This window comes from Pseudomonas sp. BN414 (genome assembly GCF_029871275.1).
GTDB lineage: Bacteria > Pseudomonadota > Gammaproteobacteria > Pseudomonadales > Pseudomonadaceae > Metapseudomonas > Metapseudomonas resinovorans_C.
Genome location: NZ_SSOL01000079.1, coordinates 54,707 through 166,302, shown reverse-complemented (window position 1 = coordinate 166,302; position 111,596 = coordinate 54,707). Strand labels below are relative to the sequence as shown.

109 protein-coding genes (2 of these 109 running past the window's edge) are annotated in these 111,596 nt (G+C 64.9%); 50 read left to right on the top strand and 59 right to left on the bottom strand.

Annotated features, from left to right (window positions below):
- The 3 genes from radA to E8E95_RS28600 all read right to left on the bottom strand — a co-directional run.
- Window positions 1–1,143, bottom strand: partial view of a DNA repair protein RadA gene (gene radA, locus E8E95_RS28610; RefSeq protein WP_280355694.1) — the 5' portion only. 222 nt of this gene lie to the left of the window's left edge; only the first 1,143 of its 1,365 coding nucleotides appear in the window; the start codon lies at window positions 1,141–1,143; its stop codon lies beyond the left edge, outside the window.
- 43 nt (window positions 1,144–1,186) lie between these two features.
- A complete protein-coding gene (locus tag E8E95_RS28605; protein WP_280355693.1) occupies window positions 1,187–1,465 on the bottom strand; it encodes a hypothetical protein in 279 nt (92 codons plus the stop codon).
- An 83-nt stretch (window positions 1,466–1,548) separates the two neighbouring features.
- Window positions 1,549–1,794 (bottom strand): YdcH family protein, encoded by a 246-nt coding sequence (locus E8E95_RS28600; protein ID WP_077525124.1) that lies wholly within the window; start codon window positions 1,792–1,794, stop codon window positions 1,549–1,551.
- 207 nt (window positions 1,795–2,001) lie between these two features.
- Here E8E95_RS28600 and mscL point away from each other — a divergent pair, with 207 nt between their 5' ends.
- Window positions 2,002–2,418 (top strand): large-conductance mechanosensitive channel protein MscL, encoded by a 417-nt coding sequence (gene mscL / locus E8E95_RS28595; protein ID WP_280355692.1) that lies wholly within the window; start codon window positions 2,002–2,004, stop codon window positions 2,416–2,418.
- 158 nt (window positions 2,419–2,576) lie between these two features.
- On the opposite strand, the gene E8E95_RS28590 is transcribed toward mscL, so the two are convergent.
- From E8E95_RS28590 to E8E95_RS28580, 3 genes are all read right to left on the bottom strand, one after another.
- Complete coding sequence (locus tag E8E95_RS28590) at window positions 2,577–4,130, bottom strand: TerC family protein (RefSeq protein ID WP_280355691.1); 1,554 nt, start codon at window positions 4,128–4,130, stop codon at window positions 2,577–2,579.
- 278 nt (window positions 4,131–4,408) lie between these two features.
- Complete coding sequence (locus E8E95_RS28585) at window positions 4,409–4,891, bottom strand: DUF934 domain-containing protein (protein ID WP_280355689.1); 483 nt, start codon at window positions 4,889–4,891, stop codon at window positions 4,409–4,411.
- Window positions 4,888–6,558 (bottom strand): nitrite/sulfite reductase, encoded by a 1,671-nt coding sequence (locus tag E8E95_RS28580; protein WP_280355687.1) that lies wholly within the window; start codon window positions 6,556–6,558, stop codon window positions 4,888–4,890. Before E8E95_RS28580 ends, E8E95_RS28585 begins: the two co-directional genes overlap by 4 nt.
- A gap of 268 nt (window positions 6,559–6,826) precedes the next feature.
- On the opposite strand from E8E95_RS28580, the gene ccoN reads away from it, so the two are divergent.
- Together ccoN and E8E95_RS28570 are read left to right on the top strand one after the other, a co-directional pair.
- Window positions 6,827–8,263, top strand: coding sequence for a cytochrome-c oxidase, cbb3-type subunit I (gene ccoN, locus E8E95_RS28575; RefSeq protein WP_280355685.1), 1,437 nt, complete (start codon window positions 6,827–6,829; stop codon window positions 8,261–8,263).
- Entirely contained in the window at window positions 8,256–8,501 is a 246-nt protein-coding gene (locus tag E8E95_RS28570) for a cbb3-type cytochrome c oxidase subunit 3 (protein WP_280355682.1), read from the top strand. Before ccoN ends, E8E95_RS28570 begins: the two co-directional genes overlap by 8 nt.
- A 111-nt stretch (window positions 8,502–8,612) precedes the next feature.
- Here the strand turns inward: E8E95_RS28570 and E8E95_RS28565 are convergent, their stop codons facing one another.
- Window positions 8,613–9,389, bottom strand: coding sequence for a ferredoxin--NADP reductase (locus tag E8E95_RS28565; RefSeq protein WP_280355681.1), 777 nt, complete (start codon window positions 9,387–9,389; stop codon window positions 8,613–8,615).
- Window positions 9,390–9,472: 83 nt separating this feature from the next.
- Between E8E95_RS28565 and E8E95_RS28560 the strand changes: the two genes are divergently transcribed.
- Window positions 9,473–10,597: a class I SAM-dependent methyltransferase gene (locus tag E8E95_RS28560; protein ID WP_280355679.1), complete on the top strand. Its 1,125-nt coding sequence runs from the start codon at window positions 9,473–9,475 to the stop codon at window positions 10,595–10,597.
- A 123-nt stretch (window positions 10,598–10,720) separates the two neighbouring features.
- Here E8E95_RS28560 and E8E95_RS28555 read toward each other — a convergent pair whose 3' ends face one another.
- The 8 genes from E8E95_RS28555 to E8E95_RS28520 form a co-directional block, all read right to left on the bottom strand.
- Window positions 10,721–10,861 carry a DUF2474 domain-containing protein gene (locus E8E95_RS28555; protein WP_077525131.1) on the bottom strand — a complete coding sequence of 47 codons (141 nt, stop codon included), beginning with the start codon at window positions 10,859–10,861 and terminating at the stop codon, window positions 10,721–10,723.
- A 9-nt stretch (window positions 10,862–10,870) separates the two neighbouring features.
- On the bottom strand, window positions 10,871–11,878 hold the full coding sequence (cydB, locus tag E8E95_RS28550; protein WP_280355676.1) for a cytochrome d ubiquinol oxidase subunit II: 1,008 nt from the start codon (window positions 11,876–11,878) through the stop codon (window positions 10,871–10,873).
- A 2-nt stretch (window positions 11,879–11,880) separates the two neighbouring features.
- A complete protein-coding gene (locus E8E95_RS28545) occupies window positions 11,881–13,320 on the bottom strand; it encodes a cytochrome ubiquinol oxidase subunit I (protein WP_280355674.1) in 1,440 nt (479 codons plus the stop codon).
- 358 nt (window positions 13,321–13,678) lie between these two features.
- A complete protein-coding gene (locus E8E95_RS28540; protein WP_280355673.1) occupies window positions 13,679–14,248 on the bottom strand; it encodes a nucleotidyltransferase family protein in 570 nt (189 codons plus the stop codon).
- Window positions 14,249–14,405: 157 nt separating this feature from the next.
- Window positions 14,406–15,377 (bottom strand): XdhC family protein, encoded by a 972-nt coding sequence (locus E8E95_RS28535; RefSeq protein WP_280355672.1) that lies wholly within the window; start codon window positions 15,375–15,377, stop codon window positions 14,406–14,408.
- 15 nt (window positions 15,378–15,392) lie between these two features.
- Window positions 15,393–16,613 (bottom strand): cytochrome c, encoded by a 1,221-nt coding sequence (locus E8E95_RS28530; protein WP_280355670.1) that lies wholly within the window; start codon window positions 16,611–16,613, stop codon window positions 15,393–15,395.
- Window positions 16,614–16,615: 2 nt separating this feature from the next.
- Window positions 16,616–17,155, bottom strand: a complete 540-nt coding sequence (locus tag E8E95_RS28525) for a (2Fe-2S)-binding protein (protein WP_077525137.1) — start codon at window positions 17,153–17,155, stop codon at window positions 16,616–16,618.
- Window positions 17,148–19,976 (bottom strand): xanthine dehydrogenase family protein molybdopterin-binding subunit, encoded by a 2,829-nt coding sequence (locus tag E8E95_RS28520; RefSeq protein ID WP_280355667.1) that lies wholly within the window; start codon window positions 19,974–19,976, stop codon window positions 17,148–17,150. The genes E8E95_RS28525 and E8E95_RS28520 overlap by 8 nt, the downstream gene beginning before the upstream one ends.
- 293 nt (window positions 19,977–20,269) lie before the next feature.
- Here E8E95_RS28520 and E8E95_RS28515 point away from each other — a divergent pair, with 293 nt between their 5' ends.
- A complete protein-coding gene (locus tag E8E95_RS28515; RefSeq protein WP_280355665.1) occupies window positions 20,270–21,478 on the top strand; it encodes an MFS transporter in 1,209 nt (402 codons plus the stop codon).
- A 139-nt stretch (window positions 21,479–21,617) separates the two neighbouring features.
- On the opposite strand, the gene E8E95_RS28510 is transcribed toward E8E95_RS28515, so the two are convergent.
- On the bottom strand, window positions 21,618–22,184 hold the full coding sequence (locus E8E95_RS28510) for a DJ-1 family glyoxalase III (RefSeq protein ID WP_077525140.1): 567 nt from the start codon (window positions 22,182–22,184) through the stop codon (window positions 21,618–21,620).
- Window positions 22,185–22,379: 195 nt separating this feature from the next.
- On the opposite strand from E8E95_RS28510, the gene E8E95_RS28505 reads away from it, so the two are divergent.
- A complete protein-coding gene (locus E8E95_RS28505; RefSeq protein WP_280355662.1) occupies window positions 22,380–23,672 on the top strand; it encodes an NCS2 family permease in 1,293 nt (430 codons plus the stop codon).
- Entirely contained in the window at window positions 23,672–24,769 is a 1,098-nt protein-coding gene (trmA, locus tag E8E95_RS28500; RefSeq protein ID WP_280355660.1) for a tRNA (uridine(54)-C5)-methyltransferase TrmA, read from the top strand. Before E8E95_RS28505 ends, trmA begins: the two co-directional genes overlap by 1 nt.
- A 221-nt stretch (window positions 24,770–24,990) precedes the next feature.
- Here the strand turns inward: trmA and E8E95_RS28495 are convergent, their stop codons facing one another.
- From E8E95_RS28495 to E8E95_RS28485, 3 genes are all read right to left on the bottom strand, one after another.
- Entirely contained in the window at window positions 24,991–26,706 is a 1,716-nt protein-coding gene (locus E8E95_RS28495) for an aryl-sulfate sulfotransferase (protein ID WP_280355658.1), read from the bottom strand.
- A gap of 83 nt (window positions 26,707–26,789) precedes the next feature.
- On the bottom strand, window positions 26,790–28,124 hold the full coding sequence (locus E8E95_RS28490) for an aryl-sulfate sulfotransferase (protein WP_280355656.1): 1,335 nt from the start codon (window positions 28,122–28,124) through the stop codon (window positions 26,790–26,792).
- 154 nt (window positions 28,125–28,278) lie between these two features.
- The gene (locus E8E95_RS28485) at window positions 28,279–30,621 is read right to left on the bottom strand and encodes a TonB-dependent receptor (RefSeq protein ID WP_280355654.1); all 2,343 of its coding nucleotides are present in this window, start codon (window positions 30,619–30,621) and stop codon (window positions 28,279–28,281) included.
- A 195-nt stretch (window positions 30,622–30,816) separates the two neighbouring features.
- Here E8E95_RS28485 and E8E95_RS28480 point away from each other — a divergent pair, with 195 nt between their 5' ends.
- Complete coding sequence (locus tag E8E95_RS28480; protein ID WP_280355652.1) at window positions 30,817–31,749, top strand: LysR family transcriptional regulator; 933 nt, start codon at window positions 30,817–30,819, stop codon at window positions 31,747–31,749.
- Between the two features lie 75 nt (window positions 31,750–31,824).
- Here E8E95_RS28480 and E8E95_RS28475 read toward each other — a convergent pair whose 3' ends face one another.
- Window positions 31,825–32,211 (bottom strand): DUF4345 domain-containing protein, encoded by a 387-nt coding sequence (locus tag E8E95_RS28475; protein ID WP_280355651.1) that lies wholly within the window; start codon window positions 32,209–32,211, stop codon window positions 31,825–31,827.
- A gap of 139 nt (window positions 32,212–32,350) precedes the next feature.
- Here E8E95_RS28475 and E8E95_RS28470 point away from each other — a divergent pair, with 139 nt between their 5' ends.
- The 3 genes from E8E95_RS28470 (at window position 32,351) to E8E95_RS28460 (ending at window position 34,637) form a co-directional block, all read left to right on the top strand.
- Window positions 32,351–32,785 (top strand): DUF411 domain-containing protein, encoded by a 435-nt coding sequence (locus E8E95_RS28470; RefSeq protein ID WP_179061115.1) that lies wholly within the window; start codon window positions 32,351–32,353, stop codon window positions 32,783–32,785.
- Window positions 32,786–32,841: 56 nt separating this feature from the next.
- Window positions 32,842–33,696 (top strand): PhzF family phenazine biosynthesis protein, encoded by an 855-nt coding sequence (locus E8E95_RS28465; RefSeq protein ID WP_280355647.1) that lies wholly within the window; start codon window positions 32,842–32,844, stop codon window positions 33,694–33,696.
- A 68-nt stretch (window positions 33,697–33,764) separates the two neighbouring features.
- Entirely contained in the window at window positions 33,765–34,637 is an 873-nt protein-coding gene (locus E8E95_RS28460; protein WP_280355645.1) for a neutral zinc metallopeptidase, read from the top strand.
- A gap of 192 nt (window positions 34,638–34,829) precedes the next feature.
- On the opposite strand, the gene E8E95_RS28455 is transcribed toward E8E95_RS28460, so the two are convergent.
- From E8E95_RS28455 to E8E95_RS28435, 5 genes are read right to left on the bottom strand one after another with little or no spacing between them, the layout of a single operon-like run.
- Complete coding sequence (locus tag E8E95_RS28455; protein ID WP_280355644.1) at window positions 34,830–35,165, bottom strand: endonuclease domain-containing protein; 336 nt, start codon at window positions 35,163–35,165, stop codon at window positions 34,830–34,832.
- A 30-nt stretch (window positions 35,166–35,195) separates the two neighbouring features.
- Window positions 35,196–35,804 (bottom strand): HAD family hydrolase, encoded by a 609-nt coding sequence (locus tag E8E95_RS28450; protein WP_280355643.1) that lies wholly within the window; start codon window positions 35,802–35,804, stop codon window positions 35,196–35,198.
- Complete coding sequence (tesB, locus tag E8E95_RS28445; protein WP_280355642.1) at window positions 35,801–36,670, bottom strand: acyl-CoA thioesterase II; 870 nt, start codon at window positions 36,668–36,670, stop codon at window positions 35,801–35,803. The genes E8E95_RS28450 and tesB overlap by 4 nt, the downstream gene beginning before the upstream one ends.
- A 31-nt stretch (window positions 36,671–36,701) precedes the next feature.
- Window positions 36,702–38,306, bottom strand: a complete 1,605-nt coding sequence (locus E8E95_RS28440; RefSeq protein ID WP_280355641.1) for a SagB/ThcOx family dehydrogenase — start codon at window positions 38,304–38,306, stop codon at window positions 36,702–36,704.
- Complete coding sequence (locus E8E95_RS28435; protein ID WP_280355640.1) at window positions 38,303–38,863, bottom strand: GNAT family N-acetyltransferase; 561 nt, start codon at window positions 38,861–38,863, stop codon at window positions 38,303–38,305. The genes E8E95_RS28440 and E8E95_RS28435 overlap by 4 nt, the downstream gene beginning before the upstream one ends.
- A gap of 70 nt (window positions 38,864–38,933) precedes the next feature.
- Here E8E95_RS28435 and E8E95_RS28430 point away from each other — a divergent pair, with 70 nt between their 5' ends.
- The 5 genes from E8E95_RS28430 to E8E95_RS28410 all read left to right on the top strand — a co-directional run bounded on the left by E8E95_RS28430 (window position 38,934) and on the right by E8E95_RS28410 (window position 43,285).
- A complete protein-coding gene (locus E8E95_RS28430) occupies window positions 38,934–39,857 on the top strand; it encodes a histone deacetylase (RefSeq protein WP_280355639.1) in 924 nt (307 codons plus the stop codon).
- A 184-nt stretch (window positions 39,858–40,041) separates the two neighbouring features.
- Window positions 40,042–41,280, top strand: coding sequence for a TIGR03862 family flavoprotein (locus tag E8E95_RS28425; RefSeq protein ID WP_280355638.1), 1,239 nt, complete (start codon window positions 40,042–40,044; stop codon window positions 41,278–41,280).
- Window positions 41,281–41,358: 78 nt separating this feature from the next.
- The gene (locus E8E95_RS28420; RefSeq protein WP_179061107.1) at window positions 41,359–41,724 is read left to right on the top strand and encodes a VOC family protein; all 366 of its coding nucleotides are present in this window, start codon (window positions 41,359–41,361) and stop codon (window positions 41,722–41,724) included.
- Between the two features lie 88 nt (window positions 41,725–41,812).
- A complete protein-coding gene (locus E8E95_RS28415; RefSeq protein ID WP_280355636.1) occupies window positions 41,813–42,820 on the top strand; it encodes a response regulator in 1,008 nt (335 codons plus the stop codon).
- Window positions 42,821–42,823: 3 nt separating this feature from the next.
- On the top strand, window positions 42,824–43,285 hold the full coding sequence (locus E8E95_RS28410; RefSeq protein ID WP_077525159.1) for a PAS domain-containing protein: 462 nt from the start codon (window positions 42,824–42,826) through the stop codon (window positions 43,283–43,285).
- Between the two features lie 124 nt (window positions 43,286–43,409).
- Here the strand turns inward: E8E95_RS28410 and E8E95_RS28405 are convergent, their stop codons facing one another.
- The 8 genes from E8E95_RS28405 to yedA form a co-directional block, all read right to left on the bottom strand.
- Window positions 43,410–44,879 carry an aldehyde dehydrogenase family protein gene (locus E8E95_RS28405; protein ID WP_280355634.1) on the bottom strand — a complete coding sequence of 490 codons (1,470 nt, stop codon included), beginning with the start codon at window positions 44,877–44,879 and terminating at the stop codon, window positions 43,410–43,412.
- A 19-nt stretch (window positions 44,880–44,898) separates the two neighbouring features.
- Complete coding sequence (locus E8E95_RS28400; RefSeq protein ID WP_280355633.1) at window positions 44,899–45,711, bottom strand: ABC transporter permease; 813 nt, start codon at window positions 45,709–45,711, stop codon at window positions 44,899–44,901.
- On the bottom strand, window positions 45,711–46,622 hold the full coding sequence (locus E8E95_RS28395; protein ID WP_077525162.1) for an ABC transporter permease: 912 nt from the start codon (window positions 46,620–46,622) through the stop codon (window positions 45,711–45,713). Before E8E95_RS28395 ends, E8E95_RS28400 begins: the two co-directional genes overlap by 1 nt.
- A gap of 96 nt (window positions 46,623–46,718) precedes the next feature.
- Window positions 46,719–47,864 carry a spermidine/putrescine ABC transporter substrate-binding protein gene (locus E8E95_RS28390; protein ID WP_280355631.1) on the bottom strand — a complete coding sequence of 382 codons (1,146 nt, stop codon included), beginning with the start codon at window positions 47,862–47,864 and terminating at the stop codon, window positions 46,719–46,721.
- A 79-nt stretch (window positions 47,865–47,943) separates the two neighbouring features.
- Window positions 47,944–49,062 (bottom strand): ABC transporter ATP-binding protein, encoded by a 1,119-nt coding sequence (locus E8E95_RS28385; RefSeq protein WP_280355629.1) that lies wholly within the window; start codon window positions 49,060–49,062, stop codon window positions 47,944–47,946.
- 636 nt (window positions 49,063–49,698) lie between these two features.
- Window positions 49,699–50,523 (bottom strand): helix-turn-helix transcriptional regulator, encoded by an 825-nt coding sequence (locus E8E95_RS28380; protein ID WP_280355627.1) that lies wholly within the window; start codon window positions 50,521–50,523, stop codon window positions 49,699–49,701.
- A 208-nt stretch (window positions 50,524–50,731) separates the two neighbouring features.
- Window positions 50,732–52,060, bottom strand: a complete 1,329-nt coding sequence (locus E8E95_RS28375) for a DEAD/DEAH box helicase (protein ID WP_280355625.1) — start codon at window positions 52,058–52,060, stop codon at window positions 50,732–50,734.
- Between the two features lie 61 nt (window positions 52,061–52,121).
- Window positions 52,122–53,048, bottom strand: a complete 927-nt coding sequence (yedA, locus tag E8E95_RS28370; RefSeq protein WP_280355623.1) for a drug/metabolite exporter YedA — start codon at window positions 53,046–53,048, stop codon at window positions 52,122–52,124.
- Window positions 53,049–53,210: 162 nt separating this feature from the next.
- Here yedA and E8E95_RS28365 point away from each other — a divergent pair, with 162 nt between their 5' ends.
- Complete coding sequence (locus E8E95_RS28365) at window positions 53,211–53,687, top strand: Lrp/AsnC family transcriptional regulator (protein ID WP_280355622.1); 477 nt, start codon at window positions 53,211–53,213, stop codon at window positions 53,685–53,687.
- Between the two features lie 98 nt (window positions 53,688–53,785).
- Here the strand turns inward: E8E95_RS28365 and E8E95_RS28360 are convergent, their stop codons facing one another.
- Both E8E95_RS28360 and E8E95_RS28355 read right to left on the bottom strand, forming a co-directional pair.
- The gene (locus tag E8E95_RS28360; protein ID WP_280355620.1) at window positions 53,786–54,397 is read right to left on the bottom strand and encodes a 3'-5' exonuclease; all 612 of its coding nucleotides are present in this window, start codon (window positions 54,395–54,397) and stop codon (window positions 53,786–53,788) included.
- Between the two features lie 24 nt (window positions 54,398–54,421).
- Window positions 54,422–54,901, bottom strand: coding sequence for an NYN domain-containing protein (locus E8E95_RS28355; RefSeq protein WP_280355618.1), 480 nt, complete (start codon window positions 54,899–54,901; stop codon window positions 54,422–54,424).
- A 78-nt stretch (window positions 54,902–54,979) separates the two neighbouring features.
- Here E8E95_RS28355 and E8E95_RS28350 point away from each other — a divergent pair, with 78 nt between their 5' ends.
- The 5 genes from E8E95_RS28350 (at window position 54,980) to E8E95_RS28330 (ending at window position 58,243) form a co-directional block, all read left to right on the top strand.
- Entirely contained in the window at window positions 54,980–55,552 is a 573-nt protein-coding gene (locus E8E95_RS28350) for a cysteine hydrolase family protein (RefSeq protein ID WP_280355615.1), read from the top strand.
- 101 nt (window positions 55,553–55,653) lie between these two features.
- The gene (locus E8E95_RS28345) at window positions 55,654–56,442 is read left to right on the top strand and encodes a hypothetical protein (protein WP_256873440.1); all 789 of its coding nucleotides are present in this window, start codon (window positions 55,654–55,656) and stop codon (window positions 56,440–56,442) included.
- A gap of 43 nt (window positions 56,443–56,485) precedes the next feature.
- The gene (locus E8E95_RS28340; RefSeq protein ID WP_280355614.1) at window positions 56,486–56,965 is read left to right on the top strand and encodes a YbaK/EbsC family protein; all 480 of its coding nucleotides are present in this window, start codon (window positions 56,486–56,488) and stop codon (window positions 56,963–56,965) included.
- 75 nt (window positions 56,966–57,040) lie between these two features.
- The gene (locus E8E95_RS28335) at window positions 57,041–57,703 is read left to right on the top strand and encodes a YciC family protein (protein WP_280355612.1); all 663 of its coding nucleotides are present in this window, start codon (window positions 57,041–57,043) and stop codon (window positions 57,701–57,703) included.
- 102 nt (window positions 57,704–57,805) lie between these two features.
- A complete protein-coding gene (locus E8E95_RS28330; RefSeq protein ID WP_280355610.1) occupies window positions 57,806–58,243 on the top strand; it encodes a VOC family protein in 438 nt (145 codons plus the stop codon).
- On the opposite strand, the gene E8E95_RS28325 is transcribed toward E8E95_RS28330, so the two are convergent.
- Together E8E95_RS28325 and E8E95_RS28320 are read right to left on the bottom strand one after the other, a co-directional pair.
- Window positions 58,237–59,034 (bottom strand): transporter substrate-binding domain-containing protein, encoded by a 798-nt coding sequence (locus E8E95_RS28325; RefSeq protein WP_280355608.1) that lies wholly within the window; start codon window positions 59,032–59,034, stop codon window positions 58,237–58,239. The two genes, E8E95_RS28330 and E8E95_RS28325, sit on opposite strands and share 7 nt — an antisense overlap.
- 13 nt (window positions 59,035–59,047) lie before the next feature.
- Window positions 59,048–59,296 carry a CDGSH iron-sulfur domain-containing protein gene (locus tag E8E95_RS28320; RefSeq protein WP_280355606.1) on the bottom strand — a complete coding sequence of 83 codons (249 nt, stop codon included), beginning with the start codon at window positions 59,294–59,296 and terminating at the stop codon, window positions 59,048–59,050.
- 50 nt (window positions 59,297–59,346) lie between these two features.
- Between E8E95_RS28320 and E8E95_RS28315 the strand changes: the two genes are divergently transcribed.
- Window positions 59,347–60,471, top strand: a complete 1,125-nt coding sequence (locus E8E95_RS28315) for an endonuclease/exonuclease/phosphatase family protein (RefSeq protein ID WP_280355605.1) — start codon at window positions 59,347–59,349, stop codon at window positions 60,469–60,471.
- A gap of 205 nt (window positions 60,472–60,676) precedes the next feature.
- Here the strand turns inward: E8E95_RS28315 and E8E95_RS28310 are convergent, their stop codons facing one another.
- Window positions 60,677–61,555 carry a LysR substrate-binding domain-containing protein gene (locus E8E95_RS28310; RefSeq protein ID WP_280356183.1) on the bottom strand — a complete coding sequence of 293 codons (879 nt, stop codon included), beginning with the start codon at window positions 61,553–61,555 and terminating at the stop codon, window positions 60,677–60,679.
- A gap of 134 nt (window positions 61,556–61,689) precedes the next feature.
- On the opposite strand from E8E95_RS28310, the gene E8E95_RS28305 reads away from it, so the two are divergent.
- Genes E8E95_RS28305 through E8E95_RS28290 form a run of 4 tightly spaced genes read left to right on the top strand, consistent with a single transcriptional unit; the run spans window position 61,690 to window position 65,938 of the window.
- Window positions 61,690–62,739 (top strand): agmatine deiminase family protein, encoded by a 1,050-nt coding sequence (locus tag E8E95_RS28305; RefSeq protein WP_077525177.1) that lies wholly within the window; start codon window positions 61,690–61,692, stop codon window positions 62,737–62,739.
- 4 nt (window positions 62,740–62,743) lie between these two features.
- Window positions 62,744–63,652 carry an N-carbamoylputrescine amidase gene (aguB, locus tag E8E95_RS28300; protein ID WP_280355604.1) on the top strand — a complete coding sequence of 303 codons (909 nt, stop codon included), beginning with the start codon at window positions 62,744–62,746 and terminating at the stop codon, window positions 63,650–63,652.
- Between the two features lie 2 nt (window positions 63,653–63,654).
- Window positions 63,655–64,758, top strand: a complete 1,104-nt coding sequence (locus tag E8E95_RS28295) for an extracellular solute-binding protein (protein ID WP_280355603.1) — start codon at window positions 63,655–63,657, stop codon at window positions 64,756–64,758.
- Window positions 64,759–64,813: 55 nt separating this feature from the next.
- Window positions 64,814–65,938, top strand: a complete 1,125-nt coding sequence (locus E8E95_RS28290) for an agmatine deiminase family protein (RefSeq protein WP_280355601.1) — start codon at window positions 64,814–64,816, stop codon at window positions 65,936–65,938.
- Between the two features lie 51 nt (window positions 65,939–65,989).
- On the opposite strand, the gene hrpB is transcribed toward E8E95_RS28290, so the two are convergent.
- Window positions 65,990–68,515, bottom strand: coding sequence for an ATP-dependent helicase HrpB (gene hrpB / locus E8E95_RS28285; RefSeq protein ID WP_280355599.1), 2,526 nt, complete (start codon window positions 68,513–68,515; stop codon window positions 65,990–65,992).
- A 126-nt stretch (window positions 68,516–68,641) separates the two neighbouring features.
- Between hrpB and E8E95_RS28280 the strand changes: the two genes are divergently transcribed.
- The 5 genes from E8E95_RS28280 (at window position 68,642) to E8E95_RS28260 (ending at window position 71,759) form a co-directional block, all read left to right on the top strand.
- Entirely contained in the window at window positions 68,642–69,061 is a 420-nt protein-coding gene (locus E8E95_RS28280) for a polyribonucleotide nucleotidyltransferase (RefSeq protein ID WP_077525182.1), read from the top strand.
- Window positions 69,062–69,198: 137 nt separating this feature from the next.
- The gene (locus E8E95_RS28275) at window positions 69,199–70,086 is read left to right on the top strand and encodes a cation diffusion facilitator family transporter (protein ID WP_280355597.1); all 888 of its coding nucleotides are present in this window, start codon (window positions 69,199–69,201) and stop codon (window positions 70,084–70,086) included.
- Window positions 70,087–70,145: 59 nt separating this feature from the next.
- Window positions 70,146–70,565: an MAPEG family protein gene (locus tag E8E95_RS28270; RefSeq protein WP_280355595.1), complete on the top strand. Its 420-nt coding sequence runs from the start codon at window positions 70,146–70,148 to the stop codon at window positions 70,563–70,565.
- 334 nt (window positions 70,566–70,899) lie between these two features.
- A complete protein-coding gene (locus E8E95_RS28265) occupies window positions 70,900–71,379 on the top strand; it encodes an Lrp/AsnC family transcriptional regulator (protein WP_016490763.1) in 480 nt (159 codons plus the stop codon).
- Between the two features lie 176 nt (window positions 71,380–71,555).
- Window positions 71,556–71,759 carry a DUF2788 domain-containing protein gene (locus tag E8E95_RS28260; protein WP_077525185.1) on the top strand — a complete coding sequence of 68 codons (204 nt, stop codon included), beginning with the start codon at window positions 71,556–71,558 and terminating at the stop codon, window positions 71,757–71,759.
- Between the two features lie 65 nt (window positions 71,760–71,824).
- Here the strand turns inward: E8E95_RS28260 and E8E95_RS28255 are convergent, their stop codons facing one another.
- Window positions 71,825–72,391 carry a pseudouridine synthase gene (locus tag E8E95_RS28255; RefSeq protein ID WP_280356181.1) on the bottom strand — a complete coding sequence of 189 codons (567 nt, stop codon included), beginning with the start codon at window positions 72,389–72,391 and terminating at the stop codon, window positions 71,825–71,827.
- 138 nt (window positions 72,392–72,529) lie between these two features.
- Here E8E95_RS28255 and E8E95_RS28250 point away from each other — a divergent pair, with 138 nt between their 5' ends.
- The gene (locus E8E95_RS28250; RefSeq protein WP_280355593.1) at window positions 72,530–73,576 is read left to right on the top strand and encodes an MBL fold metallo-hydrolase; all 1,047 of its coding nucleotides are present in this window, start codon (window positions 72,530–72,532) and stop codon (window positions 73,574–73,576) included.
- A 127-nt stretch (window positions 73,577–73,703) separates the two neighbouring features.
- Here the strand turns inward: E8E95_RS28250 and amn are convergent, their stop codons facing one another.
- From amn to E8E95_RS28230, 4 genes are all read right to left on the bottom strand, one after another.
- Window positions 73,704–75,185, bottom strand: coding sequence for an AMP nucleosidase (gene amn, locus E8E95_RS28245; RefSeq protein WP_280355591.1), 1,482 nt, complete (start codon window positions 75,183–75,185; stop codon window positions 73,704–73,706).
- A gap of 119 nt (window positions 75,186–75,304) precedes the next feature.
- Window positions 75,305–76,954 (bottom strand): acyl-CoA dehydrogenase family protein, encoded by a 1,650-nt coding sequence (locus E8E95_RS28240; protein ID WP_280355590.1) that lies wholly within the window; start codon window positions 76,952–76,954, stop codon window positions 75,305–75,307.
- Window positions 76,951–77,604: a TetR/AcrR family transcriptional regulator gene (locus E8E95_RS28235; protein ID WP_280355588.1), complete on the bottom strand. Its 654-nt coding sequence runs from the start codon at window positions 77,602–77,604 to the stop codon at window positions 76,951–76,953. Before E8E95_RS28235 ends, E8E95_RS28240 begins: the two co-directional genes overlap by 4 nt.
- Window positions 77,605–77,708: 104 nt before the next feature.
- On the bottom strand, window positions 77,709–80,105 hold the full coding sequence (locus E8E95_RS28230) for a hybrid sensor histidine kinase/response regulator (protein WP_280355586.1): 2,397 nt from the start codon (window positions 80,103–80,105) through the stop codon (window positions 77,709–77,711).
- A 252-nt stretch (window positions 80,106–80,357) separates the two neighbouring features.
- Here E8E95_RS28230 and E8E95_RS28225 point away from each other — a divergent pair, with 252 nt between their 5' ends.
- From E8E95_RS28225 to E8E95_RS28205, 5 genes are all read left to right on the top strand, one after another.
- The gene (locus E8E95_RS28225) at window positions 80,358–81,155 is read left to right on the top strand and encodes a hydroxymethylpyrimidine/phosphomethylpyrimidine kinase (RefSeq protein WP_280355584.1); all 798 of its coding nucleotides are present in this window, start codon (window positions 80,358–80,360) and stop codon (window positions 81,153–81,155) included.
- Window positions 81,152–81,781, top strand: coding sequence for a thiamine phosphate synthase (gene thiE, locus E8E95_RS28220; protein WP_280355583.1), 630 nt, complete (start codon window positions 81,152–81,154; stop codon window positions 81,779–81,781). The genes E8E95_RS28225 and thiE overlap by 4 nt, the downstream gene beginning before the upstream one ends.
- A 30-nt stretch (window positions 81,782–81,811) precedes the next feature.
- Entirely contained in the window at window positions 81,812–83,101 is a 1,290-nt protein-coding gene (hemL, locus tag E8E95_RS28215; RefSeq protein WP_280355582.1) for a glutamate-1-semialdehyde 2,1-aminomutase, read from the top strand.
- The gene (locus E8E95_RS28210) at window positions 83,101–83,748 is read left to right on the top strand and encodes a hypothetical protein (protein ID WP_280355580.1); all 648 of its coding nucleotides are present in this window, start codon (window positions 83,101–83,103) and stop codon (window positions 83,746–83,748) included. The genes hemL and E8E95_RS28210 overlap by 1 nt, the downstream gene beginning before the upstream one ends.
- A gap of 93 nt (window positions 83,749–83,841) precedes the next feature.
- Window positions 83,842–84,390, top strand: a complete 549-nt coding sequence (locus E8E95_RS28205; protein ID WP_077525195.1) for a tetratricopeptide repeat protein — start codon at window positions 83,842–83,844, stop codon at window positions 84,388–84,390.
- 33 nt (window positions 84,391–84,423) lie between these two features.
- Here the strand turns inward: E8E95_RS28205 and E8E95_RS28200 are convergent, their stop codons facing one another.
- On the bottom strand, window positions 84,424–84,747 hold the full coding sequence (locus E8E95_RS28200) for a DUF1820 family protein (protein WP_077525196.1): 324 nt from the start codon (window positions 84,745–84,747) through the stop codon (window positions 84,424–84,426).
- Window positions 84,748–84,883: 136 nt separating this feature from the next.
- Here E8E95_RS28200 and miaB point away from each other — a divergent pair, with 136 nt between their 5' ends.
- The 5 genes from miaB to lnt all read left to right on the top strand — a co-directional run bounded on the left by miaB (window position 84,884) and on the right by lnt (window position 90,288).
- Window positions 84,884–86,224, top strand: coding sequence for a tRNA (N6-isopentenyl adenosine(37)-C2)-methylthiotransferase MiaB (miaB, locus tag E8E95_RS28195; protein ID WP_280356179.1), 1,341 nt, complete (start codon window positions 84,884–84,886; stop codon window positions 86,222–86,224).
- A gap of 92 nt (window positions 86,225–86,316) precedes the next feature.
- Complete coding sequence (locus E8E95_RS28190) at window positions 86,317–87,336, top strand: PhoH family protein (RefSeq protein WP_179061069.1); 1,020 nt, start codon at window positions 86,317–86,319, stop codon at window positions 87,334–87,336.
- A complete protein-coding gene (gene ybeY, locus E8E95_RS28185) occupies window positions 87,329–87,793 on the top strand; it encodes an rRNA maturation RNase YbeY (RefSeq protein ID WP_179061068.1) in 465 nt (154 codons plus the stop codon). Before E8E95_RS28190 ends, ybeY begins: the two co-directional genes overlap by 8 nt.
- Before the next feature lie 21 nt (window positions 87,794–87,814).
- The gene (locus E8E95_RS28180; protein WP_280355576.1) at window positions 87,815–88,654 is read left to right on the top strand and encodes an HlyC/CorC family transporter; all 840 of its coding nucleotides are present in this window, start codon (window positions 87,815–87,817) and stop codon (window positions 88,652–88,654) included.
- A 113-nt stretch (window positions 88,655–88,767) separates the two neighbouring features.
- Window positions 88,768–90,288: an apolipoprotein N-acyltransferase gene (gene lnt, locus E8E95_RS28175; RefSeq protein WP_280355574.1), complete on the top strand. Its 1,521-nt coding sequence runs from the start codon at window positions 88,768–88,770 to the stop codon at window positions 90,286–90,288.
- A gap of 73 nt (window positions 90,289–90,361) precedes the next feature.
- Here lnt and E8E95_RS28170 read toward each other — a convergent pair whose 3' ends face one another.
- Window positions 90,362–91,123 carry a YdcF family protein gene (locus tag E8E95_RS28170; protein ID WP_280355572.1) on the bottom strand — a complete coding sequence of 254 codons (762 nt, stop codon included), beginning with the start codon at window positions 91,121–91,123 and terminating at the stop codon, window positions 90,362–90,364.
- Between the two features lie 24 nt (window positions 91,124–91,147).
- A complete protein-coding gene (locus E8E95_RS28165) occupies window positions 91,148–91,585 on the bottom strand; it encodes a hypothetical protein (RefSeq protein WP_280355570.1) in 438 nt (145 codons plus the stop codon).
- Between the two features lie 256 nt (window positions 91,586–91,841).
- Here E8E95_RS28165 and leuS point away from each other — a divergent pair, with 256 nt between their 5' ends.
- The 6 genes from leuS (at window position 91,842) to lipA (ending at window position 98,996) form a co-directional block, all read left to right on the top strand.
- Entirely contained in the window at window positions 91,842–94,463 is a 2,622-nt protein-coding gene (gene leuS, locus E8E95_RS28160) for a leucine--tRNA ligase (protein WP_280355569.1), read from the top strand.
- A gap of 60 nt (window positions 94,464–94,523) precedes the next feature.
- Complete coding sequence (gene lptE / locus E8E95_RS28155; RefSeq protein WP_280355568.1) at window positions 94,524–95,132, top strand: LPS assembly lipoprotein LptE; 609 nt, start codon at window positions 94,524–94,526, stop codon at window positions 95,130–95,132.
- A 40-nt stretch (window positions 95,133–95,172) separates the two neighbouring features.
- Window positions 95,173–96,210: a DNA polymerase III subunit delta gene (holA, locus tag E8E95_RS28150; protein ID WP_280355566.1), complete on the top strand. Its 1,038-nt coding sequence runs from the start codon at window positions 95,173–95,175 to the stop codon at window positions 96,208–96,210.
- 70 nt (window positions 96,211–96,280) lie between these two features.
- Window positions 96,281–96,439, top strand: a complete 159-nt coding sequence (gene arfA / locus E8E95_RS28145) for an alternative ribosome rescue factor ArfA (protein WP_077525206.1) — start codon at window positions 96,281–96,283, stop codon at window positions 96,437–96,439.
- Window positions 96,440–96,494: 55 nt separating this feature from the next.
- Window positions 96,495–97,802 (top strand): lytic murein transglycosylase, encoded by a 1,308-nt coding sequence (locus E8E95_RS28140; RefSeq protein ID WP_280355564.1) that lies wholly within the window; start codon window positions 96,495–96,497, stop codon window positions 97,800–97,802.
- A 141-nt stretch (window positions 97,803–97,943) separates the two neighbouring features.
- A complete protein-coding gene (gene lipA / locus E8E95_RS28135) occupies window positions 97,944–98,996 on the top strand; it encodes a lipoyl synthase (RefSeq protein ID WP_179061059.1) in 1,053 nt (350 codons plus the stop codon).
- Window positions 98,997–99,086: 90 nt separating this feature from the next.
- Here the strand turns inward: lipA and lipB are convergent, their stop codons facing one another.
- From lipB to E8E95_RS28080, 11 genes are all read right to left on the bottom strand, one after another.
- A complete protein-coding gene (gene lipB / locus E8E95_RS28130) occupies window positions 99,087–99,713 on the bottom strand; it encodes a lipoyl(octanoyl) transferase LipB (protein ID WP_280355562.1) in 627 nt (208 codons plus the stop codon).
- Window positions 99,713–99,994: a DUF493 domain-containing protein gene (locus E8E95_RS28125; protein WP_077525210.1), complete on the bottom strand. Its 282-nt coding sequence runs from the start codon at window positions 99,992–99,994 to the stop codon at window positions 99,713–99,715. The genes lipB and E8E95_RS28125 overlap by 1 nt, the downstream gene beginning before the upstream one ends.
- 74 nt (window positions 99,995–100,068) lie before the next feature.
- Window positions 100,069–101,232, bottom strand: coding sequence for a D-alanyl-D-alanine carboxypeptidase family protein (locus tag E8E95_RS28120; RefSeq protein ID WP_179061058.1), 1,164 nt, complete (start codon window positions 101,230–101,232; stop codon window positions 100,069–100,071).
- Window positions 101,233–101,291: 59 nt separating this feature from the next.
- Window positions 101,292–102,302: a septal ring lytic transglycosylase RlpA family protein gene (locus tag E8E95_RS28115; protein WP_280355560.1), complete on the bottom strand. Its 1,011-nt coding sequence runs from the start codon at window positions 102,300–102,302 to the stop codon at window positions 101,292–101,294.
- Between the two features lie 3 nt (window positions 102,303–102,305).
- Window positions 102,306–103,316: a lytic murein transglycosylase B gene (gene mltB, locus E8E95_RS28110; RefSeq protein ID WP_280356177.1), complete on the bottom strand. Its 1,011-nt coding sequence runs from the start codon at window positions 103,314–103,316 to the stop codon at window positions 102,306–102,308.
- Window positions 103,317–103,330: 14 nt separating this feature from the next.
- Window positions 103,331–104,476, bottom strand: a complete 1,146-nt coding sequence (gene rodA, locus E8E95_RS28105; protein WP_179061056.1) for a rod shape-determining protein RodA — start codon at window positions 104,474–104,476, stop codon at window positions 103,331–103,333.
- Window positions 104,473–106,371, bottom strand: coding sequence for a penicillin-binding protein 2 (mrdA, locus tag E8E95_RS28100; protein ID WP_280355559.1), 1,899 nt, complete (start codon window positions 106,369–106,371; stop codon window positions 104,473–104,475). The genes rodA and mrdA overlap by 4 nt, the downstream gene beginning before the upstream one ends.
- Before the next feature lie 9 nt (window positions 106,372–106,380).
- On the bottom strand, window positions 106,381–106,848 hold the full coding sequence (gene rlmH / locus E8E95_RS28095) for a 23S rRNA (pseudouridine(1915)-N(3))-methyltransferase RlmH (RefSeq protein WP_044872302.1): 468 nt from the start codon (window positions 106,846–106,848) through the stop codon (window positions 106,381–106,383).
- Window positions 106,849–106,860: 12 nt separating this feature from the next.
- Window positions 106,861–107,214, bottom strand: a complete 354-nt coding sequence (gene rsfS / locus E8E95_RS28090; protein WP_077525215.1) for a ribosome silencing factor — start codon at window positions 107,212–107,214, stop codon at window positions 106,861–106,863.
- A 22-nt stretch (window positions 107,215–107,236) separates the two neighbouring features.
- Window positions 107,237–107,881, bottom strand: coding sequence for a nicotinate-nucleotide adenylyltransferase (gene nadD / locus E8E95_RS28085; protein WP_077525216.1), 645 nt, complete (start codon window positions 107,879–107,881; stop codon window positions 107,237–107,239).
- Window positions 107,881–109,146 (bottom strand): glutamate-5-semialdehyde dehydrogenase, encoded by a 1,266-nt coding sequence (locus E8E95_RS28080; protein WP_280355556.1) that lies wholly within the window; start codon window positions 109,144–109,146, stop codon window positions 107,881–107,883. The genes nadD and E8E95_RS28080 overlap by 1 nt, the downstream gene beginning before the upstream one ends.
- Before the next feature lie 270 nt (window positions 109,147–109,416).
- On the opposite strand from E8E95_RS28080, the gene E8E95_RS28075 reads away from it, so the two are divergent.
- A complete protein-coding gene (locus E8E95_RS28075) occupies window positions 109,417–110,646 on the top strand; it encodes an alpha/beta hydrolase (RefSeq protein WP_280355555.1) in 1,230 nt (409 codons plus the stop codon).
- Window positions 110,647–110,940: 294 nt separating this feature from the next.
- Here E8E95_RS28075 and E8E95_RS28070 read toward each other — a convergent pair whose 3' ends face one another.
- Window positions 110,941–111,596, bottom strand: partial view of a class I SAM-dependent methyltransferase gene (locus tag E8E95_RS28070; protein ID WP_280355554.1) — the 3' portion only. Its footprint extends 190 nt past the window's final position; 656 of the gene's 846 nt are visible here — the last part of the coding sequence; the start codon falls outside the window, past its right edge; the stop codon is at window positions 110,941–110,943.

Genomic DNA, 111,596 nt, shown 5'->3' with positions numbered 1-111,596 from the left:
GCGCAGGCTGGAGATGATGGCGGAGATCAGAGCGAGGTCGGACGCGGTCTCCAGTACCTTCACGCCACCCACCACGTTGAGGAACACATCCTGGTCGTAGGTCGGGATGCCGCCGTGCCGGTGCAGGACCGCCAGCAGCATGGCCAGACGGTTCTGGTCCAGGCCCAGGGTAACCCGACGTGGATTGGCCAGGTGGCTGGTGTCCACCAGCGCCTGTACCTCCACGAGCATGGGCCGCGAGCCCTCCCACGTGGCCATGACCACGCTGCCGGGCACGGATTCCTGGGCGCGCGTAAGGAAGATCGCCGAGGGGTTGGAGACTTCCTTCAGGCCCTTGTCGGTCATGCCGAACACGCCCAGCTCGTTGACCGCGCCGAAACGGTTCTTCACCGCCCGCAACAGGCGCAGTCGGCCGTCGGACTCGCCCTCGAAATAGAGCACCGTGTCCACCATGTGCTCCAGCACGCGGGGGCCCGCCAAGGCGCCTTCCTTGGTCACATGGCCGACCAGGAAGATCGCCGTGCCGCTCTGCTTGGCGAAACGCACCAGCAGCGCCGCGCTCTCGCGGACCTGCGCCACACCGCCAGGAGCGGATTGCAGCTGTTCGGTGAAGATGGTCTGGATGGAGTCGATCACCATCACCTTGGGCTTCTCCAGCCGCGCGGTGGCGATGATGCTTTCGATACAGGTCTCGGTCATGACCTTTAGCTTGTCTTCCGGCAAGCCCAGGCGGCGGGCACGCATGGCCACCTGCTGCTGGGATTCCTCGCCAGTGACATAGAGCGCAGGGAAGCGCGCAGCGATATTGCAGAGGGTCTGCAGAAGGATGGTGGACTTGCCGATGCCGGGATCACCGCCAATCAGCACCACCGAGCCGTCCACCAGACCGCCGCCGAGCACGCGGTCCAGCTCATTGGAGGCCGTGGAAAAGCGTGGCATTTCCTCGACGCTGACTTCCGCCAGGGTCTTGATCTGCGCTTGCTGGCCGGTCCAGCCAGTACGCCCGCTCGACGTGGCGGCGGCGCCCTCCAGCACGGTTTCCACCAGGGTGTTCCAGGCCCCGCAATCAGCGCACTGGCCGGCCCATTTGGGGAAAGTGGCGCCGCACTCGGTGCAGCCGTACATGCGCTTGGCCTTGGCCATCAGCGGACTCCGTCAAAAACACGAAAGCCCGCATGATAGCGGATCAACCCCGGCAACCGCCGCCGCAGTTGCAGCATTGGCCGCTGGCGCGTCGACGCTGGCGTTCGAGGTCCTCAAGCAGACCATCCAGGCGCATGTTCAGCATGGTCAGGCTGGAGCCGTCTGACGGCTCGCTGCCCTCTTCCACGCGGCGGATGCGAAGTTGCAACAGGTCGAGCTGACTTTGCAGGCGGCCCAGACGTTCGATGGCTTCCAGGCGCTCAGGGGAAATGGACGACGCAGGCATCATGCCCACGCCGGACATCGGGATGGAGGCGGTCATGGCAAAGGCTCCGGGAAGAAAAGATGGTGCCCAGCCTATGCCCCTGCTCGTCCTGCCCTGTTGACCCCGATCAAATCAAGGCGTCAGCCCTTGGCGCTCCTGAGCATTCGGGCGATTTCATCTTTCAAGGCGACCCTTTGCACCTTCAGACCGTGCAGGGCGCTGTCATCGAGGGCCTTGTTACCGTCCTCGACTTCGTAAATTTGCGAATCCAGATCCTGGTACTCCCCCGCCAACCGGGCAAAGTGCGCATCGCTCTGCAGCAGTGCGCGCATGGTGTCCTTGAACTCCGGGAATTCACGGTTGAGCGGGTGGTGTTCTAGTGGCATGGCAGCGACCCTCCTCTTGCAGCCTCCCTCTCAGGCTAGACCAGGGACCACAGGCCGAAAGCGCCGCCTGACGGAAACCTCGCCGGACTTGGCACTGCGGCCGCCGCCCCCTAGCATGTGCGCGGCACAAGGAGGTGGCCGTCGCTGGCAGCCTCGACCCGCTGAATTACACTTCAGCGTTGAATCCAGAACCTCAGGGAGTGAAACATGAGCTTGCTCAATGAATTCAAAGCCTTCGCCGTCAAAGGCAATGTGGTCGACATGGCCGTGGGCATCATCATCGGCGCCGCCTTCGGCAAGATCGTCTCGTCCTTCGTGGGCGACGTGATCATGCCACCCATAGGCCTGCTGATCGGCGGGGTCGACTTCTCCGACCTGGCTATCACCCTCAAGGCTGCCGAGGGCGAAATCCCGGCCGTGATGCTGAGTTATGGCAAGTTCATCCAGACCATCCTCGACTTCGTGATCGTCGCCTTCGCGATCTTCATGGGGGTGAAGGTGATCAACAAGCTCAAACGTGAAGAGGCCGCCGCTCCCGAGCTGCCGCCGACGCCGACCCCCGAGGAAACCCTGCTGACCGAGATTCGCGACCTGCTGAAATCGCAGCAGAACAGGCAGCCCTGACGGGCATCGCAAAAATGAAAACGGCGCCTCATCGGCGCCGTTTCTTTTTGTGGGGGCGAATTTATTCGCGATGGGGCGCGAAGCGGCCCTCTGGCCCCGTGGGGCGAGCCTGCGGCCCGCTCAGCGATTGAAATCGCCCCCACAATGTCCCAGCGCACCTACACCAGCGGCTTGAGCAGCAGGCGATTGACCCGCCGTTCCCTCACCTCGATCACTTCCAGCTGCCAGCCTTCGACCTCCAGGGCGTCGCCGATCACCGGCAGGCGATCCAGCAGGCTCATCGCCAGCCCCGCGAGGGTCTGGTAGTCCTCGCCGGGTTTGGCGGAAAAGCCGACGCGCTCCCCCAGCAGGCTCAGGTTCACCGCGCCGCTGACCTTCCAGCCGCCGTCGCACGGCTCGATATCCAGGCCGTCCACCTCGCTGGCATCGGGCAGCTCGCCGGCAATGGACTCGAGAATGTCGGTCATGGTCAGCAGACCCTCGAAACCGCCGAATTCGTTGACCACGAACGCCACATGGGTGGACGCCTTGCGCATTTCTTCGAGGGCGCCCAGCACGGAGGCGCTGTCCGGCAGGTTCGGCGGAATCCGCAACATCTGCTCGAAGTCCGGCTCCTGCCCCTGCAACAGTTCGCGCAGCAGCTCCTTCTTGTGCACGTAGCCGAGGGGCTCGTCCACGTCGCCACTGCGGATCACCAACAGACGCGAGTGCGGCGAACGCAGCAGGGCGTCGCGGATGCTTTCGCGCGGTTCGTCGAGGTCGATGCGTCCCACCTCGTTACGGTTGGTCATCAGGGTCCGGATCGGGCGCTCCGCCAGCCCCAGCACACCGCTGATCATGATCCGCTCGCGACGGTCGAACGGCACCTTGCCAATGTCGTCGCCATCCAGCAGGTCGGCGATTTCCTCGCCCACCTCATCAGCCTCGACACCACGGCCACCCAGCAGGCGGAGCACGGCGTGCGCAGTACGCTCGCGCACGCTGCGGTCGCCCTGGAGCTGACGCTTGCGGCGCCAGCGCACCAACTGGTTGGCAGCCTCGATCAGCAACGAGAAGCCAATGGCGGCGTACAGGTAGCCTTTCGGGATGTGGAAGCCCAGGCCTTCGGCGGTCAGGCTGAAACCGATCATCATCAGGAAGCCCAGACACAGCATGATCACCGTCGGGTGGGCGTTGACGAAGGCGGTCAGCGGCTTGCTGGCGATGATCATCAGGCCGATGGACACGACCACTGCGATCATCATCACTTCCAGGTGTTCGACCATGCCCACGGCGGTAATCACCGCGTCCAGAGAGAACACCGCGTCCAGCACCACGATCTGCGCGACCACCGGCCAGAACAGGGCATAGGCACGGCTGCCACTCTGGCTGTGGACGCGGCCTTCCAGGCGTTCGTGCAACTCCATGGTGGCCTTGAACAACAGGAACACACCGCCGAACAGCATGATCAGGTCACGACCGGAGAAGCTCTTGTCGAACACCTCGAACAGCGGCGTGGTCAGAGTGACCAGCCAGGAAATACTTGCCAGCAGGCCCAGGCGCATCAGCAACGCCAGCGACAGGCCGATCAATCGCGCGCGGTCACGCTGATGGGGCGACAGCTTGTCGGCCAGGATGGCGATGAACACCAGGTTGTCGATACCGAGGACGATCTCCAGGACGATCAGCGTCAGCAGGCCCAGCCAGGCCGTGGGGTCAACTATCCATTCCATAGAAATCAGGCTCTCGAACCAGGTTTACGGGCAGGCGCAAACGACGCCTGCGGGCGTTGTATCGACATGCACGAAGAGTAGGCAGCGGGGAGCTGCAATTCGAATAGGCGTGCGCAGACGCCAGTGGGAAGGGGGGCGGCCGCACCCGGGGTTGCAGGGGGCGGCTTACAACTATCGCTGTCCATTGGTTTCCAGTTCGGATAAACGAGCTGCGAATGCTAGGTCAGAAAATCCCCCGCATTAAGCGAGGAATTTTTACCAATCATGTATGAAATCTCTTAGCGCCTACGAAACAGGGGCCTTGGCTCTATTGCCGAACGCCCATAGAGCACGCTCAAACCCATCAATCCTTTCAACGCATCCTCGGCGGATTTGTCCTCGCGTACGGCAAAGGCATCGAAACCGCACTGGCGCATGTGGCTGAGCTGGTCGCGCAAGACGTCGCCCACCGCACGCAGCTCGCCACGCCAGCCGAGGCGCACTCGCAACAGGTACGCCTGGCTGTAGCCACGACCGTCGCGGAAGCTGGGGAACTCCACGGCGATCAGCGGCAGCGCTTCCGACAGCAGCGGCGCCAGCGGCTCCACCTCGTCATCCGGTTGCAGCAGCAAGCCATCACGACCATCGCGGTCGCGCCAGAGCGCCAACGGCAGGATCAGCGGGCCATCGGGCAAGGATTCACTGGGCTCGCGCACCAGCGTCCACGGGTCGCTCTCCATCAGCCGGGCCTGGCCGTCCAGTAGCTTGATCAGGTTGTTCATGCCGGCACCTCCGCCTTGGCGTAGACCCGTTCCTTGAAGGGCTCCAGACCGATACGCCGCACGGTATCGACGAAGCGCTCGTCCGGTTCGCGGTAGTCGCGGAAGGTGGCCACCACCTTCTCGATGACATCCGGCACTTCGTCGGCACTGAACGACGGGCCGATCACCTTGCCCAGTTCGCTCTGCATGCCCTGGGCGCCGCCGAGGGTGATCTGGTACCACTCGCTGCCGCCCTTATCCACGCCGAGGATGCCGATGTTGCCGATGTGGTGGTGGCCGCAGGCGTTCATGCAGCCGGAGATATTCAGGCTCAGCTCGCCCAGATCCTGGAGTGCCGCCGGGTCGACGAAGCGCTCCTGGATGGCCTGGGCGATGGGGATGGACTTGGCGTTGGCCAGGGAGCAGTAGTCGCCCCCCGGGCAGGCGATGATGTCGGTAAGCAGGCCAATGTTGGCGGTCGCCAAGTCCCGCTCGCAGGCCAGCAACCAGAGCGCGTGCAGGTCGGCCTTGCGCACGTCGGGCAGTACCAGGTTCTGTTCGTGGGCGATGCGGATTTCACCGAAGCCGAAACGCTCGGCCCAGTCGGCCACCGCTTCCATCTGCGCGGCGGTGACGTCGCCGGGCGGCGCCTCCGGCCCCGACTTGGTGGAGAGCACCACAGCGGCATAGCCCGGCACCTTGTGCGGCTGCAGGTTGCGCGCGCACCAGCGGGCGAAGGCCGGGTCCCGCGCCAGGTGAGTGCCGAAGCCGAGGTCAGTGTCATCGAGATGGGCATAGGACGGCGCATCGAAGCTGACGGCGACCCGCTGGTACTCGTCCTCGGTCAACTCGGCGGGTCCCTCCTTCAGGTGCTGCCACTCGGCTTCCACCTCGCGGGCGAACGCGTCGATGCCGAGCGCCTTCACCAGGATCTTGATCCGCGCCTTGTACTTGTTGTCGCGCCGCCCGTGGCGGTTGTAGACCCGCAGGATGGCTTCGACATAGGACAGCAGGTGGCGCCAGTGCAGGCCGTCGCGGATCTGTTGGCTAAGAATCGGCGTGCGCCCAAGCCCGCCGCCCACCATCACCCGCAGACGCATTTCGCCAGCGTCGTCGCGGTACAGGTAAAGGCCGATGTCGTGCATCTGCACGGCGGCACGGTCTTCCTCGGCGGCGCAGAGGGCGATCTTGAACTTGCGCGGCAGGAAGAGGAATTCCGGGTTGATGGTGGACCACTGGCGGAGGATTTCCGCCAGCGGGCGCGGGTCCAGCAGTTCGTCGGCAGCCACCCCGGCGAAGGCCTCGGTGGTGATGTTGCGCACGCAGTTGCCGGATGTCTGGATGGCGTGCATCTCCACCTCGGCCAGTTGCTGGAGGATGTCCGGCACCTCGGCCAGTTCGATCCAATTGAACTGGATGTTCTGCCGCGTGGTGAAGTGACCGTAGCCACGGTCGTGCTCGCGGGCGATGCGCGCCAGGCAACGCAGCTGGTCCGACGACAGCGTGCCGTAGGGGATGGCGACCCGCAGCATGTAGGCATGCTTCTGCATGTAGAGGCCGTTCTGCAGGCGCAGCGGCAGGAACTCTTCCTCGGACAGCTCGCCGTTGATGCGCCGCGCCACCTGGTCGCGGAATTGCGCCACGCGCTCCTGCACCAGGGCGCGGTCGTAGTCGTCGTAGTGGTACATGCAAGCAGCTCCAGCAAGGCGGGCGGAGCCGTCACTATGTGCGTGCGGGCGAGACGGAAACAGCTTCAGGTTCGCTGCAAAAAACCGTATCAGACCCAACTGTAGGAGCGAGCTTGCTCGCGAATGGCGGTGATTCGCGAGCAAGCTCGCTGCTACAAAGCGGCCTCTGATCTGAGCACTAAAAAGTGCCACGATCTGAGTCTGTTTCCCCAGCCACGAGATTTCCAGAATGGCGGCCGCTCAGTCTTCCCAACCGAAAGGCCCGCACATGAACACCGCAATCCCGGAACCGACCTACGACTACAAGGTGGTTCGCCAGTTCGCCCTGATGACGCTCGTCTGGGGCATCGTCGGCATGGGCATGGGCGTGTTCATCGCCGCCCAGCTCGTCTGGCCTGCGTTGAACCTCGACCTGCCCTGGACCAGCTTCGGCCGCCTGCGCCCGCTGCACACCAACCTGGTGATCTTCGCCTTCGGCGGCAGCGCGCTGTTCGCCACCAGCTACTACACGGTGCAACGCACCTGCCAGGCGCGGTTGTACGGCGGCTCGCTTGCCGCTTTCACCTTCTGGGGCTGGCAGGCGCTGGTGGTGATCCTGCTGGTGACCCTGCCCCAGGGCCTGACCACCACCAAGGAATACGCCGAGGTGGAATTCACCGGCGCGGTGTGGATGGGCATCATCTGGATCGCCTACGCGGTGGTGTTTTTCGGCACTATCATGAAGCGCAAGACCAAGCACATTTACGTGGGCAACTGGTTCTTCGGCGCCTTCATCGTGGTCACCGCGATGCTGCACATCGTCAACCACATGGCCATTCCGGTGAGCTGGTTCAAGTCCTACTCGGTGTACTCAGGCGCCACCGACGCCATGGTGCAGTGGTGGTACGGGCACAACGCCGTGGGCTTCTTCCTGACCACCGGCTTCCTCGGGATGATGTACTACTTCATTCCCAAGCAGGCCGGGCGCCCGGTGTACTCCTATCGGCTGTCCATCGTGCATTTCTGGGCGCTGATCACCCTGTACATCTGGGCCGGCCCGCATCACCTGCACTACACCGCCCTGCCCGATTGGGCGCAGTCCCTCGGCATGGTGATGTCGATCATCCTGCTGGCACCGAGCTGGGGCGGCATGATCAACGGCATGATGACGCTCTCCGGCGCCTGGCATAAGTTGCGCGACGACCCGATCCTGCGCTTCCTCGTGGTGTCGCTGGCCTTCTACGGCATGTCCACCTTCGAAGGCCCGATGATGGCCATCAAGACCGTCAACGCCCTCTCTCACTACACCGACTGGACCATCGGCCACGTACACGCCGGGGCGCTGGGCTGGGTAGCGATGATCACCATCGGCTCGCTCTACCACCTGATCCCGCGCCTCTACGGCCGCGCGCAGATGCACAGCGTCGGCCTGATCAACGCCCACTTCTGGCTGGCCACCATCGGCACGGTTCTCTATATCGCCTCCATGTGGGTCAACGGCATCACCCAGGGCCTGATGTGGCGTGCGGTGAACGAGGACGGCACCCTCACCTACTCCTTCGTCGAAGCCCTGGAAGCCAGCCACCCCGGCTTCGTGGTGCGCATGATCGGCGGCATTTTCTTCGTCACCGGCATGCTGCTGATGGCCTGGAATACCTGGCGCACCGTGCGCGCCGGCGACGTCCGCACCACCGAAGCAGTACCGCAGGCGGTGGCCCATGGATAGCGAGAGCACCTACGCCCTGCTCAGCCTGGCCGCGCTGACCTTCTTCTACCTCGCCACCCAGGCCTGCCTGGGCGGCAGGAGCCAGCGCCAGATCGAAGAAGCCACCATGCTGCCCTTCGCCGACGACGAACCCGTGGCCCGGCGCATGGAGCGCGCCACCGGACGCAGCAGCACGGGATGCAGCTGTCCGGGGCGGTGTGATGGGGGGTGTGAGCGACGAGTGGAAATCGAGGCTTGAGACAGGAACCCTGTGGGGGCGATTTCAATCGCTAAGGGCTGCGCAGCAGCCCCCTATCATCTGCTTAGCGATTGAAATCGCCCCCACAAAAAAGCGAGAGCAACCACTACCTCACCAATAATTCTCCACCGCCACCTGCCCCGGCCGGCGGGTCAGGCTGAGGTTCATGTCGCGCTTCTTCAGCACGGCGCGGGTGTCGTCGATCATCTGCGGGTTGCCGCAAAGCATCACGCGGGAATGTTCCGGGGTCAGTTCAAGGCCGGCGGCGCGTTCCAGCTCGCCGTTCTCGATCAGCGTGGTGATGCGCCCATGCAGCGCGCCGGGCACTTCCTCGCGGGTCACCACGGGGATGTACAGCAGCTTGTCGGCCACGCCTTCCAGGTAGTCGCGGTTCTTCAGGTCATCGATCAGCGGCTGGTACGCCAATTCGGCGGCCTGGCGCACGCTGTAGACTAGGATGATGCGTTCGAAACGCTGCCAGACTTCCAGGTCCTGGAGGATCGACAGGAAGGGCGCCAGGCCGGTGCCGGTGGCCAGCAGCCAGAGGTCGCGGCCATCGACGAAGCGGTCAAGGGTGAGGAAGCCAAAGGACGTCTTGTCCACCATCAGGGTGTCGCCGACCGCGAGGCGTGACAGCTCACTGGTGAATTCGCCCCCTGGTACGACGATGGAGAAGAACTCCAGATGCTCGTCATGGGGCGCCGACACCATGGAATAGGCGCGCCAGACGGTGCTGCCGTCGGGCTTGGTCACGCCCAGTCGGGCAAACTGGCCAGCGCGGAAGCGGTAGCCCGCGTCACGGGTGGTGCGCAGGGTGAACAGGCTGGGCGTCAGGGTCTGCACATCCTGCAGGGTCTGACGGGTGAACTTCTCTTCGCTGGCGGTCATACTCCGCTCCCACTCATTTCCGATTCGTTCGAAGACCGCCCCAGTGTCTCGCAAAGCGGCCTTCAGAAACACCGCCGGTTCTTATGCCTATATTTGCTACGCCTTTCGCCCAGCTCGACCTCGTTCGCCAGCCCGAGCAGCAGGATGACCCGCTGCAGGCCTTCGATGCCGCCGACGAATACCTGCTCAATTTCCTCCATGAGCAAGGCATCACGGCCGATACACGCATCCTGGTACTGAACGACAGCTTCGGCGCGCTGGCGGCCAGCCTCACGCCCCACGCCCTGGTCACCAGCAGCGGTGATTCCCACCTCGGTCATATCGCCCTGCAACGCAATCTGGCGCGCAATGAACTGGATGTCGGTGGCGTGCGCTTCGTACCCGCCAGCGAAGTGACCATCGGCCCGTTCGACCGGGTACTGATCCGCGTGCCCAAGACCCTTGCCCTGCTGGAGGAACAACTGATCCGCCTGCAAGGCCAGTTGGCCCCCGGGGCCAGCGTGATTGCCGCCGGCATGGTCAAGCACCTGCCCCACGCTACCGGTGACCTGCTGGCGAAATACATCGGCCCGATGCAGCCCTCGCTGGCGGTAAAGAAGGCGCGCCTGCTGATCGCCACGGCCGAACAGAAGCCGGCGCCGGCCTCGCCCTATCCCACGCGCTATCAGCTGGATCAGCCACGCCTGACACTGATCAACCACGCCAACGTGTTCTGCCGCGACGGGCTGGACATCGGCACCCGCGCCTTCCTCCCGCACCTGCCACGCAGCCTGGCGGACATCCGCGCGGCGGACCTGGGCTGCGGCAATGGCGTGCTCGGTATTGTTTACGCCCTGGCCAACCCGCAAGCGCAGATGACCCTGGTGGACGAGTCCTACATGGCCGTCCAGTCGGCGCAGGAGAACTGGCGGGCCGCCCTGGGCGAACGCCCAGCGGATATCCGTGCCGGCGACGGCCTGGCCGAGCAGCCGGCGGATTCGCTGGACCTGGTGCTGTGCAATCCGCCCTTCCACCAGCAGCAGGTGGTGGGCGACTTCCTCGCCTGGCGCATGTTCGTGCAAGCGCGCAATGCGCTGGTGAAGGGGGGCGAGCTGTGGATTGTGGGCAACCGCCACCTGGGTTATCACGCCAAGCTCAAGCGCTTGTGCCGGGGCGTGGAGCAGGTGGCGGCGACGCCGAAGTTTGTGGTGCTGAAAGCAAGCAAATAACGCCGCGACTTGCAGGAAACCTTGTGGGGGCGAATTCATTCGCGATGCAGACCGAAGGTCTGCCTTTCGAGACTCATGGGGGTTGCTGCGCAGCCCTTAGCGAATGAATTCGCCCCCACAGGATCAATGCGTACTCAACCCCGCCGCCGTCATGAACATCCGCAGCAGGTACGCCACCGCACCGAGGGCCAGCACGCTGAGGGTCCAGATGCCCACCAGCCAGCCCAGGCGCTGCCACAGCGGTTTCTTCTCTGACTTATCCACAAGGCGCTCCTAGTGGTAGCCGTCTTCCTGGGTCACCTTGCCGCGGAACACGTAGTAGCTCCAGGCGGTGTACATCAGGATGAAGGGGATGATGAACAGCGCGCCCACCAGCATGAAGCCCTGGCTCTGCGGCGGCGCCGCGGCTTCCCAGATGGAGATCGACGGCGGGATCACATTCGGCCAGAGGCTGATGCCCAGGCCGCTATAGCCGAGGAAGATCAGCACCAGGGTCAGCACGAAGGGCGCGTGGTGGGCGTTGTCGGCCACCGCACGTAGCAGTGCCCAGGTGCAGACCAGCACCAGAATCGGCACCGGCATGAACCAGAACAGGTTGGGCAGGCTGAACCAGCGAGTGGCGATCTCTTCATGGGCCAGCGGCGTCCAGATGCTGACGATGCCGGTGATGGCCAGCAGCACCAGCACCAGCGGACGCGCCAGGTCGTGCATCTGCTGTTGCAGGCGGCCTTCGGTCTTCATGATCAGCCAGGTGCAGCCGAGCAGTGCGTAGGCGGCGATCAGGCCCAGGCCGCAGAACATCGGGAACGGTGCCAGCCAGTCCAGCGAACCACCGGCAAAGGTGCGGTTCACCACCGGGATACCCTCGATGAAGGCCCCCAGCGCAACCCCTTGGAAGAAGGTCGCGGCGATGGAGCCGCCGATGAACGCCTTGTCCCACAGGTGGCGCTTGGCCGGCTTGGCCTTGAAGCGGAATTCGAAGGCGACGCCGCGGAAGATCAGCCCCAGCAGCATCAGGATCAGCGGCAGGTAGAGCGCGGAAAGCACCACCGAGTAGGCCAGTGGGAAGGCGCCGAACAGGCCGGCCCCTCCGAGGATCAGCCAGGTCTCGTTGCCGTCCCAGACGGGCGCGACGGTGTTCATCATCACGTCGCGCTCGCCGTCATCCTTGACGAAGGGGAAGAGGATGCCGATGCCGAGGTCGAAACCGTCCATCACCACGTACATCATCACGCCAAAGATGATGATGATGGCCCAGATCAGTGAAAGGTCTACGCCCATGTTCAATTCCTCGGCTCGGTTACAGCGTTTTCGTCATCGTCCATGCCCTCTTCGGTCGCCGAGAGCGGGCGGGCGGGGGTCCGATGCTGGCCGGGACCGCCGATACCCTGTTCCTTGCCTTCGTTGGTGACCGGGCCCTTGCGCACCAGGCGCATCATGTAGCCCAGGCCTGCGCCAAAGAGCACGAAGTACACCACCACGAAGCTCACCAGGGTCAGGCTCATTTGCGTCACGCTGTGGTTCGACACTGCATCGGCGGTGCGCATCAGCCCGTAGACCACCCAGGGCTGGCGGCCCATCTCGGTGGTGAACCAGCCGGCGAGGATCGCGATCAGTCCAGACGGGCCCATCCACAGGCACAAGTAGAGGAACGGCCGGGAATGGAACAGCCCGCCACGCCAGCGCAGCCAGAGGCTCCAGACGCCGGTGAGGATCATCAGCATGCCCAGGCCCGCCATGATGCGGAACGACCAGAACACCACGGTGGAATTGGGCCGGTCTTCCTTGGGGAACTCCTTCAGCGCCGGCACCTGCTTGTCCAGGCTGTGGGTCAGGATCAGGCTGCCGAGGTAGGGAACCTCCACCTTGAAGCGGGTTTCCTCGCGCTCCATGTCCGGCCAGCCGAAGAGGATCAGCGGGGTGGCTTCGCCACTGCTGTTGTCCCAGTGGCCTTCCATCGCGGCGATCTTCGCCGGCTGGTGCTTGAGGGTATTGAGGCCGTGCAGGTCACCGATGAACGCCTGTACCGGCGCCACCAGCAGGGCCATCCACATGGCCATGGAGAGCATCTTGCGGATGCCCGGGTTGTCGCGACCACGCAGCAGGTGCCAGGCCGCCGACGCGCCGACGAAGAAGGCGGTGGCGAGGAAAGCCGCCGTGGCCATGTGCACCAGACGGTAGGGGAACGAGGGGTTGAACACCACGGCGAACCAGTCCACCGGCACCACGCGGCCATCGATGATCTCGAAGCCCTGCGGGGTCTGCATCCAGCTGTTGGAAGCGAGAATCCAGAAGGTGGAAATGATGGTGCCGATGGCCACCATCACCGTGGAGAAGAAGTGCAGGCCCGGTCCCACACGGTTCCAGCCGAACAGCATGACGCCAAGGAAGCCCGCCTCGAGGAAGAATGCGGTGAGCACCTCATAGGTCAGCAGCGGCCCGGTGACCGCCCCGGCGAAGTCGGAGAAGGCGCTCCAGTTGGTGCCGAACTGGTAGGCCATGACCAGGCCGGAAACCACGCCCATGCCGAAGTTCACGGCGAAGATCTTCGACCAGAAGTGATAGAGGTCGCGGTAGACCTCCTCGCGGGTCTTCAGCCACAAGCCTTCCAGCACGGCGAGGTAGCTCGCCAGGCCAATGGTGATGGCCGGGAAGATGATGTGGAAGGACACGGTGAAGGCGAACTGCATTCGGGCGAGATCGAGAGCCTCCAATCCGAACATGGCGAATCCTCTAATCAGGTTGATACGGGTGCGGCCCCGCGCGACTCCATCTTGTAGAGGATTCGCGCCGGATCGAATTGTTCTTATGGATAGCTGCTGCGACTGGATGCGGGCCAGCTGGGCCCTTCACAAACCCGCGCCGGGGGTTTTGACGCGGATCAAGCAATGCATAGAGAGTAGCCGGTCAAGGCATTTAGGAAGCTGTGGTTCGTTGCCGCGCGACAGGTTGCCGCGCGGCCGCGCGCCGCATGGAATGCGCCGGGGTTAGGAGCCCTTGTAGGTTGGCGTAGAGCGCAGCGAAACCCAACAGGTAGGCATCAAGCCAGCATCGTTGGGCTTCGCTGCGCTCTGCCGCAACCTACGGTTCGAGGGCTGCGGGGCTGTCCACATCGCGCAGGACGCCCGGATCGTCGACGCCCACCGCCACCCAGGCGGAAGCGTGGGCGCGCAGCACCCGCCGCGCGCCTTCGTCGCCCGTGAGCGTCTGCAATTCGGGCCAGAACTCCCGCCCAAACAGCACAGGATGACCGCGCTCATCATGATGGACAGGGAAGACGATGCGGCCCGGCGCGGCCTTGGCAATCAAGGCACGCAGACTGGATTCGGCGATCCAGGGCATGTCTCCAAGCAGCACGGCGATGGCCTCCGCTTCCCCCGCGGCCAGTGCCCGCGCCCCAGCGGCCAGGCTGTGGCCCATGCCCTGCCCGGCGTCTGCACAAAGGATGATGTTGCAGCCTTCCGGCAGCCCCAATGCAGCCGGGTCGTCCTCCGGGCGCAGCACCACATGCACCTCGTCGAATACCGCCTGGGCCCGCTCCAGGCTGGCAGCCAGCAGGGTGCGCCCATCAACCAGGGTGGCGCGGCGCTTGTCACTGCCAAAGCGGGTGCCGAAGCCGGCAGCGAGGATCAGGGCGGGGACATTGGGCATGCAGCGACTCCGTTCAGCCAGGGCACGAACACTGTGGGGGCGAATTCATTTGCTATGGGCAGCGCAGCTGCCCCCTGCAATCTCACACAGGGCAGACCTGCGGTCTGCATAGCGAATGAATTCGCCCCCACAAAAAAACAAGGCCGGGTAGCCGCCGTCAAACCCTTTCCCGCGCAATCCCATTGCGCACCCGCAGGATATCCGCGAGCACCGCCAAGGCGATTTCGGACGGGGTCTTGCTGCCCAGGTTGAGGCCGATGGGGGCGATGATGCGGGCGAGTTCCGCCTCGTTCAGGCCGCCGATCCGGCGCAGGCGTTCCATGCGCTTGGCGCTGGTGGCCATGGAGCCCATCACGCCGATGTAGAACGCCTCGGTGCGCACTGCTTCGATCATCGCCAGGTCGTCGATCTTCGGATCGTGGGTCAGGGCGACCACGGCGGTATCGGCATGGCAGCCACCCAGGCGGATGAACTCCGAGGGCAGTTCGCGGCGGATTTCCACACCCGGCAGCTCGACGCCTTGCAGCGCCTCGTCACGCGGGTCGCAGAGCACCACTTCGAAGCCCAGGCTCTGGCCGAACTCGGCGCACACCTGGGCCACCGTGGAATAACCCGCCAGCAGCAGGCGCTGGGCGGCGCCCACGCGCAGGTGCAGCAGATCGCCCTGGCGCTCTACTCGCGGGCCGTGCTCGCGATCCGGCAGGAGACGGCGCGCACCATCGGGCAGGGAAACCTCGCGAATCAGCCGGCGCTGGCCCGCCAGCGCGCTTTCCAGCTCGCGCAGGTGGGCCTGGACGTCGCAGTCGGAGGGCAGGTTTTCCACCAACACATCGAGAATTCCGCCACAGGGCAGGCGGATCGACGACTGGGTATCGCTACCGTCGCCGTAACGCACCAATTGCACCGGTTCGGGGAAAGCGCCTGCGGCCAGGCGCTCGAGGAAGTCATCCTCCACGCAGCCGCCGGACAGCGAACCTATCCAGTGGCCGTCGGCGGTGGCCGCCAACAGCGAGCCCGGCGCGCGAGGCGCCGAGCCGTAGGTGGCCAGGACGGTGCACAGCCACACGCGCTGGCCGGAAGCCGACCATTCGAGGGCCTTGCGTACCACCAGCAGATCCAGGTGTTGCATCGAGGGTGCTCGCTGTCAGTGGGACTGGACTTCGCTGCGCAGCTCCGCCACCCGCTCCGGACTCACCTCGCCATCGAGGCCGCCCCAGGTCTGGCGCAGGTAGTTGAGCAGGTCGCGCATCTGGCCGTCGTCGAGTTTATCCCTGAAGCCGGGCATTGGCTGCATCCGCTCGAAGCCGGTGAACTGCTGTTCGCGAATGCCGTCGTCGATCACCCGCAGCAGGTTGCGCGAATCCGCCAGGCGCAGTGTGGTGTTGCCGTTCATGGCAACCGCCACATGAGGCACGCCCTCCCCCGCTACACCGTGGCAACCGGCGCAGACGTTGAGGTAACCCTGACGGCCACGGGCTGCGCTTTCGCCCAGCACGGAGTCGGCCACCGCGGCGATCTTGCGCGGTGTCGGCGGCTGCTCACCCAAGAGGTAAGTGGCCATGGCGCGATGATCGTCCTTCGGCAGGTACTGGGTGCTGTGGTGCAGCACCGGGTACATCTCGTTGAATACCGAGCCCTGGTCGCTGATGCCGTGCTTGAGGAAGGTGGTCAGGTCGTCGGTGGTCCAGCCGCGTTCGGCCAGGTCCTTGGCCAGCAGGCTCGGCGCCTCGTAGCCGAGGATCACGCCACCGGTCATGCGCATATCCTGCTGCAAGGCGCCAACGGCGTTGCGCGGGGTATGGCATTCGCCGCAGTGGCCGAGCACTTCCACCAGGTACTGACCGCGCTGCCACTCCTCACCCTTGCCGTCGGCCGGTTCGAGCTGCACGCGATTCTTGTAGAGCATGTTCCAGAAGGTCATGCCGAAGCGCACGTTGAACGGGAAGGCCAGGTCGGTCTTCGGGCTAGGCTTGGCGATGGGCTCCAGGCTCATCAGGTACGCGTAGATGGCGTCGGAGTCTTCACGCTTGAGCAGGTGGTAGGAGGTGTACGGCATGGCGGGATAGAGCTTGCCGCCGTCCTTGCGCTCACCCTGGGTCACCGCCTTGAAGAACTCCTCGGCACTGTAGTTGCCGATGCCGTGCTCCTTGTCCGGGGTGATGTTGGTGCCGTAGATGGTGCCGAACGGCGATACCAGCGGTAGGCCGCCGGCGTACTCGGCGCCGCCTTCGATGCTGTGGCAGGCCACGCAGTCGGCAGCGCGGGCCAGGTACTTGCCGCGCTCGATCAGGGCCTTGTCCGCCGGCTGGTCAGCGGCCTGGGCGGTCAGGGGCAGCAGCAATGCTGCGAGGAGAAACGCACGCATCCTCAACCCTCCTTGACCAGGCCGAGGCCTTCTACGACTTCGCGCGCGGCGTTGTAGTAGCGGACATAGCCGGTGCAGCGGCAGATGTGGTTGCCCAGGGCATGTTCGATCTCCCCTTCCAGTTCGCTGCGCTTGACCGGCTGGCGCTGGAGCTTTTCCACCAGCACGGTGGCGGCGTTGACGTAGCCGGGGGTGCAGTAGCTGCACTGGAAGGCGAACTGGTCGATGAACTTCTGCTGGATCGGGTTCAGCTCGGTGACTTCGCCCTTGGCGTCGCGCTTGGCGTGGCCTTCGATGGTGCGCACCTTCTTGCCATCGAAGAAGTGCGCGCCGGTGATGCAGGTACGGATTTCCTCGCTGGTGCCGTCCGGCTTGTCGAGGATCGCCACGCAGGCGTGACAGATGCCCTGGCCGCAGCCCAGACGCGAGCCGGTGAGGTTCAGGTGTTCGTGGAGGAACTCGATCATCATCAGGTCGTCGTCCACGGTGAAGGGACCGACGGCCTGGCCGTTGAGGGTCATGCTGAGGGCGCGCTTAGCCATGGAGGGCCTCCTTGATGCGGGCCGGGGTCAGGGGAAGGTCGCGCAGGCGCTTGCCGGTGGCGTGGGCCACGGCGTTCACGATGGCGCCGACCACGGGAATCATCACCACTTCGGCGATGCCCTTGGCCGGGTCACTGGGCGACAGCGGCGGGAGGATTTCGGCGGTCTGTGTCCAGACTGCGCAGTCCTTGGCGCGGGGCAGCTGGTAACGGTTGAAGTTCCAGGTGCCTTCGCCGGGGCCGCCCTCGTACAGCGGCATTTCTTCCAGCAGTGCATGGCCGATGCCCATGGCGATGCCGCCTTCGAGCTGGCCGCGCACGAGTTCCGGGACGATGACGCGGCCGCACTCCAGCCAGGAATGGTGATTGATCACCCGCGCCTCACCGCTGCCCTTGTTCACTTTCACTTCGACCAGAGTCGCCACCGGGCTGTAATAGGTGACCATCGCATTGTTCAGCTGGGTCGGCGGATAGGTGATGGCGGTGCGATCCAGCAGGTGGAAACCGTGGCTGGTCATCTTCGCCTTCTTCTCCTGGGCAGCGCCGTCGCCGTATTTCACGGCCACGGCGTCCAGCGGGAAGGTGTCGCGCTTGCCGTCGATCTCGAACTCGCCCTCGGCCCAGGCCCAGCGGTTGAAACCGTGGACGCTGACGCCGGTGACCAGGCCCAGCTCATGGGCCTTGTGCGCCAGCAGCTCGAACGGAATCGGCGGCAGGCCGTTGGCGGTCAGCTTGCCTTCCACCCAGTTGGCGTCCTCACGGCGCACCACGTAAGGGTTGGCCATGCCGCCGAACTCGCCGCGGCCCCAGATAGCCAGCGCCGCAGGCCACAGGCCGTGGTTGAAGAGGATGCGCGCCGCCTCGCGGGTGCCGTGGCCGGAGTAGTAGGCCGAGTTGGTCGCCGAGGACGGCGATGCAAACTTGCCGACCCAACGCGGGTTCTTCAGCGCGGCATCCTGCTCGGACTGGCTGATCAGGTAGGGGTTGCCGCTGGTAGTCAGGGCCAGTTCGGACCATTCGGTGACGCCAGTGCGGATTTCATGTGCCGGGCGACCCAGGTAGTCGGCGACCAGCAGGGCCTGGGAGGTGGCCATGCCGGTGCCCATGTCGATGGCGATCTGGCGCAGCGTCACGCGGCCGTCAGCAGTGAACTCGACGCTCGCCATCGGCGCCTCGGAGCCGGTACCGAAGTCCTTCTGGCAGATGGCGAAGCCGACGCCGTAGTAGTTGTCCGGGTCCTTCGCCTCTTCCTCGCGCTTGCGCGCGTCGCGGTTCTTCCAGACGTCGTGCTGGGCGGCCTTGTCGAGGATTTCCTCGAGGCGCAGGGCACCGGCAGGAATGGCGCCCTGGGTGTTCTTCATGCCGGACTTGAAGACGTTCTTGCGGCGCAGCTCGATGGGGTCGACACCCAGTCGCTGGGCCACTTCATCCACCATCATTTCGGTGGCGGCCATGGTCTGCAGGGTGCCGTAACCACGCATGGAACCGGCTTCGACGCCACGGGAGTGGTAGGCAGTGGCGGCCAGGTCACTCTGCGGCAGGTAGTAGATGGACTGCGCGGCGGTGGCCCCCACGGCGGCTACCGAGGGGCTGTAGTTGATGCGTCCGCCACCGTCGACGTCCATGTGGGCGCGGAAGATCTGGAACGACAGGTCGTCCTTCTTCACGGCCAACTGGTAGTGCATGTCGAAGGGGTGGCGCTTGATGCCGCTCTGGAACTGCTCGTAGCGGTCATTGGCCAGGCGCACCGGCACGCCGTCGCCGTAGATGGCGGCCAGGGCGGCGTAGAACACGAAGATGTTGTTGTCCTTGGAGCCGTAACCCACGGTGTAGCCGGGGTGCATGTTCAGCTTCGTGACCTTGAAGCTCGACGGCGCCAGCATGTGCGCGGTCTGCTCGGCCACTTCGAAGGGGCACTGGGTGGCCACGACGAAATGCAGGGTGCCGGTGGCCGGGTCGTACCAGCCGTTACCGTTGTCCGCTTCCAGGGCCGCGGGCTCGATGGACTGGGTCTTGAAGCGCTCGTCGAAGACCATCCAGCCTTCCGGCGGATTGGCCAGTTTCGATTGCATCTGCTCGGCGTGGTAGATGCCCTGGGCGGTCAGGTCGCCCGCCGGGTTGCCGGCGCCCCAGGTGGGTTTGCGCTCGCGGATCAGCGGGAACAGCATGCTGTCCTTCAGGCTGGAGAAGGTATCCGGCTCGAAGGCCGACGCTCCGCCCACGCGCACGAAGCGGAAACTGCCGTAGGGATCGCGTTGGTACAGCGGAGCCTGGGCGCCGTAGCGCACCACCTTCTCATTGAACTTGAGAATGTTCTTCGCCCGACGGTAGCGGTCGAAATCCTTCCAGATCAGCAGCGCAACCGGGTGACCGATGAACATCGGCACCTGGCCTTCCGGCAGGAAGGGGTCCGGGCTGTGGCCTTCGGGGAAGGCAATGCCGTCGCGCGCCAGGTCGGCGGCGGTCACCACGCGATCCGGTTTCAGCTCATCGCCCAGCATCGACAGGTCGAATCCCTGGTACAGGTGGTCGGCGCGGGTGGTCTTGAGCAGCAGCGCATGGCCTTGCTGCTGCGGCCAGCCGGGCATGTCCTTGGCACGGATATCACGGGCGAACACCTTGCCGCCGCAGACCTTGCTGACGCCGTCGATCCGTCCACGGGCCTGGCCGCCAGCGGTGTACCAGGGCTCAGGGGTGCGAGTGACCTGCTCTTCGAACAGCGCGGCGAAAGCCTTGCTGCCCAAGGGGGCAAGGGTGATGCCGATGCCGGCGACGACGCTGCCTTGCAGGAAGGCGCGGCGGGATAACTCAGGAGTGGACATGCCCGTTCCTCATCGACCGGCGTTGGCCGGCGCTTTTCTTTGTGCAAAACACGGTTGTCGACCCATCCGGGAGAAGGGGTCGCAATAATGAAGAGTAGTCGGAGGGATTAATCTGACTTGAGAGTCAAATTCTAACGAAATCACTGACAGAGACAAAGGGAAAATCTGTCTCTTTGGTCAGAAACTTCTGAGAGACGACGCGCTGATCGAACGCTTTGTTCGGCAAATGCAACCGCATGTTTCAGGCGCCGTGCTAGGCTGCGACACCGATAGCAACCTAAGCATTTTCGGACATGTCCCAGGCACTCCTCCTACGTCATCACCGCCCCTTCCTGGCTTTCTGGTTCGCGCGCGTCTGTACGGCAAGCGGCTTCCAGATGATCACCGTCGCCATCGGCTGGCACATCTACGAGCTCACCGGCAACGTGCTCGACCTCGGCCTGGTTGGACTGGTGGAGTTCCTGCCGCGCGTGTTGTTCATGCTGCACACCGGGCATGTGGCCGACCGCTTCGACCGCCGCCGCGTCGCTGCGATCTGCCAGGTACTCCAGGCCCTGGTGGCCGGTGCGCTGGTATTCGCCAGCGCCACTGACAGCGCCAGCCGCGAACTGATCTTCCTCATGGCCTTCGTCCTCGGTGCCGCGCGCGCCTTCGAGATGCCGGCCACCCAGGCGCTGCTGCCTAACGTAGTGCCCAAGGAGCTCTTCCCCCGTGCGGTGGCCGCCTCGGCTTCGGCCATGCAGGCAGCGACCATCGTCGCGCCGGCGCTCGGCGGCTTGCTCTACGCCTTCGGCAGCCTGTGGGTCTACGGACTGACGACAGCCCTCTATATAGCCGCCTGCTTCCTGATGCTGGGCCTCTCCAGCAGCCAGCAACAGGCCAACAAGGCCCCGGCCAACCTGGAAAACCTGCTGGCGGGCATCCGCTTCATCCGCAGCCGCCCGGACATCCTGGGTGCCATCTCCCTGGACCTCTTCGCCGTGCTGCTGGGTGGCGCTACCGCCCTGCTTCCGGTGTTCGCCAAAGACATCCTGCTCACCGGCCCCTGGGGCCTTGGCCTGCTGCGCTCCGCCCCGGCGGTCGGTGCATTGCTGATGTCCTTCTGGCTGGCGCGCTTCCCCATCGAGCGCAATGTCGGCCGGATCATGTTCACTTCGGTGGGCATATTCGGCGTGGCGACCATCGCCTTCGGCCTGTCGACGTCCTTCTGGTTCTCCCTGGCGGTGCTGGCGGTGCTCGGCGCGGCGGACATGATCAGCATGGTGATTCGCGGCGCCTTCGTGCAGTTGCATACCCCGGACGAGATGCGCGGCCGGGTCAGCGCAGTGAACGGCCTGTTCATCGGCGCTTCCAACCAGTTGGGTGAGTTCGAGTCCGGCGTCACCGCCGCCTGGTTCGGCACGGTTCCGGCAGTGGTCATGGGCGGCGTGGGTACGCTGATGGTGACCGGGCTGTGGATGAAGCTATTCCCGAGCCTGGCCAAGCGGGACAAGCTGCACTGAGTCCATCCCGGGTGCGTTTACTTGTGGGGGCGAATTCATTCGCTAAGGGCAGCGCAGCTGCCCCCCTCAACATCCGTCGAGCAGGACTTCGTCCTGCCTAGCGATTGAAATCGCCCCCACAAGAGCTACCTCGTCCCGATCAAGACACCAACATCGCCTTGGCGATTTCGTTGCGCTTGGCCTTGCCGCACAGCTGCTCAACCAGGGTCAGGGCGAAGGCCAGGGCGGTGCCGGGGCCCTGGCTGGTGATGCAGTTGCCGTCCACCACCACCGGCTGGTCGACGAAGGTGCAGCCGGACAGGCGGTCGCTGAAGCTCGGGTAGCAGGTCATGCGGCGCTGGCGCAGGACGCCGAAGGGTTGCAGGGCCATGGCCGGGGAGGCGCAGATGGCGGCGAAGAACCGGCCCGCCTTCGCCTGCTCGCGGACCTTTTCGCCCAGCGGCTCATGCTCGCCCAGGCGCTGCGCGCCCGGCATGCCGCCGGGCAGCACGATCAGGTCGAAATCCTGGGCCAGCACGTCGAGCAACATGGTGTCGGCGGTCAGGCGGGTGCCACGGGCCAGGGTGATCATGCGGCGGGTTTCGATACTGGCCACCACCGTCTTGATTTCGGCGCGCCGCAGCACGTCGATGAGCGTCACGGTCTCCAGGTCTTCCACGCCTTCGGCAACGGCGATCAGGGCCTGGAGTTGAGGTTGGGTATGCATGGCATTCTCCTGTTCCTGGAAACCGAAGCTGTCCGTCCGGTCATAAATTCACCGCTCCCGGGTGAGCTGGTATGATGCGCGCCTTTTTTCAGACTGGCAGAGAAAAGTCCATGGCGCCCGCGTGTGCCGTGCATTTGTGCTTTGCTTTTCGCCAGCTGAATGACAACGACGCAATGCGTCACGGGGAGCCCACACATGCTGGAAAAGCTGTTCCAACTCAAGGCGCACGACACCAATGTGCGCACTGAGATCCTGGCCGGTCTGACGACCTTCCTGACGATGGCCTACATCCTCTTCGTCAACCCGGCCATCCTCGGCGAGACCGGCATGGACAAGGGCGCGGTGTTCGTCGCCACCTGCCTGGCCGCAGCGATCGGCTCGACCGTCATGGGGCTGATCGCCAACTACCCCATCGCCCTGGCTCCCGGCATGGGGCTGAACGCCTTCTTCACCTACACCGTGGTGCTGCAGATGGGGCACACCTGGCAGGTGGCCCTGGGCGCGGTGTTCCTCTCCGCCTGCATGTTCTTCCTGTTGTCGATCTTCAAGATCCGCGAATGGATCATCAACAGCATCCCGCTGGAGCTGCGCTCGGCCATCGCCGCCGGCATCGGCCTGTTCCTCGGCCTGATCGCCCTGCAGAAAGCCGGCATCGTCACCGCCCACCCGGTGACCATGGTGACAGTCGGAGACCTGACCAAGCCCGAGCCGATCCTCGCCGTGCTCGGCTTCTTCCTGATCGTCGCCCTCGAAGCCCGCAAGGTCACCGGCGCCGTGCTGATCGGCATCCTCACCGTGACCATCGCCGGCATCGCGCTGGGCGTGTCCCAGTTCGGCGGCATCTTCTCCATGCCGCCGTCGCTGGCGCCCACCTTCCTCCAACTGGACATCGCGGGCGCACTGGAAATCGGGCTGATAAGCGTGATCTTCGCTTTCCTCTTCGTCGACCTGTTCGACAACTCCGGCACCCTCATCGCCGTGGCCAAGAAGGCCGGCCTGATGCGCGCTGACGGCTACATGCCGAAGATGGGCCGCGCGCTGATCGCCGACTCCACCGCGGCCATGGGCGGCTCCCTGCTGGGCACCTCCACCACCACCAGCTACATCGAATCCGCGGCGGGCGTGAGCGCCGGCGGTCGTACCGGCCTCACCGCCCTGACGGTGGCGGTACTCTTCCTGCTGGCACTGTTCCTCTCGCCGCTGGCCGGCAGCGTGCCGGCCTTCGCCACTGCGCCGGCGCTGTTCTTCGTCGCCGTGCTGATGGCCTCGGGCCTGGCCGAAATCGACTGGGACGACCTGACCACCGCCGCACCGGTCCTGATCACCACCCTGGCGATGCCGTTCACCTACTCCATCGCCGACGGCATCGCCTTCGGCTTCATTGCCTGGGCCGCGATCAAGACCCTGGCTGGCCGCTACAAGGAACTCAGCCCGGCGCTGGTGATCCTCGCCGTGCTCTTCGTTATCAAGATGGGTTTCTTCCACTGATGAGTCGTCCCCAGTTCGACCCGGCGGCCTACGCCGCCCAGCTCACCGAGAAGACGCAGCGCCTGAAGGCGCTGTTGGCGCCCTTCGACGCCCCGGAACCGGAAGTCTTCGAATCCCCCCGCGAACACTACCGCCTGCGCGCCGAGTTCCGCCTGTGGCGCGAAACCGGCAACGAGACTCGCCACTACGCGATGTTCGAGGCCGGCGACAAGTTCACCCCGATCCTGATCGAGGACTTCCCCATTGCCAGCCGCCGCATCAACGAACTGATGCCGCTTCTCAAAGCCGGCTGGCAGGCGAGCAAGGTGCTGTCGTTCAAGCTGTTCCAGGTGGAGTTCCTCACCACCCTGGCCGGCGATGCTCTGATCACCCTCTGCTACCACCGCCCGCTGGACGAGGCCTGGCAGGCCGAAGCCGAGAAGCTCGCTGCCGAACTGGGCGTGAGCCTGGTAGGCCGTTCCAAGGGCAAGCGCATCGTCATCGGCCGCGATTTTGTCGAGGAAGAACTGACCGTCGCTGGCCGCGTGTTCCGCTATCGCCAGCCGGAGGGTGCCTTCACCCAGCCCAACGGCGAGGTGAACCAGAAGATGCTCGGTTGGGCCTTCGATGTGCTGGGCGAGCGCCAGGACGACCTGCTGGAGCTGTACTGCGGCAACGGCAACTTCACCCTGCCGCTGGCCACCCGCGTGCGCAAGGTGCTGGCCACCGAGATCAGCAAGACCTCGGTGAACGCCGCCCTGGCCAACCTGGCCGACAACGCTGTGGATAACGTCACCCTGGTGCGCCTGTCCGCCGAGGAGCTGACCGAGGCACTGAACGAGGTCCGACCCTTCCGCCGCCTGGCCGGTATCGACCTCAAAGGCTATGAGTTCGGCAATGTCTTCGTCGATCCGCCGCGCGCCGGCATGGACCCGGACACCTGCGAACTGACCCGTCGCTTCGACCGCATCCTCTACATCTCCTGTAACCCGGAGACCCTGGCGGCGAACATCCAGCAGCTCAGCGACACCCACAAAGTGGTGCGCTGTGCGCTGTTCGACCAGTTCCCCTACACCCACCACATGGAGTCGGGTGTGTTGTTGGAGCGACGCTCGTAGGTTGATGGCCGGAGCGGAATCGAACACCCTCACCCCAACCCTCTCCCAGAGGGAGAGGGGGCGGTCCGTGCTGGGACTGACCGGCGTGAGTCACCCCTCTCCCCTTGGGAGAGGGGCTGGGGCGGGCCGCGTTCGGATGAGGGTAGCCAAACCTCGCTCGGTATTCCTGGCATCGTTGGGCTTCGCTTCGCTCTGCACCAACCTACAAGAGCGCGTAGCCGTCAGAACGCCTTCGCCAGATCAATCACCAACGCCCGATAGCCCACGCTACCCGGCTGGCGGCTGCTCACCTTGAGCTCGATCTGTACCTCCTGGGTGCCGCACTTCACTTCGTTGAGCACGGTGGTGGTGAGTTTCTCCGGAGTGAGGAAGCCCACCGAGGCCGAGTAGATGAACTGGGTGTCCTTGTCGGCCCGGTATTCGACGACCGAAGTCACCGGGCTGTACCACTCGTCCCCGCGCTCCTTGCCGTATTCCCAGACCTGCTCGACCGTGCCCTTCGCCTCGTCGATGCGGTACTCCACCGCGCGGCTGTAGTTACCGGCCAGCTTGGTCGGCGCGAAGTTGCGGCCCCAGCCGTTGTCGAACACGCTCAGCGTGCCTTTGCCGGTGAGCCAGGCCGTGTGCTGGGTCCAGGACCAGTCGAAGCCCTCGGCATAGAGGCCGCCTTCCTCCGCGAGCGCTTCACCCTTGGCATTAACCGGGATCAGCACCTTGGACTTGAGGCGCTCCGGCCAGCCCTGGGGCGAGGCGAGAATCCATTTCACCTCCTTGTTGCGCCCGATCTTCACCACGCCCTGGTGGCGGGCAGAAATGATGATGCTGTCGTCGCTGGCGTCGTAGTCGATGGCGTTGACGTGGGCCCAGTTGCGGCCGGTGCCGACGCCGGGGGTATCGCCGAAGGGCAGGTCGCCTTCGAGCAGCTCGTTGGCAGCGGTGCTGTCCTGCTTCTGCACACCTTCCGGTAGCTGGAGCGCGGCCTTGCCGAGGGTTTCCAGCAGCTCGCCGCGATAGGGGTCGAGAATCTGGTTCAGGTCCCAGAAGTCCAGCACGTCGCCGGCTTCGTTGACTTCAATGATGTGGTCGCGGATCGAGCGCACGCGCTTGCTGTCCGGGCGGCGGTAGTCACTGGTGCCGACGCGCAGGAGGTAGGTGCCGTTGGGGGTTTCGCGGATCTCGTGGGAGAAGTCGGCGAACTTGTCCGGCAGGGCGCGTTGCCACACGCGGCGACCCAGCAGGTCGTACTTGGAATAGGTCTGACCCTGGCCCCAGATCAGCTTGCCGTCGCGGGTCTGCTGGAAGCCCATGGTGCCGCCCAGGCCATCGCGGCGACCGGAATCGTGGATCTGCTCGATATCCAGGTACCAGCGCACATCGCCGTTGCTGTCGGCGATCCAGTTGTTGCCCACCTGGTCCCATTCGGCAGCGCCGCCCAGAGCGTTCCATTTGAAAGCGCGACCGCCGGGAATATCGCCGAGCAGGTGGTTGAACAGGTACAGGCGATGCTCGAAGCCGGGCGCCACCTTGATCGGTTCCACCAGCGGCAGCGCGGCGGTCTGGTTGGCCACCACCGGCAGGCGCACGGCGGGGGCGTAGACCTGATAGCGCTCGCGGATGCGCTCGCCGGCGAGCTTGTAGGTCACCTCCACCTGGTTGACGTGGTCCGGGTAGAGGCCAAATACCGGGATGCCGCCGTAGGTCCAGAGCGAGCGTTCGGAGACTTCGTAGGCGATGTCCACGCCACGCTCGCCACGGCCAAGCACGCGGACGTGAGCACTGCTGATGGCCTGGCCGCCGTCGCGGATGATGGCGGTCAGCGGCGCCAGCTTGTAGGGGTTGACCACCACATCGCCAAGCAGCGCAGTGCCGCGTTCGGGGACCTTGGCGGTGATGCAGGCGCCTTCGGGGATGGCTGGGGTTTCGGTTTTGGCGTTCATCTTCAGGTTCTCCAGGGCGCCCCTGCGGGGCGCTTTGCGAATGAATTCGCACCCACAGAAAAGCAGCAGGTGCCGGGTCGGATTCAGAGGTGGGTGGAAACGCGGAACTGGTCGAGGGCGGGCGGCGTGACAGCCTGCTCGGAGCGCGGCGTGCCTTCGGGCACCCAGTCGTAGGGGACCGGTAGCGCGCGGTAGATCCAGTTGCTACGGGCGTTGCCCACGGGGGCCTTGCCGAAGTATGGGCTGACGTACTCCCAGACGATCTCGCCCGCCGGAGTCACCTGGAACACCCGGCCGAACTTGCCTTCGTCGATCAGGGTGTTGCCGTTGGGCAGGCGCCGGGCGCTGCTGATGAAGGCGCTGAAGAAGGCCCAGCCCGGCTGGCCGCTGTCGGCGGCGCTGTACTGCCAGACGATCTCGCCCTTCACCGGGTCAATCTCCAGTACCCGCGAGCCGCCCAGCAGGCTCAGCGGCACGCGCGGGTAACCGGCCTCGCCCTGGTTGTCGAACACCAGCAGATTGCCGGCACCCGGCAGGCCTTCAGGGATGATGTGGGCGTCGTGCTGGCCGGAGAACTGGTCCACCGGGCGCGGCACGGTGGCCGGTGCGTAGGCATTGAGCTTGGGCAGGTTCGGGCCAAGGTGCCAGGCGACCTTGCCGGTGGCCTTGTCGATGATCGCGATGAAGTTGCCTTCGCGGGAATCGATCAGCAGGTTGTCCGGATGGAAGCGCCTGTCGCCGGCGTCGAACCACTTGTTCGGCCCGACCACGCTGAGGTTGTTGACGTGCAGCACATCGGGGTTCTTGCTGGCGCGCACCAGCTTGAGCTGCTCGACGGTGAAGCCGAACTCCTCCAGGTGCTGCGAGGCCGTCCAGCTCCAGGCCACCTTGCCTGAGGGCGTGACCTCGTAGATCACGTCATCGATCACCTGGGGCACGCTGAATCCCTTCACGACATGCAGCTGGTTGGCCAGCACCAGGGTGTTGCCGTTGGCCAGCCGGCGCTGGTCGTGGTGCTGCTGGGCGGCCCCTCCCGGCGCCTTGTCACCCCATTGCCAGACGACCTCGCCGCTCCAGTCCAGCTCACCCACTGTCTTGTTGCGCAGGCCATTGCCGGCGGAGGCGAGCTTGCTCGGTTCCTTCACCTCTTCAAGCTGCACGAAGAGGTGCCCGCGCTTGCCGCCATTGTTCTTCGGGTCGATCAGCGCGGCGGGGAAACCGGCGTTGTTCCAGTGCCGCACTTCGTTGCCGTTCATGTCGATGAGGCGCGTTTGCTTGTCCGGCGAGCTGAAGATCACATAGCCGTTCCAGGCCTTGGCCGGGTCGTAGAGGGTCACCCCGGTGGGGTAGACGCTGGGGGCGCCGACGGCGTGGCCGGCGACCAGGGCGGCCGCGAGGCCGAGGGTCTTGAGTTTCATTGCAGGTTCCTCAGTTAGGAACCGATCTCAGGGCTAGCGAGCTAGAGCCAGGCAAGGCGGAAACAGCAGAGGAAGCGGAGTTTAGGCCGCTAAATGAGCATTCCGATGCTGTTTCCAACGCAGCCTGGCCGACGCGCAGCGGCCCTGAGCCGGTTCAGAAGTCGTAGCGGGCAGTGGCGCCCACGGTCCGCGGGGTTCCCAAAACCCCCGCGTAGCCGCCGTTGGCGGAGTTCCACAGGCTGGTGAAGTAGGTCTTGTCGCCGACGTTCTTCACCCAGAGAGACAGGTCGAGGACGCCATCGCCCTGGTCCAGGCGCACGCCGCCGGAGAGATTGACCACGGCGTAGCTGGGGAGCTGGCCGAAGTCGGAGTCATCGATGGTGCCCACAGCCTTGGAGCGGAAGGCGTAGCTGGCGGTGACGTAGGGTTCGACGCGGTCAGCCAGCTGCCACTTGTATTCGCCGTTGAGGTTGGCGATGTACTTGGAGGCGCCTACCACCTGGTGGCCGGTGAGGTCGCAGGTGGCGGCCGGGTTGGCGAAGCTCACCTCCGGCGGGCACGGGGCGTCCTTGTATTCGGTGTAACGGACGTCGTTCCAGGAACCGTTGAAGTTCAGGGTCAGGCCACGGATCGGCAGTGCGGTGGCCTCGAACTCCAGGCCACGGGAACGCACGGAGCCGGCGTTGGCGAGGAATTGCACGCGGTTGATCTGGTCGTAGACGTTCGCCTGGTAGCCATGCACATCGGCCCAGAACAGGTTGGCGTTGAGCAGCAGGCGGTGGTCCAGCAGGGTGCTCTTGACGCCCAGCTCGGCATTGTTGACCCGCTCGGTGCCCACCAGCAGGGAATCGGTACCCAGGCGCGGTGCAGCACCGACGGTCAGGTTGATGCCGCCGGACTTCTCGCCATGGGACAGCGAGGCGTAGCCCAGCACATTGGGGTTGAATTTGTAACTCAAGGACAGCAGGCCCGACGGGCTGAAGCTGTACTGGTTGAGGTCACCGGACTCGAAAGCGCCGACCCGGCCCTGGCGCGCGGTGGCGGCGGCTCCGCTGACAACGGCACCACCGAGCGGCGCGTCGCGGTCGACCCAGGCGCTCTTCTCTTCGTAGGTGCCACGGATACCGGCGGTGAAATCCAGGCGCTCGGTCAGGTGCCAGGTGCCCTGGGCGAAGAGCGCGTAGCTGTCGGTATCGATATGGCCATCGCCTTCACTGGTGACATTGGCCAGGGCGCCGGCGGGCGTGGAGTTCCAGATGTCCGCCTGGGGCCCGTAGAAGTTGAAGGAGTGGTTATCCAGGTCCTGCTTGAAGTAGTACGCGCCCAGCACGTAGTCGAAGGCACCGCCGGTGGGCGAGGCCAAGCGAAATTCCTGGGAGTACTGCTTGTCGCGCACCGAGACGCCGGCATTGATCGACGCGGAAACGTTGAGGCCGTCATCGTTGCGCGGAGTGAAGTCCCACCAGCGGTAGGCCGTGATGGAGGTCAGGGTGAAGTCATTCGGCAGGGTCCAGTTGGCCTCCACCGAGGTGCCGCCCTGGAAAACCGTCACCTGCTGGTCGGAGTCGAAGTTGACCTTGCGGTCCTTGCCGGACACCAGCGTGGCACCGGCCTGTGCGGCCAGGCGCTCGTAGCGGTTGACGCCGTTGATGGTCGGGCCAGTGCTGTAGAGCGTGAGGATGCCGTTGTTGGAGTCCTCCTCGTTGTACTCGCCAATCCAGCGCAGGTTGAAGGTTTCGCTCGGTTCGAACAGCAACTGGCTGCGGAAGCCCTGGCGCTTGCCGCCATTGAGGTCCTCGCCGTTGAAGACGTTCTTCACATAGCCGTCGTCTTCGGTCTGGTAGGCGGTCAGACGGCCGGCGAGGGTTTCGGTGAGGCCGCCGGAGACGCTGCCCAGGGTCTGCCAATAGCCGTCCTCGCCCACCGAAGCCTGGAGACTGCGTTCGGTGGTGAAGGTGGGCTTGCGGGTGCTGATGTTGATCACCCCGGCCGTGGTGTTCTTGCCGAACAGGGTGCCTTGCGGGCCGCGCAGGACTTCGAGCTGCTCCACGTCGAGCAGGTCGAACACCGCCATGCCGGGCCGGCCGAGGTAGACGTTGTCCAGATAGACGCCAACGCTGCCTTCCAGGCCGTCGCTGGCCGGGTTGTTGCCCAGGCCACGGATGGAAATGCTCGACTGGCGGGCATGCACGTAGGAGACGTTGGTGCTAGGGACCAGTTGCTGCAGGTCCTGCACGCGGTACACGCGCTGGTGCTCCAGGGTTTCGCCGCCGAGCACGCTGATGGGCGTGGGCACGCTCTGGGCGGTTTCCTCACGGCGACGGGCATTGACGGTGACGGTGCCGAGCTGGGTGTCCTGCTCCGCCTTGGCCTGGGCGCTGCTGTTCTCTTCAGCCTGGGCTGTCAGGGCGAGCCCGGCACCCGCCAGCAGCACGGCCAGGGCTAGGGGTTTCAGATGAGCCAACGTTCGCGTCGGCGAGTGGATAAGTCGGGACATGCAGTGCTCCTAAGGTCGATGGCCTTGGCGAGCACTTCCGTTGGCGGAACCGAATCGCGATCGGGCGGCAAATCACATATATCTAAAAAGAATTTAAATAGTTTTATTTCTTAGTTTTAGAAATAAGTAATTGCATTTATAAGGATCGACACCCCGAGCAGCAATTGCATTTCACCGAATCTTTTAATGTAGAAAATGCATATCGACCTTCGCCAACTCCGCCACTTCATCGCGCTTGCCGAGCACCGCAGCTTCATCGCTGCCGCCGCTGCGGTGAACCTGTCGCAATCGGCCTTCAGCCGCAGCATCCAGACGCTGGAACACAACGTCGGCTGCCGCCTGGTGGACCGCGCCAGCAAGGACCTGGACCCCACCCGGCAGGGCTTGCTGGTGCTGGAACACGCGCGCCGCCTGGTGCACGGCGCGCACAACCTGGTCAACGAGATCAGCCAGTTCAACGGCTTGGCCGCCGGACTGGTGCGCTTCGGCTGCGGGCCGGCGCCGGCCGCCCAATTGATTCCCCGGGCGGTCGGGCGCTTCGTAAACGACTATCCCGGCGTACGGGTGAAATTCCAGGTGGATAGCTGGCAGGAGCTGAACCGTCGCCTGGTCAGCGAAGAAATCGAGTTTTTCGTTGCCGATACCCGCCATTTCGAGGCTGATCCGGATTACCGGGTGCACAAGCTCAAACCCCAGCGCTGGCACTTCTGTTGCCGCGCCGGACACCCACTGACCGAGCGCGATCAGGTGCGCGTGGCGGACATCTTCCAGTACCCACTGGCCACGACCTTCCGCCCGCCGAACATCCGCAAGGTGCTGGTCGACTACAGCGGCCGCCAGGATTTCGCGCCCAATGTGGAATGCGAACACGGCTACGCCCTGCTTAACGTGGTGCTGAACTCCAACGCCATCGGCATCGCCGGCCAGGGCAACCTGGGGCCCTATCTGGACGCCGGTGCGCTGGTGCAGCTGGATGTGGTCGACCTGCCCGAGGACCTGGAGGAATGCCACACGCGCTATGGCATCGTCAGCCGCGTGGGCTACGACCTGTCGGCCCATGCGCGGGCGCTGGTGGAGCGGGTGATCGAGTGTGATGAAATCCCCGGTGCAACACAGCTTCTTATGTAGGAGCGAGCTTGCTCGCGAAAAGTCGGGTCAAGAGGTTCGCGAGCAAGCTCGCTCCTACAAGTACGACGGCAGACCCTAAGCGCCATCCAGCTTGCGCAGGGCGGCGAAGGCGAGGCCCGCCGACACCACTTCGAACAGCAATGCGTAGAGGTTGAAGGTCTGCCCCAGGCTGCCATCCAGCCAAAGGCCGCTGACCCGCCCCAGGGCCAGGGCGACATAGACCAGCACCAGCAGGTCCAGCGCGGCTCGAGCCAGTTGCAGGCGCAGCTGCGACAGCAGGAGGAACGCGGCGATGCCCAGCGGCAGGCAACCGTACCAGGCACGCACATCGGTGACCGCCGAAGGGTCCATCAGCAACATGCCGCTGAGGCTCGCCATTTCTTCCGGTCGAATGAAGTAGGCCAGTCCGAAGACGGCAAGGATCAGGGCCTGCAGGCCCAACAGGACGCGGGTGAAGAGCATCGCCAGGTCTCGCAACGCGGTCAGGATTGAGCATAGGCGCTTGGGAATAGTCTGATACAGAGCTGTGCTTGGGCGGCCGAAGACGCGGCGCTATGCTGCCTTTCTTTGTCTCCGGCCCGCCTGGCCGCAAGGAGTCCACATGCGTTCCCTCCTCCTGCTCACCACCCTCTTCGCCGGCATCGCCCAAGCCGCCGAGCCCATCACCATGGACGTCTACCGCGACCCCAACTGCGGTTGCTGCAAGGCCTGGATCAGCCACCTGCGGGATAACGGCATCCAGGTACGCGATCACGAGGAAACCGACATGGCGGCGGTGAAGATGCGCGTCGGCGTGCCCTACCAGCTCGGCTCGTGCCATACCGGGGTGGTGGACGGCAAATTCGTCGAAGGCCATGTGCCGGCCAGCGATGTGCTCAAGCTGCGCGAGCGCCCCGACCTGCTCGGCGCCGCCGTGCCCGGCATGCCCGTGGGTTCGCCCGGCATGGAAATGGGTGACAAGCAGGATGCCTACCAGGTGGTCGGCGTCGCCCAGGGTGGCAAGTTGAGCGTACTCAGCGAGTATCCTGCTCGCTGAAGAGCAGCATCTCGTCGACGGCCGCCTGATGCGGCCGTTTTTTTCTGGAGCCTGAAATGGAATATTGGCAAGTCGATGTGTTCGCTGAACGGGTCCTGGCTGGCAACGGACTGGCGGTTTTTCCTGATGCCAGCGGCCTCAGCGCCACGGCGATGCAGGAGCTGACGCGCGAGCTGCGGCAGTTCGAATCCATCTTCCTCACTCCGCTGGACGCCCCCAATGCCTTCTCCGCCCGGGTGTTCACCGTGGAAGAGGAACTGCCCTTCGCCGGTCACCCGATCCTCGGCGCTGCCGCCCTGTTGCATCACCTGCACGGCGGCAAGTCCGACGCAGACTGGTCGCTGCACCTGCCGGAGAAGCAGGTGCGCATTGCCACTCGCCGCCAGGGCAAGGGCTTCTACGCCGAGATGGACCAGGGGCCCGCGGCATTCGGCAAGGTGCTGGACGACGCCGCCGCCGATGCCTTCGCCGCCGCTTTCGGCAGCGAGCGCGACCGTCGCTACCCGGCCCAGGTGGTCAGCACGGGCCTGCCCTATCTGCTGTTGCCGGTGACCGCTACCGGGCTGGCCGGCGCAAAACAGCGCGAACTCCTGGACGACGCCCTGGCCGGCATCGATGCGGCCTTCGTATTCCTGATGGACGTCGACGCCCGCGAAGGCCGGACCTGGGACCCGCTGGGCGTGGTGGAAGACATTGCCACCGGCAGCGCCGCCGGTCCGGTTGCGGCCTGGCGCGTGGCCCAGGGCCTGGAGCCCGCCGACACGCCTTTTACCCTGGCCCAGGGACGCTTCCTTGGCCGTCCGAGCCGGCTTGACGTCTGCGTCACCGCAGCCGGCAATGCACTGGTGGGAGGGGAAGTCCAGTTGCTGTCTCATGCCCGGTTGCTGCCCACTCCGGTAGAGCTGGGCTGACGACCGGGCTGGCGGTGGACGGCGCCAGCGTCAACACTGATTAACTCGCATACGAACGGAGAGCGATCATGCGCTGGCAACGTGCGCGACGCAGCGACAATGTGCAAGACGGCGGAAGCGCAGGTGGCGGCGGCATGCGCCTGGGCGGAGGCAAGGGACTGGGCCTGGGCGGAATCGCCATCGTCGTAGTCGTGGCGCTGCTGATGGGTGAAGACCCGCTGCAGATCCTGGGGCAGATCACCCAGCAGAACGCTTCGGTCAATCCACAACAGCAATCGGCCAATCCCACCGGCACACCGGAGGAGCGCGAGTTCGTCCGCGCCATCCTCGGCGATACCGAAGACACCTGGCGCACCATCTTCCAGTCGGCTGGTCGCCAGTACCAGGACCCGACGCTGGTGCTGTTCAACGGCGGCGTGCAATCGGCCTGCGGCTTCGCCTCATCGGCGGTCGGCCCCTTCTACTGTCCGGGAGACCGCAAGGTGTACCTGGACCTGGACTTCTTCGAGGAAATGGCCAGCCGCTTCCAGGCCGCCGGCGACTTCGCCCAGGCCTACGTCATCGCCCATGAAGTGGGTCACCACGTGCAGACCCTGCTGGGCGTATCCGCCAAGGTCAACGCCGCCCGCCAACGCGGCGAGAAGGTCGAAGGCGACAACGGCCTGCTGGTACGCCAGGAACTCCAGGCCGACTGCCTGGCCGGCGTCTGGGCATTCCATGCCCAGCAACGCCTGAACTGGCTGGAGCCCGGCGACCTGGAAGAAGCCCTCAACGCCGCCAACGCCATCGGCGACGACCGCCTGCAACGCCAGGGCCGTGGCCAGGTGGTGCCCGACTCCTTCACTCATGGGACTTCGGAACAGCGGGTGCGCTGGTTCAAGATGGGGTTCGAGAAGGGCGAAGTGGGCAAGTGCGATACGTTTGCGACGGCGAGGCTTTAGCAGACTGTCAATTACCCTCTCCCCCCGCCCTCTCCCGCAGGCGGGAGAGGGAGCCTGATCGGCGCGATCTGGTCATGACGCGCACGGACCGCCCCGCTCACGCAGCCGGGAGTGAGCCTGATCAGAGCGACCAAGTCATGACGCACACGGACTGCCCCCTCTCCCACGCGTGGGAGAGGGCTGGGGAGAGGGTCAGAGCTTACCGAGCGCACGTGCTATCGCCTCAAGCACAGCATCCGTATCTCCCAACACTTCGTGATTCCAGAAGCGCAACACCCGATAGCCTTGCTCTGACAGCCACCGATCGCGTTCGCCATCTCGGCCACCTTGTTCCTGATGCTGGCCACCATCCAGTTCAATCACCAGCCGCTGTTCCAGGCAAATGAAGTCGACTATGTAGCGACCCATTGGCTTCTGTCGTTTGAACTTGAGTCCGAAGAACCGATGTCCGCGCAGGTAGTACCAGAGGTGATGTTCAGCATCAGTCATGTTGCTGCGCAATTCCCTGGCAAATTTCTTGAGTTCCATTGAGCCTCCTTGCTCGCAATCACCCGCCCCTTACCCTCTCACCATCCCCAACAACTCCCCACAATCCCGCGCAAACCAGTCGACCAGTTCCGGCCAGGGGTTTTCCGGCAGGTTCACCAGCACGGTGCTCGTCCCCGCCGCGCGGCCGCTGTCGAGGTCGAAGCGGTAGTCGCCCACCATCACCAGCTCACGCGGTTCGACCTGCCAACGCTCGGCCAGGTGCAGGAGCCCGCCGGGATGCGGCTTGGGCGGGGCCTCGCCGCGGCCGAGGATGTCGTCGGTGGCGAAGCAATCGCCCAGTCCGATCGCCTGCAGGGTGAGGAGTGCCAGTTCGTGGGCGTTGCGGGTGAGGATGCCGAGGCGGCAGCCGCGTTGGTGCAGTTCGCGCACCAGCTCGATGGCGCCGGCGGCGGGTCGGGCGTTCAGGGCCAGTTCCCGCTCGTGCTCCAGCAACCAGGCGTGCTTGCCGGCGGCCTCGTCTTCAGGCAAGGCGGCCAGGTGGTGGAGGATGTCGTCCTCTGGGGGAATGTCCAGGGCCACGCGAATGGCGGCGAAGTCATGCACGGCGATCGTCAGGGTGCCGTCCATGTCGAACACCCAGTGGCGGTATTGACCAAGCTCGGCGCTCGGAACCGTCACTTCCAATCCTCGCGCAGGCGAGTCAGGCCTTCCTGGGCCACCGAGGCCACCAGTTGGCCGGCGCGGTTGAAGATGCTGCCGCGAGAGAAGCCGCGGGCATTGCCGGCCCAAGGGCTGTCCATGGAATAGAGCAGCCAGTCGTCCGCGCGCAGATCGCGGTGGAACCACAGGGCGTGGTCGAGGCTGGCCACCTGCATGAACTTCTGCCACACCGATACGCCATGGGGGAGCATGGACGTGGTCAGCAGGCCGAAGTCCGAGGCGTAGGCGAGGATGTACTTGTGGATCGCCGCAATGTCCGGGAGGCTGCCATCGGCGCGGAACCAGACGTACTTGACCGGCTCCCCCGGACGCGGGTTGAAGGGGTTTTCCGCACTGACCGGGCGAATCTCGATGGGCTTGGCGCAGAGGAGCTTGTCGCGTATCCGCTCGGACAGCAGGTGCGCATTCTGGCGAGCGAGCTCCTGCTCACTGGGCAGGTTTTCCGGCCCCGGTACATCGGGCATGGTGATCTGATGGTCGAAGCCGCCTTCATCCTGCTGGAAGGAGGCACTGCAGGTGAAGATCTGCTGTCCCTTCTGGATGGCGGTGACCCGACGAGTGCTGAAGCTGCCGCCGTCGCGCACCCGCTCGACCGAATACACCACCGGCAGGGAGGCGTCGCCAGGGCGCAGGAAGTAGCCGTGCAGGGAATGCACATGGCGCTCGGGCTCCACCGTCTGGCTGGCCGCGGAAAGCGACTGGCCGAGAACCTGGCCACCGAACAGCTGGCGGAAACCGAGGTCCTGGCTGACGCCACGGAACAGGTTTTCTTCGATGGATTCGAGGCTCAGCAGCGCGACCAGCTCGTCGAGCACCTGGGTCATGGAATTCTCCTCTGCAAGGCTGCCGCCCTGGTCATGGCCGGGGCGGTCGTCGTAGTTCGGGATAGGCCGGCAGCGTCGTCAGGCGCTCGTCCCACAGCGCGCGGCCAATGGTGAAATGGTAAAGGCTTTGCCAGCGACTGTCGGCCATTTCCAGCAATTCATGTACCGAATCATCGAAGTAGCAACCGATGCCGGTTCCCGACAACCCTGCGGCCTCGGCTTCCAGGTAGAGCAGCTGGCCGATCTGCCCACACTCCCAGTAGAGCCGTGGATAGCACCAGGCACCCTGTTCCAGGGCAGCGTCGAATCGGGCGAGCATGGCCAGGGCAACGCAGCCGTCGGCGGCGATGTCCTGGCCGCAGGAGAGAAAGCCCGCCAGGCCACGGGCGTCACCTTCCAGCAGGCGGTACAGCGGCAGCTCGTCGCTGACCCGCTCCCAGGCGAAATCCTCGCGCAGGCCAGTCGCCAGTTCCGCCTCCGCTGCAGCGCCGCGCGCCAACCAATAAAGGCCGGGCGCCATGCCCTGGACGCGATGGACGAACAGCAGCAGATCGACCCGCGCCTCACCGAGGCTGGCGAAGGGGACCGGCGAGTTCCCCGGCATGAGGCGACGCAGCCAGGCCAGCAGCAGCTCCGCCTGGATGCCACTGCGACCGTCCAGGGATTGGGCACTGCGCCGGCGGTGCAACAGCGGACGCAGGGGTAGACCGGGGTTATCCTCAAGTGCGGTGGTTGTGGTGGCAGGCCATTCGGCCAGGGGCAAGCGCGGTGCGCGGCACAGGCCATGGACGCGTTCCAGCTCCGGCCAGTGGCGCTGCTCGCGGGACAGCCGGTTGGCCGTGCCCTGCAGCTCAAGTGCGGCCAGGCCATCCAGCAACGACGGCGGCAAGGTGAACTCATGCGCCTGGGCCGGCCCGATCCACAGCAAGGCATCGGCGAACTCGGGTTCGACGAAGCCGGGACGATCCAGCCCCAGCAGGCCGTCCAGCGTTTCTTCGGCAACGCCGCCCATGACCCGCACTTGCCAGCCCAATGCCGATGCGGCAATTGCCAGTGCAGCCAGTGCGTGCCCCAGGTCGTGCTGGCAATAGCGGTAGGCGCGCTCGCCGTACTTCCAGGCTTCGCGCCAGGGGATGCTGGCGAGCCCCAGCAGGAAGCCACCGGGCGGCAACGCTGCCGACAGTTGCGCGCCCAACGGCGCTGGCAGTTCGGCGCGGACTTCAAGGGCATGGGCATCCGACGCGTAGTGCGCGAGCACGCCGCCCTCCTCCACCGCACCCGGCGGCAGCAGCAGGTAGGCCTCAGTGGGGTGCAGGTTCCCCGAGGATGGATTGACCCGCAGCGCCCACTTGCTGGCCCCGGCTTCCTTCCACGCGGAAATGGCCAGGCTGTCGTAGAGCAGCTGGGAAATGCTGTCGCGGCTCAACGGAGCAGCCTCATCGACCGGAGCGGCGAACACCGCATCGTAGGGCGGGGTTTCTTCCAGTGGACGATGCCAGAGCTCCAGCAGGCGCGCGCCGCTGTAGCGACGGAAGGGTGCCGGCTGGGTCGCCCAGTCCAGTTGACCCGGCCCCGGCGCGAAGCGATCAGGACGATGCTTGCTGAGCTCGTGATAGCCGCGTACCGCATCGTTCATTGCAACGCTTCCCACTCGGCGCGTCCCAGGCGATAGAGCACATGCGGGCGCAACGGGTGTCCTTCGGCCAGGAGCGGGTGTTCGAAATCGCCCTCGGGGTCATGCTGCAACCCGATGCGATCCATCACCGCCCGCGAGCGCAGGTTGGCCGGCACGGTGAAGGCCACCACCTCCGTCAGTTGAAGCGGTTCGAAGGCGAAAGCCAGGGTCGCCTGCGCCGCCTCGCTGGCCAGGCCTTGACCCCAGAAGCGCCGCATCATCCGCCAGCCGATTTCCACCGCCGGCGTGAAGTGTGCTTCGAAGTTCACGTTCTGCAGGCCGAGCACGCCAACGAAGGCGCCATCGCCGCGATGCTCGACGACCCACTGGCCGAAGCCGTGGTCGCGGAAATGGGCGAGGATGCGCGCTGCCAGGTCGTCGCTTTGCGCGCGGGTCAGGCACGCCGGGAAGTGCTGCATCACCTCCGGGTCGGCATTGAGGGCGGCAAAGGCCGGCAGGTCGTCGTCGCGCCAGCCGCGCAGGCGCAGTCGTGGAGTGATGAGTTCGATCGGATGCACGGGCGCGTCTCTTGAGGTGGGCTCGAAGGCCCAATCATACTGCCGTGCGTACCGCCCCGAGTGCCTATCGATGTTCCTGCCGCTGGTCTATCACGACGACTACAGCCCGCCCTTCCCGGCGGAGCACCGCTTCCCCATGGAGAAGTTCCGCCTGCTCTACGAGCACCTGCTGGAGAGCGGCCTGACCACCGACGAGCGCCTGCACCGGCCGGATATCTGCCCGCCCGAGGTGCTGGCCCTGGCCCATTGCCCGGCGTACATCCAACGCTTCCTCGATGGCGACCTCGGCCGCGAGGAACAGCGCCGACTCGGCCTGCCCTGGAGCGAACCGCTGGCGCGGCGCACCGTGCGTGCGGTGGGCGGCTCGCTGCTGACCGCCGACCTGGCCCTGAAGCACGGCCTTGCCTGCCACCTGGCCGGCGGCACCCATCACGCCCATTTCGACCATGCGGCGGGCTTCTGTATCTTCAACGACCTGGCGGTGATCAGCCGCTACCTGCTGGAGGCCGGCAGCGTGCAGCGGGTGCTGATCTTCGACTGCGACGTGCACCAGGGGGATGGCACCGCGCGGCTGCTGGCCGATACGCCCGAGGCCATCACCGTTTCCCTGCATTGCGAAAAGAACTTCCCCGCACGCAAGGCCGATAGCGATTGGGACATTCCCCTGCCCATGGGCATGGGCGACGCCGATTACCTCCAGGTAGTGGAGGACGCGCTGAACTATCTGTTGCCGCTGTACCAGCCGGACATCGTGCTCTACGACGCGGGCGTCGACGTGCACAAGGACGACGCCCTCGGCTACCTGCAACTGACCGACGCCGGCGTGGCCGAGCGCGACGAGCGGGTGATCCGGCATTGCCTCGGGCGGGATATCCCGGTGCTGGGGGTGATCGGGGGCGGCTACAGCAAGGATCGCGCGGCCTTGGCTAGGCGGCATGGAATCCTCCATCACAGCGCCAACAAGGTGTGGCGTGAAATGGGGTTGGGGCGCTGAGCCATATGCGCTTCCTGTGGGGGCGATTTCAATCGCTGAGCAGGCCAAAGGCCTGCCCGGCAGACTTCCCCGGGGCAGCTTCGCCGCCCATCGCGAATGAATTCGCCCCCACAACATGCCGTGTCCGGCCGAGCGGCGTGCATTAGAATGCGCCCTCCTCCATTTCCCGCCCCGACTCATTCCCATGAACAACTCCTCCCCCTTCGTCGCCGTCATCGGCGGCGGCCCCGCTGGCCTGATGGCCGCTGAAGTCCTGGCCCAGGGCGGTGCGCGGGTGGAGTTGTTCGACGCCATGCCCTCGGTAGGACGCAAGTTCCTGCTGGCCGGCGTGGGCGGGATGAACATCACCCACTCCGAACCCAAGGCGCCCTTCGTCGCACGCTACGGCGCGCGACGCGAAGAAGTGGCCGCGCTGCTGGACGGCTTTGGCGCCGAAGAGCTGCGTAGCTGGATTCACGACCTGGGCATCGAGACCTTCGTCGGCAGTTCGGGCCGGGTCTTCCCCACCGACATGAAGGCCGCTCCGCTGTTGCGCGCCTGGCTCAAGCGCCTGCGCGAGCAGGGCGTGGTCATCCATACCCGCAGCCGCTGGCTGGGCTGGACCGACGACGGCGCCCTGCGCATCGCCACGCCGGATGGCGAGAAAGCCGTTGACGCCGATGCCTGCCTGCTCGCCCTGGGCGGCGGCAGCTGGGCGCGGCTGGGGTCGGATGGGGCGTGGGTTCCCCTGCTGGAGTCGCGCGGCATTGCCGTCGCGCCGTTGCAGCCGTCCAACTGCGGCTTCGAAGTGGACGGCTGGAGCCCGCTGCTCAAGGAGAAATTCTCCGGGGCGCCGATCAAGCCGGTGGCGATCCGCCTGGACGACGAACCCGCACGCCAGGGCGAATTCGTGCTCACCGCCTACGGCGTCGAAGGCAGCCTGATCTACGCCTTCTCCGCCGCCATCCGTGAGCGGATCAACGCCAGCGGCAGTGCCACCGTCCATCTGGACCTGCTGCCCGGCCAGCCTGTGGAAAAGATTGCCAAGACCCTGGCCCGTCCACGCGGGTCGCGCTCCATGGCCAAGCACCTGCACAGCCAATTGGGCATCGATGGCGCCCGCGCCGGTCTCCTGCGCGAGCTGTCGGCCAAGGACGACTTCCTCGACCTCGAGCGACTTGCGGCGACGCTCAAGGCACTGCCGCTGACGCTGGTCCGGGCGCGCCCGCTGGACGAGGCCATCAGTACCGCCGGTGGAGTGCCTTTCGCGTCGATGGATAACGAATTGATGCTCAAGCACCTGCCGGGTGTGTTCTGCGCAGGGGAAATGCTCGACTGGGAAGCGCCTACCGGCGGCTATCTGCTCACAGCCTGCTTCGCCAGTGGTCGAGTCGCCGCGCAAGGCGTATTGCGCTGGCTATCGCGCCCGGGTGCGCTGGAGTAGCATCGCTCGCCAGGCCCCGCCAGAGGGCCACCTGCCACCGTGATGGCTCGTTTTCCAGCCACTGTCATGGAACGCCCAATGAGCACACTGGACACCATCGAGATCAAGGCCTTCGTTCCGGCGAAGGATTACGCACAGAGCAAGGATTTCTACCGCGAACTCGGCTTCGAAATGTGCAGCACTTCGGACGAGGTCAGTTACTTCCGATACGGCCACAATGCCTTCCTCCTGCAGAACTTCTACACCAAGGAGTTTGCGGAGAACCTGATGATGCATTTGCAGGTGAAGGACGTTGAAGCCTGGTGGCAGCACGTGCAGGCCTCGGGCGTGATCGAGCGCTACGGCCTGCGGGTGGTGCCACCCCAGGATCAGCCCTGGCGGATGCGCGATTTTGTCCTCATCGATCCCAGCGGCGTCCTTTGGCGCATCGGACAGAACATCTGATCGGAAGCTGGCCGCGAGGTGCCGGTTGGCAGCCGGCCAGCGTCTATGCTCTCCCTGAGCCCAGCTTTCTTCATGCGGTGCCCCCAAGGTGATCCCCCTCCTCGTCTGCGACGATTCGATGATGGCGCGCAAGCAGTTGATTCGCGCGCTGCCGCTGGATTGGCCGGTGCATATCACCCAGGCCAGCAACGGTGAAGAAGCGCTTGAAGCGATCCGCCACGGCCACGGCCAGGTGGTCCTGCTGGACCTGACCATGCCGGTGCTGGATGGCTATCAGGTCCTCAGCCGGATTCGCGCCGAAAGCCTGAAAGCCAGGGTGGTGGTGGTCTCCGGTGATATCCAGGAGGAAGCCCAGCGCCGCGTCCACGAACTCGGCGCCCTGGCCTTCATCCGCAAGCCGGCCGACCCGGACGAACTGCGAGAAACCCTGATCCGCCTCGGCCTGCTGCGCCCGGCGCCGTCCACCAGCCCGGTCACCGGGGTGCCCGGTCGCCACGATCCGGACCTGCGGGTGAACTTCCGCGACGCCCTGCGCGAGGTCAGCAACGTTGCCATGGGCCGCGCCGCTGCACTGCTCGCGCGCGTGCTCGGGGTGTTCGTGCAACTGCCGGTGCCCAACGTCAACCTGTTCGAAGTCAGTGAACTGCACATGGCCCTGGCCGATGCCCAGCGCGGCGAGCGGTTGTCGGCGGTGTGCCAGGGTTTCATCGGCGAATCCATCGCCGGCGAGGCGCTGCTGCTGTTCCATGACGCCGAGAGTGCCGAGGTGGCGCGCCTGCTTGGCTGGCAACCACAAGGCGAGCACGACGAGGCGGAGATGCAACTCGACCTCGCGAGCATCCTGATCGGCGCTTGCCTGGCCGGCATCGCCGAGCAGATCGACGTGCGTTTCTCCCAGGGCCATCCGCAACTACTCGGCCGGCACAGCTCCATCGAGCGATTGTTCCAGCTCAACAACCGGCGCTGGCGCAAGACGCTGGCGGTGGAGATCAGCTACGCCATCGAAGATCACAACCTGCACTTCGACCTGCTGCTGCTCTTCACCGAGACCTCCATCGCGCGCCTGACCCAGAAGATCCACTACCTGATGGACTGATCCATGCCGGCACAGATCGATTTCAAGGAACTCCACTGGCTGCTCGACATCGTCCAGTGCCTGGACGTCGGCGTGGTGGTCCTGGACCGCCAGTACCGCGTCGAGGTGTGGAACAGCTTCATGGAAAACCACTCCGGCCTCGGCCCCGACCGGGTACACGGCAAGAACATCTTCGAGCTGTTCCCGGAGATCGAGCGCAACTGGCTACGGCGCAAGGTGGACAGCGTGCTGCAACTCGGCACCCGCGCCTTCAGCCTGTGGGAACAGCGACCTTACCTGATCCGTTTCGAGAATTACCGGCCGATCACCGGTGAAGAAGATTTCATGTACCAGAACCTCACCATCCTGCCGCTGGCTGCCGCAGGCGGAAAGGTGGAGCGCGTGTGCCTGCTGATCACCGACATGACCGAGGTGGCGCGGTTGAAGCGGCAGTTGGCGGAGACGAGTCGTCCGCGGTTTTTGTAGGCGGGTGCGGCCTCTTGTGGGGGCGATTTCAATCGCTATGCAGGCCGCAGGCCTGCCCTGCCGAAGCAAATGGGGCAGCTGCGCTGCCCTTAGCGAATGAATTCGCCCCCACAGGAAAAGCCCCCTATTTGATGTACCACCCCCAAGGCTCCTGGCTTCTGTACTCGGTGACCTGTTTCACCTCCAGGTAATTCTCCAGGCCCCAGCGGCCCAGTTCCCGACCGATACCGCTCTGCTTCATGCCGCCCCAGGGTGCCTGGGTGAAGGTCGGCTGCGAGCAGTTGACCCAGACGATGCCGGCGCGCAGACCGTTGGCGACTCGCGCGGCACGGTCGAGGTCGGCGCTCATCACCGCAGCGGCAAGGCCGAAGCGGCTGTCGTTGGCCATGCGCAGGGCGTCGGCCTCGGTCTTGAAGCGCTTCACGCACAGCACCGGGCCGAAGATTTCCTCGCGCCAGATACGGCTGTTGTCCGCCGGCTCGTCGAACACCGCCGGCTCGACGAAGTAGCCATGAGACAAATGCGTCGGGCGCTTGCCGCCGGTGAGCAGGCTGGCTTCCTGCCGGCCCTGTTCGATCATGCCCATGACCTTCTGGTACTGCCCGGCGCTCACCAGCGGCCCGAGCAACACGCCGCGCTCCAGGCCGGGGCCGATGGTGATGCGCCGCGTCTCGTCCACCAGGCGCTCGATCAGCCGGTTGGCGACACCCTCCTGCACCAGCAGGCGCGAGGTCGCGCTGCACACCTGCCCCTGGTTCCAGAAGATGCCGAACATGATCCATTCCACGGCGGCTTCCACATCGGCGTCATCGAAGACGATGAAGGCCGACTTGCCGCCCAGCTCCAGGCTGATGTTCTTGATGTCGGCCGCCGCCGCCGACATGATCTTCGCCCCCGTCGGCACGCTGCCGGTGAAGGCCAGCTTGTCCACGCCAGGGTGCTGGCTGAGCGGGCCGCCGGCCTCGCTGCCCAGTCCTGTCACCACGTTGAGCACGCCGGAAGGCAGGCCGATACGCTCGGCGGCGCCGGCCAGTTCCAGGGCGGTCAGCGGGGTCAGTTCCGATGGTTTGAGCACGCAGGTGGCACCCGCCGCGAGGGCCGGGGCAACCTTCCAGGACGCCATCAGCAGCGGGTAGTTCCAGGGGATGATCTGCCCCGCCACTCCCACCGGCTCGTGGCGGACACGGCAGCTGAAGCGATCATCCGGCAGCGCCAGCGGCTCGTCCTGGCGACTGTCCAGTTCCCGCGCCAGCTCGGCGTAGTAGCGGAAGCAGCCGATGGCATCGGCGATATCCCATTGCGCCTCCGGCAGGGGCTTGCCGTTGTCACGCACTTCCAGCACCGCCAGGGCATCCTGGCGACTCTCCAACTCGCTGGCCAGGGCCTCCAGCCAGCCGGCGCGCTCGGCCCCGCTGCTCTGGCCCCAGCCACGGTTGAAGGCCTGGCGGGCGGCATGCACGGCGTGGTCGATGTCTTCCTCGGTGGCCGCCGGCACCCGCTGGATCAGGTCGCCGCTGCTGGGGTCCAGCACTTCGAAATAACCGCCCAGGTCGGGACGGACCCATTGCCCGTTGATGTACAACTGGTCACGCATGGCTTTGCTCCATGGGCGCTCAGGCGCCGCTGCGGCGGTTCTGCAGGTAGCGGGAGGTGAACAGCAGCGCCAGGGAGACGCAGATGATCACCGTCGAAATGGCATTGATCTCCGGCGTGATGCCCCGGCGGATCGACGAGAAGATGTAGATCGGCAAGGTGGTTTCCGATCCGGCGACGAAGAACGCGACGATGAAGTCGTCGAAGCTGAAGGTGAACGCCAGCAGGAAGCCGGCCAAGATGGCCGGGGCAATCTGCGGCAAGGTCACCCGGCGGAAGGTTTCCAGGGGCGGTGCGTAGAGATCGGCGGAGGCTTCCAGCAGGGCCCGGTCCAGGGACTCCACACGGGTGCGGACGATCACGATCACCAGCGCCATGGTGAACAGCGAGTGCGCCGCGATCACCGTGAACAGGCCCATGCGCAGGCGCGGCAGTCCGGCTCCCAGCAGCATGTCGAGCAGCGGGTTGACCACTTCGAACAGGCTGATGAAGGCGATCAGCGTGGCGATGCCGATGACGATGCCGGGAATGATGATCGCGCAGTAGGTCATGGCGTCGAAGAACAGCCGCACGCGCTTGCCCGCCCGTTCCAGGCCGAACACCGCCAGGGTGCCGAACAGGGTGGCGATCAGCGCCGAGCAGAACGCGATCAGCGAGCTGGTGCCGAGGGATTCCATGATGAACGGGTTGCTGAACGCGCGACCGAACCACTGCACCGAGCAGCATTCGAAGGACAGCCCGCTGCGCCCGGCATTGAAGGAGAACAGCACGATCAGCGCGATGGGCGCATAGAGGAACAGGTAGAGCGAGGTGGAATAGCTGCGCAGCCACATCAGAGCATCCCCTCCGTGCCGCGCTTGCCATAGCGCGCCACCAGCTTCAGGTAGAGGGCGATGATCACCAGCATCATCGCCACCAGGGTCATGGCCACCGCGCTGCCGAACGGCCAGTTGCGCGATTGCAGGAAGAGGTCCACCAGGGCGTTTCCGACGAAGAACACCTTGCCGCCACCGAGGATCGCCGGGATCAGGAACTCGCCCATGAGCAGGATGAACACCAGCATGCTGCCGGTGATGACACCGGGGGCCGAGAGCGGCAGGGTCACCCGGCGGAAGGTCTCGAAGGCGCCAGCACCAAGGTCGGACGAGGCTTCCAGCAGGCGCTTGTCGAGCTTCTCCAGGCTGACGTAGATGGGGAACACCATCAGCGGCAGGTAGCCGTAGACGATACCGATCAGCACCGCGCTGGGGGTGTTGATCAGACGCACATCCTCCAGCCCGACCATCGCCAGCAGCGCCGGGATGCCCTTGCCGCCGAGGATGAAGATCCAGGCGTAGGTGCGGATCAGGAAGCTGGTCCAGAACGGCACGATCACCAGGGTCAGCAGCAGCGAACGGCTGCGCTGCACCTTCACCGCCAGGTAATAGGCCAACGGGTAGGCCGCCACCAGGCACACCAGGGTGCCCAGGGGCGCCAGCACCAGGGTGTTGTAGAAGGCCTTCGCCCGCGCCCCCAGGTTCAGGTAGTTCTCCAGGGTCAGGGCCGCGCTGTAGCCCCCCACCGGGCTGCGCTCGCCGAGGCTGAAGACCAGGATGATCACCAGCGGCAGCAGGAGCAGCAGCAGGAACCACAGCGTGGACGGCAATAGCAGGAGCAGCGTGACGCGCCGGGCGAGGCTACGGCTTTCCACCGGCACGGCCTGGCCCGCATCGGCCAGCGCGGGGGCGCTGAGAGCGACGTTCATGGAAGTTTCCTTGCGGTTCATGGAGACGACTACTGTAGGAGCGAGCTCTGCTCGCGAAAGGCTTCGCGAGCAAGCTCGCTCCTACGGCGTCATGCGTCAGGCCGCCTTGAAGCGCGCCATCAGTTCCGCCCGCGCCGGGCTGGTCAGGGTGGCTGCGGCGCCGAACTCCAGGGCACTGAGCAAGTCGGCGGCCGGATACATGATCGGGTCGTCGAGCATGGTCTTGGGCAGCAGTGCATCCACGCGCTTGTCGCCGCTCGGGTAGCCGTGGGCTTCCACCTCGCGCTTGTTCACCTGCGGGTCGAGCAGGAAGTTGATCAGCGCATAGGCCGCATCACGACGCTCGGCGCTCTTCGGAATGGCGAAGAAGTCACTCCAGATCTCGCCACCCTCACGCCCCAGCACATAGGTCATCTGCGGCATGTCGCGGTGCAGCTGCGAAGCGTCGCCGGTCCAGCACATGGCCATCCAGGCATCGCCATTGCGCATGGACGGCTGGTAGTCCGAGTTGATCGCGAACAGATGTGGCTTGACCTCCAGCAACAGCTTCTCGGCGTCGGCCAATTCTTTCGGGTCGATGGAGTTGAAGCTGTAGCCGAAGGACTTCAGGGCGTTGCCGATCACCGTGAGCTGGTAGTCATGCACCATCACCCGGCCGGTCGCCTCGCCCTTGCTCAGCTCCCAGAACTCCTTCCAGGTGGTGGGCTTGGACTTGATCTTCCCGCCGTCGTAGACGAACCCGGTAGTGCCCCAGTCCTTCGGCACGGCGTAGGTCTTGCCGTTGATGACCCCTTGCTCCATGAAGCGCTTCTCGTAGGAGGCCGGGTCGAAGTTGGGAATCCGCGACAGGTCCAGCGGCTCGATCAGGCCCAGCTCGGCGTAGGTGCTGATGGTGTAGTTGGTGGGCACGAAGACGTCCCAGCCGCTGCCGCCCGCCTGGAGCTTGGCAAGCATTTCCTCGTTGGAGCCGAACACGTTCATCTGCACCTGGGCGCCAGTCTGCTCGGCGAAGGCGGCGAAGTTTTCGGCGTTGTGATAGTTCGGCCAGGTGGCCAGGACCACGCGGTCGCCAAGGGCGCCTTTCTCGGCGGCGACGGCCCGGTTGCTGGTGAGCAGGCCCGGCATGTTGGCGGCCATCACCGCCATGGCCACACCAAGACCTGTACGGCCGAGGAACTCGCGACGGCTGATGGAACCGTTCTGCCAACTGCGCAGTTGCTTGATGAAGTCTTTCCGATCCATTGCTGCTACCTGCCTGTGAGGGTTGGTTGTTCTTGTCCGTTCGGTACTACGGTGCTGCAACTGCTACGTGGCGAGCCGATCACAAGGTCATGGCCAGGCCACTCGCCTGGTCCCAGCCAATCCTTACCGGCGATCCATGCTCGAAGGCCGACCGCTCGTGCTGGCCATGGCGCTGCACCCGCACGCAGACGATGCCGAACGGCTCGGTGCGCACGCGGTATTCAGTGAGGTTGCCGAGGTAGATACGGTCCACCACCTGGCCCGGCAGGCTGATCTCGCGGGGCAGCGCATCCTCGCTGGCGCCAATGGCGATCAGCTCCGGGCGTACCGCGATGCAGCCTGGCTCCGCTGCCTTGAGGGCTGGGCCGGTGGGCGTCTGCGGGCTCGCCAGTTGCAAGCCGTGGGTGGTGTCCAGGAGCACGCGGCCACCGTCGATGCGCCGCACGGTGCCGTCGAACAGGTTGGATTCGCCGATGAAGTCCGCCACGTAGCGGCTCGCCGGGGTTTCGTAGAGCTGCTCGGGGCTGGCGCTCTGGAGGATCTGGCCGTCCTGCATGACGCTGATGCTGTCGCTCATGGACAGCGCCTCTTCCTGGTCGTGGGTGACCAGCACGAAGGTGATGCCCACTTCGCGCTGCAGGCGCAGCAACTCGGATTGCATCTCCTTGCGCAGCTTGCGGTCGAGCGCCGCCAAGGGTTCATCCAGCAGCAGCACGGTTGGCTTGTTCACCAGCGCACGGGCCAGGGCCACCCGCTGCTGCTGGCCGCCGGAAAGTTCGTGGGGCTTGCGCTGGCCAAAGCCGGACAGGTGCACCATTTCCAGGGCTTCGTCCGCCATGCAACGCTGCGCGGCGCGATCCGGACGCGGCTGGTGGTAGCGCAGGCCATAGGCGATGTTCTCGGCCACCGACAGGTGCGGGAACAGTGCGTAACTCTGGAACACCATGTTCACCGGCCGCTGGTGCGCCGGAACCCCGGCTACCGAATGCCCGGCCAGCAGCACCTCGCCCTCGCTGGGCTGCTCGAAGCCGGCGATCATCCGCAAGGTAGTGGTCTTGCCGCAGCCGGAGCTGCCGAGGAAGGAATGGAACGCACCCCGCCGGACCTTGAAGTTCAAGCCGTTGACCGCCGTAACCGCGCCATAGCGCTTGACCACATTGCGGAACTCGATATCGACGAACTCGCTTGCATCACTCACGGCCGGCCCCTTTTTGCAGGTGTTCTTGGCATGTGGCAACACGCTAGCAATGGTGATTCCGGGCTGTATATATCCCTCGGGGGATAGACGCGCGCTCCACAGAAACTGTGGAACCCACTGTGGATAAGTTATGGATGGTGGGCTGCAGGCCGCAGGACGCTAGGGATTTGTCCGGATGAGCAAATTTTGATCAACTCCGTTGCGGGGGCGATTTCAATCGCTATGCGGGCCGCAGGCGCGCCCGGTTGAATTGGAAGGGGCAACTGCGTTGCCCTCAGCGAATGAATTCGCCCCCACAGGTGTCGCGTCACCCTGCCCACTGCCCACATTTTCTGTGGGACCTGCTGTGGATAACGAGTGGAAGACTGGCTGCGAGGCACGTGCCGCAATGGCTGGAAGCAAGTGCTCGGTTTTTGAGCAGCCGCGTTGTAGGGGTGAATTCATTCGTCAAGCAGGCCGAAGGTCTGCCGCGTCAGGTTGGGCAGTTGTGCCGCCCCACCGCCGCTACTCACAAATTCTGTGCAAATCGTTGTGGATAACTCGTGGGCATCCACGTCGAAGGCCGATGGCAGCTGGGGCAGGAACGAGTTGTATGGTTATTGATCAACGGTGTTTTAATCGCTAATAGCAATAAATCTATACCGCCTTGAGGAGGTCTTCGGGCTCATCCCGCTGGCCGCCCAGATCCCGAACGAACAGGCCCAGCAACTCAGACTGACTGCCGATGCCGAGCTTGGCGTAGATGTTCTTGCGGTGGATTTTCACCGTACCGGGGCTGATCGCCAGGTGCTCGGCCACGGATGCGCTGGAGTGGCCACGCAGGAGCATCTGCACCACTTCCTGCTCCCGCGCCGTCAGCACGTGGGCGCCGAACTGGTCGAAGGCTTCACGGATCTTGTAGTCCAGGTCCTGCACCGGGCGCGGTGCATGGGCGCGCGCCTGCTCCCAGGCTTCATTCACCACCTGTTCCACCACCGGTTGGGCGCAATCCAGCAACTGCATTTCATCGCGGCTGTAGGCCGGGCTGCAGGTGCTGCGCATCAGCGAGAGCACGGCCTTGGCGCCATCGGCCAGGTCTATGAAGAAGGCGATTTCTTCAGTGAGGCCGGTCTGCTGGTAGTAGGTGACGTAGTACTCGCCGAGGTAGAAGTGGTCCGGGGCGAACTGGCGCAAGCGCCAGAGTCCGGAGGCCTGGTTGCGCGTGCAGGCGAGGTAGAAGGGATCGAGCAGGTAGGGGCCGACCTGGTAATCCTCGACGTACACGTGGCGCTTGTCCGGTGGGAAGGTATCGAACAGCGCCAGCGGCCGGTGGTTGCCTTCGTAGACGAAGAGCACGAAGTGGTCGACATGGCAGACCTGCTGCAGCCACTGGCTGAGGCCGAGCAGACGCGCCCGTCCAGCGGGCTGGGCAAGCAGGTGGGCAACACCGGTGGTCCAGTGTTTGAGTTCCTTGTGGCGCATGTGGGAAATGCCTGAGGTTGGGCTGCGCTTCAATCACTATAGGCGTTCAGCATTTCGCACAGAAATGCAGGAAGTGAGCCAATATCCTGAAAGTCCGCCGAGGCCTTCTGGAACGGGGGTGCCGGTTCCCTGCCCTGCCCCGTTCCGGTTCCCACTGCCCCACCAGGCGTCACCCATCACCACAATCAGGTGACGCCCGGCGCCACGATCAGCCTTTCTTCGCCTTGCCGAATCCCGGTGCCTTGCGCACCGCTTTGACCTTGGGCTTCTCGCTGTCGACCCAGCGGCCCAGTGCCGCGCCCTTGCCCGTATTGCCAGCGCCGGCCTGGGGCTCTTTCGGCTTCTTGGGTTTCTTCGGCTTCTTGATCACCTGGCCGGTGGCGTCTGTCACGGGCACGCGGTGATCGGGGAAGAAGTCCGGCTCGTCGCGGCGCTGGATGGTCTGGCGGATAAGCACCTCGATGGCCGCCAGCAACTGCACCTCATCGGCGCAGACCAGCGACACCGCTTCACCGCTGGCGCCGGCACGGCCGGTACGGCCGATACGGTGCACGTAATCCTCGGCGACGATGGGCAGGTCGAAGTTCACCACCAGCGGCAGGTCGTCGATATCCAGCCCCCGTGCCGCCACATCGGTAGCCACCAGTATCTGCGCCTCGCCGGCCTTGAAGGCTTGCAGTGCACGCAGGCGCGACGGCTGCGGCTTGTCGCCATGGATCGACTCGGCGCTGACGCCCCGCGCCTGAAGTTCATCCACCAGTTGATCGACGCCCTTGCGGGTCTTCACAAAAACCAGCACCTGACCCCAGCCGCGATCTTCCAGCAGGTGCAGGAACAGCTCGCTCTTGCGCTTCTTGTCCACCGGGATCAGCCACTGGCGCACGCTCTTGGCCGCCGCATTGCGCGGGCTGACTTCGATGGACAGCGGGTCGCGCAGCAGTTCGCGGGCCATCTGGCGGATGGCATCGGAGAAGGTGGCGGAGAACAGCAGGGTCTGGCGACGCTTCGGCAACGCGGTAAACAGATCGTCCAGTTCGCGGGCGAAGCCCAGGTCGAGCATGCGGTCGGCCTCATCCAGCACCAGCGTCTGCAGCTGGTTGAACTTCACGGCGTTCTGCCGATAGAGGTCGAGCAGCCGGCCAGGCGTAGCGACCAGCACGTCGATGCCCTTGCGCAGCTTCATCATCTGCGGGTTGATGCTGACGCCGCCGTAGACCGCGTAGTTGCGCAGCGGCAGGTGCTGGCCGTAGACGCGGAAGCTTTCGTTGACCTGTTCGGCCAGCTCACGGGTGGGCACCAGTACCAGCGCGCGAATCGAGTTGCTGGCCACCTCCGGGCCTTCCTGGGTCAGCCTCTGCAACAGCGGCAGGGCGAAACCAGCAGTCTTGCCCGTACCGGTCTGGGCCGCAGCCATCAGGTCACGGCCCTTGAGGACGGCGGGAATCGCTTCGGCCTGCACCGGCGACGGGGTCTTGTAGCCAAGCGCCTCGGTGGCGCGCAGCAGGGGTTCGATCAGGCCGAGGGAAGCGAAGGTCATTGGGGCAGCCATAGTGTGCGGAAAAGGCGCAATTCTATCAGGCTGCCCGTGGTCTCCGGGATCAACTGGTCTGCTGTTCCATCCTGTCGTCCTTCTGCACCTTCGCTTCCTTGCGTTCGCGCCATTGCGGCAGGCCGATCAGCACCACGGCGCTGATGATCACCAGCATGGCCAGGCCCTCTTCCAGACCGATGCTTTCACCGGCGAAGCCGATCCCCAGGAGCACCGCCACCACCGGGTTGACGTAGGCATAGCTGGTGGCCGCGGCCGGGCGCACGTTCTTCAGCAGGTAGAGGTAGGAGCTGAAGGCGATGATGGAACCGAACACGATCAGGTAGGCCAGTGCGCCCCAACCCGCGAGGGTCGGTGCGGCAACCAGACGCTCGCCGCTCAGCAGGCTGCCGGCCAGCAACACGACGCCGCCGGCGAGCATTTCCGCCGCGCTGGCCATGGGCCCGGCGGGCAGCTTGAGGTTCTTGCTCCACATGGAGCCGAAGGACCAGGCCGCCGCGGCGAAGATGATCAGGACGGCGCCCAGGGGGCTGGCCTGGAGGTTGGAGCCGAGGTTGAGCAGGCCGATTCCGATCAAACCGAGCAGGATGCCGGCCCATTCCAGGCGCGTGGTGCGCTGTCCCCAGATCAACCCGAACAGCAGCGCGAACAGCGGTACCGTGGCCACCGCCAGGGCGGCAACGCCGGACGCTACGCCAAGGTCTTCGGCCAGGGTGACGCCACCGTTGCCGCAACTGAGCAGCAGGAAGCCGATGGCTGCGGCGGACTTCCATTCCTGCCAGGTCGGGTTGGGAACGCCGCGCCAGCGCAGGAAGGCGTACATCAGCGCACCCGCGACCACGAAGCGAACGCCGGCCATCAACATCGGTGGCCAGGATTCCACGCCGATGCGAATCGCCAGGTAAGTGGAACCCCAGATCAGGTAGAGAGCGATGAAGGCCCCTATGAGCAGGAGCGGAAAGCGGCGCGCAGGCATGATCGGAACTCGACACAGGCAGGGATGAGGTGTCTATTCTAAGTAAGGCAAGCGGGGCGAAATAAGGATGAAAGCCTTATTCATGGCGCTCCTTGCCTTGGAAAGAACTGTTTTCAACGGCTTCTACCGTCGATTCGACAGAAGCTGATTTCGGAGGTCCCTGTGGATAAATACGACCGCCTGCTGATCGCGGCGCTTATCGAGAATGGTCGCGCGTCGTTTGCCGACCTGGCACGCCGGGTCAACCTGTCGCCACCGGCGGTGGCCGACCGGGTGGCCAAGCTGGAAGCCAGCGGTTTGATCACCGGCTACCACGCCAGCGTGGACCTGGCGAAGCTGGGCCTGCCCATCGAGTGCGTGATCGAACTGCGCATCACCGATCGAGACTACAAGCGCACCCAGGAAGCCCTGGAGAATATCCCGCAGTTGAACCTCTGCCACCGTGTCACCGGCGATGCCTGCCTGCTGATCAAAGCGGCCGTGGCGTCGATGCCGGAGTTGCAGGACCTGATCGACCAGATCGGCAAGTTCGGCGCGACCAAGACGTCGCTCATCCTCTCGACGCCCTTCGAGCAACGGATTCCCGGCTTGCTCCAGGAGCGCGGCAAAGTGGAAACCCTGCGTACGGTAAAAGGCTGAGCTTTTTGTAGGTTGGTCCGAGCCCTGCGAGGCCCAACGATTCAGGTCGACCCAGCTGTTGGGCTTCGCTTCGCTCTGCACCAACCTACAAAAGCAGGTCAGGCTTCCCGATGGCGCCTGAGCGCTTCGGGAATCTTCGCTGCGGGCACCTTCTGCAGGCTGCAGAACAGTTGGTGCGACACCGCGCTGATCCCATGCTGTTCCCGCAGACGTCCCGCGAGGTGCAGGGTGAGGTTGGCGGCCATTTCGGCGTCGGCCAATGCCCGGTGGGCCTTGCCGGTGTCGGGCAGGCGCGCCCAGCTGTTGAGAGTGCCGAGCTTGTGGTTGGGCGCCTCGGGCAACAATCGTCGGGCGAGCAACAATGAGCAGGCGAACGCCTGACGTCGGGAGCGGCCGATGCGCGCCAGTTCGAAATCCCAGAACTTCTGGTCGAAGGACGCATTGTGCGCCAGCAGCGGCAGGTCGCCGATGAAGTCAGCCGCCTCGCCCATCACCTGCTCCGCCGGGGGAGCTTCACGCACCATGGCGTTGGTGATGCCGGTGAGTCCCTGGATGAAGGCGGGTATCGAGACGCCGGCGTTCATCAGGCTCTGGTAGCGGTCGACGATGCGCCCGCCCTCGAGGATGACGACGCCGATTTCGGTGGCGCGGCAATCATTGCCCGGCGTGATGCCGTTGGTTTCGAAGTCGATGACAGCTATGGGGTCCACGGGATGTTCCAGGTTGGAAGCGGTTCAGTTGCGCTTCAGCAGGGGATTTTCGATGGGCTGGTAACGGCTGGCGGCGCGGATCAGCGATTGCGCGGTCAGGCCGGGCACGCCATACACCAGGGTCTCCACGCCATGGGCCTGGGCCACCCGTTCCAGCAGCAGGTCGAAGTCGCCGTCACCCGAGGCCAGCACGATCAGGTCGACCCTGGGCGCGGCATCGAGCACGTCGATGGTGATGCCAACGTCCCAGTCGCCCTTGGCCGATCCGTCGGCGCGCTGGATGAACGGCTTGAGCTTCACGTTGAAGCCCAGGTTGCGAAGGATCTGCTGGAACTGCTGCTGCTTGGGATCACCGCGGTCGATGGCGTAGGCGCTGGCTTCGACGATGTCGCCTTCGGCACTGACGCTCTGCCAGAAGGCACCGTAGTGGAAGTGGCAGCCATAGGCATGGCGCACCGTGTAATACAGATTCTGCACGTCGGCGAATACGGCGATTTTCTTCAACGCGGCTCCTCGCCGCTGGCTGGCGGCGACTTGATAAGGGTAGATTGCGGCCAGTATGCCAGCCTCAGGGAACGGAAAGTGGATACGACCGTGCAGAACACTCCCGGTGCCCTGCTGATCATCGATCAGCAGCAGGGTATCCGCCGCCTGGACAAGCCGCGCAACAACCCCGATGCCGAAGCCCGCATGGCCGCCCTGCTGGCACGCTGGCGTGAATCCGGCTGGCCGCTGGTGCATATCCGCCACATTTCGCGGGAGGCGGATTCGGTATTCGCGCCCGGCCAACCAGGCGCCCTCTTCCAACCCGAGTTCATGCCCCGGGAGCGCGAGCAGGTGCTGGAAAAGAACGTTCCCGACGCTTTCATCACCAGCGGGCTGGAGCACTGGCTGCGAGTGCGCGGCATCGATGCGCTGGTGATCGTCGGCGTGGCCAGCGAGAACTCAGTGGAAGCCACGGCCCGCAGCGCTGGCAACCTGGGTTTCGCGACCACCGTCGTCGCGGACGCCTGCTACACCTTCGCCAAGGCCGACTTCGCCGGGCGCCCGCGCAGCGCCGACGAGGTCCACGATATGGCCATGGCCAACCTGCAAGGCGAGTACGCCCGTGTGTTGTGCACGGACGAGCTGCTCGCGAACTGGCCAACACCCTGAAGACGGGCGTCTATAGTTTCAGCTAACCCCGCACGTATCGAGAACGGGGAAGACGCCGTGACCCACCGCATGGGTCTGTTGCAGGGAGCAAGGCGCCCGCCATGGCAGGCGGCGCCGTCTGGCAGTCACTCCAGCCGCAGGCCGTGCCCCAGGGCTTTAGTGCAATGCGTGTTCATGGATGCTGCCTGCTTGCCCTGCTGCTCCTGTCCGCCCCCGGCCATGCCGAGGCGCGTCTGGTTTTCAGTGCATTTCCCGATCAGGGCCTGCCGCTGTTCCAGATCTGCAAGCGCATCCTCGTGGAAGCCTACAGCGAACTCGGCATCAGTATCGAAACCCGCGCCGCACCCGCCGCACGTGCCCTGCAGTATGCCGAGCGCGGCCTGAACGACGGCGAGTTGTGCCGTACCAGGCTGGTGGCCGAGCAGCGCAGCGACCTGCTGCTGATCCGCACTCCGCTGTTCGAATCCTATGCGGTGGCCTTCGCCAATCGCCCGTTGCAACTGCGCGGCTGGTCCAGCCTCAAGCCGTACCTCGTCGGTTTCGAGCGCGGCAAGGCGGCCCTGGAACTGCGACTCAAAGGGGTACGGATGTCGCCTTCCAACGGGGCGGAGAACGGCATGCGCAAGCTCGCCGGTGGCCGCGTCGACGTGCATGTGGAGGATTACTACTCGGGCATGTGCATCCTGCGCCAGAGCGGCATGCGCGGTATCCAGCCGCTGCATCCGGTTTTGGAGCGCTTCTCCATGCACCACTACCTGAACCCGCGCCATCGCGATCTGGCGCCGCGCCTGGAGGAGGTGCTGCGGCACATGGCGCAGAAGGGTCGCCTGCAGGAAATCGAGCGCCAGGTCCTGCATGAGGCGGGACTGGACGATCTCAGCCCTCCGTGAGCGACTATCATGGCGCTCCCGTTTCCCGCCCTCCGGTATTCCGATGTCGCTTCACAGCCGCAACCTGACCCTGCTCGACGAACACGCCATCCGCTACCGGGAAGTCAGCCACGAACCCGTGCTCGACTATCCCACCGCGCATGCGGTGCGCGAGCGCTTCGGCCTGCGCGGAGTGGAAAGCAAGAGCCTGTTCCTGCGCCTGAAGAACGGCGGCTACGCGATGCTGGTGACCCTGGAAGGCGCGCGCGCCGACTGGGCCCAGCTCAAGGCACTGCTGGGCGCTCGGCCCAGCATCGCCAGCGACGAGGAGCTGGTAGCGCTAACCGGTTGCGTCCCCCAGTGCGCCTGCCCCCTGGGTCATGCAGAGGAAATCGCGCTGGTATTCGACGAGGCGATCTTCCGGCACGACTTCCTGATCTATTCCCCCGGCCCGCCGGAGTACACCCTGGAAGTAGCAACCGCCGACCTCGCCCGTCTGCTGCCGCAATTACCCAATCGCGTCCTGCACTACCGTTCCGAGTGAAGCGCCCTTTGGAGGCTGCCCTGGCTTGGGCTAAAGTGCCCAAGACCCACTGCCGCAAGATGTGAATGCCCGCTGATGAATCCGTTCGAGCTGCTGCGCGCCTCCTGGTATTTCTTCTCCCGCAACGCTGGAGAAATCGCCCTGCTCTGCCTGCCGGCGATCCTCACCGAAGCCATAGCCCAGCAGGGCCTGGTCGCCTGGCTCGGCCCTGACAAATCCCAGGGTGCGTCAATTATCGTCAGCATGCTGTTCTACCCGCTCTACGTCGGCGCGCTGATCATCTTTGTCGACAGCCGCAGCCACCGCATCCGCCTCAAGCCCCGGCAAGTGCTGGAGATGGCTCTGTTCCGCTGGCCGTCCTTTGCCGTGCTGGCGGCCATCAGCACCCTGCTGATCATGGTCGGTGCCTGGATGCTGATCATTCCCGGGCTCTACGTGATGATCAAACTGGCCTTCGCCGAGTACCTGCTGGTGCTGGAGGGCAAGTCCCCGCTGGATGCCATCAAGGAAAGCTTCACCCTGACCGCTGGACACTTCTGGACCATCCTCGCCTGCGTGCTGTTGGTGATGGGGCCGATCTGGGTGGTGGACTGGTTCGCCTATCGTGAGCTCGGGGAGAACCCCGATCCGGTCGGCACGGTGATCCTGGAAAGCTTCAACAGCTTCTTCCAGCTGTTCGTCAGCATTGCGCTGTACCGGATGTTCACCCTGGTGACGGAACGCCCGGTCGAACAGTGAGCGGCCGGCGGAGAAATCTCCTGACACCAGCCCACACGCGTCGAACCGAATAGTTTTTCAGCAGGCTGCTAGGCTTTTCAGTCCACTCAAGGAGGATTTCCCGTGGCTGAGAACCCCAGCATCCTGTCCCACATCTCTGTGGGCACCAACGACTTCGCCCGCGCCGTCGCGTTCTACGACAAGGTCCTGCCCACCCTGGGCTGCAAGCGCATCATGGAGCACCCCGGAGCCGTGGCGTACGGCCGCGAGTATCCGGAGTTCTGGGTGCAATCTCCCATCGACGGGAAACCGGCCAGCGTCGGCAACGGCACCCACATCGGCTTCTTCGCCCCCAGCAAGGAAGCGGTACTGGCCTTCTTCGAAGCGGCACTGGATGCCGGCGCCCAGGGTGACGGCGAGCCCGGACCACGCCCGGAGTATGGCGAGCCCTACTACGGCTGCTTTGTCCGCGACCCGGACGGGCACAAGATCGAAGCGGCGTTCTGGGACATTGAACTGGATTCGGGCTACGAACTGTACGTCGAGCCCCACGCTCACTGAGCGCCAGGTCGGTAGCGCCGCGCGGCGTCCAGCACCCAGCCCTCGTCGATCATCTGCCCAAGCGCCTGGGCGATGGCCGCGCGCTGGGCCTGCAGCGGCCGCTGGCGCGAGAAGCCGAGGAAGAGTTCGGTGCGGGCCGGCGGCCGGTAGGCGAGCTTGACGATGCGCCCGGCCAACGTCGGATCGCCCAGCAGTTCGTAGTCCACCTGGCAGTCGGTACCGATCACCAGCTGCAACCGCTTGCGGCGCAGCATGTCGAGCAATTGCCCTTCATTACCGACCCCGACCTTGCGCAGCGCCTGGTCGGAGTCGAAGGGTTCGAAATAGGCCGAGCCCCTTACGAAACCGATGTCGTACTGACCCAGCTGTGGATAACCGGAAACGCGCTGGGCCAGCTCGGGGAGGCTGTAGAAGCGCGGGGCGCAGGTGAAATAGGGCCGATCAAGATAGTCGATATAGCGCTCGCGCTCGGCTGTACGGGCGAGCCCGGTCATCAGGTCCGCCGAGCCCTTCTCCAGCGCGGCCAACCCCCGCGACCAGGGTGCGCGCTGCACCTCGAAGCGCAGCCCGGTGCGGCGTTCGAGCTCGGCCAGCAGGTCCATGTCCAGGCCGCGCAACTGCCCCGCTTCGCTGGAGATGCGAAAGGGCGGCCAAACGTCAGTCATCACGCGCAGCGGAGGCGGGTTGTCGGCAACGGCCAGGGCAGGCAACAACAACAGGCTTGCAAGCGGGAGACGCACCGCTTTGGACATCAAGGCCAGGAATGACCAGAGGACTTCGCCCAGCTGCATGCCGGCTCCCGGATCAGTCTTGTAGTTCGTTATGGGTGCCATCACAGCAAGGTGGCGAGTGGCTATGTTTGCAGCCACAGAAATACAGGGTTTCGCTGACATCTGCATGGAATTTGAGCGGCGCCAGTCCCGTGCCTTTGTGAGAGCCGTCACAGAATGGCTGCTGCTGGCTCCGGCCACAGCGACACCAGAAGTAGTCCTTGCCTGCCACCACCTCGACTTCATAAGGGCCCTTCTGCGCGATCCAGACTTCGCTGCTCATGGCGTTCCTCCCGGGCGCGCCTCAGCTTGGGCCGCGGCGGCGGCTCGGTTATGCTCGCCCTCTTCCAGCATAGATGCCAGCCCCAGACGATGCCCCGAGTCCTGCGTTTCGCCCTGCTCAGCCTGTCGATTCTCGCGATCGGCGTGATCGCGCTGATCTATGCGCTGACCTGGCATCCCGCAGCCCGCGAGCCGGCCATTCTGGCCTGTCAGGCCGAGGCCCCGCAGTTGCAACCCGGCCAGGCGCTCAAGGTGATGACCTGGAACCTGCAGTACCTGGCCGGCAAGCGTTACGTCTTCTACTACGACCTGCCCGAGGGCAATGGCCCGGACGAGCGTCCGACCGCGGAGGACCTGGCCTACAGTCTCGACGAGGTCGTCCGGGTGATTCGTGAAGAGCAGCCGGATATCGTCAATCTCCAGGAACTGCATGAAGGCGCCCGTGCCACCGACTACCAGGACCAACTGGCCCTGCTCCAGGAACGTCTGGCCGATCTCTACCCGTGCACCAGCCAGGCCTTCTACTGGAAGGCCGCTTTCGTGCCGCATCCGCATATCCTCGGCAGCGTCGGCATGAAGCTGGCTACCCTCAGCCGCTTCCGCATCGAGAGTGCCGAACGCCTGCAATTGCCGCTGGAAGAGAACGACCCGATCAGTCGCCAGTTCGACAAGAAACGCGCGCTGCTGGTGAGCTACCTGCCGATTCGCGGCGGTGGACGTCTGGCCGCGATCAACACCCACCTGGATGCCCTGGCCGCCGACCAGGAAACCCTCAAGCGCCAGGTGGCCATGACCCGCGGCCTGCTCGACCAATTGCAGAGCGAAGGCGTGCCCTGGGTGCTGGCCGGCGACTTCAACCAGCTGCCGCCCGGTCAGTACGAGCAGCTCTCTGAAGCCCAGCGCAGCCGTTACCTCCGTGACAGCGAGCTGAAAGCGCTGTGGAGCCGCTACCCGATGATTCCCAGCATCACCGAAGCCAGCGGGGCGCAGCAGACGCAATGGTTCACCCACTTCCCCAACGATCCACGGGTGAAAGGCCCGGATCGCACGCTGGACTACGTTTTCCACAGCCCCAGCCTGACCCGCATCGAAGCCCGCGTGCGCCAGCAGGACACCCTGCGCATCTCCGACCATCTGCCGCTGACGGCGAGGTTCTTCCTGCCGTCAGGTCATTAAGCATCTGTAGGAGCGAGCTTGCTCGCGAACCTCCTGTGCACATCTTCGCGAGCAAGCTCGCTCCTACACAAAGCCGTGCTTCATTTCTGCTACGAGCGAAAACCACAACAAGCGGGTCGCCTTGGGCATCGAGGCGCATAGCGCACTTGTAGGAGCGAGCTTGCTCGCGAACCTTCGGTGCGGATCTTCGCGAGCAAGCTCGCTTCTACACAAAGCCGTGCTTCATATCGGCTTCGAGTGCGCCTAACAGCCACTCGCAGAAACTCCGGGTAAGCGGGTCGCTTTCGCTGTCGCGGTGCACCAGCCAGCTCCAGTTCGGCCCTCGTACGGTCTGTTCCACCAGCGGCACCAGCAGCGCCTGATCGCGCGCGCGTCCGGCCAGCAACTGGCTGACCAGGGCAATCCCCAGCCCCTGGCTGGCGGCATCCAGCAGCAGGCCGGGATCGGAGAAGTTCAGTCCCTGGCTGTTCTGGCCGATATCGGCACCGCCCTGCACTTCCCAGTGGCTCCAGTCCATTTCGCGCTCGCCATGCAGCGTGGTGCGCGACGCCTCTGCCACTTCCAGCAGGCTGGGATGGCAGGCGGGATAGAGACGATCCTCCAACAGCACGCGGTAACTGCATTCGGCCTGGGCAGTGAGATCGTCACGCACGGCGATGTCGATGGTCTGGGTGGCCATGTCCGGCGTCTCATCGGTGGTCAGCAGCCAGAGGTCGACCTGTGGATGCTGCTTGTGGAAGTCCGCCAGGTTCGGCACCAGCCAATGACGGGCAAAGGCCGGCGTGGTGTTGACCACCAATTGGTTGGGCTTGCGGTACTGGTCCAGGCGACGGATGCCCACTGCCAATTGCTGCAGCAGCGACTGGGTGGTGCTGAGCAGGTCGAAGCCGGCATCGGTCAGCGCCACGCTGCGGCCGCTGCGGAAGAACAGTGGCTGTTCGAGAAAGCTTTCCAGGCTGCGGATCTGCTGGCTGATGGCGGACTGGGTGAGGTGCAGCTCTTCGGCGGCCTTGTGAAAGCTGCCCAGGCGGGCGGCCGCCTCAAAGCCACGCAGGGCATTCAGGGGTGGCCAGTGCCTCAGCATCATCGATAAGCCCTACTAATCAGTAATCTGCAAAATCTATCGTTTGTTCGACCGTTTTTACAGGCCTAGCATGCAAGCCATCACCGCATCCGCGGTTCATCAGTGATAACAAAATCTTAACTGAAGGCTCTTGTATGCAATTCTCCGATTCGCAGAACGGTTGGGTCATGCCCGCCGAATGGGTTCCGCACGCCGCCACCTGGATGGCCTTTCCCCACAACCAGGCACTGTGGGAGAACGGCTGGGGCGTGACCCTGGCTGATGTTCAGGTCGACTTCGCCCGAGTGGCCAACGCGATCGCCCGCTTCGAACCGGTGAAGATGGTAGTGGACCCTTCCGCCGTGGCGCGGGCGAAAGAGCTGTGCGGGCCGAACGTCGAGCTGATCGAGCTGGCGATCAACGACAGCTGGTGCCGCGACTCCGGCCCGAGCTTCGTCTGCCATCCGCGCCTGGGCACGGCCGGCGTCAACTGGCGCTTCAACGCCTGGGGCGGCAAGTCCGCCTTCGACCTGGACGAAAGCCTGGCCCGACGCATCCTCGGCCACCTGGGCCTGGAATGCTTCGACACCGTCCTGACCAATGAGGGCGGCGCCATTCATGTCGACGGCCAGGGCACACTGATCACCACCGAGTCCGTGCTGCTCAACGGCAACCGCAACCCGGGCATGAGCAAGGTGGAGATGGAGGAAATCTTCGCTCGCCTGCTGGGCGTGAAGAAGACCATCTGGCTGCCGGGCGATCCCGAGTACATCACTGGTGACATGACCGACGGACACGTCGATGGCGTGTGCGCCTTCGCCCGTCCGGGTGCGCTGCTGATCGATGCAACCCGCGACCAGTCCTCGGACTACGCCCGGGTGGCCCGCGAAAACCGCCGTGCCCTGGAGCTTTCCACCGATGCCCAGGGGCGCCGCTTCGAAATGCTCGAGCTCTATGAAGCCAGCGAGGCGGTGGATCAGGACGCCGAGGTGTTCTGCGCCTCCTATACCAACTTCTACATCGCCAATGGCGCGATCATCATGCCGGCCTATGGCATTGCCGCCGACGAAGAAGCAGCCGCGACCCTGCGCCTGGCGTTCCCCGGCCGCGAAGTGGTGCCGGTGCAGATCAACCAGCTGGCCCATGGCGGCGGCGGCGTGCATTGCATCACCCAGCAACAGCCGGCCTGGCCGCTGAAGGGGTGATGCGATGACCATGCTCACCGTCGCAACCACCCAGTTCGCCTGCAGCTGGGACCTGGAAAGCAACCTCGACCAAGCCGAAAAACTGGTGCGGGAGGCCGCCGCCAAGGGCGCGCAGCTGATCCTCCTGCAGGAGCTGTTCGCCACCCCGTACTTCTGCATCGAACAGGACCACAAGCACCTCGCACTGGCACAGGAATATGGCCGCAGTCCCGTGCTCAAGCGCTTTGCCGACCTAGCCCGGGAACTGGGCGTGGTGCTGCCGCTGAGCTGGTTCGAGCGCTCCGGCAACGCCTATTTCAATTCCCTGGCGGTGGCCGATGCCGACGGCCATCTGCTCGGTGTATACCGCAAGACTCACATCCCCAATGCCATCGGCTACCAGGAGAAGGAGTACTTCAGCCCTGGCGATACCGGTTTCCGTATTTGGGATACCGCCTTCGGCCGCATCGGCGTGGGTATCTGCTGGGACCAGTGGTTCCCCGAAACCGCCCGCTGCCTGGCATTGATGGGCGCCGAAGTGCTGCTCTATCCCACTGCCATCGGTTCTGAGCCAGGCGCTGCCGGGCTGGATTCCCGCGACCATTGGCAAGTAGCCCAGCGCGGCCATGCCGCCGCCAACATCCTCCCGGTGATCGCCGCCAACCGCATCGGTGAAGAGGTGGCAACCACTGATCCGGAACTGCGGATGCGCTTCTACGGCTCGTCCTTCATTACAGATCACAAGGGCAAGTTGCTGGCCGAGGCCGACCGCGACAGCACCGCTGTGCTGGTGCAACGCCTGGACCTCGCGGCCATGCGCGAAGAGCGCCTGAACTGGGGCATCTACCGTGATCGCCGCCCGGAAATGTACGGCCCGCTGCTGGGGCTGGATGGCCGCCAAATCCACCAACACTGGCAGCGCCAGGGAGCCTGAAGATGAACACCTCCAAGAAGCTGTTGATCGTCTCGCTGACCCTCGGCCTGGGCAGCGCACATCTTGCTGCCCAGGCCGAGGACAAGGTCCTGCGCCTGTACAACTGGGCGGACTACTTCGCTCCGGAAACCCTCAGTGCTTTCACTCGGGAGACCGGCATCCAGGTCATCTACGACGTGATGGACAGCAGCGAGACGCTGGAAGCCAAGATGATGTCCGGCAACAGCGGCTACGACCTGATCTTCCCCGGCGACACCGTGGCCGAGCGACTGATGCGCGCCGGCGCCCTGCAGAAGCTGGACAAGGGCAGGCTCGAACATCTGGATGACATCGAGCCCGGCCTGCGCACGCTGCAGACCCGCTACCCGTACTCGCGCCATGCGACCGTGCCCTACACCTGGGGCACCATCGGCATCACCTACAACCAGGAAATGATCGACAAGCGCCTGGCCGGCGCACCGGTCAACAGCCTCGACCTGATCTTCAAGCCCGAGCTCGCGGAGAAGTTCGCCGACTGCGGCATCTCGATGATCGACTCGCCCGATGAGGTGCTGGCCGTGGTGCTCAACTACCTAGGCCACGATCCTCGCAGCGCAAAGCCCGCCGAGCTGGCCGAGGCGGTCGCACTGCTCAAGGGCATCAAGCCCTACATCCGCAAGTTCCAGTCGCAGCCGGTCACGCAGCTGGTCAACGGCGATATCTGCCTGTCGCTCGGCTACAGCGGCGACATGACCCAGGCCCAGCGCACCGCGGATGAGGCCGGCAAGGCGACGCACTTCCAGTACCGCATCCCGCAGGAGGGCACCACGGTGTGGATGGACACCATGGCCATCCCGGCCGATGCCCGCCACCCGGAATACGCCTACGCACTGATCAACTTCATCATGCGCCCCGAGAACATGGCGGCGATCAGCAATGCCACCGGCTACCCGACCTCCAGCGCCAAGGCCAGGCCGATGGTCGCTGCCGACATGCGCAACAACCCGGACATCTATGTCGACGAAGCCACCTACGCCCGACTGATCCCCGGCAAGGACATCCCGCAGCGCGACATGCGGGCCCGGATGCGCGCATGGACCACGTTCAAGACGTCCATTCACGACTGATCCGGCAAGCATCACCCGAGTACACCGGCACGCCCCACTCAACAGAGGAACATCCATGTCTACACGTCGTGACTTCATCAAGCAGCTGATGGCTGCCAGCGGAATCGGCGCAGTCGCCTCCCTTGGCCTAGGATTCGGGGCGGCCCGCGTACCCGCGGCGCTGGCCGGCAGCTGGTACATGCCCGACGAACACGGTCCGCAGGAACGGGGGATCCTCGCGTTCGCCGCGTCCTCCCGCGTCTGGGAGGGCTGGGAGTCCGCGGTCAACAACACCATCGCCCAACTGGCCAAGACCATCGCCAAGTACCAGCCGGTGACGGTGCTGTGCCGGGCCAGTCAGTTGTCGCAAGCCAAGAGCAAATGCGGCACCACCAACATCGAGTTCCTGACCATGGCGCTGGATGACGTCTGGGTGCGCGACTACGGCGGCTGCTTCGTGGTCGATGGGGCCGGCGGCCTGGGCCTGGTGGACTTCAACTTCAACGGCTGGGGCAACAAGCAGACCGCGTCCAACGACACCCGCGTCGCGGACACCCTCAGCTATGAGGTGGAAGCCAGCTACATTCGCAGCGCGCTGGTCGGTGAAGGCGGCGGCATCGAAGTCGACGGCCATGGCACGGCCATCATGACCGAGAGCTGCTGGGTCAACAGCAACCGCAACCCGGGGATGACCCGGGGGCAGGTCGAAGCCGAACTGAAGGCCAACCTCGGCCTGCGCAAGATCATCTGGCTGCCGGGTATCAAGGACAAGGACATCACCGATGCCCACGTCGACTTCTACGCGCGCTTCGTCAAACCTGGCGTGGTGATCGCCAACCTTGACAACGACCCGAAGTCCTACGACTACGCGGTGACCCGCAAGCACCTGGAAATCCTCAACGCGGCCACCGATGCCGACGGCCGCAAGCTGGTGGTCCACACCCTGCCGCCGCCCCTGAAGGTGCGCAGCAACCAGTACACCAGCAACAACCCCGACTTCGCGCCGGGCTACATCAACTTCCTGCCCATCAACGGCGCGGTGATCGCCCCGCAGTTCGGCGACGCGGCGGCGGACAAGTACTGCAAGGACCTACTGACCAAACTCTATCCGGGCCGCGTGGTGGAGCAGATCAACATCGACCCGATCGCCGCTGGCGGTGGCGGCATCCATTGCGTCACCAAGAACCTTCCGCTCGTTTGAGGCCCGGATGCTGAAGGGCGGTTTACTGCCGCCCTTCACCTGGGCATAGCGCTACGACTTCCTCGGCTTGGCCCGCGCGGTCGGCTCTGCCACCAGCGGGTCATCGGGCCAGTAGTGTTTCGGGTACCTGCCCTTAAGGTCCTTCTTCACGTCCGCATAGGTATTGCGCCAGAAGCTGCCCAGGTCCTGGGTCACCTGTACCGGGCGCTGTGCAGGCGAGAGCAGATGCAGCTTCACCGCCAGGCGGCCACCGGCGATGCGCGGGGTGTCGGCCAGGCCGAACAGCTCCTGCAAGCGCACCGCCAGCACGGGCGGGAACTCGTGGTAGTCCAGGCGGATGTTCGACTGCGACGGCACTTGCAGGGTGCGCGGCGCCAGCTCATCCAACCGCTGTGGCAGCGGCCACGGCAGCAGCCCCTGGAGGATGCCGGAGAGCTCCAGGTTGGCGAAGTGCGACAGTCGCGAAACCTTGCCCAGATAAGGCAGCAGCCAGTTTTCCAGCGACGCCAGCAGCGCCGCATCACTGACATCCGGCCACTCGCTCTCACCCTTGCCTTCCAGGTCGAGCCGGCGCAGCAGGTTCACCCGCGCCTGCCACTGACGCAGCTCAGGCGTCCATGGCAGGAGCTCCAGTCCCTTGCGCCGCACCAGTCCGAGCAGAGCCCGCGAGCGCGCCGCGTCGTCCAGTTCAGTGAGCGCTTCGCGGGCCAGCACCAACTCGCCGATCCTGACCTGGCGCTCGGCGCGCAGCACACCTTCGCGCTCGTCCCAGTCCAGCAGGTCCTGGCGGCTTACCTGTTCGCTGAGGGCACTGTCGAACAGCGTCGGATCGAGGTCGGCCGCCAGGTAGATACGTTCCTCGCGCTGGCCCTGGCGACTGCCGAGATCGGCGATCACCAGCCAGGGCTCCTTCATCAACGCATCCGGCTCGCCGAAGGTGGCAGCACGTCCATTGGCAAGGCGATAGTCCGCGCCCCCGGCGCGGCGTTGCTGGGCGACCCGGTCCGGGTAGGCGAAGGCCAGCAGGCAGCCGAGCCAGCGCGGGTGCTCCGGGTCGGCCACCGGCTCGCTGGCTGGGCCACGCAGATAGGAGCGGAATTGCCGCGCCAGCTGGCGGGCACGTTGTACGCCGCCACGGGCGCCACGTGTCGCGCGATCATCGCCCGCCAGCAGCGCGAGGCGACTGTGCAGGTCGGCACCGCCGCCGCGCAGGATGTCGCGCTCGCCCAGCAGGGCCGCGAGGTCGCAGGCCAGGGAACCGAGGCCCAACGCCTGGCCACGCAAGAGCAAATGGGCGATGCGCGGATGGGCAGGCAACTCGGCCATGGCCTGACCGTGCCGGGTCAGGGCACCGTCTTCGCCAAGGGCGCCCAGGCGTTGCAGCAGATCGCGACCCTGAGCGTAGGCAGCGGCAGGAGGCGGGTCGAGCCAGGCCAGTTCGTTGGGATCGGCGATACCCCAGCGCGCCAATTGCAGGGCCAGACCGGCGAGATCGGCCTGGAGGATTTCCGCACTGCCGTGGGCGGCGAGTTGCTCATGTTGGGCCTCGGACCAGAGCCGATAGCAGGCGCCCGCTTGCAGGCGGCCTGCGCGGCCGGCGCGCTGGGTCGCCGAGGCGCGGGAAATGCGCTGGGTATCCAGTCGGGTCATGCCGCTGGCCGGGTCGAAGCGCGGCACCCGCTCCAGCCCGGCATCCACCACCACGCGCACGCCGTCGATGGTCAGGCTGGTCTCGGCGATGTTGGTGGCCAGCACGACCTTGCGCTTACCCGCCGGAGCCGGTTCGATGGCCGCGCGCTGGGCGGCCAGGTCCAGTTCGCCATGGAGTGGACAGAGCAGGATGTCGGAACGGCCGTCGAGCCGCTCACCCAACTGGTCGGCAACTCGACGTATCTCCGCCTGCCCGGGGAGGAACACCAGCAGGCTACCGGGCTCGTCGGCCAGTGCCTGGAGCACGGTCTGCACAATCCTGGGTTCGAGCGCCTCGCCCGGCTGGCTGGCGCGCCCCCAGCGCTGCTCCACCGGGAACATGCGACCTTCGCTGCGCACCACCGGCGCCTCGTCCAGCAGGCGCGACAGACGTTCGCCCTCCAGCGTGGCGGACATCAGCAGCACTTTCAGCGGCGGCTCGTCGCGCAGCAAGGCGCGACCATTCAGGCACAGGGCCAGGGCGAGGTCGGCATCCAGGCTCCGTTCGTGGAACTCGTCGAAGATCACCAGGCCCACGCCCTCGAGCGCCGGGTCCTCCTGCAGGCGACGAGCGAGGATGCCTTCGGTCACCACTTCAATGCGCGTGCGCGGGCCGACCTTCGATTCCAGGCGGATGCGATAGCCGACTGTTTCGCCCACCGATTCGCCCAGTTCGCTGGCCAGGCGCTCGGCGGCAGCACGGGCGGCCAGGCGACGCGGTTCCAGCATCAGGATGCGCTGCCCGGCGAGCCAGGATTCGTCCAGCAGCGCCAGGGGAACGCGGGTGGTCTTGCCGGCGCCGGGCGGCGCCTCCAGCACGGCTTCGTGGCGAGATTGCAGGGCGGCCCGCAGGTCGGGCAGGACGGCATCGATGGGTAGGGGATTCATGGGTACTCCAGGCAGGCACGAAGTATACCGGCGAACCGCCCGTTCCTTGCCGGGGTCTTAAATGAACCAGGCAGTTTTGCAACGAACGCCTTGGTATAGTTGCGATCTTTCGACCAGGAGATGCATATGCGCATTGCTTCCCGTTGGATCGGCGGCGCCGTCGCCGCTGCTCTGCTCACCCAGCTCACCGCCTGCGGCACGCTCTTCTATCCGGATCGTCGTGGCCAGATCGAAGGCAAGATCGACCCCGTGGTCGCGGCGCTGGATGCTATCGGCATTCTTTTCTATGTGATTCCCGGCCTGATCGCCTTCGCCGTGGACTTCGCCACCGGCGCGATCTACCTGCCCGATGGTCAGACCGCACAAGTCGCCCCCGAAACCCTGCGCGAAGCCATCGGCGCCGACGGCAAGGTCGACCCGGTCCGTCTGAAGTCGATCATCGCCCGTGAAACCGGCCACGACCTGCCGCTGGACAACCCGCAGCTGCTCCAGCGCAGCGGCAACCTCCAGCAACTGGCGGCGTACGGCCTGCACCCGGCTGCCTGATACGGCGACCCGGCACACCCCGTGCGGGCTGCTCTTCGGCAGCCTGCACGGCACCTTGAATCACCGGGGGCCGCAATCTCCGCAATGAGTCTGGAGACGCCGGTCAGGGACTTCACCTATTTCAAGCCGGAGCCGGCATGACCTCATCCCGCCAGCACGCGCAATTGCTGCGCCTGGCCACCCGCGCCTCGCTCACTGTTGCCATCACCCTGGTCATCGCCAAGGCCATTGCCTGGGCCATGAGCGGATCGGTCAGCCTGCTGGCCGGCCTCACCGACTCGCTGATGGACAGCGCGGCGTCATTGCTCAATCTGCTGGCGGTGCGTTACGCACTGAAGCCGGCCGACGATGACCACCGTTACGGACATGGCAAGGCCGAGGCCCTGGCAGGCCTGGCCCAGGCACTGTTCATCGGCGTCAGCGCCGTGCTGGTGGCCGCGCAGGCCTACGAGCGACTGAAAGACCCGGAACCGCTCGGCGCGCAAGCGCTCGGCATCGGCGTGATGATCCTGTCGCTGGTGCTCACCGCCGGCTTGCTGATGCTGCAACGGCGGGTGATCCGCGCCACCGGCTCCACGGCGATCCGCGCCGATGCGCTGCACTATCGCTCCGACCTGCTGCTCAATGGCGGCATCCTCCTCGCCCTGGTGCTGGCGAGCTTCGGCTGGCAGCAGGCCGACGGGTTGTTCGGCATCGGCATTGCCGGATACATCCTCTGGAGCGCGATCGGCATCGCCCGGGAATCGATTTCGGTCCTGATGGACGAGGAGCTGACGCCCGCCATCAGCGCCGACATGCACCGGCTTGCCTGTGGGGTTCCCGGCGTTCTTGGCGCGCATGACCTGCGCACGCGCATTTCCGGCAATCACTGGTACGTGCAACTGCATCTGGAGTTGCCGGGTGAACTGACGCTATCCCGCGCCCACGCCCTGTGCGAGGAGGCGGCAGAGGCCATCACCGCCCAGTACCCGCGCGCCGAAGTGCTGGTGCACGCCGACCCCAGCGAAGTGGTGAAACACGACTAGAGCAATTGCTCTAAAACTTCTAGACTCGCTCGCTTCATAACAAGAACGAGGAGTCCGCAATGCCCCTGTCGCTTTCCGCCATCGCCCTGCTCAGCCTGGTCGCCTGGAGTCTGCTGCTGGTTTTCCTGATGGTGAATCAGCGCGGCCTGCTGGTGCTGGCCGGGCGTATGAAGGTCAACGCCTTCGCCGCCGACGGCAGCAATACCCCCAGCGCCTTTGGCCAACGCCTGGTGCGCGCCCACGCCAATACCGTGGAAAACCTGCCGATGCAGGCCGCGCTGCTGCTTTACGCGATCACCACCGAACAGAGCGCCATCACCGATCCACTCGCCGGCCTGCTGCTGGGCGCTCGCCTGTTCCAGACCGCCGCGCACCTCATCAGCACCAGTGCGTTGTTCGTCTGGCTGCGATTCGCCGGTTTCTTCGTGCAGTTGGCGATCATGGCCTGGTGGTTGCTGAAGCTGGCCGGGGTTGCCTGACGCGCGGAGCAGCCAATAAAAAAGGGGGCCCCATACAGCGGGCCCCCTTCGGGAAATTCGTCCTGTGCTGGCGATTGTGTCGCCGCTTTCATCGCCTGCCTGATTGGGCAGTGCGGACCCGGGGGCCTGCTCGAACCGGTTGGATCGGCGGCGCCGACGCACCTGATTGGGCGGGTCGGGTGGACTTGCTGTCCGGGCCTTGAAACTGAGAGAAATATTACGGCGACAAGCGCGACGAATGATTGCGAAGATTGCTCATTCGAGCATCACTTGCGCAATTAATCACTAAAGTAGCAATATTTACCGCAACCAAATAAACGCGGCGCCCCATTCAATGGAAAAGCTCGATCGCTACGACCTCAAGATCCTCGCCGAATTGCAGCGCGACGCGCGCATCTCCAATCAAGAGCTGGCAGAACGGATCGGACTTTCACCTTCGCCCTGCTCGCGGCGGGTCAAGCAGCTGGAGGACGACGGTTACATCGTCCGCCAGGTCGCCTTGCTGGACCGCAAGAAGCTCGGCCTCAGCCTCACTGCCTACGTATTGATCGGCATGGACCGGCACACACCGGAACGTTTCGAGCACTTCCAGGAAGTGATCCGTCAGTGCCCCGAAGTGCTGGAATGCAGCCTGGTGACCGGCATGGAGGCGGATTACCAGCTGAAAGTGGTGGTACCGGACATGGACCACTACCAGCAGTTCCTGCTGGGCCAGCTGACCCGGATCGAAGGGGTAACCAGCGTGCGGTCGAGCTTCGTGCTCAATCAGGTGCTGAGCAGCACCGAGCTGCCCCTGGGCCATCTGCGCGGCTGAACGGGCCTCGCGCGGCGGGCGGCTTGGCGTATAATCGCCGCGCTTTGCTGCACCCCCTCGCGTGGCCCCGCCTCACAAGAGCCTTCCGGCTCACGGAATCACAAGCGCACCGCCCCGCTTTCCGCCCGGCTCCCGGCCCGGCGGGTGCAGCCTGTATTCAGTCCAAGAGGTGCGAGATGAGTCCGGAGAAGTTCGAAGAGTTGATGATGACGGCGATGATCGCCGTGCTGGTGGCCTTCATGGCCTTCATCGTCTGGGACCTGGCCAAGAAGTCCAAGGCCGGTCGCTTCGGCACCATGATCCTGTTCCTGGCCCTCGGTTTGGGCGTGCTGGGCTTCGTCATCAAGACGCTGGTGATCGGCAGTATCGAAGGCCTCTGAATACGGTACGACCGCGTTCGCGAGCTAGAGCGAGACAACGTATCGCCGACGCTTAGCAACGCGGCTCAGAGCTTGGCCGGCACTTCGCGATATTCTCCCAACCCCAGCCCTTCGAGGCTCCACGGCCCGATGCGCACCCGCACCAGGCGCAGCGTCGGCAAGCCCACCGCAGCGGTCATGCGCCGCACCTGCCGGTTACGCCCCTCGCGAATCACCAGTTCCAGCCAGGCCGTGGGCACGCTCTTGCGAAAACGCACCGGCGGGTTGCGTTCCCAGAGAGCGGGCTCGTCTATCTGACGGGCTTCAGCGGGCAACGTAGGGCCGTCGTTGAGTTCCACGCCTTCACGCAGCCGTTTCAGTTGCTCTTCACTGGGTTCCCCCTCCACCTGCACCCAATAGGTCTTGGCCAGCTTGTGCTTGGGATCGGCGATGCGCGCCTGCAGCTGGCCATCGTTGGTCAGCAGCAGGAGGCCTTCGCTGTCACGGTCGAGGCGGCCGGCCGGGTAGATGCCCGGGATGGGGATGTAGTCCTTGAGGGTCGCGCGGCCATCGCCGTCGCTGAACTGGGTCAGCACGTCGAAGGGCTTGTTGAACAGCACCAGACGCGGCTCGACCGGCGGCGCCTTGGCCACGCGACGAGGTGCGGCGGGGCGGCGGGAAACGGGGCGGGAGGGGCGAGTTGGGCGCGACATGCCTGGAAACGGGTTGGCGGTCTGGAAATGGGAGAGGCATGCTAGGTTGACTGCCTTCCCGCCGCAAGAGAGAACGCCATGCCGCGTGCGCTGCGCCCCACCTGGCTGATCAACCTGATGACCCTCGCCGGTTATCACCGTTCGCCCTACCGAGGGCCGGCATCGAACAACTTCGACGGCCGCCGCTTTCGCAACCTCGAACCCAAGCCGCACAAGGACCTGCGTTCCTTCCTCCGGTGGCAGTTCAGCCGCGAGAAGCAGGCAGATTGGCTCGACCAGCCGGGCCCGGCCGTGCCGCCCGATGTTCCCGCACGCGTGGAAGGCGACGAGCTCCGCGTCACCTATATCAACCACGCGACATTGCTGATCCAGCATCGTGGGCTGAACATCCTGACCGACCCCGTGTGGTCGCAGCGGGTCAGCCCGTTCAGCTTCGTGGGCCCCAAGCGTCATCACCCGCCGGGTCTGCAACTGGACCAGTTGCCGCCCATCGACCTGATCCTGGTCAGCCATAACCACTACGATCACCTGGATCTGGAAAGCCTGCGCGGGCTGGTGGAGCGCTTCCCGAGGGCCACGGTCGTCAGCGGCCTGGGCAACGGCATGCTGATTCGCGAGGCCGGCTTCAAGCAGGTTGTCGAACTGGACTGGTGGCAGGAGCTACCGCTGGCTGGTGAGCTGAAGCTCCATTCGGTGCCGGTTCAGCACTGGTCGGCGCGGACCCGCAGCGACACCAATGAAACGCTGTGGATGGGTTTCGTCATCGAGTCGCCCGACGGTCCGTTCCTGTTCCCCGGGGATACCGGCCTGGGACCGGAGTTCCGCCTCATTCGCGAGCGCTTCGGGCCTATGCGCTTCGCCGCACTGCCCATCGGAGCCTACGCGCCACGCTGGTTCATGCGCGACAACCACATGAACCCGGACGATGCGGTGCAGGCGCACCAGCAACTGGAATCCCACCACAGCCTGGCCATCCACTTCGGCACCTTCAACCTGACCGACGAAGGTCAGTTCGCCCCGCTCCGCGACCTCGACAAGGCCTTGGCCGACTGGAAGGTGGAAGCAGAGGTGTTCCGCGTACCGACGCCGGGATACCAGTGGCTGATTCCGCCTATGGCGCGGTAGAAAACCTGTAGGGGCGAATTCATTCGCCAAGCAGGCCAAAGGCCTGCCTTGTGATGCTTTTCGGGACCGCGTTGCGGTCCATGGCGAATGAATTCGCCCCTACAACCACGCCTCCAGACCGCCGCGATCAGCGGAACGGCGGTTCGTCGAAGCTGCGCAGTTTGCGCGAGTGCAGCGAATTGAGCTGGTTACGCAGCAGGTCGAGGGCGGCGATGCCGATGCGCAGGTGCTGACTGACGGCACGCTGGTAGAAGGCACTGGCCGAGCCGGGCAGCTTGATCTCGCTGTGCAGCGGCTTGTCGGATACGCACAGCAACGTCCCGTAAGGCACCCGCAGGCGGTAGCCCTGGGCCGCCACCGTGCCGCTCTCCATGTCCACCGCCACGGCCCGCGACAGGTTGATCAGCGGCCGCTCCTGGGCCCAACGCAGCTCCCAGTTGCGGTCGTCGTAGGTGAGAACGGTGCCGGTCCGCAAACGCCGCTTGAGGTCTTCGCCGCGCTCGCCGGTGACCTGCGCCGCGGCCTCCTGCAGCGCCTGCTGCACTTCGGCCAGCGCCGGTAACGGAATGTGAGGCGGCAGCACCCGGTCGAGAATGCCGTCGCGACGCATGTAGGCGTGGGCCAGCACGTAGTCGCCAATGGTCTGCGACTGCCGCAGCCCGCCACAGTGGCCGATCATCAGCCAGCAGTGCGGACGCAGTACGGCCAGGTGGTCGGTGATGTTTTTCGCGTTGGACGGGCCGACGCCGATGTTCACCAGGGTTACGCCGTGGCCATCGGCGGCGAGGAGGTGGTAGGCCGGCATCTGGTAGCGGTGCCAGACCACACCGTCGACGATGGCCTGCATCTCGCCCTCGTCCATGCCGCGCTCCACGATCACGTTGCCCGGCAGGACCATGCGCACGAAGCGCGGGTCCTCTCGCAGTTGGTCGATGCCATGGCGAATGAACTGGTCAACGTAGCGGTGATAGTTGGTCAGCAGGATCCACGGCTGGACGTAGCGCCAGTCGCTGCCGGTGTAATGCACCAGGCGGCGCAGGGAGAAGTCCACCCGCGCGGCGTCGAAAAGGGCCAGGGGCAGCGGGTCGGTGTTTTCCCAATCGTAGAGGCCGTCGGCCACGCCATCGGTGGCGGCGGAAAGGTCCGTGCTGGGGAAGACCCGCGCCAGCTCGGCGGCGGTCACACCGGACCCCGCCAACTCCTCGCCATGTTCCACCACGTAGGGGTACGGAATGTTCTGCTGGCTGGTGCCCACTTCGACCTGCACGGTGAAGTCGTGCATCAACGGACGCAGCTGCTCCAGGAGATAAGTGCGGAAGGCATCCGGGTGGGTGACGGTGACGCTGTAATTGCCCGGCACCTGAATCTTGGCAAAGGCGCGGGTCGTGGAAGGGACTTCGCCCTGGCAACGGTAGGTGATGCGCAGCAGGGGGTAACGGAATGAGGCGCGCTGTGCGGCGTTCGGCTCGATGCGTTCCTTGATGTAGTGTTTCAACGCCTGACTGAGGGCACCAGTGGCCTGCCTGTGCAGCTCGGCGAGGCGATCAACGGCTTCCTCGGCGGTTTCGGCAATCACAAAATCATTCGGTTCGAGGCTCACGGTCGGCATCCTGTCTGTTCGCTCTGGACCTATCTTGCCTGCTTGGACAGGTAAAGGCATAGAACGATTCGGCAGGATGCCGCGCCCCTGGCGCCACCCGTCGCAAGGGCGGGTGGCCGAGCTGGAGATCAGGCCAGGTGTGGCGTCGATCGGGCGACCAGAGCCTCGACATCGGCCCCGCGTGGCAAGGTTCCATAGACACGCCCGTGATCGCCCAGGCGGCTAGCGATAAAGGCATCGGCGACCGTGGCGTTGCCAGCCTCCAGCAGCAGCTTGGCCTGCAATGCCACGGCCAACTCTTCGGTGAGCTGGCGGGCGCGATACTGGATGTCGGCGGTGTCGGCGAAGCCCTTCTTCAGATTGCCGATGAAGGACGCCAGGCGAGCGTCGCCATGGCCGTCGCCCAGTTCGGTGAAGAGCGCATCGAGTACACCGGGCTCCTTCGACAGCGCACGCAGCACATCCAGGCACTGCACGTTGCCGGAGCCTTCCCAGGTGGAGTTCACCGGGGCTTCGCGGTACAGGCGCGGCAGGATGGTGTCCTCCACGTAGCCGGCACCGCCCAGGCACTCTGCAGCCTCGTTGATCATCGCGGGCGCCCGCTTGCAGATCCAGTACTTGCCCACGGCGGTCACCAGGCGAGCGAACTTGTCTTCCTGCTCGTCGTGGGCACTGTCCAGGGCACGTCCCATGCGCATGGTCAGGGCGAGCGCGGCTTCACTTTCCAGCGCGAGATCGGCCAGCACGTTCTGCATCAGCGGTTGCTCGGCCAGCACGCGGCCGCCGACCTTGCGGTAGGCGCAATGGTGCGCGGCCTGGGTCAATGCCTGACGCATCAGGGCGCTGGAACCGATCATGCAGTCGAAGCGGGTCAGGGACACCATCTCGATGATGGTCGGTACGCCACGGCCCTCTTCCCCTACCATCCAGGCCAGGGCGCCCCGGTACTCCACCTCGCTGGAGGCGTTGGACCAGTTGCCCAGCTTGTTCTTCAGGCGCTGGATATAGAACTCGTTGCGGCTGCCGTCCGGTCGATGACGGGGCAGCAGGAAGCAGGACAGGCCCTTGTCGGTGTAGGCCAGGGTCAGGAAGGCATCGCACATCGGCGCCGAGCAGAACCATTTGTGGCCCACCAGCTCGTAGGCCTGGCCTGGCCCCGGGATGCCGACGGGATGGGCGCGGGTCGTGTTGGCCCGCACGTCGGTACCGCCCTGCTTCTCGGTCATGGCCATGCCGATGGTGACACCGAACTTCTGCTCCATGGGCAGATTGCGCGGGTCGTATTCGGTCGAAAGGATTTTCGGCAACCACTTCTCGGCGATCTCCGGCTGCAGACGCAGGGCGGGCACACTGGCGAAGGTCATGGTCAGCGGGCAGCCGGTGCCGGCTTCGGCCTGGCTGTGCAGGTAGCTCAGCCCGGCCCGGGCAACCTGGGCGCCGGCGCGTGGATCGGTCCAGGGCATCGAAGGGATACCGTGCTCGATAGAGGCGCGCATCAACTCGTGGTAGGCCGGGTGGAATTCCACCAGGTCGATACGGTGCCCGTAGCGATCATGGCTCTTGAACACCGGTTTGTTCTCGTTGGCGAGGAAGCCCGCGCTCATCAGCGGACCTCCGGCCAGGGCCCCGTAGGCATCGAGGCGCTCATCGGCCCAGCCGCCCTGATAGCGGCGGACCCACTCCTGCAACGGCAGGTCGACGCGATAGAGGTTGGCGCCATCCAGCGGCGGTACCTGGTTGAAGACTTCGTGGGTTTCGGCGAATTCGTGCAGGCTCATCGCAGGTTCTCCTTAACAGGTTGGCTGGCACCCAGGGCGCGCAGGCAGAAGGTAACGAGGTTGGTGCAGACGCTCTCGAGGTCGTCCGAATCATGGTTGGCGTCGCGCATTGCTCGGCCCGGGGGCGACAGCGGGCCGACCAGGGATTCGGCGATGGCGCCGACCAGGCAGGCTGCGGTCAGGGGAATCGAGGGCACCTGGAATTCGCCACGCGCCCGGCCTTCCTCCAGCAATTGGCAGAAGAGGTCGGCGTAGGCCTCGCGATAAAGCAGGCGCTGCTCGTCCACTTCAGGGTCCACGGGTTCAGCGATCAGGGAAAAAGCCAGTCGCCGGCTGTGCCAGGCTCGTGCAGCGAACTGACGCAGCCCGCGCGCCAGCCGGTCTGCGGCCGAACCTTCGCCGCGCAGCACCACCGCGAGACTGTCCACTTCGACCTGGCTGGCCTGGGCAAAGACCTCCGCAGCCAGTTCGCCCTTGTTGGAGAAGTGCCGATAGAGGCTGCCGGTGGCAATGCCCACGTCCTCGGCCAGCGCCTGCATGGTCAACGCGGCAAACCCGCCCTCCACCACCCGCGCATGGGCGCAGGCCAGGATGCGGCCGCGTAGCGCCTGGTCACGGTCGATTCGGGAGGTGGTGGTGCGATAGGCCATGATCTGAATCCTGATTCACTTCTTTCAGTGAATCAGGATTCAGACCTTGCAGGAAGTGGGAAAAATGCCGCGTTTGATGCCATATATGCCGGGTTCTTGCCGAATCAGCCCAGCGACTTGGCGGCTTCTACCGGCTTGCACAGCAGCCAGTCATGGAGCAGCGAGCGCAGTTCCTCGAACTTGACCGGTTTGGCCATGTAGTCGCTCATCCCGGCGGCCAGGCAGCGCTCGCGGTCGCCACTGTGGCTGTGGGCTGTGATGGCCAGCACCGGCAGGTCGGCGCAGCCGGGCATCGCACGCAGGGCCCGGCAGGTGGCGAAGCCGTCCATCACCGGCATCTGACAGTCCATGAGCACGGCGTGAACGGAATCGCGGCGAATCTGTTCCAGCGCTTCGGCGCCGTTGTCCGCGGTGAGCACGCGATAGCCAAGCTTGAGCAACATGCCGCGAGTCACCAACTGGTTGATGGCGTTGTCTTCCACCACCAGCACGGTGCACTGCTCCGGCCGGCGCAGGGGCTGGCCGCCGGGACGGCGCGCGGGCAGGACCTGGCTCTGCACCGGCAATGACAGCTTGAGCTCGAGGGTGAAGGTACTGCCGCGCCCGGGCTGGGACTGATGGGAGAGCTTGCCGCCGAGGAGCGTCACCAGTTGATCGCTGAGGGCGAGTCCGATGCCGAGGCCGCCGTATTCGCGGGTCATGGAGCCATCGAGCTGGTAGAAGCGCCGGTAGATCAGGCCATCTGGCGGGGTGGAGAAACCGATGCCGGTGTCCACGACGTCGATGTGCAGTGCCAGTTCGCCGTCGGCCGGTTCATGACCGCTGACTCGCAAGCCAACGCTGCCACGGCTGGTGAACTTGATGGCGTTGTCCAGTAGATAGCCCAGGGCCTGGGCCAACTTGCCGGCGTCCCCTTCGAGGGTGTCCGGGAGCCGGTGATCGAGGTCCAGTTCGAAGACCAGCCCCTTTTCCACCGCGCGCAGACCGTACTGCACCCGCAGGCTGTCCATCAGCCCGCGCAGACTGAATGGCTCGCGTCGCGGGTAGAGCTTGCCGGCCTGCAGTTCGGTCATGGCGAGGATGTCGTTGACCAGGCGCATCATGTCCCGCGCCGAGCCAGAGGCGGTTCGCTGGTACTGCTCCAGCTCCTCGTGCAACGGCAACGTCTGCATCAGTTCCAGGGAACCGATGACGCCATTCATCGGCGTGCGCAGCTCGTGGGTGACCGTGGCGAGGAATTCGTCCTTGAGACGGTTGCTGTTGGCCAGCTCCTGGTTGAGCGCCTCCAGCTTGCGGCCGGCGTCCTGGAGGATGCGCGTGCGCTCTTCCTTCATGGCATTGATACGGTCGGCCAGGGCGAGGGACAGCAACCCCACTTCCAGCGCCGAACCAATCTGGCTGGCGTACATGGTGAGGAAGACGTTGGGCAGGTAGCCCAGCACCATCAGCGTGTTGATGGCGCCGCCGATAAGGAAGGCGCTCCAGGCGATGATGAAATAACGCGCCACGCGCATTCCGCGCAGCCAGGCCAACACGCCGGCAGCGAAGATCACCACGGTAAAGATCAGCGCCAGCGAAGTGGCCAGCCGCAGGGCCAGGCCGTAGCTGGCCGTCAGCGCCAGGACCATCGCCAGCCCGCCGAACGCCATCAGTCCGAGCAGCGCACGGTCGACCCAGGGACTGTGGTCGGCCGTATGCAGGAAGCTGCGCGCGAACTGGCAGCCGAACAGCGCCGCCGAACCGATCAGGAAGGGTGTCGCCGCATTGGCCCACCAGGGGTTGTCCGGCCAGAAGTACTGGATGCCGGCGCCGTTGACGGAAATCTGGTAGAGGCCGAACGAACCTATATAAAGGATGTAATAGAGGTAGCTGGTGTCGCGAACGCTGAGGTAGATGAACAAGTTGTAGAAGAGCATCACCAGCAGCACGCCGTAGATGATGCCCAGTACATAGATGCGTTCCGGCTGTTCCTCTACGAAGGCCTGGGGTGACCAGAGCGTCAGCGGCGCCTGGATGGAGCCTTCGCTCTGCAGGCGCAGGTAGATGCGCTTGGGCTGGTTGGATTGCAGGGGAATGCTGAAGACGTAGTTGTTCTGCCTGATCTGCCGACTGTCGAACGGCAGCGCGTCGCCAGTGCGTTGGGCGAGACGGTAACCTCCGTGGTCGTCCGGAAGATAGAGATCGAGACGGTCCAGTGGCGGGTAGGCCAGCTCCAGCAGCCAGTTCTGCTGGTCGCTCCGGCCATGCGACTGGTAATCCAGGTCGATGCGTAACCAGAAGACGGAGTGCGAATAGCCGGCATTGAGCACGGGCATTTCATGGCGGCGGAAATTGCTGTCCAGGGCCGGGGACGTGATGTCATCGATCTCGGCATCACCACGAACGTCTTCGAACACGTCCATGTGCTGGCCCAGCGGGAGACTGCGCAGCTGCTCGTCGAATTGCACGGCATTGGCCAGGCCGGCGAGCAGGTAAAGGCAGAGGAAAAAGAGGGTACGCATGCAGCCCCGCAGTGGCCTACTGACCGCGTCCGGGAGCCCCACCTCCTTATCCGACGCGCCACCCTGGGCCAGGTTGTTCGAAAAGTGCACTCTAGCACAGCGCAAGGCGGCTGAAAGCTGCACATTGCCATCACAATGGAACAGCTCTATTCCGGTGCTTTCAGCCGCACCAGCAGGACCCTTCGCGCTCCTCCTGAGGCATAGCGCCGCCGGTGCGGCCCGGCGAGGTGATTAGTGGTAAGCTCGCCGACCATGAAAACGACCAACTCTCGCCCCGTAGTCCTCTGCCTTTCCGGCCACGACCCCAGTGGTGGCGCCGGCCTCCAGGCGGACATCGAAGCCCTGATCGCACAAGGCTGCCACGCCGCCCCGGCCGTGACCGCCCTGACTGTGCAGGATACCGTCAACGTTTCCGACTTCCGCGTCCTCGACCGCGAATGGGTGCTGGCCCAGGCCAATGCCGTGATCGCTGACCTGCCGGTAGCCGCCGTCAAGCTGGGCATGCTCGGCTCGGTGCAGATGGTCGAGACCGTCGTGGAAATCATGCAATCCCTCCCCGGCATCCCGCTGGTCTGCGACCCGGTACTGCGTGCCGGCGGCGGCGGCGCGCTGGGCAAGGACGAAGTGGGTTACGCGATCCGCGAGCGCCTGCTCCCGGTAGCCGCCATCGCCACCCCGAACCTGCCGGAAGCGCGCATCCTCGCCGAACTGCCTGAAGGCACCCCGGACGAGTGCGCGGAGAAGCTCCTGCCCTTCTGCCGCAACTTGCTGATTACCGGCGGCCATGGCGACGAGCACGAAGTGCACAACCGCCTGTACACCCAGGATGGCCAGCGCTTCACCTATACCTGCCAGCGCCTGCCCGGCAGCTACCACGGCTCGGGCTGCACCCTGGCCAGCGCCCTCGCCGGCCGCCTGGCCCTGGGCGAAGAGCTGTCCAGCGCGGTACGTAGCGCCCTCGACTACACCTGGCGCACCCTGCGCGATGCCGAACAACCCGGTCACGGCCAGTACGTGCCGCGCCGCCTGCCGCTGGATTTCTGCCAATGAAACTGCGCGGCCTCTACGCCATCACCGACAGCCAGTTACTGGCCGGCGGCAAGTTGCTGCCCTACGTCGAAGCGGCCCTGAAGGGCGGCGCCAAGCTGCTGCAGTACCGTGACAAGTCCAGCGACGAGGCTCGACGCCTGCGCGAAGCCGAAGCCCTTGGTGAGTTGTGCACCCGTTATGGCGCCCAGCTGATCATCAACGATGACGCCGAACTGGCCGCACGCCTGGGCGTCGGCCTGCACCTGGGCCAGGGCGACGGTTCCCTGGCTGCAGCACGCGCCCTGCTCGGCCGCCAGGCCATCATCGGCGGCACCTGCCACGCCAGCCTCGACCTGGCCGCCGCGGCAATCAAGGAAGGTGCCAGCTACATCGCCTTCGGCCGCTTCTACAATTCCCAGACCAAGCCGGGCGCACCCGCAGCCACCCTGGACCTGCTGGAGCAGGCCAGGCAGCGCTTCCAGTCGCCGATCGTCGCCATCGGCGGCGTGACCCTGGAAAACGCCCCCGAGCTGATCAACCGCGGCGCCAGCATGGTGGCGGTGATCCACGCACTGTTCGGCGCCGATTCGGCCGCCGAGGTGGAACGCCGCGCGCGTGCCTTCAGCGCCCTGTTCGACGCCGCCTGACCCCGAATTCGCTTGAAAGAGAGACCTGCCATGTCCCGTTCCGAAACCCTCTTCGCCAACGCCCAGAAACATATCCCTGGTGGCGTCAACTCGCCGGTCCGCGCCTTCAAGAGCGTCGGCGGCACCCCGCTGTTCTTCAAGCACGCGGAAGGCGCCTATGTGACGGACGAGGACGACAAGCGCTACGTGGACTATGTCGGTTCCTGGGGTCCGATGATCCTCGGTCACAGCCATCCGGACGTGCTGGACGCAGTACGCAAGCAGCTGGACCACGGTCTGTCCTACGGCGCACCGACCGCGCTGGAAGTGGAAATGGCCGATCTGGTCTGCTCCCTGGTGCCGTCCATGGAGATGGTGCGCATGGTCAGCTCCGGCACCGAAGCTACCATGAGCGCCATTCGCCTGGCCCGTGGCTTCACCGGTCGCGACAGCATCATCAAGTTCGAAGGCTGCTACCACGGCCACTCCGACTCCCTGCTGGTGAAAGCCGGTTCCGGCGCCCTGACCCTGGGCGTACCGAGCTCGCCCGGCGTGCCTGCGGCCTTCGCCCAGCACACCCTGACCCTGCCCTTCAACGACATCGACGCCGTTGAAAAGACCCTCGCCGACGTGGGCAACGAAGTCGCCTGCATCATCGTCGAGCCGGTGGCCGGCAACATGAACTGCGTACCGCCGGCACCCGGCTTCCTCGAAGGCCTGCGCACCCTGTGCGACAAGCACGGCGTGGTGCTGATCTTCGACGAAGTGATGACCGGTTTCCGCGTCGCCCTCAGCGGCGCCCAGGCCCACTACGGCATCACCCCGGACCTGTCCACCTTCGGCAAGATCATCGGTGGCGGGATGCCGGTCGGCTGCTTCGGCGGCAAGCGCGAGATCATGTCGCACATCGCCCCGCTGGGCCCGGTCTACCAGGCCGGCACCCTGTCCGGTAACCCGCTGGCCATGGCCGCCGGCCTGACCACCCTGAAGCTGATCAGCCGCCCCGGCTTCCACGCCGAGCTGACTGATTACACCACCCGCATGCTCGACGGCCTGCAACAGCGCGCCGATGCCGCTGGCATCCCCTTCGTCACTACCCAGGCAGGCGGCATGTTCGGCCTCTACTTCAGTGGTGCTGACGACATCGTTACCTTCCAGGACGTAATGGCCAGCGATGCGGATCGCTTCAAGCGCTTCTTCCACCTGATGCTGGATGGCGGCGTCTACCTGGCACCGAGCGCCTATGAAGCAGGCTTCACCTCCATCGCCCACGGCGACCAGGAGTTGGCGATCACCCTGGACGCAGCCGAGCGCGCCTTCGCCAAACTGAAACAGGCTTGATGCAATACAGCACCGCCCTCTCCGACGGCATCCTCGCCCTCGCCTGCCTGGTCAGCGCCTTTGCGCTGCTCCGGGCCGGCAAGGGGTTCGCCGACGAAGAGCGGCCGGCCTGGTCATGCGCCCTGCTCGGGCTGCTGATCCCGGCGGCTGCAGCCCTGTGCGGGGTGGTGCGCTTTTCTATTGACCCGTCCTGGCGCGAGGCCCACAGCCTGCTCAGCCATGCCGGCACCTTCCTCGCCTTGCCGCTGGTCGCCTCGGCGATCTTCGCCTTCTCCCGCAACCTGACCTGGAGCCAGGTCTCGTGGGGGTGCCTGGTGATCGGCCTATGCGTGATATTCGAGCTGGCCCGGCGAACCGGATTGCTTGCCGAGTACCGACTGCTGCTCAGCCTCACCGCGTTCACCCTGATCCTGCTGGCAGGCCTTGGCAGGCTGCCGGAGTGGATTTCGCCAGCGCTGGCGGCCTTCGCCATCGTGGGCTTGTTCCTGGTGGCCGGATTGCTGGTGGGGACCGAGGGCGTTATCGGCCCTTTACTCCGGGTCGATCTGTTCCACGCCCTTCTCACGCCCGCCTACCCGCTGATGGCCTGGCTGCTCCTGCAACTTCGCGACACAGTGCCAAGCGCAAACAAAGTAAAGGCTTTGTAAGATCGGCCCCGCTTATTTCATAATGTGACGGTCGGCGCGTTTCTCGCCGGCCGGGCATGATGCCCGCACTGCTTCCGAGGCACTGTGATCCCCATGAACCGCACCGGCCGCACCCTTATCCTGGGCTGCCTGTTGCTCTTCCAGCCACTGCTGGCCAATGCCGGCGGTAACTCCCTGCTGATCCCAGCCACCGGGCGCTGCAACCTGAACAGCCTGCCGGAAAACCTTTCGGAAGCCATTTCCGCTTGCCAACAAGCTGCCAAGGGCGGCGACGCTGAAGCCCAGTACGAGCTTGGCGAGTTCTATTACGACGGCAAACGCACTCCGCGCGATCTCGCCCAGTCCCTGCAATGGTTCGAGCAGGCCTCTCTCAAGGGACACGCCCAGGCGCAACTGCGACTGGGCAACATGTTCTTCCGGGGCGAAGGCGTACCGGCCAATAACGTGCAGGCGTACATCGTGCTGAAGATGGCTGCGGTGAACGGTTCGGACGAGGCGATGGACAGTGCCGACCTGGTGGCCGCGCAAATGCGTTCTGACGAGCTGGAAATCGCCACCCAGGTACTCGGGCAGATCTTCCGCAACTACCTGCTGGAACTACAGGCTGCCGACGGCGGCTCGCCCTTCTCGCCTCTGCCCTGAACCCGGGCAGCGGCACCCATCAAGCGATGCGACTTACTTCTCCGGCATTGGCATGGGGAATGGCATCACGTTGCCGCCCCCTCGCGCTTCGCTGATCTTCGGCGTGCCAAGGCGCTCCACTTCATCGATGCGGATGATCGAATGCATCGGCAGGAAACTGCGGACCACGCCTTCGAACTGAGCCTTGAGCTTCTCCTCGCTGGGATCGACCACCACCTGGGTACGCTCGCCAAAGACGAACTCCTCCACCTCCAGGAAGCCCCAAAGATCACTCTGGTAGATCTGCTTGGCGTACATCTCGTACACCTGGCCCTGGTTCAGGAAGATCACCTTGTAGATCGGGGCGGGCTTGCTCATGGGAAGTCGGCGGGTCGTCGCGGGGGAATTTCGGGGGCGCAGATCATAGCATAGCCGCCAGGCAGCCGGCGCTAGGAACACTGAGGGCATGGCGATTATAATGCTCGGTTCTTCGAACCACCTGATTCAAAAGCGAATGGCCAAGAAGCTCTATATCGAAACCCACGGCTGCCAGATGAACGAGTACGACTCGTCGCGCATGGTCGACTTGCTCGGCGAGCATCAGGCGCTGGAAGTCACCGAACACGCTGAAGAAGCCGACGTGATTCTGCTCAACACCTGCTCGATCCGCGAGAAGGCGCAGGAGAAGGTGTTCTCGAAACTTGGCCAGTGGCGCGAGCTCAAGCGGCAGAACCCGGAGCTGGTCATCGGCGTGGGTGGCTGCGTAGCGAGCCAGGAAGGCGCCGCCATCCGCGAACGCGCGCCCTATGTAGACGTCGTCTTCGGCCCGCAGACCCTGCACCGTCTGCCGGAAATGATCGACGCCGCACGGGTCACCCGCAAACCCCAGGTGGACATCAGCTTCCCGGAAATCGAGAAGTTCGACCGACTACCCGAGCCCCGCGTCGATGGCCCCAGCGCCTTCGTCTCGGTCATGGAAGGCTGCAGCAAGTACTGCACTTTCTGTGTGGTGCCCTACACACGCGGCGAGGAAGTCAGCCGTCCGTTCGACGACGTATTGGCCGAAGTCATCCACCTGGCCGAGAACGGCGTATGTGAAGTGACCCTGCTGGGCCAGAACGTCAACGGCTATCGCGGCCTGACCCATGATGGCCGCATCGCCGACTTCGCCGAGCTGATCCGCGTGGTGGCCGCCGTCGATGGTATCGAACGCATTCGCTACACCACTTCGCACCCGCTGGAGTTCTCCGACGCGCTGATCCAGGCCCACGCAGACGTGCCGGAACTGGTGAAGTTCGTCCACCTGCCCGTGCAGGCGGGCTCCGATCGCATCCTCGCGGCCATGAAGCGAAATCACACCGCACTGGAGTACAAGTCGCGCATCCGCAAGCTGAAGGCGGCAGTGCCAGACATCTGCATCAGCTCGGACTTCATCGTCGGTTTCCCCGGCGAGACCGACAAGGACTTCGAGGCCACCATGAAACTGGTGGAAGAAGTCGGCTTCGACTTCTCCTTCTCCTTCATCTACAGCTCGCGCCCCGGCACCCCTGCTGCGGATCTGCTGGATGACACGCCGGAAGACGTCAAGAAGCAGCGCCTCCAGATCCTGCAGACACGCATCCACCAGCAGGGTTACGAGATTAGCCGACGAATGGTCGGCAGCGTCCAGCGCATCCTCGTCAGCGACTATTCCAAGAAGGACCCGGGCATGCTCCAGGGCCGTACGGAGAACAACCGCATCGTCAACTTCCGCAGCGCCAACCCGCGCCTGATCGGACAGTTCGTCGATGTGCACATCGACGATGCGCTGCCCCATTCCCTGCGTGGCAGCCTGCTCGAAGAAAGCCCGCACTGATCGACCTTCGGGGTCCGCGCTTTTCGAGGCGGGCCACCGGAGTTATTCTGCATGACATCCCATTCCTACCGCCCAAGGGCGAACACACGACATTGAACGCCTCCCTGGATCTGCACCGCTTCACCCTGGAACCCTTTGAAGCCCGCCGCTTCGCCAATCTGTGCGGCCAACTCGACGAGCACCTGCGCTTGATCGAGCAACGCATGGCGATCGAAATCCGCAACCGCGGCAACCAGTTCGAACTGGTCGGCGACCCGCAACTCACCCGTGCAACGGAAAACCTCCTGCGCCGCCTCTATCGCGAAACCGAGGCCATCGAGCTGTCGCCCGACATGGTGCATCTCTTCCTGCGCGAAACGGGCATGGAAGAAGCGGCCAATCCGAAGACCGAGGCTGTGAGCCTGCGCACCCGCAAGGGCAATATCCGCCCCCGCGGCGCCAACCAGCAGCGCTACGTGAAGTCGATCCTCGATCACGACATCAACTTCGGCATCGGCCCGGCCGGCACCGGCAAGACCTACCTGGCCGTGGCCTGCGCCGTGGACGCCCTGGAGCGCGAGCAAATCCGCCGCATCCTGCTGGTGCGCCCGGCGGTCGAGGCCGGCGAGAAGCTCGGCTTCCTCCCCGGCGACCTGTCCCAGAAGATCGACCCCTACCTGCGCCCGCTCTATGACGCCCTCTACGAGATGCTCGGCTTCGACCACGTCGCCAAACTGATCGAGAAGCAGGTGATCGAGGTCGCACCGTTGGCCTACATGCGCGGCCGCACCCTTAACAACAGCTTCATCATTCTCGACGAGAGTCAGAACACCACCCTCGAGCAGATGAAGATGTTCCTGACCCGTATCGGCTTCGGTTCCACAGCGGTCATCACCGGCGACATCACCCAGATCGACCTGCCGCGCGGCACGAAATCCGGGCTGATCCACGTGATCGACGTGCTGCGTGACGTGCCGGGGATCAGCTTCACCCACTTCAAGTCCCAGGACGTGGTTCGCCATCCGCTGGTCCAGCGCATCGTGGAAGCCTACGACCGCTTCGACAGCCGTCAGCAACCCGCCAAGGCCAAACCTGCCGACAACGACCCGGGCGCCATAGACGACAATGCTTGAACTCGACCTGCAACTCGCCAGCGAGGCCCAGGGCCTGCCGAGCGAGGAGGACTTCCGTCGCTGGTGCGAACTGGCCCTGCGTCAGCGCAGCGCCGATTCCGAACTGACCATCCGACTGGTGGACGAGCCCGAGGGGCGCGAACTCAATCGCACCTGGCGCCACAAGGACTACGCTACCAACGTACTCTCCTTCCCTGCGGACGTGCCGGACGAGTTGCTGGATATCCCGCTGCTCGGCGACCTGGTGATCTGCGCGCCGGTGGTCGCCCGGGAAGCCTCGGAACAGGGCAAGACCCTGGAAGCGCACTGGGCGCACCTGGTCATCCACGGCTGCCTGCACCTGCTCGGCTATGACCACATCGAGGATGAGGAAGCCGAGGAAATGGAAGCATTGGAACGGGAATTGCTGGCTGAACTTGGCCACCCCGACCCTTACATAGACGACGAAGACCAATAAGAAGCACCGAGCAAAGGACATATGAGCGAAGATCGATCGAGTAACGGGCACAGGTCCTGGCTGGAAAAGCTGACCCAGGCCTTTGCCCATGAACCGAAAAGCCGCCAGGAGCTCCTCGAGCTGCTGCGCGAGGCCCACCAGAACAAGCTGCTCGATAGCGAAGCGCTGTCGATCGTCGAAGGGGCCATTCAGGTCGCCGACCTGCAGGTGCGCGACATCATGGTGCCGCGCTCGCAGATGATCAGCATCAAGGCCAACCAGACGCCGAAGGAGTTCCTCCCGGCGATCATCGACGCCGCCCACTCCCGCTACCCGGTCATCGGCGAAAGCCTCGATGACGTCATGGGCATCCTCCTGGCCAAGGACCTGCTGCCGCTGATCCTCCAGGACAACGGCCAGGCCTTCAACGTCAAGGACCTGCTGCGTCCGGCCACCTTCGTGCCCGAATCCAAGCGCCTCAACGTGCTGCTGCGTGAATTCCGCGCCAATCACAACCACATGGCCGTGGTCATCGACGAATACGGTGGCGTGGCGGGCCTGGTGACCATCGAGGACGTGCTGGAGCAGATCGTCGGCGACATCGAAGACGAGCACGATGTCGAGGAAGACAGCTACATCAAGCCATTGCCCAGCGGCGACTTCATCGTCAAGGCACTGACCCCGGTGGATGCCTTCAACGAATTCTTCGAGACCGACTTCTCCGAGGACGAGTTCGATACCGTCGGCGGCCTGGTCATGGGCGCCTTCGGACACCTGCCCAAGCGCAACGAAACCACCGAGATCGGCGAATTCCGCTTCCGCGTGCTCAACGCCGACAGCCGCCGCATTCATCTGCTGCGCCTCTCCCCGCTGTCCCATTGATTCGCGCGCGCCCCTCCACAGCGGAGGGGCGCCCGTGGATAATCGCGCCCCGAGCCGGCAACAAAAGGCTCGCCCCGCACCTCTCCAGCTCCCTATCCGCCCAAGGACCGAGCATGAACTGGATCACCCGCCCCGGCTGGCCGGGCAACCTGCTGGCCCTCGCCGCTGGCGCCCTTACACCCCTGGCGTTCGCCCCCTTCGATTTCTGGCCTCTGGAACTGCTGTCGCTCGCCCTCTTCTACCTGGGCCTGCGCGACCTGACGCCCAAGGCCGCGTTCTGGCGTGGCTGGTGGTATGGCCTCGGCCTGTTCCTCACCGGCACCGGCTGGATTTACGTCAGCATCCACGACTACGGCGCGGCTTCCGTGCCACTGGCCGCGTTCCTCACCGTCGGCTTCAGTGCTGGCGTGGCGCTGTTCTTCGCCCTGCCCGCCGCAATCTGGGCGCGCTGGCTGCGCCGTAGCGAGGCGGCCCTGGCCGATACCCTGGCCTTCGCCGCGCTGTGGCTGGTCCAGGAGGCATTTCGTGGCTGGTTCCTCACCGGCTTCCCATGGCTTTACGCCGGCTACAGCCAGCTGGACGGCCCGCTGTCGGGCCTGGCGCCGGTCGGTGGTGTCTGGCTGGTGTCCTTCGCCCTGGCGCTGACCGCAGCCCTGCTGGTGAACCTGGCTCGCCTGCGCAGCCGTCCTGCATTCCTGGGGGCCGGTATCGCCCTGCTGATCGCGCCCTGGGCAGTCGGCCTGGCGCTCAAGGGCCATGCCTGGACCCAGCCCGCCGGCGCGCCGCTGAAGATTGCGGCCATGCAGGGCAACATCGAGCAGAACCTGAAGTGGGACCCGGAGCAGCTCAACGCCCAGCTCGCGCTTTATCGCGACATGACCTTCAGCTCGCAGAAGGCCGACCTGATCATCTGGCCGGAAACCGCGGTACCGGTGCTCAAGGAATTCGTCGACGGCTACCTCGGCGTGATGAGCCGTTTCGCCAACGATCGGCAGTCCGCGCTGATCACCGGCGTCCCGATCCGCCAGGCCAACGAACGCGGCGAGAAGCGCTACTACAACGGGATCACCGTGGTCGGCCAGGGTGAGGGCACCTACCTCAAGCAGAAGCTGGTGCCCTTCGGCGAATACGTTCCGCTGCAGGAAGTTCTGCGCGGGCTGATCGCCTTCTTCGACCTGCCGATGTCCGACTTCGCCCGTGGCGACTCCGATCAGGGTCCGCTGATGGCCAAGGGATACCGAATCGCCCCGTATATCTGCTACGAAGTGGTCTATCCCGAGTTCGCCGCCGATCTGGCCGCACAGAGCGACATCCTGCTGACCGTCAGCAACGACACCTGGTTCGGCACCTCCATCGGCCCGCTGCAACACCTGCAGATGGCGCAGATGCGTGCCCTGGAAGCCGGCCGCTGGATGATCCGCGCGACCAACAATGGCGTGACCGTGCTGATCGACCCCTTCGGCAAGGTCACCGAAGGCATCCCGCAATTCCAGCAAGGCGTGCTCTACGGAGAAGTCCTGCCCATGCAGGGCCTGACGCCCTACCTGCAGTGGCGCGCCTGGCCGCTGGTGATTCTCTGCGGCCTGCTCTTCGCCTGGGCGCTGATGGCCAGCCGAATCGCCAAGACGGTGTAACCACCCTGTAGGAGCGAGCTTGCTCGCGAATGATCGCAAGCAAGCTCGCTCCTACATGAAGAAGACCCAGCGCTCAGTCGTACGCCAGCGGATAGGCCAGCAACCCCACGGCCTCGTTGAGCAACATCCCGTTCTGCCAGACCGCTTTGGCCTCTGGCAACCAGCCGCCCGCCGGCCGGCCGTTGGGAACGCCGAGATAGCCCATCGGGGCCGCCACCACCTCGAATCCGGCCTGCTCGAAACACCAGCGGGCCCGGGGCATGTGGGACGCCTGGGTCACCAGCAGCACGCGACGGACGCCTGCCGGCTCGAGCAACTTCGCACTGAAGGTGGCGTTTTCCCAGGTGGTTCGGCTCTCCCCTTCCTGCCATCGCACGTCCACGCCGAAATCCCGCTTGAGCGTATCGGCCATGATCTTCGCCTCGGTGGGAGGTTCACCAAAGTGCAGGCCGCCACTGGTCAGCAGCGGCAGGCCGCTGGCACGCGCCAGGCGTGCGGCATAGCGCAGGCGTTCCAAGGCCACGGGAGACGGCTGGTCCGCTCCCCAGGCGGGGTCGTCACGGTCCCGGCCGCCTCCCAGCACCACGATCGCATCCACCCGCCCGGCCAACTGCGTCCATTCCGACTCAGGCAGCGGAGCATCACGCTCGAGTGCCCTGGCCGACCACTCGACCACGATCGGCAGGCTCATCAACCAGAGCCCCCCAAGCCCCACGACGAAGCAGGTCAGTGACAGGCGCGGCATGCGCCGGCGCAGCCACCAGGCCAGCAGGAGCAACAGGAGAAGACCGCCAGGCGGCAGCAGGAATTGCTTGATGATGTAACGAATTGGCATGGGCACCTCCAGGGTGCCCGGAGACTAGCGGGGATTGGATGTCCGGAAAAGCTGCGAACCGCAGGACATGCACGCCTGCACACCCTGGCCGCGCTGCCAGATGGCAGGTGTACCGCACATGGCGCAGCAGAGCTGCTGGCGGCGCTTGAACATGGGTTTGGGCTTGAGAGCGAAACTCTTGGGTGGCCCGTTGTCGCCACGCGGAGATCGACGGGGTAATTGCTCGATGGCTGCCAGCTCCTCGGCGGCCGCGTGCCAGCCGCGCAGCCAACGCATGTCCCGATCCAGATAAGCGCGGATAAGCTCCATCTCGGCGGGGGTCAGTCCCTTCAGCTCCAACTCGAGCGGTTCCTCGTCGCGCAAGCGAACCGCCGTATCGGCCTCATCCAGTGCCAGGGCCAACCGGTGCAACAACCGTTCATAGGGCCCGTTCCCTGCTTCCGTCCGCCGCAACTCACCCATCCCAACACCTCGAAAACACGTAAACGCTTGCCTTGCTTATGAAAAGCTTAGCGTTCGGTTCCCTGCTGCAAGGTGCCCGCGACAAACGGCGCCGGTATTGGCGACGGACGTCCACCCGTGCATTCAGGGTTTCCCTCGGTCGGCGGGGGTCATGTATGCTACGTCGCTTGAATTTCCTTTTCCTCCAGGGTCCGACGCCACGGCCACGGCCAGCGCAACCGGCCCCAGGGAACTCCATCCTCCAGCGCCAGTAGCCATGCACGAACAGTATCAGCCCCGCGAAATCGAAGCCGCCGCGCAAGCCCACTGGGACGCGCATAAATCCTTTGAAGTGAGTGAGCAGCCCGGCAAGGACACCTTCTATTGCCTGTCGATGTTCCCCTACCCGAGCGGCAAGCTACACATGGGGCACGTGCGCAACTACACCATCGGCGACGTAATCGCCCGCTACCAGCGCATGCTCGGCAAGAACGTTCTGCAGCCCATGGGCTGGGACGCCTTCGGCATGCCGGCGGAAAACGCCGCGATGAAGAACAACGTCGCGCCGGCCAAGTGGACCTACGAGAACATCGACTACATGAAGACCCAGCTGAAAAGCCTGGGCCTCGCCATCGACTGGTCCCGTGAAGTCACCACCTGCAAGCCCGACTACTACCGCTGGGAACAGTGGCTGTTCACCAAGCTGTTCGAAAAGGGCGTGATCTATCGCAAGAACGGCACCGTCAACTGGGACCCGGCGGACCAGACGGTCCTCGCCAACGAGCAGGTCATCGACGGTCGCGGCTGGCGCTCCGGTGCGCTGGTAGAGAAACGCGAAATCCCGATGTACTACTTCAAGATCACCGCGTACGCGGATGAACTCTTGAGCAGCCTCGACGACCTGGACGGCTGGCCCGAGCAGGTCAAGACCATGCAGCGCAACTGGATCGGCAAGTCGCGCGGCATGGAAGTCAGCTTCCCCTACGACCAGGCCAGCATCGGCCAGGCCGGCGCGATGAAGGTCTTCACCACCCGTCCGGATACCCTGATGGGCGCCACCTACGTGGCTGTCGCAGCCGAGCACCCGCTGGCGACCCTCGCCGTGCAGAAGCTGCCGGCTGACAAGGCCGCTGAACTGCAAGCCTTCATCGATGAGTGCAAGCGCGGCGGCGTTGCCGAAGCCGACATCGCCACTCAGGAGAAGAAAGGCCTGCCCACGCCGCTGTTCGTCGAGCACCCGCTGACCGGCGACAAGCTCCCGGTCTGGGTCGCCAACTATGTCCTGATGAACTACGGCGAAGGCGCTGTGATGGCCGTGCCGGCCCACGACGAGCGCGACTTCGCCTTCGCGCACAAGTACGACCTGCCGATGAAAGCGGTGGTGCGCACCTCCGCCGGCGACGAAACCCCGTCCCCGTGGCAGGACGCCTACGGCGAGCATGGCCAACTGATCAATTCCGGCGAATTCGACGGCCTGGACTACCAGGGTGCCTTCGACGCCATCGAAGTCGCCCTGCAGAAGAAAGGCCTGGGCCAGGCCCGCACCCAGTTCCGCCTGCGCGACTGGGGCATCAGCCGCCAGCGCTACTGGGGCTGCCCGATCCCGATCATCCACTGCCCGAACTGCGGCGACGTACCGGTGCCGGAAGACCAGCTGCCGGTCGTCCTTCCCGAAGACGTGGTACCGGACGGCGCCGGCAGCCCGCTGGCGAAGATGCCCGAGTTCTACGCTTGCACCTGCCCGAAATGCGGCACCGCAGCCAAGCGCGAAACCGACACCATGGACACCTTCGTGGAAAGCTCCTGGTACTTCGCCCGCTATGCCTCGCCGAACTACGACCAGGGCATGGTCGACCCGGCCGCAGCCAACCACTGGCTGCCCGTGGACCAGTACATCGGTGGCATCGAACACGCCATCCTGCACCTGCTCTACGCACGCTTCTTCCACAAGCTGATGCGTGACGAAGGCCTGGTCAGCTCCGACGAGCCGTTCAAGAACCTGCTCACCCAGGGCATGGTCGTCGCGGATACCTACTATCGCGTTGCAGCCAATGGCGGCAAGGACTGGTTCAACCCGGCCGATGTCGAAGTCGAGCGCGACGCCAAGGCCAAGGTCATCGGCGCCCGCCTGAAGACCGACGGCCTGCCGGTGGAAATCGGCGGCACCGAGAAGATGTCCAAGTCGAAGAACAACGGCGTGGACCCGCAGGCGATGATCGACCAGTACGGCGCCGACACCTGCCGCCTGTTCATGATGTTCGCCTCGCCGCCGGACATGAGCCTGGAATGGTCCGACTCCGGCGTAGAAGGCGCCAGCCGCTTCCTGCGTCGCGTCTGGCGTCTGGCCCAGGCCCACGTCGCTGCCGGCCAGCCGTCCACCCTGGATCGCAGCGCCCTGAACGACGAGCAGAAGGCCGTGCATCGCTCCATCCACCTGGCCATCAAGCAGGCCAGCCAGGATATTGGCCAGAACCACAAGTTCAACACCGCCATCGCCGCCGTGATGACCCTGATGAACGTCCTGGAAAAGGCCCCGCAAGCCAACGCCGAAGACCGCGCCCTGCTGCAGGAAGGCCTGGAAGCCATCGCCCTGCTGCTGGCGCCCATCACTCCGCACATCAGCCATGAGCTCTGGCGCGAACTGGGCCACACCGATGCTGCCATCGACGCTGCCTGGCCCACCGTGGACGAAGCCGCCCTGGTGCAGGACAGCCTGCAACTGGTCGTGCAGGTCAACGGCAAGCTGCGTGGCCATATCGAAGTGCCGGCAGACGCCAGCCGCGAAGCGGTGGAAGCCGCTGCGCGCGCCAACGAGAACGTGCTGCGCTTCACCGACGGCCTGACCATCCGCAAGGTCATCGTGGTGCCCGGCAAACTGGTCAATATCGTCGCCAACTGATCGAAGCCGGCGCCCTCCTCCGGGAGTGGCGCCGGACTGCTCGCAAGGGGAAAGCAAGAAATGAAGAAACGGAATCTGCTGGTCCTGGGCCTTACCGTGCTGCTGAGTGCGTGTGGCTTTCAACTGCGCGGCACCGGTGACGCCCAGTTCGCCCTGGATGAATTGGACGTAACCGCTCGCAACCAGTACGGCCAGACCATCAAGGAAATGCGCGAGGCGCTGGAAAGCAACGGGGTGAACGTCCATGCCGGCGCTCCTTACACCCTGGTGCTGGCCCGCGAGGACGAGAGCCAGCGGACCGCTTCCTACACCTCCGGTGCACGCAGCGCGGAATACGAGCTGACCAAGACCCTGCAGTACGAGATCCGCGGCAACAACGACCTGCTGCTGATGAACGACAAGCTGACCGTACAGAAGTACTACGTATTCGACAGCAACAACCTGATCGGCTCCGATCAGGAAGCGGCCCAGCTGCGTCAGGAAATGCGTCAGGAAATGGTTCAGCAGATGCTCATGCGCCTGCAGCTCATCACCCCGGCCCAACTCGACCAGCTGCAGCAGACTGCAGAAGCCAAGGCCAAGGCCGAAGCCGAAGCCCTGGAAGCCGCACGCCAGGCCGAGAAGGCCCAGCAGCCGCAGCAGTCTCCGCTGCAATTGCCCATCCAGTGAGTAAAAGGGGCCGCCAAAGCGGCCCCTGTCATTTGCGCCTATGAAACTCAATCCCGCACAACTGGGCAAACACCTACAGGGCCAACTGGCGCCTGTGTACGTCGTCAGCGGCGATGAGCCGCTGCTCTGCCAGGAGGCCTGCGACGCAATCCGCGCCAGCGTTCGTGCGCGGGATTTCAGCGAGCGCCAGGTATTCAACGCCGAGGCCAACTTCGATTGGGGCTTGCTGCTGGAAGCCGGCGCCAGCCTGTCGTTGTTCGCCGAGAAACGTCTGCTGGAAGTGCGCCTGCCCTCGGGCAAGCCAGGGGACAAGGGCGCCGCCGCGTTGCTGGAATACCTTTCCCGCCCGCCGGAAGACACAGTGCTGCTGCTCAGCTTGCCCAAGCTCGACGGCAGCACCCAAAAGACCAAATGGGCCAAGGCCCTGATCGACGGCGCCGACGCCCAGTTCATTCAGATCTGGCCCATCGAGGCCCACAACCTGCCGCAGTGGATACGCCAACGCCTTTCCCAGGCTGGCCTCGCCGCCAACCAGGAAGCGGTTGATCTGATCGCTGCCCGGGTCGAAGGCAACCTGCTGGCCGCCGCCCAGGAAATCGAGAAGCTCAAATTGCTTGCGGAGGGCGGCCAGGTGGATGCCGCCACCGTACAGGCCGCCGTCGCTGACAGCGCCCGTTTCGATGTCTTCGGCCTGATCGACGCGGCCCTCAATGGCGAGCCCGCCCACACCCTGCGGACGCTGGAAGGCCTGCGCGGCGAAGGCGTGGAGCCTCCCGTGATCCTCTGGGCGCTGGCCCGCGAGCTGCGCCTGCTGGGTGGACTGGCCCAGCAATACAGCCAGGGTGTGCCGCTGGAGAAAGCCTTTGCGGCAGCCCGTCCACCCGTCTGGGACAAGCGCCGCCCGTTGGTCACCCGCGCCCTGCAACGTCACCCGGCGTCACGCTGGAACCTGTTGCTGCAGGATGCCCAGCGGATCGACGCGCAGATCAAGGGCCAGGCCCCCGGCGACCCCTGGAACGGACTCGCTCGTCTTGCCCTGCTGCTGGCCGGCCAGCGCCTGCCGCTGTCGGCGGAATGACTGGACATTTTCTGATCAGCGTCCGATGATGCGCCGCCCGCACTGAGGCGGGCTCCATCGAGGATCGACCATGGCCAAGAAACGCAAGCCAGGCGCACCCAACCGCGCCAAAACCCTGGTAGCCCAACCCCTCTTCCGCTGCCGCCAGGAAAAACCCATGAAGGGCAAAGGAAGTTACCGCCGCGAAGCCTCCCACGATTGGGAGGCTTCGTCGCTTATAGCGGTCTGAAATGGCTCGGACATGTTAAGGTCGCGACTTGATTCGTCTGCCTCGAGACTCGCGTATGTTCGATGCCCCCGCCCCCGGCCTGATGTTCCGCAGCCTGGCCGTGGCCTCTGCCCTCACCCTGCTCAGCTCCTGCGCCGATGCCCCGGCCCAGAAATCCGCTACTGCTCCCCTGCCTCAGGCGACCCAGCCCGCCAGTAAACCCGCTGCAACGCCCGCGCAGATTCCTGTGCAGATGCCCACCATCAGCTTCAGCGCGTGGCGCGATGGTTTCCGCCGCGAAGCCCTGGCCCAAGGCATCGACGCCAGCCTCTTCGACCGAGCCTTCGCCGGCATCACTCCCGATCCGAGCGTGATCACCGCAGACCGCAGCCAACCCGAGTTCACCCGGCCGGTGTGGGAGTACCTGGAAGGCGCCATCTCGCCCTATCGCGTGCGCAAGGGTCAGGCGCTGATAACGGAGAACGCCGCGACGCTGGACGCCATCGAGCAACGCTTCGGCGTGGACCGCGAGCCACTGGTGGCCATCTGGGGCATGGAGAGCAGCTTCGGCCAGTTCATGGGCGACAAGTCGGTGATCCGTTCCCTGGCGACCCTGGCCTACGAAGGCCGTCGCCCCGAGTTCGCCCACGCGCAGCTCCTGGCCGCCTTGCAGATCCTCCAGCACGGCGACATCCAGCCCGACAGCATGCTGGGGTCCTGGGCGGGCGCCATGGGACAGACCCAGTTCATCCCGACCACCTACAACAGCCATGCCGTGGACTTCGATGGCGATGGTCGCCGCGACATCTGGAACTCCTCGGCCGATGCCCTGGCCTCCGCCGCCCACTATCTGCAGGCGTCGGGCTGGCGCAAAGGCCAACCCGCTGCACTGCAGGTGCAGTTGCCACAAGGCTTCGACTACGCCCACGCGGACGGCGACATCCGTAAGTCGGTGGCGCAATGGCAAGCGATGGGCGTACAAGTCGGTCCGCAAGGCGCGAGCCTCGGCAACAACAGCGCCTCCCTGCTACTCCCGGCCGGCCATCGCGGTCCGGCTTTCCTCGTGCTGGACAACTTCCGCGCCATCCTCAAATACAACAACTCCTCGTCCTACGCCCTGGCGGTCAGCCTGCTGGGCGAGCGCTTCGATGGCGGTGGCCAACTCACCGGCAGCTGGCCTCGCGACGAGCGTCCGCTGAGCCGCAGCGAGCGGGTGGAGTTGCAGGAGTCCCTGGCGGGTGCCGGCTACAACCCCGGCGCGGCGGACGGCATCATCGGCGCCAATACCCGCAAGGCGATCCGTGTTTACCAGCAACGCCTGGGGTGGCCGGCGGATGGCTATCCCAACCTGGATCTGCTCAAGCAATTGCGTGAGGGGCGCTGAAGCGCCCTGCCCTTTTTGCGGCTGCCGCACGCGCCCGCCACCAGACGGCTGCGAGTTCGTGCAAACGCCTTTGTGATAAACTGCGCCACCCCTTTTTGCCCCTGCGGCAGCCACGGAGCCACCAGCGGAGCCCGATTTCCGATGTCCGATACAGACTCGTCCAAACACGTCGCGAGCGGCGAAAAGTTCCGTACTGCTCAGGGCATCACCGCAATCAAGGATGGCCAGAAGCGCCGTGCCTCGGCCGAACCCCAGGTGTTCGAGCCCAAGCCCAAGTGGTTGCGGGTAAAGGCACCGGGCGGCAGCCGTTTCGAAGCGGTCAAGCGCAACGTCGGCGAGCATCGCCTGAGCACCGTGTGCCAGGAATCGCACTGCCCGAACATGGGTGAGTGCTGGTCCAACGGCACCGCCACCATCATGCTGATGGGCTCGGTCTGTACCCGCGCCTGCCGCTTCTGCGCCGTGGACACCGGCAACCCCAATGGCTGGCTGGATCTGGAAGAGCCGCAGAACACCGCCAAGTCGGTCGAGCTGATGGCGCTGCGCTATATCGTGCTGACCTCGGTGGATCGCGACGATCTGGACGATGGCGGCGCCAGCCACTACGCCGCTTGCGTACGCGCCATCAAGGCAAACACTCCTCAGGTGGTCGTGGAAGCCCTGACCCCCGACTTCGATGGCGACCACCTGGCCATCGAACGCGTCGTGGATTCCGGCCTGGAGGTGTTCGCGCAGAACGTCGAGACGGTCAAACGCCTGACCCATGTCGTGCGCGACCCGCGCGCGGGCTACGAGAAGACCCTGCGCGTGCTGGAGCACGCCAAGCGCCACCGTCCGGACGTGCTGACCAAGACCAGCCTGATGCTGGGTCTGGGCGAGACGGACGAGGAAATCATCGAAACCATGGATGACCTGCGCGCAATCGGCGTGGACATCCTGACCCTCGGCCAGTACCTGCAACCCACTCGCAACCACCTGCCGGTGAAGCGCTGGGTCAGCCCGGAAGAGTTCAACCGCTTCCGCGATATCGGCCTGGAAAAGGGTTTCATGGAAGTCGCAGCCGGTCCGCTGGTGCGTTCCAGCTACCGGGCTGACCGGGTGTTCGAGAAGAACAACCTGGGTTTGGCGGCGCCGGTGCCGGTACCTGGCCAGGCCCTCGATCCGAGCATCATTCCCGCACTCAATCTGGGCTAAGCCAGCCCGCGAGTGCAGCAAGGCTGGAAACAAAACGGCCCCCTCTTCCGATGGAAGAGGGGGCCGTCGTTTTTTCCGGGGAGTCTGCGACTACTGCGGGTAGCCCAATCGGCGGCGCAGTGCCTGCTCCAGGCGCTGGGCAACCTCGTCGAGCTGCGGCGGCGTGTCGATCAGGTCCTTGAGCTGCACCATCTTCAATCCGGCGTAACCACAGGGATTGATCCGCCAGAACGGCGACAGGTCCATGTCGACGTTGAGCGCCAGGCCGTGGAAGGAGCAGCCGCGGCTGACCCTCAGTCCCAGTGAGGCGATCTTGTCGCCGTTCACGTAGACGCCAGGAGCGTCTGCCTTGGGCGCCGCCTCGACGCCGTAGGCAGCCAGCACATCGACCAGGCTCTGCTCCAGGGCGGTCACCAGCTCACGCACACCCAGTCCCAGGCGACGCAGATCCAACATCACATAGGCCACCAACTGGCCAGGGCCGTGGTAGGTAACCTGGCCACCGCGCTCGACCTGGATGACCGGGATGTCTCCCGTCTCCAGCAGGTGTTCGGCCTTGCCGGCCTGGCCCTGGGTGAACACGCGAGGATGCTGCAGCAGCCAGATTTCGTCGGGCGACTGCGCATCGCGTTCGGTGGTCAGTCGGCGCATCGCTTCCAGGGTCGGCAGGTAGTCCACCAACCCCAGATGACGCACGATGAGTTCGGCGGACGCCACTAGAGGACCATGTGCACGCGGCCGGTGGCGCGCAGGTCGACATGGATCGCTTGCAGTTGGTCGACGCCGGTAGCGGTGATCAGTACCTGCACCGAGAGGAAACGACCATTGCGGCTATCGCGCACCACGAGGGTGCCGGCATCGAGGTCGGGCGCGTGGCGCCGGATGATTTCGATCACCAGGTCGGAGAAACCATCGAAGGAATCGCCGATCACCTTGATGGGATAGCGCTCGCAGGGAAACTCGATTTTCGGGGGTTGTACGTCAGGGGTATCGGTCATGGCAGCGGCGGACTCTTGATCCGCGATGCGGACGCCTCGTTCCCGTACTGGGTGCGAGGCGTCGGCTCAGAAGGTCAGTTGAACAGGCCGTAGAAGAACAGGCGGATGCTATCCCACAGGCGGCGGAAGAAACCACCTTCCTCAACGGTCTCGAGGGCGATCAGATCGGCGCTGTGGACAACCTGGTCTTCCATCTTGACCTCCACCTTGCCGATCACGTCACCCTGCTTGATGGGGGCGATCAGTTGCGGATTCAAGGTCATGCTGGCCTGCAGCTTCTTGGCCTGGCCTTTCGGCAGGGTCAGCGTCAGGTCCTGGGCCAGGCCCGCCTTGGCTTCGCGGACGGCACCCTTCCACACTTGGGCTTTCGCCAGCTCGGCGCCCTTCTGATAGAAGGTCTGGGTTTCGAAGAAGCGGAAGCCGTAGGTCAGCAGCTTCTGGGTTTCGGCGGCACGGGCCTGCTCGCTGTTGGTGCCGAACACCACGGCAATCAGACGCATGTTGTCACGTACGGCGGACGCCACCAGGCAATAGCCGGCTTCGTCGGTGTGGCCGGTCTTCAGGCCGTCGACGGTCTTGTCGCGCCACAGCAGCAGGTTGCGGTTGGGCTGCTTGATGTTGTTCCAGAAGAATTCCTTCTGGGAGTAGATAGCGTAGTGAGCCGGGTCTTCGTAGATGATCCCGCGGGCCAGGGTCGCCATATCGTGAGCGGTGGAGTAGTGCTCAGGATTGGGCAGGCCGGTCGCGTTCATGAAGTGGCTGTTGGTCATGCCGAGCTTCTCGGCAGTGGTGTTCATCATGTCGGCGAAAGCGTCTTCGCTGCCGGCGATGTGCTCGGCCACGGCCACGCTGGCGTCGTTCCCCGACTGGATGATGATGCCGTGCAGCAGGTCGCTCAGGGTCACCTGGGTGTTCACCTGGACGAACATGCGCGAACCGCCGGTGCGCCAGGCGTGTTCACTGATGGTCACCGGGTCGCTCTCGCCGATCTGGCCCTTGCGGATCTCCAGGGTGGCGATGTAGGCGGTCATCAGCTTGGTCAGGCTTGCCGGGGGCAGGCGCTGGTCACCGTTGTTCTCGACCAGGACCTGGCCACTCTGGGCGTCCATCAGAACATAGGATTTGGCGGCCAGTTGCGGCGGCGACGGAATGATCTGCTGGGCCGCCATGGAGACCGGCGCGACGATGAGCAGGGCTGCGGGCAGAAGTACGCGTTTGGCAAAGCTGAAGATGTTCATCCGTCTCTCTGAGAAATAGCTAATGGTCTATCAGGCCCTTGCGGGCAAAGAAGAAGCCGTCAGTCCGGCTTCACCAGGGTGGGCTGGCCGAGCTTGGCCAGGCGCACGGAGTTTTGCACCTCTTGTGCTTCACCCTGAGTTCCGATCGGCCCCAGGCGTACCCGGTGCAGTATCTGCTGGTTGCGCACGACCGAGCTGATGAAGACTGGCGCACTCACCGTCTCGCTCAGCTTGGCCTTGAGGAGTTCCGCAGCGTCCGGATTGGCGAAGGCGCCCACCTGGAGATACAGGCCAGACGCTGCGAGTGAATCGTTTTTTTTTGCGTCGATCTGCACGGGCAGCACGGCGGCGGCATGTTGCTGCGGCGGCGGGGTGTATTGCTCGATCGGCGCGGCGGCGACCTGCACGGCAGGCTGGGGTTGAGCTTGAGGTTTCGCCTGTGCAGCCATCTTCGGCTGGGCGAGGACCATGGGCACCGGACGCCCCTGGGCAGCCCACCACTCATGGGGATCGATGCCCTCGACCTTGACGCGGGCGGTACCGGTCTCGGCGTAGCCAAGCTTCTTCGCCGCCGCGAAGGACAGGTCGATGATGCGATCGGAATAGAACGGACCCCGGTCGTTGACCCGCAGGATCACGGTGCGGCCGTTGTCGAGGTTGGTCACCCGGACATAGCTCGGCAGCGGCAAGGTCTTGTGCGCAGCGGTCATGCCGTAGAGGTCATAGGCCTCGCCATTGGCGGTGGCCTGGCCGTGGAACTTGGTGCCGTACCAGGACGCCGTGCCTACCGCCTGATAACGACGCGCGTCATTCATCGGGTAGTAGGTCTTGCCCAGCACGGTGTAGGGATTGGCCTTGATCGAGCCGTAATGCGGCATCGGCACGGCATCGGGAATACGCGAGACATCGACGTCCCACCATGGCGCGCCGTCCCTGTGGGGACGCGCATAGTCTCCAGGACCGGAAATCTGCCCGCCCGGTTGGACCGGTTCCGGCGCTCGGCTGCTCGAGCAGCTGGCCAGCAACAATGCTACGGCGCCGTAGACAGCGACTCTTATCGTTTGTGGCATCGGTTAACGCCCGCCCCTTGCGTTGACCAGCAGTTCGGATAGCTGATGCACTGCCATGGCATACATCGCGCTGCGATTGTAGCGGGTAATGACGTAGAAGTTCGGCAGTCCCATCCAGTACTCCGCCCCTTCGTCACCCTCCAGCTTGAAAGCCGTAACCGGCACATCATCGCGCAGTGCGTCGCTGCTTGCCCAGCCCAGCGTCCTAAGATCGCCGACGTTCTTCACCGGGTCCAGTCCCTGGGTCAACCCTTCGTCGATTCGATCGCCCCGAACCTGAGCGCGGGTGACGACCGGAGCACCGGCGACCCAGCCATGGCGCTTGAAGTAGCTGGCGACGCTGCCGATGGCATCCACCGGGTTGTTCCAGATGTCGATGTGACCGTCGCCGTCGAAGTCCACGGCATAGGCGCGGAAGCTGCTCGGCATGAACTGCGGCAAGCCCATGGCGCCGGCGTAGGAGCCTTTGAGCATCAGCGGATCGACCTGCTCTTCGCGGGCCAGCAGGAGGAACTCCTTGAGCTGTTTGCGGAAGAAGTCGGCGCGCGGCGGGTAATCGAAGCCAAGAGTGGACAGCGCATCGATCACGCGGAAGTTGCCGGTGTTGCCGCCATAGAAGGTCTCGACGCCGATGATCGCGACAATGACCTGGGCCGGCACGCCGTATTCCTTCTCGGCACGGGCCAGGGCCTCGGCGTGCTGATTCCAGAAGGTGACACCCTTCTGGATGCGTGCCGGGGTGATGAAGATCGGGCGGTAGTCCTTCCAGGGCTTGACCCGCTCTGCAGGCCGGGAAATGGCGTCGAGGATGGACTGCTTGCGTTCCACTTCACGGAACAGGTCCACCAGTTGCTCGCCAGCGAAACCGTAGTCACGGGTCATCTCGGCGACGAACTCGGCCACCTGCGGCGATCCCTCGTAGTCTCCGGAAAATGCAGGTGCGGCTGCCCCCAGCAGTCCCACCAGGGCAGCCCCGGAGGCTGCCAACTGCATCCATTTGCGCAGTGCTTTCAAATCATTCACTCGTTTCAAACCTGGGCGATCCATTTGCGATGGGTATGGATCGCCATCAACACCCCAAACCCTGACAGCAGCGTCACCAGATGGGTTCCGCCGTAGCTAATGAAGGGCAGGGGCACCCCCACGACCGGCAGCAGTCCACTGACCATGCCGATGTTGACGAACACGTATACGAAGAAGGTCATGGTCAGACTGCCTGCCAGCAACTTGCCGAACAGGGTCTGCGCCTGGGCAGTGATCACCAGGCCACGGCCGATCAGGAGCAGGTAGACCAGAAGCAGCAGGCAGGCGCCCACCAGGCCGAACTCTTCGCCGAGGACGGCAATGATAAAGTCCGTGTGGCTTTCGGGCAAAAAATCCAGGTGCGACTGAGTGCCCAGTAGCCAGCCCTTGCCGAACACCCCGCCCGAACCGATCGCCGCCTTGGACTGGATGATGTTCCAGCCGGTGCCCAGCGGATCGCTCTCCGGATCGAGGAAGGTCAGTACACGCTGCTTCTGGTAGTCGTGCAGCACGAAGTACCACATGGCCACCGCCACTGGCACCACCGCCGCCACCGCGCCGGCGATCCAGCGCCACTGCAGGCCTGCCATGAACAGCACGAAGGCGCCGGACGCCAGGATAAGCAAGGCGGTGCCGAGGTCGGGCTGCTTCAGGATCAACACGAAGGGCATCAGGATCAGCACCAGGCTGATGGCGATGTGCTTGAGCTTGGGTGGAAGGTTGTGCCGCGACAGGTACCAGGCGATGGTCGCCGGCATGATGATCTTCATGAATTCCGAGGGCTGGAAGCGGATCACGCCGGGGATGTTGATCCAGCGGGTGGCGCCCATCGCCGTGTGCCCCATGATTTCCACAACCCCCAGTAATGCGACTCCGACCACGTAGGCCAGGGGCACCCAACGGGCCATGAAGCGGGGCTCGAACTGGGCGATGACGATCATCGCGCCAATACCCAGACCGAAGGAGCTGGCCTGCTTCATCAGCAGGTCCCAATGCTTGCCGCTTGCCGAGTAGAGAACGAACAGGCTACCGGCCGCGAGCATCAGGATGATCAGCAGCAGCCAGCCATCGATGTGCAGGCGCTGCAGGAGTGTGGCGCGGCGCTTGAGCACGTCCTCCTGGGAGATGGTGCGGTCGAAGTTGCTGTTCATCGATTGGCGCTCTGCTGCTCGGCCAGCGGTTGCGGTGGCCGGAACTCGGGTTTCAACTGGCCGTCGTCGCCGAGGAGCCAGGCATCCATCACCTGCTTGACCACCGGCGCGGCAACGCCCGAACCGGATTCGCCGTTCTCCACCATCACCGCCACGGCGATCTTCGGATCTTCAGCCGGGGCGAAGGCAACGAACAGGGCATGGTCACGGTGGCGCTCCTGCACCTTGGAGCGGTCGTACTTCTCGCCCTGCTTGATGGCCACCACCTGGGCGGTCCCGGATTTGCCGGCGATACGGTAGACGGAGGACGCGCCGACCTTGTGCGCCGTACCACGCGCGCCATGGACCACCTGCTCCATGCCATTGCGGCCGGCATCCCAGTATTTCGGGTCGCGGAGGATAATGTCCGGCATCGGGTTCGGGTCGATCGGCGGCTGCCCCTCGATGGTCTTGGCCAAGTGCGGACGGATCCATTTGCCGCGATTGGCCATCAGCGCGACAGCCTGGGCGAGTTGCAGCGGCGTGGACTGCATGTAGCCCTGGCCGATGCCGAGAATGAGGGTTTCGCCCGGATACCACGCCTGGCGATAACGGGCACGCTTCCAGTCACGCGACGGCATCAGACCGGGGGACTCTTCGAACATATCGAGGGCCACACGTTGCCCGAAGCCGAAGCGGCTCATGTAGTCATGCAGGCGATCGATGCCCATTTTATGCGCAAGATCGTAGAAATAGGTGTCATTTGACCGCATGATCGCGGTTTCCATGTTCACCCAGCCGTCGCCACTGCGGTTCCAGTTACGGTACTTGTGGTCGTAGTTCGGCAGTTGGTAGAAGCCCGGGTCGAATACGCGGGAGGCGGGCGTCACCACGCCTGCGTCCAGGCCGGACACCGCCACCATCGGTTTGATCGTCGAGCCTGGCGGGTACAGACCGCGCAACACGCGGTTGTAGAGCGGCCGATCGATGGAGTCGCGCAACTCAGCGTAGGCCTTGAAGCTGATGCCGGTGACGAAGGGGTTGGGGTCGAAGCTGGGCTGGCTGACCATCGCTAGCACGTCGCCAGAGGACGGTTCGATGGCGACGATGGCGCCACGCCGACCTGCCAGGGCTTGCTCGGCTGCTTCCTGCAGACGGACATCGAGGGTCAGCACGAGGTCCTTGCCGGGTTTCGGGTCCGTCCGCTTGAGCACACGCAGCACGCGGCCACGGGCGTTGGTCTCGACTTCCTCGTAACCCACTTCGCCGTGCAACTGGTCTTCGTAGAAGCGCTCGATGCCGGTCTTGCCGATGTGGTGGGTGCCGCTGTAGTTCACCGGATCGAGCTGCTTGAGCTCTTTCTCGTTGATCCGGCCGACATAACCCACGGAATGGGCGAAATGCGCGCCCTGCGGATAGTGGCGCACCAACTGCGCCACGACGTCCACGCCAGGCAGGCGGAATTGGTTCACCGCCACGCGGGCGATCTGCTCTTCGGTCAGCTCGAACAAGATGGGGACCGGCTCGAAGGGCCGGCGCCCCTGCCGCATGCGCTTCTCGAACAGCGCGCGATCATCCGGCGTCAGTTGCAGCACCTCGACTATCACGTCGAGGGTTTTCTCCCAGTCGGCAGCCCGTTCGCGCGTGACGCTGAGGCTGAAGCTGGGCCGGTTGTCCGCGATGATCACGCCATTGCGGTCGAAGATCAGCCCGCGAGTGGGCGGAATCGGCTGCACATGGACTCGATTGTTCTCGGACAGCGTCGAGTGATACTCGTACTGGATCACCTGCAGGTAATAGAGCCGGGCGATCAGCACGCAAGTCAGCAGCAGCACCGCCACCGCGCCCACGACCACGCGCCGACGCACCAGGCGGGCGTCTTTCTCATGGTCTTTCAGGCGAATCGGCTGCGGCATGGACAGGGCTTACTTGTGATAAGGGTGGCCGGACAACACGGTCCAGGCGCGGTAGATCTGCTCGCCGATGAGGATGCGAACCAGCGGGTGCGGCAAGGTCAGCGGCGACAGCGACCAACGCTGCTCGCTGCGCGCGCAAACCTCCGGCGCCAGCCCTTCCGGGCCGCCGACCATGAGGTTGACGGTGCGCGAATCGAGACGCCAGCGGTCCAGCTCGGCGGCCAGCTGCTCAGTGCTCCAGGGCCGACCTTGGACTTCCAGGGTCACGATGCGTTCCCCCGGCTGGACCTTGGCCAGCATGGCCTCGCCCTCCTGGCGGATCATCCGCGCCACGTCGGCATTCTTGCCACGCGTGGTCAGGGGAATCTCCACCAGTTCCAGGCTAAGCTCGGAAGGCAGGCGCTTGACGTACTCGTGCCAACCCTCTTCCACCCAGCGCGGCATCCGCGTGCCGACAGCGATCAGACGTAGACGCAAGGGACGCCCCGCTTATTCGTGGCTGTGGTGCGCGCGGCTCTGCTCGGCGCCCTGCCACAGGCGCTCCAGGTCATAGAACTGGCGGGTGGCGACCTGCATCACATGCACCACGACATCGCCCAGGTCCAGCAGGGCCCACTCGCCGCCGTCCAGGCCTTCGCTGCCCAGGGGACGCACGCCTTGTTCCTTGACCTTCTCCAGCACGTTCTCGGCCATGGATTTGACGTGACGGCCGGAGGTACCGCTGGCAATCACCATGAAGTCGGTGATGCTGGTCTTGCCACGTACGTCGATGGTGGTGATTTCCTGACCTTTCAGGTCTTCCAGGGCCGCGATGGCGACCTTGACGAGTTCTTCGTTTTGCATCGAGTTCAACTACCTCAGTGAATCAGTTCGGCGCACGGTAAAGGTCGTGCGCATGGATATAGGCCAATACGGCGTCGGGCACTAGAAAGCGCGCCGAGCGCCCCTCCCCCAGCAATTGGCGAATCTGGGTGGCGGAAATTGCCAAGGGGGTCTGCCAGACGAAGGCTATCTGCCCGGCCGGCCCCTGTAGGGATTGCGGGTCGACGGCGCTACGCGCCGCCAACAGGTCACGCAGGTCTTCCGGAGCCTCGCTGTCGGCATCCGGACGTTGCAGGACCAGGATGTGACAGTGGTCGAGCAGCTCGCTCCAGCGATGCCAGCTCGGCAGTCCACAGAAGGCATCCCAGCCGACCAGCAGGAACAACTGGTCATCGGCGTCCAGCTCGGCACGCAGGGACTCCAGCGTCTCGATGGTCCAGGACGGCCGCTCGCGCTTGAGCTCACGGTCGTCCACCACCAGCGGCGCTACGCCGGCTACGGCCAATCGCACCATTTCCAGGCGCTGCGCAGCAGACACTCGCGGGCTGTCGCGGTGCGGCGGCCGCGCACTGGGAATCAGGCGCAGCTCGTCGAAACCGAACTGCTCGGCCACCTCGACGGCGCTGCGCAGATGACCGATGTGCACAGGATCGAACGTGCCGCCGAAGAGACCGATGCGCTTGCCCATCAGGTGCGTACGTGACCGTCGCCGAAGACCACGTACTTCTCGCTGGTCAGGCCTTCCAGACCGACCGGCCCACGGGCGTGCAGCTTGTCAGTGGAGATGCCGATCTCCGCGCCCAGGCCGTACTCGAAACCATCGGCGAAGCGGGTCGAGGCGTTGACCATCACCGAAGCGGAATCCACTTCAGTGAGGAAACGCCGGGCATCACTGAAGTTCTCGGTGATGATCGCGTCGGTGTGCTGCGAGCCGTAGGCATTGATGTGCTCGATGGCCTGATCGAGGCCGTCGACGATGCGGATCGAGAGGATCGGCGCGTTGTACTCGGTGCGCCAGTCCTCTTCGGTCGCCTCCAGGACGTCTTTGCCCAGCAGCGCGCGGGTGGCGGCGTCGCCGCGCAACTCCACACCCTTGTCGCGGTAGATGGCGGCCAGGGGCGGCAAGACGCGGGCGGCAATGCCCTCGTGCACCAACAGGGTTTCCATGGTGTTGCACGGCGCATAGCGCTGGGTCTTGGCGTTGTCGGCCACGCGGATCGCCTTGTCCAGGTCGGCGGCGACGTCGATGTAGACGTGGCAGATGCCGTCGAGGTGCTTGATCACCGGCACCTTGGCCTCGCGACTGATGCGCTCGATCAGGCCTTTGCCGCCGCGCGGGACGATCACGTCGACGAACTCCGGCATGCTGATCAGCGCGCCCACGGCAGCACGGTCGGTGGTTTCCACCACCTGCACCAGCTCGCTCGGCAGGCCGGCTTCGGCCAGGCCTTTCTGGATGCAGCGGGCGATTGCCTGGTTGGAATGAATGGCCTCGGAACCGCCGCGCAGGATGGTGGCGTTGCCGGACTTCAGGCAAAGGCTGGCGGCATCGATGGTCACGTTCGGCCGCGATTCGTAGATGATCCCGATCACACCCAGCGGCACGCGCATCTTGCCCACCTGGATACCGGACGGCAGGTAGCGCATGTCGCGGATCTCGCCGATGGGGTCCGGCAGGGTGGCGACCTGACGCAGGCCCTCGATCATGTCGTCGATGCGCGCCGGGGTGAGTGCCAGGCGATCGAGCATGGCTGGCTCGAGGCCATTGGCCCGGCCATTGGCCAGGTCCTGCTCATTGGCGGTGGACAGCTCGGCACGAGCTGCATCCAGGGCATCGGCGGCAGCCAGCAGGGCGCGGTTCTTCTGCGCGGTGCTGGCACGGGCGGCCACGCGCGAGGCGGCGCGTGCGGCGCGGCCAAGGCGGGTCATGTAATCGAGAACGGACTCGGTCATGGTCTCGGGTTCTGGCGAAAGGAAAGCGGCTGATTATAGCGGCCGCGCTCGCCCGCGCCCAGCGGCGCCGGGCGGATGGTAGACAGGCCATTCCACGGGCCTTTTCGGTAACGACGCAAGCCTCGGCCCAGGCGGGCCGCGACCGGGACGGTTACACCCGGCCGCCGCGCCCGCCCGAAGGTTGGGTAAACAAAAGTGTCTCCGCTGTTTACCTTCCAATTGCAGTCGTCGCAGAAGAACAAGAAGCGCCCCGGCGCCGGAGAATCCGCCATGCGTTACCAGACCGACTTCGCCCCCCAGCATCTGAATGATGCGCCCCGTGTCGTCCAGGTCGGCCCCTGGACCCTGCACTACCAAGCCTTCTCCCAGCACGCAGAAGACACTCGCGAACCGATCCTGATGCTTGGCGGCGCCTTCCAGAGTTTCCGCTCCTTCGTCTCCGAAGTGCAGGAACTGTTGCCCCGCCATCCGGTGATACTGCTCGATCTCCCGAGCCAGGGCGGCAACCTGCAACTGGCGCCCGAGCTTTCGCTCGAACAGCTGGCTGACCTGATCGCCGCCTTCGCCGAAGAACTCCGGTTACCGCCGCTGATGCCCATCGGCCTGTCCTACGGCTCCGCCCTGGCAGCCCTGTTCGCGGTTCGCCATCCACGGCATTGCGCGCGCCTGCTGCTCGCTGGAATCACCGCGTTCGGCCGCCCCGGCGCCCGCCGGATGCTGGAAGAAAGCCTGGACCTGCTGGCCGAAGGCCAGGTCCAGCGCTTCGCCCAAGGCGCCCTGACCGGTCTGATCAATCCCCTGCGCCTGGAGGAAACCGGCATCTCGCTGGTCTTTCGCAAGGCACTTTTGCGACAGATGCAGCGTCTTTCCCCGCAGGAACTCGAACGATACCGGCAAAACAGCCAACGCCTGCTGGATTTTCAAGGCTTCGCGCACCACCCGGCTTGCCCCACCCTGGTGCTGGCCGGCGAGTTCGATCACTTCACCCAGCCCTGGGAGCACGCGAGCTTTGCCGCAGCCTGCAGCGATGCCGATTGCGCACTTATCCACAATGGCGATCACCTCGCCCAGTTCGAACAGCGCGAGGCCTGCGCCAGCTTCTACCGTCCGTTCCTCCTCGGCAGCGCCCTGCCCCTTGCCGCCCCTGGCGCTACGCGCCTGGCCCGCAACCGTCTGGACCGCCTGGAACGACGGCAGGAGCCGCGCCTGGCCCCATTGAACCGGCGCGGCCGGCTGCTTCACGACGAAGCAGGTGAGTGGCCGGTGGAAGTCAACGAACTGGGTTTCTTCGGCGGCCTGCTGGCCGGCAACCTGCCAAGCGCACTGCCCTCGCGTGGATGGCGCCTGCAGGCTGGCGATCTGCCGGAACTGGATGTCCTGCCCTTGCGCCACGAGGGCGATTGCCTCGCCCTGGTCTTCCCCCACACCGATGCGCAGGCCAGCGACGCGCTGGCCGCACAGGTGGTGCAGGCGGAGCCGCGCGCGGTGGTTAACGCGTGACGACAGGGAAGTCGCCTTTGGCTTTTTCTTGTGGGGGCGAATTCATTCGCTATGGGACGCGGAGCGACCCCAGCCTGCCTGCACGCCGATCCTCCGGCTCGGGTAACGTGTAGGAGCGAGCTTGCTCGCGAAAAGATCTCGCCCGGGCTGTTCGCGAGCAAGCTCGCTCCTACAGAAAATCCGACTTCAACCTGCCCATCGGAGCATTTCGATCGTCACAGGCAAACCCGATAACTCATGACCACACCCTCAGGACGTGGTTTCCCGAGCTCAAATGAATCCGCCCTCCGGCCATCACACTCGTCCCTCCACCACCCTCACCAGCGCCGGCCCGGTATCCGCCAGCGCCGACTCCAGCTCCTTCGGGTCATGCACCCGGACTTCTCCGAAGCCGCAGCCTTGAAAGCCCGAAACGATGGCAGCATCTCCCCGGTAATGCAGGTAATAGCGACCTCGGGTCAGCCGCCCAACCAGATCGATGCCCCAGCGCAACTGGCGATAGCGTGGATGCTCGCGCAGGTCGGGATAGAGATCAGTGAGGTAGGTGGCAGCCGGGAACTGCTTCAGCTGGTCCGCCAACCGGCTCCAGAAGGCTTCTATCACCGGGAGTTCGAAGTAGTTCACCAACCCTTCGGTGATTACCAGCACCGGCGCGTCATGATCGAGCCCGGAAAACAGCGCCTGCAGGTCGTTCACGCCCTGTTCGGCGAGGATATCCACAGGGCGCACCTGATGCCGCGCGCCCAGCCAGCCTTCTTCGTGGAGCAACAGGCGCTTGCGTGCAGCCATGGGTGGCAGGTCGGCCTCCAGGTAACGCAGCTCCGGATAGCGGGAACAGAAGCGCCGTCCCCGGGGTGACAGACCGCAGGCAATCTCCACGACCTGGCGTACCCCGCGCCGCTCGATGGCCTCGCTCAGCAGCGCATCGATCAACAGATGGCGCTGCAGCA

What these genes read in the sequence shown, in the direction of transcription:
- E8E95_RS28600 (WP_077525124.1), bottom strand. Translation starts at nt 1,794, where the DNA reads ATGCCACTAGAACACCACCCGCTCAACCGTGAATTCCCGGAGTTCAAG.
- E8E95_RS28080 (WP_280355556.1), bottom strand. Translation starts at nt 109,146, where the DNA reads ATGACCGAGTCCGTTCTCGATTACATGACCCGCCTTGGCCGCGCCGCA.
- ccoN (WP_280355685.1), top strand. Translation starts at nt 6,827, where the DNA reads ATGAACACCGCAATCCCGGAACCGACCTACGACTACAAGGTGGTTCGC.
- hemL (WP_280355582.1), top strand. Translation starts at nt 81,812, where the DNA reads ATGTCCCGTTCCGAAACCCTCTTCGCCAACGCCCAGAAACATATCCCT.
- E8E95_RS28275 (WP_280355597.1), top strand. Translation starts at nt 69,199, where the DNA reads ATGACCTCATCCCGCCAGCACGCGCAATTGCTGCGCCTGGCCACCCGC.
- E8E95_RS28260 (WP_077525185.1), top strand. Translation starts at nt 71,556, where the DNA reads ATGAGTCCGGAGAAGTTCGAAGAGTTGATGATGACGGCGATGATCGCC.
- E8E95_RS28465 (WP_280355647.1), top strand. Translation starts at nt 32,842, where the DNA reads ATGGAATATTGGCAAGTCGATGTGTTCGCTGAACGGGTCCTGGCTGGC.
- E8E95_RS28165 (WP_280355570.1), bottom strand. Translation starts at nt 91,585, where the DNA reads ATGGGTGAGTTGCGGCGGACGGAAGCAGGGAACGGGCCCTATGAACGG.
- E8E95_RS28265 (WP_016490763.1), top strand. Translation starts at nt 70,900, where the DNA reads ATGGAAAAGCTCGATCGCTACGACCTCAAGATCCTCGCCGAATTGCAG.
- E8E95_RS28585 (WP_280355689.1), bottom strand. Translation starts at nt 4,891, where the DNA reads ATGAACAACCTGATCAAGCTACTGGACGGCCAGGCCCGGCTGATGGAG.
- E8E95_RS28455 (WP_280355644.1), bottom strand. Translation starts at nt 35,165, where the DNA reads ATGGAACTCAAGAAATTTGCCAGGGAATTGCGCAGCAACATGACTGAT.
- E8E95_RS28570 (WP_280355682.1), top strand. Translation starts at nt 8,256, where the DNA reads ATGGATAGCGAGAGCACCTACGCCCTGCTCAGCCTGGCCGCGCTGACC.
- thiE (WP_280355583.1), top strand. Translation starts at nt 81,152, where the DNA reads ATGAAACTGCGCGGCCTCTACGCCATCACCGACAGCCAGTTACTGGCC.
- miaB (WP_280356179.1), top strand. Translation starts at nt 84,884, where the DNA reads ATGGCCAAGAAGCTCTATATCGAAACCCACGGCTGCCAGATGAACGAG.
- E8E95_RS28115 (WP_280355560.1), bottom strand. Translation starts at nt 102,302, where the DNA reads ATGCCACAAACGATAAGAGTCGCTGTCTACGGCGCCGTAGCATTGTTG.
- rodA (WP_179061056.1), bottom strand. Translation starts at nt 104,476, where the DNA reads ATGAACAGCAACTTCGACCGCACCATCTCCCAGGAGGACGTGCTCAAG.
- E8E95_RS28520 (WP_280355667.1), bottom strand. Translation starts at nt 19,976, where the DNA reads ATGTCCACTCCTGAGTTATCCCGCCGCGCCTTCCTGCAAGGCAGCGTC.
- leuS (WP_280355569.1), top strand. Translation starts at nt 91,842, where the DNA reads ATGCACGAACAGTATCAGCCCCGCGAAATCGAAGCCGCCGCGCAAGCC.
- E8E95_RS28545 (WP_280355674.1), bottom strand. Translation starts at nt 13,320, where the DNA reads ATGTTCGGATTGGAGGCTCTCGATCTCGCCCGAATGCAGTTCGCCTTC.
- E8E95_RS28525 (WP_077525137.1), bottom strand. Translation starts at nt 17,155, where the DNA reads ATGGCTAAGCGCGCCCTCAGCATGACCCTCAACGGCCAGGCCGTCGGT.
- E8E95_RS28310 (WP_280356183.1), bottom strand. Translation starts at nt 61,555, where the DNA reads ATGCTGAGGCACTGGCCACCCCTGAATGCCCTGCGTGGCTTTGAGGCG.
- E8E95_RS28125 (WP_077525210.1), bottom strand. Translation starts at nt 99,994, where the DNA reads ATGACCGATACCCCTGACGTACAACCCCCGAAAATCGAGTTTCCCTGC.
- E8E95_RS28250 (WP_280355593.1), top strand. Translation starts at nt 72,530, where the DNA reads ATGCCGCGTGCGCTGCGCCCCACCTGGCTGATCAACCTGATGACCCTC.
- E8E95_RS28210 (WP_280355580.1), top strand. Translation starts at nt 83,101, where the DNA reads ATGCAATACAGCACCGCCCTCTCCGACGGCATCCTCGCCCTCGCCTGC.
- E8E95_RS28480 (WP_280355652.1), top strand. Translation starts at nt 30,817, where the DNA reads ATGCATATCGACCTTCGCCAACTCCGCCACTTCATCGCGCTTGCCGAG.
- E8E95_RS28530 (WP_280355670.1), bottom strand. Translation starts at nt 16,613, where the DNA reads ATGCGTGCGTTTCTCCTCGCAGCATTGCTGCTGCCCCTGACCGCCCAG.
- E8E95_RS28320 (WP_280355606.1), bottom strand. Translation starts at nt 59,296, where the DNA reads ATGAGCAGCGAAGTCTGGATCGCGCAGAAGGGCCCTTATGAAGTCGAG.
- E8E95_RS28235 (WP_280355588.1), bottom strand. Translation starts at nt 77,604, where the DNA reads ATGGCCTATCGCACCACCACCTCCCGAATCGACCGTGACCAGGCGCTA.
- E8E95_RS28305 (WP_077525177.1), top strand. Translation starts at nt 61,690, where the DNA reads ATGCAATTCTCCGATTCGCAGAACGGTTGGGTCATGCCCGCCGAATGG.
- E8E95_RS28505 (WP_280355662.1), top strand. Translation starts at nt 22,380, where the DNA reads ATGCTGGAAAAGCTGTTCCAACTCAAGGCGCACGACACCAATGTGCGC.
- E8E95_RS28140 (WP_280355564.1), top strand. Translation starts at nt 96,495, where the DNA reads ATGTTCGATGCCCCCGCCCCCGGCCTGATGTTCCGCAGCCTGGCCGTG.
- mrdA (WP_280355559.1), bottom strand. Translation starts at nt 106,371, where the DNA reads ATGCCGCAGCCGATTCGCCTGAAAGACCATGAGAAAGACGCCCGCCTG.
- lnt (WP_280355574.1), top strand. Translation starts at nt 88,768, where the DNA reads ATGAACTGGATCACCCGCCCCGGCTGGCCGGGCAACCTGCTGGCCCTC.
- lptE (WP_280355568.1), top strand. Translation starts at nt 94,524, where the DNA reads ATGAAGAAACGGAATCTGCTGGTCCTGGGCCTTACCGTGCTGCTGAGT.
- rsfS (WP_077525215.1), bottom strand. Translation starts at nt 107,214, where the DNA reads ATGCAAAACGAAGAACTCGTCAAGGTCGCCATCGCGGCCCTGGAAGAC.
- E8E95_RS28270 (WP_280355595.1), top strand. Translation starts at nt 70,146, where the DNA reads ATGCCCCTGTCGCTTTCCGCCATCGCCCTGCTCAGCCTGGTCGCCTGG.
- E8E95_RS28290 (WP_280355601.1), top strand. Translation starts at nt 64,814, where the DNA reads ATGTCTACACGTCGTGACTTCATCAAGCAGCTGATGGCTGCCAGCGGA.
- E8E95_RS28590 (WP_280355691.1), bottom strand. Translation starts at nt 4,130, where the DNA reads ATGGAATGGATAGTTGACCCCACGGCCTGGCTGGGCCTGCTGACGCTG.
- aguB (WP_280355604.1), top strand. Translation starts at nt 62,744, where the DNA reads ATGACCATGCTCACCGTCGCAACCACCCAGTTCGCCTGCAGCTGGGAC.
- E8E95_RS28205 (WP_077525195.1), top strand. Translation starts at nt 83,842, where the DNA reads ATGAACCGCACCGGCCGCACCCTTATCCTGGGCTGCCTGTTGCTCTTC.
- E8E95_RS28400 (WP_280355633.1), bottom strand. Translation starts at nt 45,711, where the DNA reads ATGTGGCTGCGCAGCTATTCCACCTCGCTCTACCTGTTCCTCTATGCG.
- arfA (WP_077525206.1), top strand. Translation starts at nt 96,281, where the DNA reads ATGGCCAAGAAACGCAAGCCAGGCGCACCCAACCGCGCCAAAACCCTG.
- E8E95_RS28410 (WP_077525159.1), top strand. Translation starts at nt 42,824, where the DNA reads ATGCCGGCACAGATCGATTTCAAGGAACTCCACTGGCTGCTCGACATC.
- tesB (WP_280355642.1), bottom strand. Translation starts at nt 36,670, where the DNA reads ATGACCCAGGTGCTCGACGAGCTGGTCGCGCTGCTGAGCCTCGAATCC.
- E8E95_RS28230 (WP_280355586.1), bottom strand. Translation starts at nt 80,105, where the DNA reads ATGCGTACCCTCTTTTTCCTCTGCCTTTACCTGCTCGCCGGCCTGGCC.
- E8E95_RS28490 (WP_280355656.1), bottom strand. Translation starts at nt 28,124, where the DNA reads ATGAAACTCAAGACCCTCGGCCTCGCGGCCGCCCTGGTCGCCGGCCAC.
- E8E95_RS28340 (WP_280355614.1), top strand. Translation starts at nt 56,486, where the DNA reads ATGTCGCTTCACAGCCGCAACCTGACCCTGCTCGACGAACACGCCATC.
- E8E95_RS28565 (WP_280355681.1), bottom strand. Translation starts at nt 9,389, where the DNA reads ATGACCGCCAGCGAAGAGAAGTTCACCCGTCAGACCCTGCAGGATGTG.
- lipA (WP_179061059.1), top strand. Translation starts at nt 97,944, where the DNA reads ATGTCCGATACAGACTCGTCCAAACACGTCGCGAGCGGCGAAAAGTTC.
- E8E95_RS28470 (WP_179061115.1), top strand. Translation starts at nt 32,351, where the DNA reads ATGCGTTCCCTCCTCCTGCTCACCACCCTCTTCGCCGGCATCGCCCAA.
- E8E95_RS28225 (WP_280355584.1), top strand. Translation starts at nt 80,358, where the DNA reads ATGAAAACGACCAACTCTCGCCCCGTAGTCCTCTGCCTTTCCGGCCAC.
- E8E95_RS28540 (WP_280355673.1), bottom strand. Translation starts at nt 14,248, where the DNA reads ATGCCCAATGTCCCCGCCCTGATCCTCGCTGCCGGCTTCGGCACCCGC.
- nadD (WP_077525216.1), bottom strand. Translation starts at nt 107,881, where the DNA reads ATGGGCAAGCGCATCGGTCTCTTCGGCGGCACGTTCGATCCTGTGCAC.
- holA (WP_280355566.1), top strand. Translation starts at nt 95,173, where the DNA reads ATGAAACTCAATCCCGCACAACTGGGCAAACACCTACAGGGCCAACTG.
- E8E95_RS28240 (WP_280355590.1), bottom strand. Translation starts at nt 76,954, where the DNA reads ATGAGCCTGCACGAATTCGCCGAAACCCACGAAGTCTTCAACCAGGTA.
- E8E95_RS28295 (WP_280355603.1), top strand. Translation starts at nt 63,655, where the DNA reads ATGAACACCTCCAAGAAGCTGTTGATCGTCTCGCTGACCCTCGGCCTG.
- trmA (WP_280355660.1), top strand. Translation starts at nt 23,672, where the DNA reads ATGAGTCGTCCCCAGTTCGACCCGGCGGCCTACGCCGCCCAGCTCACC.
- E8E95_RS28345 (WP_256873440.1), top strand. Translation starts at nt 55,654, where the DNA reads ATGGCAGGCGGCGCCGTCTGGCAGTCACTCCAGCCGCAGGCCGTGCCC.
- E8E95_RS28390 (WP_280355631.1), bottom strand. Translation starts at nt 47,864, where the DNA reads ATGGATCGGAAAGACTTCATCAAGCAACTGCGCAGTTGGCAGAACGGT.
- E8E95_RS28515 (WP_280355665.1), top strand. Translation starts at nt 20,270, where the DNA reads ATGTCCCAGGCACTCCTCCTACGTCATCACCGCCCCTTCCTGGCTTTC.
- E8E95_RS28425 (WP_280355638.1), top strand. Translation starts at nt 40,042, where the DNA reads ATGAACAACTCCTCCCCCTTCGTCGCCGTCATCGGCGGCGGCCCCGCT.
- E8E95_RS28510 (WP_077525140.1), bottom strand. Translation starts at nt 22,184, where the DNA reads ATGCATACCCAACCTCAACTCCAGGCCCTGATCGCCGTTGCCGAAGGC.
- E8E95_RS28395 (WP_077525162.1), bottom strand. Translation starts at nt 46,622, where the DNA reads ATGAACGTCGCTCTCAGCGCCCCCGCGCTGGCCGATGCGGGCCAGGCC.
- E8E95_RS28460 (WP_280355645.1), top strand. Translation starts at nt 33,765, where the DNA reads ATGCGCTGGCAACGTGCGCGACGCAGCGACAATGTGCAAGACGGCGGA.
- hrpB (WP_280355599.1), bottom strand. Translation starts at nt 68,515, where the DNA reads ATGAATCCCCTACCCATCGATGCCGTCCTGCCCGACCTGCGGGCCGCC.
- ybeY (WP_179061068.1), top strand. Translation starts at nt 87,329, where the DNA reads ATGCTTGAACTCGACCTGCAACTCGCCAGCGAGGCCCAGGGCCTGCCG.
- E8E95_RS28335 (WP_280355612.1), top strand. Translation starts at nt 57,041, where the DNA reads ATGAATCCGTTCGAGCTGCTGCGCGCCTCCTGGTATTTCTTCTCCCGC.
- E8E95_RS28580 (WP_280355687.1), bottom strand. Translation starts at nt 6,558, where the DNA reads ATGTACCACTACGACGACTACGACCGCGCCCTGGTGCAGGAGCGCGTG.
- E8E95_RS28325 (WP_280355608.1), bottom strand. Translation starts at nt 59,034, where the DNA reads ATGCAGCTGGGCGAAGTCCTCTGGTCATTCCTGGCCTTGATGTCCAAA.
- E8E95_RS28495 (WP_280355658.1), bottom strand. Translation starts at nt 26,706, where the DNA reads ATGAACGCCAAAACCGAAACCCCAGCCATCCCCGAAGGCGCCTGCATC.
- E8E95_RS28380 (WP_280355627.1), bottom strand. Translation starts at nt 50,523, where the DNA reads ATGCGCCACAAGGAACTCAAACACTGGACCACCGGTGTTGCCCACCTG.
- E8E95_RS28180 (WP_280355576.1), top strand. Translation starts at nt 87,815, where the DNA reads ATGAGCGAAGATCGATCGAGTAACGGGCACAGGTCCTGGCTGGAAAAG.
- E8E95_RS28605 (WP_280355693.1), bottom strand. Translation starts at nt 1,465, where the DNA reads ATGACCGCCTCCATCCCGATGTCCGGCGTGGGCATGATGCCTGCGTCG.
- mscL (WP_280355692.1), top strand. Translation starts at nt 2,002, where the DNA reads ATGAGCTTGCTCAATGAATTCAAAGCCTTCGCCGTCAAAGGCAATGTG.
- E8E95_RS28200 (WP_077525196.1), bottom strand. Translation starts at nt 84,747, where the DNA reads ATGAGCAAGCCCGCCCCGATCTACAAGGTGATCTTCCTGAACCAGGGC.
- E8E95_RS28420 (WP_179061107.1), top strand. Translation starts at nt 41,359, where the DNA reads ATGAGCACACTGGACACCATCGAGATCAAGGCCTTCGTTCCGGCGAAG.
- E8E95_RS28475 (WP_280355651.1), bottom strand. Translation starts at nt 32,211, where the DNA reads ATGCTCTTCACCCGCGTCCTGTTGGGCCTGCAGGCCCTGATCCTTGCC.
- E8E95_RS28485 (WP_280355654.1), bottom strand. Translation starts at nt 30,621, where the DNA reads ATGTCCCGACTTATCCACTCGCCGACGCGAACGTTGGCTCATCTGAAA.
- E8E95_RS28440 (WP_280355641.1), bottom strand. Translation starts at nt 38,306, where the DNA reads ATGAACGATGCGGTACGCGGCTATCACGAGCTCAGCAAGCATCGTCCT.
- E8E95_RS28280 (WP_077525182.1), top strand. Translation starts at nt 68,642, where the DNA reads ATGCGCATTGCTTCCCGTTGGATCGGCGGCGCCGTCGCCGCTGCTCTG.
- E8E95_RS28075 (WP_280355555.1), top strand. Translation starts at nt 109,417, where the DNA reads ATGCGTTACCAGACCGACTTCGCCCCCCAGCATCTGAATGATGCGCCC.
- E8E95_RS28315 (WP_280355605.1), top strand. Translation starts at nt 59,347, where the DNA reads ATGCTCGCCCTCTTCCAGCATAGATGCCAGCCCCAGACGATGCCCCGA.
- E8E95_RS28560 (WP_280355679.1), top strand. Translation starts at nt 9,473, where the DNA reads ATGCCTATATTTGCTACGCCTTTCGCCCAGCTCGACCTCGTTCGCCAG.
- E8E95_RS28375 (WP_280355625.1), bottom strand. Translation starts at nt 52,060, where the DNA reads ATGACCTTCGCTTCCCTCGGCCTGATCGAACCCCTGCTGCGCGCCACC.
- E8E95_RS28170 (WP_280355572.1), bottom strand. Translation starts at nt 91,123, where the DNA reads ATGCCAATTCGTTACATCATCAAGCAATTCCTGCTGCCGCCTGGCGGT.
- E8E95_RS28405 (WP_280355634.1), bottom strand. Translation starts at nt 44,879, where the DNA reads ATGCGTGACCAGTTGTACATCAACGGGCAATGGGTCCGTCCCGACCTG.
- yedA (WP_280355623.1), bottom strand. Translation starts at nt 53,048, where the DNA reads ATGCCTGCGCGCCGCTTTCCGCTCCTGCTCATAGGGGCCTTCATCGCT.
- E8E95_RS28430 (WP_280355639.1), top strand. Translation starts at nt 38,934, where the DNA reads ATGTTCCTGCCGCTGGTCTATCACGACGACTACAGCCCGCCCTTCCCG.
- E8E95_RS28120 (WP_179061058.1), bottom strand. Translation starts at nt 101,232, where the DNA reads ATGAACATCTTCAGCTTTGCCAAACGCGTACTTCTGCCCGCAGCCCTG.
- E8E95_RS28535 (WP_280355672.1), bottom strand. Translation starts at nt 15,377, where the DNA reads ATGCAACACCTGGATCTGCTGGTGGTACGCAAGGCCCTCGAATGGTCG.
- cydB (WP_280355676.1), bottom strand. Translation starts at nt 11,878, where the DNA reads ATGGGCGTAGACCTTTCACTGATCTGGGCCATCATCATCATCTTTGGC.
- amn (WP_280355591.1), bottom strand. Translation starts at nt 75,185, where the DNA reads ATGCCGACCGTGAGCCTCGAACCGAATGATTTTGTGATTGCCGAAACC.